118 protein-coding genes and 2 pseudogenes (2 of these 120 cut by a window edge) are annotated in these 110000 nt (G+C 70.5%); 71 read left to right on the top strand and 49 right to left on the bottom strand.

Translation table 11 applies throughout. The features are described 5' to 3' along the window. A protein-coding gene (locus DVK44_RS29180; RefSeq protein ID WP_114663625.1) for an IclR family transcriptional regulator crosses the window boundary here: on the bottom strand, positions 1–67 show its 5' end (the start). 728 nt of this gene lie to the left of the window's left edge; the window shows 67 of its 795 coding nt (coding positions 1–67); the start codon lies at positions 65–67; its stop codon lies beyond the left edge, outside the window. Positions 68–283: 216 nt separating this feature from the next. Here DVK44_RS29180 and allB point away from each other — a divergent pair, with 216 nt between their 5' ends. The 14 genes from allB (at position 284) to DVK44_RS29250 (ending at position 15332) form a co-directional block, all read left to right on the top strand. Continuing rightward, positions 284–1672: an allantoinase AllB gene (gene allB, locus DVK44_RS29185; protein WP_114663626.1), complete on the top strand. Its 1389-nt coding sequence runs from the start codon at positions 284–286 to the stop codon at positions 1670–1672. A gap of 14 nt (positions 1673–1686) precedes the next feature. Next, positions 1687–2838, top strand: a complete 1152-nt coding sequence (alc, locus tag DVK44_RS29190; RefSeq protein WP_114665513.1) for an allantoicase — start codon at positions 1687–1689, stop codon at positions 2836–2838. A gap of 138 nt (positions 2839–2976) precedes the next feature. Next, the gene (locus tag DVK44_RS29195) at positions 2977–4203 is read left to right on the top strand and encodes a sensor histidine kinase (RefSeq protein ID WP_114665514.1); all 1227 of its coding nucleotides are present in this window, start codon (positions 2977–2979) and stop codon (positions 4201–4203) included. Then, a complete protein-coding gene (locus tag DVK44_RS29200; protein WP_114663627.1) occupies positions 4200–4877 on the top strand; it encodes a response regulator transcription factor in 678 nt (225 codons plus the stop codon). The genes DVK44_RS29195 and DVK44_RS29200 overlap by 4 nt, the downstream gene beginning before the upstream one ends. A gap of 72 nt (positions 4878–4949) precedes the next feature. After that, positions 4950–6143, top strand: coding sequence for a cytochrome P450 family protein (locus DVK44_RS29205; protein ID WP_114663628.1), 1194 nt, complete (start codon positions 4950–4952; stop codon positions 6141–6143). A gap of 213 nt (positions 6144–6356) precedes the next feature. After that, positions 6357–7172, top strand: coding sequence for a GntR family transcriptional regulator (locus DVK44_RS29210; protein WP_114663629.1), 816 nt, complete (start codon positions 6357–6359; stop codon positions 7170–7172). Between the two features lie 209 nt (positions 7173–7381). After that, the gene (locus DVK44_RS29215; RefSeq protein ID WP_114663630.1) at positions 7382–8398 is read left to right on the top strand and encodes a sugar ABC transporter substrate-binding protein; all 1017 of its coding nucleotides are present in this window, start codon (positions 7382–7384) and stop codon (positions 8396–8398) included. After that, the gene (locus DVK44_RS29220) at positions 8395–9474 is read left to right on the top strand and encodes an ABC transporter permease (protein ID WP_114663631.1); all 1080 of its coding nucleotides are present in this window, start codon (positions 8395–8397) and stop codon (positions 9472–9474) included. Before DVK44_RS29215 ends, DVK44_RS29220 begins: the two co-directional genes overlap by 4 nt. Beyond that, positions 9471–10316 (top strand): ATP-binding cassette domain-containing protein, encoded by an 846-nt coding sequence (locus DVK44_RS29225; protein ID WP_114663632.1) that lies wholly within the window; start codon positions 9471–9473, stop codon positions 10314–10316. Before DVK44_RS29220 ends, DVK44_RS29225 begins: the two co-directional genes overlap by 4 nt. Before the next feature lie 254 nt (positions 10317–10570). After that, positions 10571–11728: an ROK family glucokinase gene (locus DVK44_RS29230; protein ID WP_114663633.1), complete on the top strand. Its 1158-nt coding sequence runs from the start codon at positions 10571–10573 to the stop codon at positions 11726–11728. Then, complete coding sequence (locus DVK44_RS29235) at positions 11725–12381, top strand: hypothetical protein (RefSeq protein WP_408055368.1); 657 nt, start codon at positions 11725–11727, stop codon at positions 12379–12381. The genes DVK44_RS29230 and DVK44_RS29235 overlap by 4 nt, the downstream gene beginning before the upstream one ends. Positions 12382–12484: 103 nt before the next feature. Then, the gene (pcaDC, locus tag DVK44_RS29240; protein WP_114663634.1) at positions 12485–13780 is read left to right on the top strand and encodes a bifunctional 3-oxoadipate enol-lactonase/4-carboxymuconolactone decarboxylase PcaDC; all 1296 of its coding nucleotides are present in this window, start codon (positions 12485–12487) and stop codon (positions 13778–13780) included. 58 nt (positions 13781–13838) lie between these two features. Then, positions 13839–14471, top strand: coding sequence for an MBL fold metallo-hydrolase (locus DVK44_RS29245; RefSeq protein ID WP_114665516.1), 633 nt, complete (start codon positions 13839–13841; stop codon positions 14469–14471). Positions 14472–14552: 81 nt separating this feature from the next. Continuing rightward, entirely contained in the window at positions 14553–15332 is a 780-nt protein-coding gene (locus tag DVK44_RS29250; RefSeq protein WP_114663635.1) for an exodeoxyribonuclease III, read from the top strand. A 213-nt stretch (positions 15333–15545) separates the two neighbouring features. On the opposite strand, the gene DVK44_RS29255 is transcribed toward DVK44_RS29250, so the two are convergent. Then, positions 15546–16985 carry a pyridoxal phosphate-dependent decarboxylase family protein gene (locus DVK44_RS29255; protein ID WP_228447415.1) on the bottom strand — a complete coding sequence of 480 codons (1440 nt, stop codon included), beginning with the start codon at positions 16983–16985 and terminating at the stop codon, positions 15546–15548. A gap of 28 nt (positions 16986–17013) precedes the next feature. Between DVK44_RS29255 and DVK44_RS29260 the strand changes: the two genes are divergently transcribed. From DVK44_RS29260 to DVK44_RS29290, 7 genes are all read left to right on the top strand, one after another. Further along, positions 17014–17865, top strand: a complete 852-nt coding sequence (locus DVK44_RS29260) for a hypothetical protein (protein WP_114663636.1) — start codon at positions 17014–17016, stop codon at positions 17863–17865. A 124-nt stretch (positions 17866–17989) separates the two neighbouring features. Then, positions 17990–18199 (top strand): hypothetical protein, encoded by a 210-nt coding sequence (locus tag DVK44_RS37735; protein WP_269439646.1) that lies wholly within the window; start codon positions 17990–17992, stop codon positions 18197–18199. Between the two features lie 15 nt (positions 18200–18214). Next, positions 18215–18649, top strand: coding sequence for a DUF6278 family protein (locus DVK44_RS29270; protein ID WP_114663637.1), 435 nt, complete (start codon positions 18215–18217; stop codon positions 18647–18649). 133 nt (positions 18650–18782) lie between these two features. Then, positions 18783–19526 carry an amino acid ABC transporter ATP-binding protein gene (locus tag DVK44_RS29275; protein WP_114663638.1) on the top strand — a complete coding sequence of 248 codons (744 nt, stop codon included), beginning with the start codon at positions 18783–18785 and terminating at the stop codon, positions 19524–19526. Positions 19527–19540: 14 nt separating this feature from the next. Next, positions 19541–20449, top strand: coding sequence for a glutamate ABC transporter substrate-binding protein (locus tag DVK44_RS29280; protein WP_114663639.1), 909 nt, complete (start codon positions 19541–19543; stop codon positions 20447–20449). Between the two features lie 8 nt (positions 20450–20457). After that, the gene (locus tag DVK44_RS29285) at positions 20458–21102 is read left to right on the top strand and encodes an amino acid ABC transporter permease (RefSeq protein ID WP_114663640.1); all 645 of its coding nucleotides are present in this window, start codon (positions 20458–20460) and stop codon (positions 21100–21102) included. A 20-nt stretch (positions 21103–21122) separates the two neighbouring features. Beyond that, positions 21123–22022: an amino acid ABC transporter permease gene (locus tag DVK44_RS29290; protein ID WP_114665518.1), complete on the top strand. Its 900-nt coding sequence runs from the start codon at positions 21123–21125 to the stop codon at positions 22020–22022. Positions 22023–22141: 119 nt separating this feature from the next. Here DVK44_RS29290 and DVK44_RS29295 read toward each other — a convergent pair whose 3' ends face one another. Further along, on the bottom strand, positions 22142–22888 hold the full coding sequence (locus DVK44_RS29295; protein ID WP_114663641.1) for a hypothetical protein: 747 nt from the start codon (positions 22886–22888) through the stop codon (positions 22142–22144). 130 nt (positions 22889–23018) lie between these two features. Here DVK44_RS29295 and ggt point away from each other — a divergent pair, with 130 nt between their 5' ends. Both ggt and DVK44_RS29305 read left to right on the top strand, forming a co-directional pair. Next, positions 23019–24854 (top strand): gamma-glutamyltransferase, encoded by a 1836-nt coding sequence (ggt, locus tag DVK44_RS29300; RefSeq protein ID WP_114663642.1) that lies wholly within the window; start codon positions 23019–23021, stop codon positions 24852–24854. A 211-nt stretch (positions 24855–25065) separates the two neighbouring features. After that, the gene (locus DVK44_RS29305) at positions 25066–28086 is read left to right on the top strand and encodes a family 16 glycoside hydrolase (protein ID WP_114663643.1); all 3021 of its coding nucleotides are present in this window, start codon (positions 25066–25068) and stop codon (positions 28084–28086) included. Positions 28087–28125: 39 nt separating this feature from the next. Here DVK44_RS29305 and map read toward each other — a convergent pair whose 3' ends face one another. Next, positions 28126–28893 (bottom strand): type I methionyl aminopeptidase, encoded by a 768-nt coding sequence (gene map / locus DVK44_RS29310; protein ID WP_114663644.1) that lies wholly within the window; start codon positions 28891–28893, stop codon positions 28126–28128. Positions 28894–28945: 52 nt separating this feature from the next. Between map and DVK44_RS29315 the strand changes: the two genes are divergently transcribed. The 7 genes from DVK44_RS29315 to DVK44_RS29345 all read left to right on the top strand — a co-directional run bounded on the left by DVK44_RS29315 (position 28946) and on the right by DVK44_RS29345 (position 36235). Next, positions 28946–29197 (top strand): helix-turn-helix domain-containing protein, encoded by a 252-nt coding sequence (locus DVK44_RS29315; RefSeq protein WP_114663645.1) that lies wholly within the window; start codon positions 28946–28948, stop codon positions 29195–29197. A 36-nt stretch (positions 29198–29233) separates the two neighbouring features. Beyond that, positions 29234–29638, top strand: coding sequence for a PPOX class F420-dependent oxidoreductase (locus DVK44_RS29320; RefSeq protein ID WP_114663646.1), 405 nt, complete (start codon positions 29234–29236; stop codon positions 29636–29638). Positions 29639–29773: 135 nt separating this feature from the next. Then, positions 29774–31357 carry a hypothetical protein gene (locus tag DVK44_RS29325; protein WP_114663647.1) on the top strand — a complete coding sequence of 528 codons (1584 nt, stop codon included), beginning with the start codon at positions 29774–29776 and terminating at the stop codon, positions 31355–31357. Positions 31358–31590: 233 nt separating this feature from the next. After that, entirely contained in the window at positions 31591–32433 is an 843-nt protein-coding gene (locus tag DVK44_RS29330; RefSeq protein ID WP_114663648.1) for a nitrilase-related carbon-nitrogen hydrolase, read from the top strand. Beyond that, positions 32430–33710: an aspartate aminotransferase family protein gene (locus DVK44_RS29335; protein ID WP_114663649.1), complete on the top strand. Its 1281-nt coding sequence runs from the start codon at positions 32430–32432 to the stop codon at positions 33708–33710. Before DVK44_RS29330 ends, DVK44_RS29335 begins: the two co-directional genes overlap by 4 nt. Before the next feature lie 75 nt (positions 33711–33785). Further along, positions 33786–35195, top strand: coding sequence for a dihydropyrimidinase (gene hydA, locus DVK44_RS29340; protein ID WP_114663650.1), 1410 nt, complete (start codon positions 33786–33788; stop codon positions 35193–35195). Positions 35196–35233: 38 nt separating this feature from the next. Continuing rightward, positions 35234–36235, top strand: a complete 1002-nt coding sequence (locus DVK44_RS29345; RefSeq protein ID WP_114663651.1) for a TIGR03842 family LLM class F420-dependent oxidoreductase — start codon at positions 35234–35236, stop codon at positions 36233–36235. A gap of 179 nt (positions 36236–36414) precedes the next feature. Here DVK44_RS29345 and DVK44_RS29350 read toward each other — a convergent pair whose 3' ends face one another. The 3 genes from DVK44_RS29350 to DVK44_RS29360 form a co-directional block, all read right to left on the bottom strand. Beyond that, positions 36415–37197, bottom strand: coding sequence for an SGNH/GDSL hydrolase family protein (locus DVK44_RS29350; protein ID WP_114663652.1), 783 nt, complete (start codon positions 37195–37197; stop codon positions 36415–36417). A 128-nt stretch (positions 37198–37325) separates the two neighbouring features. Next, a complete protein-coding gene (locus DVK44_RS29355; RefSeq protein ID WP_228447416.1) occupies positions 37326–38339 on the bottom strand; it encodes a sensor histidine kinase in 1014 nt (337 codons plus the stop codon). A gap of 20 nt (positions 38340–38359) precedes the next feature. Next, positions 38360–39088: a response regulator transcription factor gene (locus tag DVK44_RS29360; RefSeq protein WP_114663653.1), complete on the bottom strand. Its 729-nt coding sequence runs from the start codon at positions 39086–39088 to the stop codon at positions 38360–38362. Between the two features lie 242 nt (positions 39089–39330). Here DVK44_RS29360 and DVK44_RS29365 point away from each other — a divergent pair, with 242 nt between their 5' ends. Then, entirely contained in the window at positions 39331–41607 is a 2277-nt protein-coding gene (locus tag DVK44_RS29365; protein WP_114663654.1) for an MMPL family transporter, read from the top strand. A gap of 76 nt (positions 41608–41683) precedes the next feature. On the opposite strand, the gene DVK44_RS29370 is transcribed toward DVK44_RS29365, so the two are convergent. The 5 genes from DVK44_RS29370 to DVK44_RS29390 all read right to left on the bottom strand — a co-directional run bounded on the left by DVK44_RS29370 (position 41684) and on the right by DVK44_RS29390 (position 46659). After that, complete coding sequence (locus DVK44_RS29370; RefSeq protein WP_114663655.1) at positions 41684–42406, bottom strand: MIP/aquaporin family protein; 723 nt, start codon at positions 42404–42406, stop codon at positions 41684–41686. Between the two features lie 93 nt (positions 42407–42499). Beyond that, on the bottom strand, positions 42500–43642 hold the full coding sequence (locus DVK44_RS29375; protein ID WP_114663656.1) for a glycerol dehydrogenase: 1143 nt from the start codon (positions 43640–43642) through the stop codon (positions 42500–42502). 161 nt (positions 43643–43803) lie between these two features. Next, positions 43804–44829 (bottom strand): NAD(P)-dependent alcohol dehydrogenase, encoded by a 1026-nt coding sequence (locus DVK44_RS29380; RefSeq protein ID WP_114663657.1) that lies wholly within the window; start codon positions 44827–44829, stop codon positions 43804–43806. Continuing rightward, entirely contained in the window at positions 44826–45605 is a 780-nt protein-coding gene (locus DVK44_RS29385; RefSeq protein ID WP_228447417.1) for an iron-sulfur cluster assembly protein, read from the bottom strand. The genes DVK44_RS29380 and DVK44_RS29385 overlap by 4 nt, the downstream gene beginning before the upstream one ends. A gap of 55 nt (positions 45606–45660) precedes the next feature. Continuing rightward, positions 45661–46659, bottom strand: a complete 999-nt coding sequence (locus DVK44_RS29390; protein WP_114663659.1) for an amidohydrolase family protein — start codon at positions 46657–46659, stop codon at positions 45661–45663. A 201-nt stretch (positions 46660–46860) separates the two neighbouring features. On the opposite strand from DVK44_RS29390, the gene DVK44_RS29395 reads away from it, so the two are divergent. After that, positions 46861–48378, top strand: coding sequence for an AAA-type ATPase lid domain-containing protein (locus DVK44_RS29395; protein ID WP_228447418.1), 1518 nt, complete (start codon positions 46861–46863; stop codon positions 48376–48378). A gap of 430 nt (positions 48379–48808) precedes the next feature. Here the strand turns inward: DVK44_RS29395 and DVK44_RS36530 are convergent, their stop codons facing one another. Continuing rightward, on the bottom strand, positions 48809–49066 hold the full coding sequence (locus DVK44_RS36530) for a hypothetical protein (protein WP_162794092.1): 258 nt from the start codon (positions 49064–49066) through the stop codon (positions 48809–48811). 60 nt (positions 49067–49126) lie between these two features. On the opposite strand from DVK44_RS36530, the gene DVK44_RS29400 reads away from it, so the two are divergent. The 20 genes and pseudogenes from DVK44_RS29400 to DVK44_RS29490 all read left to right on the top strand — a co-directional run bounded on the left by DVK44_RS29400 (position 49127) and on the right by DVK44_RS29490 (position 57800). Continuing rightward, positions 49127–49312 carry a hypothetical protein gene (locus tag DVK44_RS29400; protein ID WP_114663661.1) on the top strand — a complete coding sequence of 62 codons (186 nt, stop codon included), beginning with the start codon at positions 49127–49129 and terminating at the stop codon, positions 49310–49312. Continuing rightward, the gene (locus DVK44_RS37740; RefSeq protein ID WP_181957557.1) at positions 49294–50055 is read left to right on the top strand and encodes a WhiB family transcriptional regulator; all 762 of its coding nucleotides are present in this window, start codon (positions 49294–49296) and stop codon (positions 50053–50055) included. Before DVK44_RS29400 ends, DVK44_RS37740 begins: the two co-directional genes overlap by 19 nt. Beyond that, positions 50030–50914, top strand: a complete 885-nt coding sequence (locus tag DVK44_RS29410) for a RecB family exonuclease (RefSeq protein WP_114663662.1) — start codon at positions 50030–50032, stop codon at positions 50912–50914. Before DVK44_RS37740 ends, DVK44_RS29410 begins: the two co-directional genes overlap by 26 nt. Before the next feature lie 9 nt (positions 50915–50923). Next, entirely contained in the window at positions 50924–51094 is a 171-nt protein-coding gene (locus DVK44_RS36535; RefSeq protein ID WP_162794094.1) for a hypothetical protein, read from the top strand. A gap of 83 nt (positions 51095–51177) precedes the next feature. Next, positions 51178–51387, top strand: coding sequence for a helix-turn-helix domain-containing protein (locus tag DVK44_RS29415; protein WP_114663663.1), 210 nt, complete (start codon positions 51178–51180; stop codon positions 51385–51387). Next, positions 51388–52542, top strand: coding sequence for a DNA cytosine methyltransferase (locus DVK44_RS29420; protein WP_114663664.1), 1155 nt, complete (start codon positions 51388–51390; stop codon positions 52540–52542). It begins immediately after the preceding gene. Further along, on the top strand, positions 52539–53237 hold the full coding sequence (locus DVK44_RS29425) for a hypothetical protein (protein ID WP_114663665.1): 699 nt from the start codon (positions 52539–52541) through the stop codon (positions 53235–53237). Before DVK44_RS29420 ends, DVK44_RS29425 begins: the two co-directional genes overlap by 4 nt. 71 nt (positions 53238–53308) lie before the next feature. Further along, positions 53309–53527, top strand: coding sequence for a hypothetical protein (locus tag DVK44_RS29430; protein ID WP_114663666.1), 219 nt, complete (start codon positions 53309–53311; stop codon positions 53525–53527). A gap of 21 nt (positions 53528–53548) precedes the next feature. Further along, positions 53549–54355, top strand: a complete 807-nt coding sequence (locus DVK44_RS29435) for an AAA family ATPase (RefSeq protein WP_162794096.1) — start codon at positions 53549–53551, stop codon at positions 54353–54355. Further along, positions 54355–54618: a hypothetical protein gene (locus DVK44_RS29440; RefSeq protein ID WP_114663668.1), complete on the top strand. Its 264-nt coding sequence runs from the start codon at positions 54355–54357 to the stop codon at positions 54616–54618. Before DVK44_RS29435 ends, DVK44_RS29440 begins: the two co-directional genes overlap by 1 nt. Next, a complete protein-coding gene (locus tag DVK44_RS29445) occupies positions 54611–54805 on the top strand; it encodes a hypothetical protein (RefSeq protein ID WP_114663669.1) in 195 nt (64 codons plus the stop codon). The genes DVK44_RS29440 and DVK44_RS29445 overlap by 8 nt, the downstream gene beginning before the upstream one ends. After that, positions 54805–55167 (top strand): SLOG family protein, encoded by a 363-nt coding sequence (locus DVK44_RS29450; RefSeq protein ID WP_114663670.1) that lies wholly within the window; start codon positions 54805–54807, stop codon positions 55165–55167. Before DVK44_RS29445 ends, DVK44_RS29450 begins: the two co-directional genes overlap by 1 nt. After that, positions 55164–55451, top strand: coding sequence for a hypothetical protein (locus tag DVK44_RS29455; protein WP_114663671.1), 288 nt, complete (start codon positions 55164–55166; stop codon positions 55449–55451). Before DVK44_RS29450 ends, DVK44_RS29455 begins: the two co-directional genes overlap by 4 nt. After that, positions 55448–55858, top strand: a complete 411-nt coding sequence (locus DVK44_RS29460) for a hypothetical protein (protein WP_114663672.1) — start codon at positions 55448–55450, stop codon at positions 55856–55858. The genes DVK44_RS29455 and DVK44_RS29460 overlap by 4 nt, the downstream gene beginning before the upstream one ends. Further along, positions 55798–56025: pseudogene (locus tag DVK44_RS37995) on the top strand (CHC2 zinc finger domain-containing protein); the annotation flags it as partial. The gene DVK44_RS29460 and the pseudogene DVK44_RS37995, both read left to right, overlap by 61 nt. A gap of 40 nt (positions 56026–56065) precedes the next feature. Further along, on the top strand, positions 56066–56692 hold the full coding sequence (locus DVK44_RS29470; protein WP_114663674.1) for a toprim domain-containing protein: 627 nt from the start codon (positions 56066–56068) through the stop codon (positions 56690–56692). Positions 56693–56762: 70 nt separating this feature from the next. Then, entirely contained in the window at positions 56763–57125 is a 363-nt protein-coding gene (locus tag DVK44_RS29475) for a hypothetical protein (RefSeq protein WP_114663675.1), read from the top strand. Then, on the top strand, positions 57125–57283 hold the full coding sequence (locus DVK44_RS29480) for a RecBCD nuclease inhibitor (protein ID WP_114663676.1): 159 nt from the start codon (positions 57125–57127) through the stop codon (positions 57281–57283). Before DVK44_RS29475 ends, DVK44_RS29480 begins: the two co-directional genes overlap by 1 nt. Further along, a complete protein-coding gene (locus DVK44_RS29485; protein WP_114663677.1) occupies positions 57283–57597 on the top strand; it encodes a hypothetical protein in 315 nt (104 codons plus the stop codon). Before DVK44_RS29480 ends, DVK44_RS29485 begins: the two co-directional genes overlap by 1 nt. Further along, entirely contained in the window at positions 57594–57800 is a 207-nt protein-coding gene (locus tag DVK44_RS29490) for a hypothetical protein (RefSeq protein ID WP_114663678.1), read from the top strand. The genes DVK44_RS29485 and DVK44_RS29490 overlap by 4 nt, the downstream gene beginning before the upstream one ends. A 175-nt stretch (positions 57801–57975) precedes the next feature. Here DVK44_RS29490 and DVK44_RS29495 read toward each other — a convergent pair whose 3' ends face one another. Genes DVK44_RS29495 through DVK44_RS36540 form a run of 10 tightly spaced genes read right to left on the bottom strand, consistent with a single transcriptional unit; the run spans position 57976 to position 65244 of the window. Next, positions 57976–58269 (bottom strand): hypothetical protein, encoded by a 294-nt coding sequence (locus DVK44_RS29495; RefSeq protein WP_114663679.1) that lies wholly within the window; start codon positions 58267–58269, stop codon positions 57976–57978. After that, positions 58266–58502, bottom strand: a complete 237-nt coding sequence (locus tag DVK44_RS29500; protein WP_114663680.1) for a peptidoglycan-binding domain-containing protein — start codon at positions 58500–58502, stop codon at positions 58266–58268. Before DVK44_RS29500 ends, DVK44_RS29495 begins: the two co-directional genes overlap by 4 nt. Continuing rightward, positions 58499–58780 (bottom strand): hypothetical protein, encoded by a 282-nt coding sequence (locus DVK44_RS29505; protein WP_114663681.1) that lies wholly within the window; start codon positions 58778–58780, stop codon positions 58499–58501. Before DVK44_RS29505 ends, DVK44_RS29500 begins: the two co-directional genes overlap by 4 nt. Before the next feature lie 8 nt (positions 58781–58788). Continuing rightward, entirely contained in the window at positions 58789–60702 is a 1914-nt protein-coding gene (locus DVK44_RS29510; protein ID WP_114663682.1) for a hypothetical protein, read from the bottom strand. A 9-nt stretch (positions 60703–60711) separates the two neighbouring features. Further along, entirely contained in the window at positions 60712–61701 is a 990-nt protein-coding gene (locus DVK44_RS37410) for a hypothetical protein (protein ID WP_228447419.1), read from the bottom strand. A gap of 1 nt (position 61702) precedes the next feature. Further along, on the bottom strand, positions 61703–62608 hold the full coding sequence (locus tag DVK44_RS29520) for a phage adaptor protein (RefSeq protein WP_114663683.1): 906 nt from the start codon (positions 62606–62608) through the stop codon (positions 61703–61705). Beyond that, positions 62608–62892, bottom strand: coding sequence for a hypothetical protein (locus DVK44_RS29525; protein WP_114663684.1), 285 nt, complete (start codon positions 62890–62892; stop codon positions 62608–62610). The genes DVK44_RS29520 and DVK44_RS29525 overlap by 1 nt, the downstream gene beginning before the upstream one ends. Further along, positions 62892–63023: a hypothetical protein gene (locus tag DVK44_RS37745; protein WP_269439631.1), complete on the bottom strand. Its 132-nt coding sequence runs from the start codon at positions 63021–63023 to the stop codon at positions 62892–62894. The genes DVK44_RS29525 and DVK44_RS37745 overlap by 1 nt, the downstream gene beginning before the upstream one ends. An 8-nt stretch (positions 63024–63031) precedes the next feature. After that, complete coding sequence (locus tag DVK44_RS29530) at positions 63032–64852, bottom strand: hypothetical protein (protein ID WP_114663685.1); 1821 nt, start codon at positions 64850–64852, stop codon at positions 63032–63034. A 2-nt stretch (positions 64853–64854) separates the two neighbouring features. Beyond that, the gene (locus DVK44_RS36540; protein ID WP_162794102.1) at positions 64855–65244 is read right to left on the bottom strand and encodes a hypothetical protein; all 390 of its coding nucleotides are present in this window, start codon (positions 65242–65244) and stop codon (positions 64855–64857) included. A gap of 28 nt (positions 65245–65272) precedes the next feature. Here DVK44_RS36540 and DVK44_RS29540 point away from each other — a divergent pair, with 28 nt between their 5' ends. Further along, complete coding sequence (locus DVK44_RS29540) at positions 65273–65722, top strand: endonuclease VII domain-containing protein (protein ID WP_162794104.1); 450 nt, start codon at positions 65273–65275, stop codon at positions 65720–65722. Here DVK44_RS29540 and DVK44_RS29545 read toward each other — a convergent pair. The 14 genes from DVK44_RS29545 to DVK44_RS29600 all read right to left on the bottom strand — a co-directional run bounded on the left by DVK44_RS29545 (position 65709) and on the right by DVK44_RS29600 (position 83012). After that, a complete protein-coding gene (locus DVK44_RS29545) occupies positions 65709–66683 on the bottom strand; it encodes a N4-gp56 family major capsid protein (RefSeq protein ID WP_114663688.1) in 975 nt (324 codons plus the stop codon). The genes DVK44_RS29540 and DVK44_RS29545 overlap by 14 nt on opposite strands. 44 nt (positions 66684–66727) lie before the next feature. Next, a complete protein-coding gene (locus tag DVK44_RS29550; RefSeq protein WP_114663689.1) occupies positions 66728–67261 on the bottom strand; it encodes a hypothetical protein in 534 nt (177 codons plus the stop codon). Between the two features lie 175 nt (positions 67262–67436). Then, positions 67437–67571, bottom strand: coding sequence for a hypothetical protein (locus tag DVK44_RS37750; protein WP_269439632.1), 135 nt, complete (start codon positions 67569–67571; stop codon positions 67437–67439). A 12-nt stretch (positions 67572–67583) separates the two neighbouring features. Further along, positions 67584–68783 carry a hypothetical protein gene (locus tag DVK44_RS29555; RefSeq protein WP_114663690.1) on the bottom strand — a complete coding sequence of 400 codons (1200 nt, stop codon included), beginning with the start codon at positions 68781–68783 and terminating at the stop codon, positions 67584–67586. Between the two features lie 4 nt (positions 68784–68787). Beyond that, positions 68788–70104 carry a hypothetical protein gene (locus DVK44_RS29560; protein WP_162794106.1) on the bottom strand — a complete coding sequence of 439 codons (1317 nt, stop codon included), beginning with the start codon at positions 70102–70104 and terminating at the stop codon, positions 68788–68790. A 5-nt stretch (positions 70105–70109) separates the two neighbouring features. Next, a complete protein-coding gene (locus DVK44_RS29565) occupies positions 70110–71405 on the bottom strand; it encodes a C40 family peptidase (RefSeq protein ID WP_114663692.1) in 1296 nt (431 codons plus the stop codon). Further along, positions 71405–72295, bottom strand: a complete 891-nt coding sequence (locus tag DVK44_RS29570; RefSeq protein ID WP_114663693.1) for a hypothetical protein — start codon at positions 72293–72295, stop codon at positions 71405–71407. The genes DVK44_RS29565 and DVK44_RS29570 overlap by 1 nt, the downstream gene beginning before the upstream one ends. Further along, positions 72292–77202: a hypothetical protein gene (locus DVK44_RS29575; RefSeq protein ID WP_162794108.1), complete on the bottom strand. Its 4911-nt coding sequence runs from the start codon at positions 77200–77202 to the stop codon at positions 72292–72294. The genes DVK44_RS29570 and DVK44_RS29575 overlap by 4 nt, the downstream gene beginning before the upstream one ends. Before the next feature lie 39 nt (positions 77203–77241). Then, entirely contained in the window at positions 77242–77415 is a 174-nt protein-coding gene (locus tag DVK44_RS36545) for a hypothetical protein (RefSeq protein ID WP_162794110.1), read from the bottom strand. After that, positions 77415–77867, bottom strand: a complete 453-nt coding sequence (locus DVK44_RS29580) for a hypothetical protein (RefSeq protein WP_114663695.1) — start codon at positions 77865–77867, stop codon at positions 77415–77417. The genes DVK44_RS36545 and DVK44_RS29580 overlap by 1 nt, the downstream gene beginning before the upstream one ends. 47 nt (positions 77868–77914) lie before the next feature. After that, positions 77915–78142, bottom strand: coding sequence for a hypothetical protein (locus tag DVK44_RS29585; protein ID WP_114663696.1), 228 nt, complete (start codon positions 78140–78142; stop codon positions 77915–77917). 214 nt (positions 78143–78356) lie between these two features. Then, positions 78357–80180 (bottom strand): hypothetical protein, encoded by a 1824-nt coding sequence (locus DVK44_RS29590; RefSeq protein WP_162794112.1) that lies wholly within the window; start codon positions 80178–80180, stop codon positions 78357–78359. Between the two features lie 31 nt (positions 80181–80211). Next, positions 80212–80916, bottom strand: coding sequence for a peptidoglycan recognition protein family protein (locus DVK44_RS29595; protein ID WP_114663698.1), 705 nt, complete (start codon positions 80914–80916; stop codon positions 80212–80214). A gap of 152 nt (positions 80917–81068) precedes the next feature. Continuing rightward, positions 81069–83012 (bottom strand): hypothetical protein, encoded by a 1944-nt coding sequence (locus DVK44_RS29600; RefSeq protein ID WP_114663699.1) that lies wholly within the window; start codon positions 83010–83012, stop codon positions 81069–81071. A gap of 137 nt (positions 83013–83149) precedes the next feature. Here DVK44_RS29600 and DVK44_RS36550 point away from each other — a divergent pair, with 137 nt between their 5' ends. The 6 genes from DVK44_RS36550 (at position 83150) to DVK44_RS29625 (ending at position 88093) form a co-directional block, all read left to right on the top strand. Further along, positions 83150–83404, top strand: coding sequence for a hypothetical protein (locus tag DVK44_RS36550; RefSeq protein ID WP_162794114.1), 255 nt, complete (start codon positions 83150–83152; stop codon positions 83402–83404). Positions 83405–85075: 1671 nt separating this feature from the next. Next, positions 85076–85372, top strand: coding sequence for a hypothetical protein (locus tag DVK44_RS29605; protein WP_114663700.1), 297 nt, complete (start codon positions 85076–85078; stop codon positions 85370–85372). Positions 85373–85489: 117 nt separating this feature from the next. After that, positions 85490–85732, top strand: coding sequence for a hypothetical protein (locus DVK44_RS29610; RefSeq protein WP_114663701.1), 243 nt, complete (start codon positions 85490–85492; stop codon positions 85730–85732). Positions 85733–85734: 2 nt separating this feature from the next. Further along, positions 85735–86049, top strand: coding sequence for a hypothetical protein (locus DVK44_RS29615; protein WP_114663702.1), 315 nt, complete (start codon positions 85735–85737; stop codon positions 86047–86049). 580 nt (positions 86050–86629) lie between these two features. Continuing rightward, the gene (locus tag DVK44_RS29620; RefSeq protein WP_114663703.1) at positions 86630–87079 is read left to right on the top strand and encodes a hypothetical protein; all 450 of its coding nucleotides are present in this window, start codon (positions 86630–86632) and stop codon (positions 87077–87079) included. A 423-nt stretch (positions 87080–87502) separates the two neighbouring features. Next, positions 87503–88093, top strand: a complete 591-nt coding sequence (locus tag DVK44_RS29625; protein ID WP_114663704.1) for a hypothetical protein — start codon at positions 87503–87505, stop codon at positions 88091–88093. Positions 88094–88384: 291 nt separating this feature from the next. On the opposite strand, the gene DVK44_RS29630 is transcribed toward DVK44_RS29625, so the two are convergent. Next, positions 88385–88885 (bottom strand): hypothetical protein, encoded by a 501-nt coding sequence (locus DVK44_RS29630; RefSeq protein WP_162794116.1) that lies wholly within the window; start codon positions 88883–88885, stop codon positions 88385–88387. A 107-nt stretch (positions 88886–88992) separates the two neighbouring features. Between DVK44_RS29630 and DVK44_RS29635 the strand changes: the two genes are divergently transcribed. From DVK44_RS29635 to DVK44_RS37755, 6 genes are all read left to right on the top strand, one after another. Further along, positions 88993–89709, top strand: a complete 717-nt coding sequence (locus DVK44_RS29635) for a GntR family transcriptional regulator (protein WP_114663706.1) — start codon at positions 88993–88995, stop codon at positions 89707–89709. Between the two features lie 231 nt (positions 89710–89940). Then, positions 89941–90819 (top strand): hypothetical protein, encoded by an 879-nt coding sequence (locus DVK44_RS29640; RefSeq protein ID WP_114663707.1) that lies wholly within the window; start codon positions 89941–89943, stop codon positions 90817–90819. Beyond that, positions 90816–91046, top strand: coding sequence for a hypothetical protein (locus DVK44_RS29645; protein ID WP_114663708.1), 231 nt, complete (start codon positions 90816–90818; stop codon positions 91044–91046). Before DVK44_RS29640 ends, DVK44_RS29645 begins: the two co-directional genes overlap by 4 nt. Before the next feature lie 282 nt (positions 91047–91328). After that, positions 91329–91607 (top strand): helix-turn-helix domain-containing protein, encoded by a 279-nt coding sequence (locus DVK44_RS29650; protein WP_162794118.1) that lies wholly within the window; start codon positions 91329–91331, stop codon positions 91605–91607. Continuing rightward, positions 91570–92178, top strand: a complete 609-nt coding sequence (locus DVK44_RS29655) for a hypothetical protein (protein WP_162794120.1) — start codon at positions 91570–91572, stop codon at positions 92176–92178. Before DVK44_RS29650 ends, DVK44_RS29655 begins: the two co-directional genes overlap by 38 nt. A 9-nt stretch (positions 92179–92187) precedes the next feature. Then, a complete protein-coding gene (locus DVK44_RS37755; protein WP_269439633.1) occupies positions 92188–92313 on the top strand; it encodes a hypothetical protein in 126 nt (41 codons plus the stop codon). Here DVK44_RS37755 and DVK44_RS29660 read toward each other — a convergent pair. Then, positions 92298–93875: a recombinase family protein gene (locus DVK44_RS29660; RefSeq protein ID WP_114663711.1), complete on the bottom strand. Its 1578-nt coding sequence runs from the start codon at positions 93873–93875 to the stop codon at positions 92298–92300. The genes DVK44_RS37755 and DVK44_RS29660 overlap by 16 nt on opposite strands. A gap of 57 nt (positions 93876–93932) precedes the next feature. On the opposite strand from DVK44_RS29660, the pseudogene DVK44_RS29665 reads away from it, so the two are divergent. Together DVK44_RS29665 and DVK44_RS29670 are read left to right on the top strand one after the other, a co-directional pair. Continuing rightward, positions 93933–95294: pseudogene (locus DVK44_RS29665) on the top strand (NCS1 family nucleobase:cation symporter-1); the annotation flags it as partial. 89 nt (positions 95295–95383) lie between these two features. Then, the gene (locus DVK44_RS29670; RefSeq protein ID WP_114663712.1) at positions 95384–96244 is read left to right on the top strand and encodes an inositol monophosphatase family protein; all 861 of its coding nucleotides are present in this window, start codon (positions 95384–95386) and stop codon (positions 96242–96244) included. Positions 96245–96320: 76 nt separating this feature from the next. On the opposite strand, the gene DVK44_RS29675 is transcribed toward DVK44_RS29670, so the two are convergent. Next, a complete protein-coding gene (locus DVK44_RS29675) occupies positions 96321–96560 on the bottom strand; it encodes a hypothetical protein (RefSeq protein WP_114663713.1) in 240 nt (79 codons plus the stop codon). Positions 96561–96588: 28 nt separating this feature from the next. Further along, complete coding sequence (locus DVK44_RS29680; RefSeq protein WP_114663714.1) at positions 96589–97284, bottom strand: TNT domain-containing protein; 696 nt, start codon at positions 97282–97284, stop codon at positions 96589–96591. Positions 97285–97505: 221 nt separating this feature from the next. Between DVK44_RS29680 and DVK44_RS29685 the strand changes: the two genes are divergently transcribed. From DVK44_RS29685 to DVK44_RS29695, 3 genes are all read left to right on the top strand, one after another. Further along, positions 97506–98930: a phytoene desaturase family protein gene (locus DVK44_RS29685; protein WP_114663715.1), complete on the top strand. Its 1425-nt coding sequence runs from the start codon at positions 97506–97508 to the stop codon at positions 98928–98930. 81 nt (positions 98931–99011) lie between these two features. After that, a complete protein-coding gene (locus DVK44_RS29690) occupies positions 99012–100544 on the top strand; it encodes an AlkA N-terminal domain-containing protein (RefSeq protein ID WP_114665521.1) in 1533 nt (510 codons plus the stop codon). Between the two features lie 10 nt (positions 100545–100554). Beyond that, a complete protein-coding gene (locus DVK44_RS29695) occupies positions 100555–101097 on the top strand; it encodes a methylated-DNA--[protein]-cysteine S-methyltransferase (RefSeq protein WP_114663716.1) in 543 nt (180 codons plus the stop codon). A 5-nt stretch (positions 101098–101102) separates the two neighbouring features. On the opposite strand, the gene DVK44_RS29700 is transcribed toward DVK44_RS29695, so the two are convergent. The 3 genes from DVK44_RS29700 to DVK44_RS29710 all read right to left on the bottom strand — a co-directional run bounded on the left by DVK44_RS29700 (position 101103) and on the right by DVK44_RS29710 (position 104463). After that, a complete protein-coding gene (locus tag DVK44_RS29700) occupies positions 101103–102242 on the bottom strand; it encodes a hypothetical protein (protein WP_114665522.1) in 1140 nt (379 codons plus the stop codon). 258 nt (positions 102243–102500) lie between these two features. Beyond that, positions 102501–103154, bottom strand: coding sequence for a hypothetical protein (locus tag DVK44_RS29705; protein WP_114663717.1), 654 nt, complete (start codon positions 103152–103154; stop codon positions 102501–102503). A 1-nt stretch (position 103155) separates the two neighbouring features. Further along, on the bottom strand, positions 103156–104463 hold the full coding sequence (locus DVK44_RS29710; RefSeq protein WP_181957558.1) for a DNA polymerase III subunit beta family protein: 1308 nt from the start codon (positions 104461–104463) through the stop codon (positions 103156–103158). A 106-nt stretch (positions 104464–104569) separates the two neighbouring features. On the opposite strand from DVK44_RS29710, the gene DVK44_RS29715 reads away from it, so the two are divergent. Further along, on the top strand, positions 104570–105727 hold the full coding sequence (locus tag DVK44_RS29715; RefSeq protein ID WP_114663719.1) for a glycerate kinase: 1158 nt from the start codon (positions 104570–104572) through the stop codon (positions 105725–105727). A 264-nt stretch (positions 105728–105991) separates the two neighbouring features. Here DVK44_RS29715 and pssA read toward each other — a convergent pair whose 3' ends face one another. The 5 genes from pssA to DVK44_RS29740 form a co-directional block, all read right to left on the bottom strand. Continuing rightward, entirely contained in the window at positions 105992–106774 is a 783-nt protein-coding gene (gene pssA / locus DVK44_RS29720; protein ID WP_228447694.1) for a CDP-diacylglycerol--serine O-phosphatidyltransferase, read from the bottom strand. 64 nt (positions 106775–106838) lie between these two features. After that, positions 106839–107486 carry a phosphatidylserine decarboxylase gene (locus DVK44_RS29725; protein WP_114663721.1) on the bottom strand — a complete coding sequence of 216 codons (648 nt, stop codon included), beginning with the start codon at positions 107484–107486 and terminating at the stop codon, positions 106839–106841. A 181-nt stretch (positions 107487–107667) separates the two neighbouring features. Further along, complete coding sequence (locus DVK44_RS29730; protein WP_114663722.1) at positions 107668–108879, bottom strand: acyl-CoA dehydrogenase family protein; 1212 nt, start codon at positions 108877–108879, stop codon at positions 107668–107670. A gap of 7 nt (positions 108880–108886) precedes the next feature. Next, on the bottom strand, positions 108887–109414 hold the full coding sequence (locus DVK44_RS29735) for a MaoC family dehydratase (RefSeq protein WP_114663723.1): 528 nt from the start codon (positions 109412–109414) through the stop codon (positions 108887–108889). Between the two features lie 3 nt (positions 109415–109417). Beyond that, a protein-coding gene (locus DVK44_RS29740) for an HpcH/HpaI aldolase/citrate lyase family protein (RefSeq protein WP_228447420.1) crosses the window boundary here: on the bottom strand, positions 109418–110000 show its 3' portion. It continues 428 nt past the right edge of the window; the window shows 583 of its 1011 coding nt (coding positions 429–1011); the start codon falls outside the window, past its right edge; its stop codon occupies positions 109418–109420.

A 110000-nucleotide genomic window follows, 5' to 3' on the forward strand; every position in this document is an offset into this window, starting at 1 on the left:
GGGACTGGACGCCGCCGCCCGGGGCGGATCTGGCGGAGTCGGTGGCGCTGGCGCTGTACGACGGCACGGCAACGGTCCTTTCGGCTGGGCGGCGCGGCGGCGCGGCGGGCGGAGCAGGGCGGGGCGGGACAGGGCGGGACAGGGGCGGTGACCGGCCGTCGCGTAGCCTACCGGCCGCGCGTGTCGGCCCCGGGTGCCCTTGACGGGGTCGCGGACCTGAGTGAAGACTCCTCGAACAGCCCGTTCAACAGTTCGTTGAAGTTCGTTGAAGCGGTGGAAGTCCATGGAAGTCGACCGGGGCCGCACCGTGGGCCCGGAAGGGGCACGCGTGTCCGATGTGAGCCTGATCCTGCGTTCGACGCGCGTCCTCACCCCCGACGGCACGCGCCCCGCCGCCATCGCCGTCTCCGGCGGTACGGTCGCGGCCGTCCTGCCGTACGAGGCCGATGTGCCGCCCGGTGCCCGGCTGGAGGACGTCGGGGACGACGCCGTACTGCCCGGTCTCGTCGACACCCACGTCCACGTCAACGACCCCGGCCGGACCGAGTGGGAGGGCTTCTGGACCGCCACCCGCGCCGCCGCGGCCGGCGGGATCACCACGCTGCTCGACATGCCGCTCAACTCGCTGCCGCCCACCACGACCGTCGCCCACCTCGACGTCAAGCGGCGGGTCGCGCGCGGTCAGGTCCATGTCGACGTCGGCTTCTGGGGCGGCGCCGTCCCGGACAACGTCAAGGACCTGCGCCCGCTGTACGACGCCGGGGTCTTCGGCTTCAAATGCTTCCTCTCCCCGTCCGGCGTCGAGGAGTTCCCCGAGCTGGACCAGGAGCGGCTGGGCCGCTCGCTCGCCGAGATCGTCGGCTTCGGCGGACTGCTGATCGTGCACGCCGAGGACCCGGACACCCTCGGCGCCGCGCCACAGCGGGGCGGGACCGCCTACGCCGACTTCCTCGCGTCCCGGCCGCGCGGCGCCGAGAACGCGGCGATCGCCGCCCTCGTCGCGCAGGCGAAACGGCTGGACGCGCGCGTACACGTGCTGCATCTGTCGTCGTCCGACGCCCTGCCGCTGATCGCCGGGGCACGGCGCGAGGGCGTCCGGATCACCGCCGAGTCCTGTCCGCACTTCCTCACCCTCACCGCCGAGGAAGTCCCTGACGGCGCGACGGAGTTCAAGTGCTGCCCGCCGATCCGCGAGGCCGCCAACCAGGACGCGCTGTGGCAGGGCCTCGCCGACGGCACGATCGACTGTGTGGTCTCCGACCACTCGCCCTGCACCACCGATCTCAAGACGCCCGACTTCGCCACCGCCTGGGGCGGTATCTCCTCCCTCCAGCTGGGCCTGCCGGCCGTCTGGACCGAGGCGCGCCGGCGCGGCCTGCCGCTGGAGGACGTCGTCCGCTGGATGTCGGCGGGCCCCGCCGCGCTCGCGGGACTGACCCGCAAGGGCGCCATCGAGGCCGGCCGCGACGCGGACTTCGCGGTGCTCGCGCCCGAGGCGTCCTTCACCGTGGACCCGGCGGCGCTCCAGCACCGCAACCGGGTGACGGCCTACGCGGGCCGGGAGCTGTACGGAGTCGTACGGTCGACCTGGCTGCGCGGTGTCCCGGTCGTCCGGGACGGGGTCTTCGCCCCGCCGGCCGGCCGTCTGCTCGAAAGGAACCACCGACCGTGAAGGACGATCCGACCGTGCCCGACGCCCCCCACGCCGCTCACTCCGTTTACGACGGGCTCCCGGCTGCCCTCTTCACCGGCGACGCCCGCCCCTACGCCGGAGGCGACCCGTACGCCGACTACCGCATCGGCGACTTCCCCTTCGCGCACCTCACCGACCTCGCCGACCGCCGTCTCGGCGCCGGGGTGACGGCCGCCAACGACGAGTTCTTCGCCGAGCGGGAGAATCTGCTCAACCCGGAGCCCGCCGCCTTCGAACCGGAGCGGTTCGGCCACAAGGGCAAGATCATGGACGGCTGGGAGACCCGCCGCCGACGCGGCGCCGACGCCGCGCGGCCCCACCCCACCGCCGACGACCACGACTGGGCGCTCGTCCGGCTCGGCGCGCCCGGGGTCATCCGGGGCATCGTCGTCGACACCGCGCACTTCCGCGGTAACTACCCGCGGGCCGTCTCCGTCGAGGCCACCTCCCTGCCCGGCACTCCGTCCCCGGCGGACCTCCTCGCCGACGGGGTGAAGTGGACGGTGCTCGTCCCCCGTACGGCCATCGGCGGCCACGCCGCCAACGGCTTCGCGGTCGACGCCGAGCGCCGCTTCACGCATCTGCGGGTCAACCAGCACCCGGACGGCGGGATCGCTCGGCTGCGGGTGTACGGGGAGGTGGCGCCCGACCCGGCGTGGCTCGCCGCGCTCGGTACGTTCGACCTCGTCGCCCTGGAGAACGGCGGCCGGGTCGAGGACGCCTCCGACCGCTTCTACTCGCCCGCCGCCAACACCATCCGGCCGGGCCGCTCCGGCCGGATGGACGACGGCTGGGAGACCCGCCGCCGCCGCGACCTGGGCCACGACTGGATCCGCTACCGGCTGGCGGAGACGTCCGAGATCCGCGCGGTCGAGATCGACACCGCGTATCTGAAGGGCAACGCGGCGGGCTGGGCCACCCTGCTGGTACGGGCCGACGACGGATCCTGGACCGAGATCCTGCCCAGGACGGCCCTCCAGCCCGACACCAACCACCGTTTCGTCCTGCCGGCCGCCGTCGTCGCGTCGGAGGTACGGATCGACATCTTCCCCGACGGCGGGATCTCGCGGCTGCGGCTCTTCGGCTCCCTCACCGACCGGGGCGCGGAGCGGCTGGCGGCCCGCCACCACGAGCTGGGCGGCTGAGAACGGGGGTCTCCGGTTGCCCGCCGGAGACCGACCTCGGGACCTCTCCGGGGACCGAAGTCGGCGATGCCGCGACTTTGGTAGCGGCCCGGAGGACGGAGCCCCCGCACCGCCTCCCACCTGCGTAACTTGGTCGATATGACACGCACGGAATACCCCTGGCTGCTCCCCTCGGAGATGATCGGCCCCCGGGGCCCGGAGCTGCCCGGCGACCGCGGCAGGGCCCGGCCCCGCCGTACCGTGCGCGACTGGACGACCGACAGCCTGATGTTCCTGTTCGCCGTCATGATCGTGCTCGTCACCGTCGAGTCCGGCCAGCGCGCGGGCAACACGGACGCCGTCGTGTTCTTCGATGTCGTCGTGGGCCTGCTCGCCTGCTGCGCGCTGTGGGCGCGGCGCCGCTGGCCGATGGGGGTCGCGGTCGGGCTGGCGCTGCTGAACGCGGTGGCGCCGGCCACGGGCGGAGCGGGGCTGGTGGCCCTCTTCGGGCTGGCCGTCCACCGGGCCTACCGGCCGGTCGCCGCCGTGGCCGCGCTGATGACGGGGTGCGGGGTGGTGGTGGCCTTCTTCCGGCCCGATCCCTCCGAGTCGCTGATCACCGCCCTGGTCGCGACCGTGGTCCTGATCCTTCTCGCGACCGGCTGGGGCATGCTCGTACGGGCCCGGCGCCAGCTCGTCGTCGCGCTGCGCGAACGGGCGCTGCGGGCCGAGGCCGAGGCCGGGCTCCGCGCCGAACAGGCGCAGCGCCTGGCCCGCGAGGCCATCGCCCGCGAGATGCACGACGTACTCGCGCACCGGCTGACACTGCTCAGCGTGCACGCCGGCGCCCTCGAATTCCGGCCGGACGCACCGGCCCCCGAGGTCGCCCGCGCGGCCGGGGTCATCCGGGACAGCGCGCACGAGGCGCTCCAGGACCTGCGCATGATCATCGGGGTGCTGCGCGCGCCGGACGGCGACGAGGGCGACCGGCCGCAGCCCACGCTGGCCACCCTGGACGCGCTGGTCGACGAGGTCCGGCAGGCCGGGATGGACGTCACGCTCGACAGCCGGATCGCCGACCCGGCCGCCGTGACCGCCGCCACCGGCCGTACCGCCTACCGCGTCGCCCAGGAGGGCCTGACCAACGCCCGCAAGCACGCGCCCGGCGCCCGCGCGGCCGTCGAGGTGAGCGGCGGTCCCGGCGACGGCCTCACCATCGAGGTCCGCAACGCCGCGCCCCCGGGCGTGGTCACCGAGGTGCCCGGATCCGGGCAGGGGCTCATCGGGCTCACCGAACGGGCGGCGCTGGCCGGCGGCCGGTTCGAGCACGGGCCGACGGGGGACGGCGGATTCGCCGTACGGGCCTGGCTACCGTGGACCCCATGACCTCCAGGACCATCCGACTGATCATCGTCGACGACGACGCGCTCGTCCGCGCCGGGCTCACCTTCATGCTCGGCGGCGCCGGGGACATCGAGATCGTGGGGGAGGCGGCCGACGGATCCGAGGTGCCGGCGCTGGTCGAGCGGGTCGCGCCCGATGTGGTGCTCATGGACATCCGGATGCCCGCCGTGGACGGGCTGACCGCGACGGAGGCGCTGCGGGCCCGTCCCGGCGCCCCCGAGGTCCTCGTACTGACCACCTTCCACGCCGACGAGCAGGTGCTGCGGGCGCTGCGCGCCGGGGCGGCCGGGTTCGTCCTCAAGGACACCCCGCCCGCCGAGATCGTCGCGGCCGTACGGCGGGTGGCGGCCGGCGATCCGGTGCTCTCGCCCGCGGTGACGCGCCAGCTGATCGGCCATGTGGCGGGGGCGGAGCCCGCGCCGGCGCGGCGCGGGGACGCCGCCGCGGAGCGGCTCGCCGCGCTCGCCGAGCGGGAACGGGAGGTCGCGCACGCGGTCGGCGAGGGCAGCTCGAACGCGGAGATCGCCGCGCGCCTCTACATGAGCGTCCCCACGGTCAAGGCGCATGTCTCCCGGATCCTCGCCAAACTCGGCCTCAACAACCGGGTCCAGATCGCCTTGTTGGTGCATGACGCGAATCAGAGGCCGGGCGAATAGGCGGGGCCGCCGCCCCGCCTATTCGCCCGGCCTCTCCGTCGGAAGGGCCGGGCCGGGACGTAGGCTGAGCCGATGACGGCTATCGAACTGGCGGACTACGGACCGGACTTCACCATCAATCCGTACCCCTACTACGCGAAGCTGCGCGAAGCGGGACCCGTCCACGAGGTGCTCGCCCCGAACGGCTGGCGGTTCTGGCTGGTCGTCGGATACGACACGGCGCGCGAGGCGCTCGCCGATCCGCGGCTCTCCAAGAGCGCGGCGAACGTCGGCCTCGACGCGCCCTTCGACAGCGTGGTGGGCCCGCACGTCCTGAGGCTCGACCCGCCCGACCACACCCGGCTGCGCAAGCTCGTCGCCCCCGAGTTCACCGGGCGCCGCGCCGAGCGGCTGCTCCCCGCCGTCCAGCGGATCACCGACGGACTCCTCGACGCGATGATCCCGGCCGGCCGCGGCGATCTGGTCGACGCGCTCGCCTTCCCGCTGCCGATCACCGTCATCTCCGAGCTGCTCGGCGTCCCGCACGCCGACCGCGACACCTTCCGCGCCTGGACCAACGAGATCGTCGCCCCGACCACCCCCACCGGCGCCCGCGACCGCTCCGTCGAACTCTGCGCCTATCTCGACGCGCTCATCGAGGACAAACGCGCCGCGGGCCCCGCCGACGACCTGCTCTCCACGCTGCTGCGGGCCCGCGCGGAGGACGGCGACCGGCTGTCGGCGGCCGAACTGCGCGCCTGGGCCTACATCCTGCTGATCGCCGGACACGAGACCACCGTCAACCTCATCGCCAACGCGGTCCGGACCCTGCTCGGCCACCCGGACCAACTGGCCGCGCTGCGCGCCGACCTCGGGCTGATCGACGCCGCCGTCGAGGAGGTGCTGCGCTACGACGGGCCGGTCGAGAGCAGCACCGTACGGTACACCCGCGAGGCGGTCACCTACGGCGGCACGGAGATACCCGCCCGGGAGACCGTCCTCGTCAGCATCGCCTCGGCCAACCGCGACCCGTCCCGCTTCACCGACGCGGACACCTTCGACATCCGCCGCTCCGGAGCCCCGGTCCGCGGCCCCGGCCATCTCGCCTTCGGCCACGGCATCCACTTCTGCGTGGGCGCCCCGCTGGCCCGGCTGGAGGCCCGGGTCGCCCTCCGTACGCTGCTGGAGCGCTGCCCCGGCCTGGCCGCCGACCCGGACGCGGGCCCCTACGAGTGGCTGCCGGGCCTGCTGATCAGAGGGGTGCGCGGGCTCCCCGTACGGTGGTAGCGGAGCCCGGCGCCCGGTCCGGCGAAGCCCGCCGTACGGTCGTGGTGATGCCGGAGACGCCCGCCGTCCGGTCGTGGTTACGCCAGAGACGCCCGCCCGTACGGTCGTGGCGAAGCCCGCCGCCCCGCCTGCCGCCCGCCCCGCCGATTATTTGTCCGGACAATCTAACCTCCCGACTTCCCGTCAACATGGCATGCGGTCTACCCTCGGCACGTGTCCTCTCAGCAGCCGGAAAGCGCCCCACGGCCGGACAGCGCCCCGCCGACCCCGCCCCCGACCCCTCTCACGCCCCCGCAGCTCCAGCTCGGCGTCGACCGCACCAGCCCGGTCCCGCTCTACTTCCAGCTCGCCCAGCAGCTGGAAGCGGCCATCGAACGCGGCCGACTCGCCCCGGGCAGCCTGCTCGGCAACGAGATCGAACTCGCGGGCCGGCTCGGCCTGTCCCGCCCCACCGTCCGCCAGGCCATCCAGTCGCTCGTCGACAAGGGGCTGCTGGTGCGCCGGCGCGGCGTCGGCACCCAGGTCGTCCACAGCCAGGTCAAGCGCCCGCTGGAGCTGAGCAGCCTCTACGACGACCTGGAGGCGGCCGGCCAGCGCCCCGCCACCCGGGTCCTGCGCAACACCGTCGAACAGGCCACCGCCGAGGTCGCCGCCGCGCTCGGCGTCCCCCAGGGCGCCGAGGTGCTTCTCGTCGAACGCCTCCGGTACGCGCACGACGAGCCCATGGCCTTCCTCCGCAACCGGCTGCCCGTCGGCCTCTTCGACTGCGACACCGAGCGCCTGGAGAGCACCGGCCTCTACCGGATGATGCGGTCCGCCGGCATCACCCTGCACAGCGCCCGCCAGAAGGTCGGCGCGCGCGCCGCGACCGCCGAGGAGGCCGAGCGGCTCACCGAGCACCCCGGCGCCCCGCTGCTCACCATGGAGCGCACGACCTTCGACGACACCGGCCGGGCCGTGGAGTTCGGCTCCCACATCTACCGCGCCTCGCGGTACGCCTTCGAGTTCCAGCTCCTGGTCCGCCCCTAGAGAGCCTTCTCCAGCGCCCTCCCCTCCGGGCCCGCCCTCGCGCTCCGCCGACCTGCCCGTACCCGATGAATCGGTCATGACCGTCCATGACCGATACTTGGGCGCCGGGCCGGGTCCGCACGAGCGTCTGTCTGCCATGTCTGCACGACTCTCCGTAACGCCGCCGGCCGCACCAGGCACCAGGGAATGACAGCGAGAGGCACGGCGTCGTGGCAACGGTTCGGACAGGGGTACGCGCGACAGGCGCGGTACTCGCGGTGGCGCTCGGGGCGATGGCCCTCGCCGGTTGCAGCAGCACCGGGGGCAAGCGCGCGGAGGATCGGGCCCGGGACGCCGCCGCCCAGGGCCGGGCCGCGGTGAACACCCCCGAGTGGACCGTGGCCATGGTCACCCACTCGGGCGATGGCGACAGCTTCTGGGACATCGTCCAGGAGGGCGCCAAGCAGGCGGCCGTCAAGGACAACATCAAGTTCCTGTACGCGTACAGCGACGAGGGACAGCAGCAGGCGCAGCTCGTCCAGTCCTACATCGACAAGAAGGTCGACGGGCTGATCGTCACGCTCGCCAAGCCCGACGCCATGAAGGCCGTCGTGGAGAAGGCCGTCAAGGCCGGTATCCCGGTGATCACCGTGAACTCCGGTACGGAGGAGTCCAAGGCGTACGGCGCGCTCACCCACATCGGCCAGGACGAGACCATCGCCGGTGAGGCCGTCGGCGACGAGCTGGACCAGCGGGGCAAGAAGAAGGCCCTCTGCGTCATCCACGAACAGGGCAACGTCGGCCACGAGGCGCGCTGCGCCGGTGCGAAGAAGACCTTCGGCGGCAGCCTGGAGAACCTGTACGTCGACGGCACGAGCATGCCCGACGTCCAGGCGTCCATCGAGGCCAAGCTCCAGTCCGACAAGAGCATCGACAGCGTCGTCACCCTGGGCGCGCCCTTCGCGGACGCCGCCGTCAAGGCCAAGGCGTCCGCCGGCAGCAAGGCCGAGATCGACACCTTCGACCTGAACGCCAAGGTCGCCGCCGCCCTCAAGGCCGGCACCCTCGGCTTCGCCGTCGACCAGCAGCCCTACCTCCAGGGGTACGAGGCGGTCGACCTGCTCTGGCTCTACCGCTACAACGCCGATGTGCTCGGCGGCGGGCGCCCCGTACTCACCGGACCGCAGATCATCACCGGGGCCGAGGCCGGCGCGCTGGAGAAGTACACCGAGCGGGGGACCCGGTGACCGCGACCGCACCCTCCGCGCCTCCCGCGGACGGCGGCGGTCCCGGGCCGCTCGGCGGGGGCGACGAGCGGCTCCTGCGTACGTCCCTGCTGCGCAGACTGCTCGGCCGGCCGGAGCTGGGCTCCGTCGCCGGTGCCGCCGCCGTCTTCCTGTTCTTCGCCCTGACGGCCGACTCGTTCCTGCGCGCCGCCAGCTTCGGCACCGTCCTCTACGCGGCCTCCACCATCGGGATCATGGCGGTCCCGGTGGCGCTGCTGATGATCGGCGGCGAGTTCGACCTCTCCGCCGGGGTGCTGGTGACCAGCTCGGCGCTGATCTCCTCGATGTTCAGCTTCCAGCTGACGGCCAACGTCTGGGTGGGCGTCGGGGTGTCGCTGCTGGTCACCCTGGCCATCGGGGCCTTCAACGGGGTGATGCTCACCCGGACGAAGCTGCCGAGCTTCATCATCACGCTCGGTACGTTCCTGATGCTGACCGGCCTCAACCTGGGCCTGACGAAGCAGATCAGCGGCACGGTCTCGACCAAGAGCATCGCCGACATGGAGGGCTTCCCCTCGGCGAGCAAGGTGTTCGCCTCGCAGCTGACCCTCGGCGGGGTCGAGCTGAAGGTGACCATCCTCTGGTGGGCCGTGCTGATCGCGGTGGCCACCTGGATCCTGCTGCGGACCCGCTTCGGCAACTGGATCTTCGCGGTCGGCGGCAACACCGACGCCGCCCGCGCGGTCGGCGTCCCGGTCGTCCGGACCAAGATCCTCCTCTACATGGGAGTGGCCTTCAGCGCCTGGATCGCGGGCCAGCACCTGCTGTTCTCGTTCGACGTGGTGCAGTCCGGCGAGGGCGTCGGCAAGGAGCTGATCTACATCGTCGCCGCCGTCATCGGCGGCTGTCTGATCACCGGCGGCTACGGCTCCGCGATCGGCGCGGCGGTCGGCGCGCTCATCTTCGGTATGACGGACAAGGGCATCGTGTACGCCGAGTGGAACCCGAACTGGTTCAAGTTCTTCCTCGGCGCGATGCTCCTTCTGGCCACCCTGCTCAACGCGTGGGTGCGCAGGCGCGCGGAGGCGACCCGATGACAGAGCTGCCGGAAACGACGGAACCGACCGACCCCGCCCCCACCCCCGTCTCCCTGATCCATCTCGACGGCATCAGCAAGCGCTACGGCAATGTGCGCGCCCTCGAAGACGTCTCGCTGGAGGTCAACGCGGGGGAGATCAGCTGTGTCCTCGGCGACAACGGCGCCGGCAAGTCCACCCTCATCAAGATCATCGCCGGGCTGCACCAGCACGACACGGGCGAGTTCCTGATCGAGGGCGAGCCGGTCACCCTCTCCTCCCCGCGCGAGGCCCTCGACCTCGGCATCGCCACCGTCTACCAGGACCTCGCGGTCGTCCCGCTGATGCCCGTCTGGCGGAACTTCTTCCTCGGCTCGGAGCCGACCACCGGCCGGGGCCCGTTCAAACGGCTCGACACCGCCCGGATGCGCGCGACCACCCGCGCGGAGCTGCTGCGCATGGGCATCGACCTGCGCGATGTCGACCAGCCGATCGGCACGCTCTCCGGCGGCGAGCGCCAGTGCGTGGCCATCGCCCGCGCCGTGCACTTCGGCGCCAAGGTCCTCGTCCTGGACGAGCCGACCGCCGCCCTCGGGGTGAAGCAGTCGGGCGTGGTGCTCAAGTACGTGGCCGCCGCCCGGGACGCGGGACTCGGAGTGGTCCTCATCACGCACAACCCGCACCACGCGTATCTGGTCGGCGACCGGTTCGTCCTGCTCAAGCGCGGCACGATGGCCGGCAGCCACACCAAGGACTCCGTCACGCTCGACGAGCTGACCCGCCAGATGGCGGGCGGCTCCGAGCTGGAGGAGCTGAGCCACGAGCTGGCCCGGACCCCGGCCCCACCGGCCCCGGGAGCCTGATCGTTCACGCGTGACTCTCCGCTGTGGCTTTCCACCCCGAACGACGCGCTGTGCGGTCCGGTTACCGGGCCGCACAGGCGCCCCGCCCTCCTCGGATGGCACAATCGCCGGGGCGGACACCGTCCGCCGCCAGCCGCCCGTCCGGGTCGGCCGGCCCCCGACCCCGCAGGGACGACACGACTCGTGCGAGCACCCAGCCGCCGCCCCACCCGGTACGGCCAGACCGAGCCGAAGGACCCGAGGGGGGCCGGCCGATGAGCACCTACCGCGACTTCGCGCACCGCGGCACCGCCCGCGCCACCGTTCTGCGGACCGTCGGCACCCGTGAGCGCCGCTCCCTGCTCACCGCCCCCCGCGTGCCGACCGTCGGCATCGACATCGGCGGTACGAAGGTGATGGCCGGCGTCGTCGACCCCGACGGCAACATCCTGGAGAAGCTCAGGACCGAGACACCGGACAAGTCCAAGAGCCCCCGGGTGGTCGAGGACACCATCGTCGAACTCGTCCTGGACCTCTCCGACCGGCACGATGTGCACGCCGTCGGGATCGGCGCGGCCGGCTGGGTCGACGCCGACCGCTCCAAGGTGCTCTTCGCCCCGCACCTCGCCTGGCGCGACGAGCCCCTGAGGGACGCGCTCTCCTCCCGGCTCGCCGTGCCCGTGATGGTCGACAACGACGCGAACACCGCCGCCTGGGCGGAGTGGCGCTTCGGCGCCGGCCGCGGCGAGGACCATCTCGTGATGATCACCCTGGGCACCGGGATCGGCGGCGCCATACTGGAGGACGGCCAGGTCAAGCGCGGCAAGTTCGGAGTGGCCGGCGAGTTCGGCCATATGCAGGTCGTCCCGGGCGGCCACCGCTGCCCGTGCGGCAACCGCGGCTGCTGGGAGCAGTACAGCTCCGGCAACGCCCTCGTCCGGGAGGCCCGCGAGCTGGCCGCCGCCGACTCCCCGGTCGCGTACAACATCATCGACCGGGTCAAGGGCAACGTCCACGAGATCACCGGCCCGCTGATCACCGAACTCGCCCGCGAGGGCGACGCCATGTGCATCGAGCTGTTCCAGGACATCGGCCAGTGGCTCGGCGTCGGCATCGCCAATCTGGCCGCCGCGCTCGACCCGTCCTGCTTTGTCATCGGCGGCGGGGTCAGCGCCGCCGACGATCTGCTCATCGGCCCGGCCCGCGACGCCTTCCGCCGTAACCTCACCGGCCGCGGCTACCGTCCCGAGGCCCGGATCGCCAAGGCACAGCTCGGCCCCGAGGCCGGCATGGTCGGCGCCGCCGACCTCTCCCGGCTGGTCGCCCGCCGCTTCCGCCGCGCCAAGCGCCGCCGAGTGGAGCGGTTCGAACGGTACGAGCGCTACGCGCAGGCCATCCGCAGCCCCCGGGCGCCCCAGGACCCGCCGTCATGACCGGGCACGCGACCACGCGCCTCACCGCGGGCGGCGGCGCCGGCTCCGGTACGGGGGACGGCGGCGCGGGCGAGCCGACCGTACCGGGCCAGGGCTCCGCGCCCGGTCCCGCCGGAGGACCGCCGGAGGACCGGCGCCACCGCAACCGCCGCCGCTGGCTGACGGCCATCGTCATCGTGCTGCTCATCGGCATCCCGGCCGGCTATCTGGTGATCTCCGCCGCGCAGAGCCGCGACAGCGGCCGGGACAAGGAGGTGGAGTCCTCCGCCACCGGCCTCCAGAACCTGCGCCCGTCCAAGATGAAGCGCCGCGTCTTCGAGGTCCCCATCCCGGACGGCGCCACGGACGTGCGCTACTTCGAGACGAGCAACTGGCGCACCAGCCGGCTCTACGTCCAGTTCGACGTCACCTCCGGCCGGCTCGACACGTTCCTCAGCGAGCTGGGCACGAGCCGCTCCGACCTCCGGGCGGGCGATCTCACCATCTCGCCCCGCGACCGGGAAGCCGTCGGCTGGAACTTCGACATCCCCGGCCACGACTGGGCGGGCACCAGCAACCGCCAGCCCTCCCCGCGCCCCAGCCAGGACATCATCGTGGATCTGACCGACCCCGGATTCCCCCGGGTGTTCGTCGTCTCGACCACCACGGCCTGACCACCGCGCGGACCACTCCAGGACCGCTCCCGGACCCCGGCCGGTCCCGGCCGGCGCCGGGGTGGGGCGCCGGGGCCGCGGCCCGATATGGGAGCGTGAGCGGGTGAGCGACACGACGACTAAGACCCTGCAATACCGCTTGGACGGGCCGGAAGACGCACCGATCCTGATTCTGGGCCCCTCCCTCGGCACCACCTGGCACATGTGGGACCGCCAAGTGCCCGAGCTGGCCCGGCAGTGGCGTGTGCTCCGCTTCGATCTGCCCGGTCACGGCGGCGCGCCCGCCCACCCCGCGACCAGCGTGCCCGAGCTGGCGGAGCGGCTGCTCGCCACCCTCGACATGCTCGGCGTACAGCGCTTCGGATACGTGGGCTGCTCCATCTCGGGGGCCATCGGCGCCGAACTGGCGCTGCGCCGCCCGGACCGGATCGCCTCGCTCGCGCTTGTCGCGGCCTCGCCCCGGTTCGGCACGGCCGACGAGTTCCGGCAGCGGGGCGTGATCGTCCGCGCCAACGGCCTCGACCCGATGGCCCGTACGGCGCCCGAGCGCTGGTTCACCCCGGGCTTCGCGGGCGCCCAGCCCGCCATCGTCGAATGGGCCGTGCAGATGGTCCGGACGACCGACCCCGGCTGCTACATCGCCGCCTGCGAGGCGCTCGCTGCCTTCGACATCCGGGCGGAGCTGGGCCGTATCGCCGTCCCGACGCTCGTCCTGGTCGGCGCCGAGGACCAGGTCACCGGGCCCGCCGAGGCGCGGACGCTGGTCGCCGGGATCCCCGACGCGCGGCTCGCGCTGGTCCCCGGCGCCTCCCATCTGGCGCCGGTCGAGCAGCCCGCCGCCGTCACGGACCTGCTGGTGCACCACTTCTCCACCGCCTGGTTCAACCCCTCCGACACCTCCACCAGCCTGATGGTGATGCCCGACCGGACGGACCGGCCCCTGGCCTCCGCGCCGGCCGGCCCCGTCGCCGAGATCGCCCCCGCCGCCGAACAGCCGCAGGCGGTCACCACCGGCCGCGCCGACCCGTACGACGCGGGCATGCGGGTGCGCCGGGAGGTCCTGGGCGATGCCCATGTGGACCGGGCCACGGCCGCCGCCGACGGCTTCTCCGGCGACTTCCAGGAGCTGATCACCCGCTACGCCTGGGGCGAGGTGTGGACCAGGGACGGTCTGGACCGCCGTACCCGCAGCGCGGTGACTCTGACCGCGCTGATCGCGGGCGGACATCTGGAGGAGCTGGCCTTCCACACCCGGGCCGCCCTGCGCAACGGCCTCACCCCGACCGAGATCCGCGAAGTGCTGATCCAGACGGCCGTCTACTGCGGGGTGCCCGCCGCGAACACGGCGTTCCGGGTGGCGGGGGCGGTGATCCGGGAGGAGACGACCCCGGAGACGTAGCAGGATGGACGCGGGGCGGCAGCGGTACGGACACGAACGAGAGAAGGGCGCGGCGGCGATGAGGCTCACGAAGAAGACACACGCCTGTGTACGGCTGGAGAAGGACGGGCGCACCCTCGTCATCGACCCGGGCGCCTTCACCGAGGCGGACGCCGTGACCGGCGCGGACGTCATCCTCGTCACCCACGAGCACGCCGACCACTTCGACGGGGACCGGCTGCGGGCCGCCCTCGAAGCCAGCCCCGCCGCCGAACTCTGGACACTGCGCAGCGTCGCCGGACAGCTCTCCGCCGCGTTCCCCGGCCGGGTCCACACGGTCGGCCACGGCGACGCCTTCTCGGCGGCCGGTTTCGACGTACGCGTCTACGGCGAACTGCACGCCGTGATCCACCCGGACATCCCCCGGATCACCAACGTCGGCTATCTCGTCGACGGTACGGTCTTCCACCCGGGCGACGCGCTGACTGTGCCCGATCACCCGGTGGACACGCTGCTGCTGCCCGTACAGGCGCCCTGGAGCAAGATCTCCGAGGTGATCGAGTACGTCAGGGAGGTACGGCCCCGGCGCTCCCTCGACGTCCACGACGCCCTGCTCACCGAGCTGGCGCGGCCCATCTACGACCACCAGATCGGCGGCCTGGGCGGGGCGGAGCACGGGCGGCTCGCACCGGGCGAATCCACCGACCTGTGACCGCCGCGATTACCGCCGCGAGAACCGGCGCGAAGATCGGCGCGGGGGGCGTTGTCGTACCCCGCCGCTAGGCTGTTCCTCATGCGCATCGCCACCTGGAACGTCAATTCGATCACCGCCCGGCTGCCCCGGCTGCTCGCCTGGCTGGAGAGCAGCGGTACGGACGTGCTGTGCGTCCAGGAGACCAAGTGCGCCGAGGAGCAGTTCCCGGACGGGGCGCTGCGGGAGCTGGGGTACGAGTCCGCCGTGCACGCCACCGGCCGGTGGAACGGGGTCGCGCTGGTGTCCCGGGTCGGGCTGACCGACGTCGTCAAGGGGCTCCCCGGCGGCCCGGAGTACGAGGGCGTGGCCGAGCCGCGCGCGGTCTCCGCGACCTGCGGCCCGGTCCGGCTCTGGTCGGTCTACGTGCCCAACGGCCGCGAGGTGGCCCACGACCACTACGCGTACAAGCTCGCCTGGTTCGAGGCGCTGCGCACGGCCGTGGCCGAGGACGCGGCGGGGCCCCGGCCCTTCGCCGTCCTCGGCGACTTCAACGTCGCCCCGGCCGACGAGGACGTGTGGGACCTCTCCCGCTTCGAGGGCGCCACCCATGTCACCCCCGCCGAGCGCGCCGCGCTCGCCGCGCTGCGCGAGCAGGGGCTCAGCGATGTGGTGCCCCGCCCGCTCAAGTACGACCGCCCGTACACCTACTGGGACTACCGCGAGCTGGGCTTCCCCAAGAACCGCGGTATGCGTATCGACCTCGTCTACGGCAACGCCCCGTTCGCCGGGGCCGTCAAGGACAGCTATGTGGACCGCGAGGAGCGCAAGGGCAAGGGCGCGTCCGACCATGCCCCGGTGGTCGTCGACCTCGACGTCTGAGGCCGTGGGGAACTAGGGCCTCTCGTTTGGATCATGCCGGGCTCGCGGGCCCCGGCACCGCGCCTCGCCGCGTTGTCGTCAGTCATCCCCAAGGTCTCGGCTTCGCTCGACCAGGGGAGACCCCATCCGCTCCTGCGTCGCCTCCCTCCTCCGCCTTGCGATCCACGGCACCGGACCCCGCTCCCTGATCCGGCCTGATCCAAACGAAAGACCCTAGGCGCAGGCCCGCGCGTGGTCGCGGATCGTCCGCCACACGCGGTGCACACCCGCCTCGGTGAGCAGCGGTGACCCCACGGCCGCGCGCAGGGCCGGGCGGCCGTCGACCGTGGCCGGCGTGAGCTGGATGCCCGGGTCCCCGGCCAGCCGGCCGGCGGCCTCCCGGGTCCGGCGGTCGGTGTCGAGACGGAAGACCACGAGACCGAGCCGGTGGGTGACCAGCTCGAAGCCGTTCTCCCGGGCGACGAGCCCGGCCAGCAGCTCCGCCATGCGCACATCGTGGCGGATGGCGGAGCGCAGCCCTTCGAGACCGTGGGCACGCATCACGTACCAGAGCTTGAGCGCGCGCATCGGCCGGCCCAGCGGGATCTGCCAGTCGCGGTAGTCGACCACCTCCCCGGTCTCGGTCGCGTCGTTGCGCAGATACGACGGCGTGATGCTCATGGCGTCGGTCAGCGCCCGCCGGTCGGCGGTCCACATCACGTCGCACGGGGTGCCGGTCCGCATCCACTTGTGGGCGTTGACGGCGTACGAGTCGGCCGCCTCGACCCCGTCGTTGAGCCACCGGTGCTCCGGGCAGAGGGCGGCCGGGCCCGCGTAGGCGGCGTCCACGTGCAGCCACACGCCCTCCTCGCGGCAGATCCGGCCCAGGTCCGCCAGCGGGTCGACCGCGCAGGTGCCGGTGGTGCCCGCGGTCGCGACCACGATCGCCGGTACGGCGCCGGCCCGCCGGTCGGCGGCGATCCGGGCCCGCAGCGCGTCGGGGTCCATCCGGGCGGTGCCGGGCAGGGTCGGTACGGCGGCGCTCGCGCCGAGACCGGCGACGCGGGCCGCCTTGGGCACGCACGAGTTGGCCTCCTCCGTGCGGTACAGCCGGTAGCGGCCCTCGGTGCCGTGGTCGCGCCACCGTCCTCGTGAGGCCCGGTGCAGGGCCGCGACGGTGGCGACCAGGACGGCGGAGGAGGCCGAGTCCTGGATCACGCCCCCGCCGTTCGCGGAGGTGTGGAGGAAGCGCTCGGGCAGACCGAGCGCCTTGGCGAGCCAGTCGGTGACCACCTGCTCCAGCTCGGTGGCCGCAGGCCCGGTCGTCCACATCATGCCCTGGACCCCCAGCCCGGCGGTGACCAGTTCGGCGAGCACGGAGGCGGGCGAGTTGCCGGTCGGGTAGTAGGCGAGGAACGCCGGGTGCTGCCAGTGGACCAGGCCGGGCACGACCGTGTCCCAGGTGTCCCGAAGGATCCGGTCGAGCGGCTCGCCCCGCTCCGGCGGCCCGGCCGGCAGGGCCGCGGCGACGGCGCCCGGGGCCAGGTCCGGTGTCACCGGCAGCCGCTCGTCCGCCAGTGCCCGCCAGTGGCCGAGGAGGAGGTCGACGGCCTCGTGGACGGCGGCCCGGAACGGATCGGCTTCGTTGACGAGAGACGTGATGGCGAACTCCAAGGAATCGTGGGCTACCTTTTCTCCCGCTATGGAATGTCATATCCCGTTACTTGTCCTCGCCCCGCCCGACCGGCTGCCCGCCGGCTTCGACGCGCTGCGCGCCGCCACCGGTACGGCACCCGTCCCGCCGGACGCCCCCGCCCATGTGCTGCCGGACCCCCGAGAGGCCGCCTACGACGCCTACTTTCGGGTCCGCCGCTCCTCCCACCGGCCCGCGGAACTCCTCGCCGCCGCCCTCCGGGAGACGCTCCGGGCCGTTCGCGCCCGGCTCCCCGAGGCCGCGGACGAACCCGTATTCGACGAGGTGCTCGCCGCCCTCGGCTTGACCGGACCCCCGGAAGCGGCGCCATTGACCGCCGCCCCCGCCGACGGACCCGCCCGCTGGCTCCACGGGCACCGTCTCTTCTTCGCGCTCATCCAGGCCACCACCGTCGGCGTCGCGGAGGCCCTCCACGCCACCGGCCCCGGCACCGCCGGCCGGGAGGCCGCCGACCGGGGCGCGGCGAGCGCCGCCGTCTGTCTGCGGGCCGGCACGGCGGCGCTCCGTATCGCCTCCGACTTCCCCGCGACCGACTACGAGGAGCTGATCCGGCCCTCCATGGAGCCCCCGCACCAGCCCGTGCCGGGTTTCTCCGGGCTCTGGTCCGCCGACCACCGGGTCCTGATCGACCAGCTGCGCACCTGGGGACGGAGCCCCCGGGCACGGGAGGGCTCCGCCGCCGGCCGGGCGCTGCGCGCGGCCCTGGAGGAGGCGTACGCGGCCCATGTCGGCGTCTGCCGGCGCTTCGTCGGTACGGGTCCCTCCCTGCTGGGCGGCTCCCCGGACGCGCCCGCCACGCTCGCCGAACTGGGCGCGGCCCGCCGCCGGCTCCTGAACTGACCGGCAACCGACCGGCGCCCCGTCGCGCAGGCGCTCAACTCCCGCCGGGTGGAGGGCATGCGCGCCCGGATCACCGAGCCGACCGGCGAACTCCTCGACGCGCTGCCGGACGACGGGCCCGATCGTGAACGCCGTCGTCAACCTCTCCGCCCACCCGGACCAGTTGGCCCATGTCCGCTCCGGAGCCGTCGGCCGGGACGAGCGCCACCCCGGCCTGACCCTCGCCGTACCCCCCGAGCGGCTGCGCCACCGCCCCACGGTGACCCAGAACGCGCTGAGCGAACTGCCGGTCCTGCTCGGGCCGCGAGCCCCTATGGTGTCCGGGCTGCGGTGATGGCAGGCTGGCCGGATGAACATCCCCTTCTTGGACAACTGGCGCAAGCGACAGGGCGGTGACGCCGGCGCGCCGTTCGCCGCGGGCGGCGACCAGGAGGGCGTGGCCGAGCTGCTCTCCGAGTGCGAGCTGCTGCGTGTCCGGGCAGGGCGGCACGGGCTGGTACTCGACGACTCCCCGGCCTCGCTGGAGGCGCTCGACCAGCTGCCGCCGCGCTGGCGCGACGACCCGGAGGAGCTGCCCTGGCTGGGCAACGACGCGGGTCTCTACCTCGGCACGGTGATCGTCCGTACGGTCCCGGGCGCCGTCTGGCGGATCTGGCCCGGCGGTCACCCGGTGGTGTGCCTGCCCTCCGGGCGGGAGATCCAGGTCGTCGAGGCCGGTCTCGAATGGGCGGCCACCGGCGCGCCCGAACTGTCCCAGGTGTACGGCGAGGCCGCGGAGGGCTGACGCCCCCCTGAGCAGTCCCTGAGCAGTAAATACGGCTTATGCCCTCGATGTGCGTGTCGCGTGTGAAGTCCCTTTCCCGGCTGGATAGTTTGCGCGGACCTCGACACAGCCGAGATTGGGTGGGGCAGGGTTTATGGCCGTCGATCCGTTGATCGAACTCCGTGATGTCAACAAGTACTACGGGCAGCTGCATGTCCTGAGGAACATCGATCTCACGGTCGCGCGCGGTGAGGTGGTCGTGGTCATCGGCCCCTCCGGCTCCGGGAAGTCCACGCTCTGCCGGACCATCAACCGGCTGGAGACCATCGAGTCCGGCCGGATCACCATCGACGGGCGCCCGCTCCCCGAGGAGGGCCGCGGACTCGCCCGGCTGCGCGCCGAAGTCGGCATGGTCTTCCAGTCGTTCAACCTCTTCGCGCACAAGACCGTCCTGGCCAATGTCTCGCTCGCGCCGGTCAAGGTACGGGGACTCAAGAAGGAGGACGCCGACCGGCGCTCCCGCGAACTCCTCGACCGCGTCGGCCTCGCGGACCAGGCGGACAAGCTGCCCGCGCAGCTCTCCGGCGGTCAGCAGCAGCGCGTGGCGATCGCCCGCGCGCTCGCCATGGATCCCAAGGCGCTGCTCTTCGACGAGCCGACCTCCGCGCTCGACCCGGAGATGATCAACGAAGTCCTCGAAGTCATGCGCCGGCTCGCCGAGGAGGGCATGACCATGGTCGTGGTCACCCACGAGATGGGCTTCGCCCGTTCCGCCGCCCACCGCGTGGTCTTCATGGCCGACGGCCGTATCGTCGAGGACCGCTCCCCGGAGGACTTCTTCACCGCCCCGGCCAGTGAGCGGGCCCGGGACTTCCTCTCCAAGATCCTCAAGCACTGAGCGGGGACGGGACCGTGAGAAGAACACTGACCGCGCTGCTGCTCGCCCTCCTCGCGCCGCTGCCGCTCGCCGCCTGCGGCCGGCCCGGCAGCCCGCCCGTCAAGGGCCCCCGCGCCGAAGCCCTGCCCCACTACCGGGTCGACCGGGGCTTCCGGCTCCCCGACTCGCCCACCTGGCGGGCCGCCCAGCGGCGCGGGCACCTCGTCGTCGGCGCCAAGGAGGACCAGCCGTACATGGGCGAGAAGGACCCGGCCACCGGCGTCTACTCGGGCTTCGACATCGAGATCGCCAAGATGATGTCGGCCTCCCTGGGCTTCGACCCGAAGACGATCAGCTTCCGTACGATCGCCTCCGCCAACCGCGAGACGGCCCTCCAGAACGGGCAGATCGACTACTACGTCGGCACGTACACCATCAACGACAACCGCAAGAAGCTCGTCGGCTTCGCCGGGCCCTACTACCTGGCCGGCCAGTCCCTACTGGTACGCACCGACGAACACGGCATCAACGGCCCCGACGACCTCGCCGGCAAACGCGTCTGCTCGGCCACCGGCTCCACCCCGTACCAGCGCATGCGGCACGACTACCCGCGCGTCGAACTCGTCGGCTACGACACCTACTCCGTCTGCGTCGACAATCTCCTCACCTACCAGGTCGCCGCCGTCACCACCGACGACACCATCCTCCAGGGGTACGCCGCCAAGGTGCCCAAGGAGCTGAAGGTCGTCGGCAGGCCGTTCTCGAAGGAGCCGTACGGCATCGGCGTGCCGCGCGCGGACAACGCCCTGCGTTTTGCCCTCGACGACGCCCTCGCCGTCCACGAACGCGACGGCGACTGGCAGAAGGCGTACGACGCGACGCTCGGCCTCTCCGGCCGCCGGGCGACCCCGCCGCCGCCCATCGACCGCTACCCGGCGAGCTGAGGCAGCCCATGGACGTGCTCACCAAGAACTTCTCCCTCTTCGCCAAGGGCTTCCTCGGCACCGTCGAACTCACCGTCTACGCCTCCCTGCTGGCGCTCGCGCTCGGCTTCCTGATGGCGTCCTTCCGCGTCGCGCCGATCCGCTCGCTGCGCGCGCTCGGCACCGTCTGGGTCACCGTGCTGCGCAACACCCCGCTGACGCTGCTGTTCTTCGCGGTGGTGCTCGGGCTGCCGCGCTTCGGTCTCGTACTGCCCTTCCAGCTCTTCGCGGTTCTCGCGCTCGGCTGCTACACCTCCGCGTTCATCTGCGAGGTGCTGCGCTCGGGCATCAACACCGTGCCCCGGGGGCAGGGCGAGGCGGCGCGCAGCCTCGGGATGCGCTTCGGGCAGACGCTGGGCGGGGTGGTGCTGCCGCAGGCGTTCCGTACGGTCATCCCGCCCATCGGCTCCACCCTGATCGCCCTCGCCAAGAACTCGGCGATCGCGGGCGCGTTCAGCGTGACCGAGCTGCTCGGCACGTACAAGACCCTCAACGAGCTGGGCTACAGCATCATCTGGACGTTCGTCTGGATCGCCGTCGGCTACCTGATCATCACGCTGGCCATCAGCGCGCTGTTCAACATCATGGAGAAGCGCTGGGGGACCGCCCGATGACCGGCCCGATGAACCGCCTCATGAACCGCCCGGCGAAGCACCCGTCGAAGCGCGCGACCGCCGTCACCGGGCCGACCGCCCTCTACGACGTCCCGGGCCCCAGGACCCGGCGCCGGCACCGCGTCTACGGGGTGGTGACGACGGCGGCGATCGCCGCGCTCCTCGGCTGGGTGCTCTATCTCCTCTTCGACACCGGCCAGTTCACCGCCGTCAAGTGGTCGCCCTTCGAGTACCGGGGCATCCAGGACCTGCTGCTGACCGGGCTCGGCAACACCCTCAAGGCGTTCGCGTACGCCGCGGTGCTCTCGCTCGCCCTGGGCGCGGTCCTCGCCTCGGGGCGGCTCTCCGAGCACCGGCCGGTGCGCTGGGTGGCCACCGCCCTGGTCGAGTTCTTCCGGGCGATGCCCGTACTGGTGATGATCTTCTTCATCTTCGTGGCGCTCAAGGTGCAGGCCCTGCCCGCGCTCGTGGCGGGACTCACGCTCTACAACGGCTCCGTGCTCGCCGAGGTGTTCCGCACCGGAGTCAACTCGGTCGAGCGCGGTCAGCGGGAGGCGGCGTACGCGCTGGGCATGCGCAAGACGCAGGTCATGTCGTACGTGCTGGTGCCGCAGGCGGTCCGCGCCATGCTGCCCACGATCATCAGCCAGCTGGTGGTCGCTCTCAAGGACACATCGCTGGGATATTTGATCACCTATGAGGAGTTCCTCCATGCCGGAAAGCTCATCGCCTCGAATCTCGACTACGATTTGCCGTTCATCCCCGTGGTGATGGTGATTTCACCGATCTACATCGGGATGTGCATGCTGCTCTCCTGGTTCGCCCACTGGCTGGCCGGGCGGCAGCGGCGCAACCCGAGAACCGATGCCGCGGGTCCCGCCCCGGCATCCCCAGGGACGCTGCTGCCGGGCGCGCAGTAGCAGCGGTAGAGGTACCGGGCAGTGGCCCGCCCGGCGGCAGCCGGAGATCACTTCTCGTACCACGGGGAGAAGGTCAGCTGCGCGCCGGTCGGGCTGTGCCGGGGCCCGGGGAACCCCCGTCAGCCGGTGGACGCCGGGGGCTCCGGCCGCGGCTCGGGGAACGGGGCGAGCGCCTCCCGGGTCACATCCGCCACCAGCTCCACCACATCGGGCCCGTACGCCTGTGAGTTGACCACCTTCAGCAGCAGACAGAACGACTTGTCGCCGTGCTGCCGCGCCAGCTTCTCGTGGCGGCGGGCGAGATAGCGGGTGGCCGCCTGGTTGGTGATGGCCCGCTGGCCGCAGAAGAGGAAGACGGGCCGCGCGTCCTCGCCCACGGTCAGCCGCGCCAGCAGGACGTACTCGACGCTGCCGGACTCCACCCGGTAGTGGTCCGTGCCGATCCGCAGGGCGCCGCGCTCTGCTCTCGGCTCGGGGTCCGTGTTCATTCTGACCCCCGGCAGCAGGGTCGCCAGATGGGCCCCCATCCGGCGATTCGACCCGGGACCGCCGAGGCAGAACTCGCTCTGCTCCCCGAAACCGCGGCGCGCCGTGTCGTGCTGGACGATCTCCGCGTGTGCCCCGCACTCCTTGATCAGCGCGGCCAGCTCCAGCAGCGCGAAGACGTCGTTGCGGTGCACCGCGCCGTCGCCGCCCGCCTCGCGGTTGACGACCAGCAGACATGTGGAGTTGCCCGGCAGCCCGAAGAACGCCTGCTTCCGGCGGAGCCGGCGCTGCCAGAGGGAGGTGCGGACGAGCCAGCCGAGCGAGCCGCTGACCCCGGCGGCGGCGACACCGAGCACGATGTTGCGTATGTCGTCATTCATGAGCGCGCATGGTAGTCGCGCACGGTCCCGCCGGGGCGAACGCGCGTGCGGGCGCGGGTGCGGGTGCGCTCCTGACGGGGAGGGGCCGGTGAAGTTACCCTGCGCTGAAGGTTCCTGACTGGAGGTACGGATGCGTCGTTCCGTTGCGCGGAATGTCTCTGTGGTGGCCGTCGCCGCGGCCATGCTGTCGGTCGGCGCGGCGGCGCCGCCCCCGGGGACCCCCTCGGCGGGGAGCCCCTCCGCCGGGATCCCGGCGGCCGGGAAGACACCGGTCGCCACCGGGTACGGGGGAGTGGTCTCCAGCGTCGACGCCGATGCCTCGGCCGCCGGGATCGAGGTGCTCCGGCAGGGCGGCAACGCGGTGGACGCGGCCGTCGCCACCGCCGCCGCGCTCGGGGTGACCGAGCCGTACTCCGCGGGCATCGGCGGGGGCGGCTACTTCGTCCACTACGACGCCAGGTCCCGTACGGTACGGACCATCGACGGCCGGGAGACCGCCCCGAAGTCGGCGGACCGCTCGCTCTTCCTGGAGAACGGCGTCCCGATCCCGTTCGCGGAGGCGGTCACCAGCGGGCTCGGTGTCGGCACCCCCGGCACCCCCGCCACCTGGGAGACCGCGCTGCGCGCCTGGGGCAGCCGCTCGCTGGCGCAGGTGCTGAAGCCCGCCGAGCGGATCGCGCGCGACGGCTTCACCGTCGACAGCACGTTCCGCGCCCAGACCCAGTCCAACCAGGCGCGGTTCGCTGACTTCCCGGACACCGCGAAGCTGTTCCTGCCGGGCGGGCAGCTGCCGGCCGTCGGCTCGGTCTTCAAGAACCCGGACCTGGCCCGCACCTACGCCGAGCTGGGCCGCAAGGGCACCGACGTGCTCTACCGGGGCGACCTGGGCCGCGACATCGTCCGTACGGTACGGAACCCGCCCGTCGACCCGGCCGCCGCCCGGACCGTACGCCCCGGGGATCTGACGGTCAAGGACCTCGCCGCGTACCGCACGAAGCGGCAGGCGCCGACGGAGATCGCGTACCGCGGCCTCGGTGTGTACGGCATGGCGCCCTCCTCCTCGGGCGGTACGACGGTCGGTGAGGCCCTCAACATCCTGGAGCGCACGGACCTTTCGAAGGCCACCGAGGAGCGGTATCTGCACCGGTTCATCGAGGCGAGCCGGATCTCGTTCGCGGACCGGGGCCGCTGGGTCGGTGACCCGGCCTTCGAGGACGTACCGGTCAAGGGGCTGCTCTCGCAGCGGTTCGCGGACTCCCGCGCCTGCCTGATCAAGGACGACGCGGTGCTCAAGAGCCCGCTGGCGCCCGGCGATCCGAGCGATCCCACCCCGTGCGCGACGAGCGGTGCGGCCGTACCGGACACCTACGAGGGGGAGAGCACCACCCATCTGACGGTCGCCGACAAGTGGGGCAATGTCGTCGCGTACACCCTGACGATCGAGTCGACGGGCGGCAGCGCCATCACCGTGCCGGGCCGCGGCTTCCTCCTCAACAACGAGCTGACCGACTTCTCCTTCGCCCCGGCCAACCCGGCCGTCCACGACCCGAATCTGCCGGGTCCCGGAAAGCGCCCGCGCTCCTCCATGTCCCCGACGATCGTGCTCGACCGGCACGACCGGCCGGTGGTGGCGCTCGGTTCGCCGGGCGGCGCGACGATCATCACCACCGTCCTCCAGACCCTGACCGGCCATCTCGACCGCGGTATCCCGCTGGTCGACGCGATCGCGGCGCCCCGTGCCAGCCAGCGCAACGGCGCGGCGACCGAGCTGGAACCGGGGCTGTGGAACAGTCCGGTCCGCGGCCGGCTGGAGGCGCTGGGGCATGTCTTCACCCAGAACGCGGAGATCGGCGCGGTGACCGGGGTGCAGCGGCTGCCCGACGGCCGCTGGCTGGCGGCGGCGGAGACGGTACGCAGGGGAGGCGGCTCCGCGATGGTCGTCCACCCGTCGGGCCGTACGCACTGACAACTGCCCGCAGAACCAACCCTGTTGGGCCCGGACACCGGGTCCGGCAGGGGCCGGGGACGCCGTCCGCCACCGCCCTGTCGACGAGTTTGAACTCACCGTGGACAAAGTATGGACGGTTCCAACGGTACTTCGTACGCTGGGCGTCGCTCTCGCACGGAACGTACCGCTCCCCGGCCGCGCTGCCTCGCAGCGCACAGCAGGAGGCAGAGTGACGCCCCGCACGCACGTGAGCACCACACAGCGCCGTGGTCCCCGGAGACTCGCCGGAGCCTTCCTCGCGGCCCTCCTCCTCGGCGGCCTCGCGGCGCCCGGCGCGGAGGCCGACGAGAAACCCTTCGCGGACCTGCCGCCCCAGGAACCCGGTGTCACACTCCGGGTCTTCGACATCCAGAAGCCGCTGACCAAGCTCTGCGACCTCAAACCGGCCCAGACCCCCAACGTCGACAAGCTGCTCCCGAACATCGACTGGTCCTCCACCGAGGGCTTCGGCTTCAACGACATGTTCGTGTCGCAGATCACCGCCAACCTCAGCGTCCCCACCGACGGCACCTACACCTTCCGTCTGATCAGCGACGACGGCTCCCGGCTCTTCATCGGCAACCGCAAGGTCATCGACCACGACGGACTGCACGCCGCCACGCCCAAGGACGGCGAGATCGCCCTCGCGCCCGGCTACCACGCCCTGCGCATCGACCACTTCGACCGCTACAACGACCAGCAGGTCACCCTCCAGTGGAAGCCACCGGGCGCGACCGCCTTCACCCTCGTCCCGAACTCCGTGCTCAGCACCGAATCCGGTGTCGTCCGGGTCACCGCCCCCGGCCGCAAGGAGTGCGAGGGCGTCACCGACACCCCCGGCGACGGCCTTCCGCTGACCGCGGTCAACCCCGGCTACACCCTCACCGATCTGCGCCCCGAGGGCTTCCGGCCGCAGGTCTCCGCGATGGACTGGCTGCCGGACCGCAAGCTCGCCGTGACCACCTGGGGCGGCAGCGAGAACACCACGGGCGAGGTCTACCTCCTCGACCAGGTGACCGGGAACACCGGGCCGGACAAGGTCACGTACACGAAGATCGCCGAAGGTCTCAAAGAGCCGATGGGGATCAAGTACGTCGACGGCAAACTGTATGTCTCGGAGAAGCACCAGCTCACCGAGTTGTCCAACCTGAAGGGCCTCAACTCCCCGGACACGATCCGCAAGGTGGCCGAGTGGCCCTACGGCGGCAACTACCACGAGTTCGCCTTCGGACTGCTGTACGAGCACGGGCACTTCTATCTGAACCTCTCCGTCTCCATCAACCACGGCGGTGCGACGACCCGTCCGCAGCCCGCCGTGAACCGCGGCACCGCCATCAAGGTCAACAAGCGCACCGGCAAGGTCACTTACCTGGCCGGTGGTCTGCGTACCCCGAACGGGATCGGCAAGGGCCCGAACGGCGCGCTCTTCGTCACCGACAACCAGGGCGGCTGGCTGCCCGCCTCCAAGCTGCTCCACATCAAGAAGGAGAGGTTCTTCAACCACTTCACCGAACCGGCCGGGCCGTACGACGACCGGACGGCCACCAAGCCGGTCCTCTGGCTGCCGCAGAACGAGATAGCCAACTCGCCCAGCACACCGATGCTGCTGGAGAAGGGCCCCTTCGCCGGACAGATGCTCATCGGCGATGTCACCTACGGCGGACTCCAGCGCGCCGATCTGGAGAAGGTGAAGGGCGAGTACCAGGGCGCGCTGTTCCGGCACACCCAGGGCCTGGAGGCCGGTGTCAGCCGGATCAGCACCGGCCCGGACGGCGCGATCTACGTCGGCGGCCTCGGCGCCGAGGGCAACTGGGGCCAGACGGGCAAGCTCCGTTACGGTCTCCAGAAGCTCACCCCGAACGGCGAGAACCCGTTCGACATCAAGACCATGCGCGCCACCCGCGACGGCTTCGAACTCACCTACACCCAGCCCCTGTCGGAGGAGACGGCCGCCAAACTCGCCAATGGCGCCTACTCCGTCGAGCAGTGGCGCTACGTCCCCACCCCGTCCTACGGCGGCCCCAAGATCGACGAGGAAGTCCTGCCCGTCACGGCGGCCCGGCTCTCCGGCGACGGGCGCAAGGTCCGGCTCACCATCCCGGGGCTGAAGACCGACCGGGTGGTGCACCTGCGCTCGCCGCGCCCGTTCGCCTCGGCCACCGGTGAGGCGCTCTGGTCCACCGAGGCGTGGTACACACTGAACGCGCGCCCCGGCCCCGAGGAGCCCGTCACCTCGTACGACGCCGAGTCGGGGCGGCTGACCGGCGGCGCTGACCGGGACACCGAGCACGCCGGCTACACCGGCGGCGGCTTCGTCGACGGCTTCGGTGTCAAGGGCGCCACCGTCACCCTCGACATCAACGTGCCCGCCGAGGGCGCGTACGACGTGGCACTGCGCTACGCCAACGGCCCGAACCCCTTCACCGGCACGAAGACCCTGGGGGTGAGTGTCAACGGCGGGGAGGTCCGGCAGACCAGCCTCCCCCATACCGGCGCCTGGAACCGCTGGGCCACCAAGACCGAGCGGTTCACCCTGCGCAAGGGGCACAACACCCTGACGTACGCCAACCGGCCCGAGGACACCGGCCATATCAACCTCGACATGGTCGAGGTACGCCCGCCGGGCAGCCGGATCGACCTGTTCTCCGGCGGCAGTCTCGCCACCGACTGGCAGCACACCGACGGCCGCTCCACCACCTGGCCGCACACCGCCGAGAACTCCGTCGAGGTGGCCAGCGGTGACATCCGCACCAAACGGGCCTTCGGGGACTTCAAGCTGCACGCCGAGTTCCGGGTGCCGCTGATGCCGGACGATGTCACGGGCCAGGCCCGGGGGAACAGCGGGATCTTCCTCCAGGAGCGGTACGAGATCCAGATCCTGGACTCGTTCGGAACAGCGGGACCCGGCCTGGACACCGCCGGGTCCATCTACAACAAGAAGGCCGCCGACCGGAACATGGCCACCGCGCCGGAGACCTGGCAGACGTACGACATCGAGTTCCGCGCGGCCCGCTACGACACCGACGGGCGCAAGACCGAGAACGCCCGGATCAGTGTGGTGTGGAACGGTGTGCTGGTCCACGACAAGGTGGCGGTGGACGGACCGACCGGCAGCGGCAACGCCGAACTGGCCGCCACGGGCGCGATCCGGCTCCAGGACCACGGCGACAAGGTCCGCTTCCGGAACGTGTGGATCGAACCGCTGGAGTGAGTGGCCCTAGGGCCCGCGGCTTCCCGGCGCACCCGGGCTTCACGGTGCTGTCAGGATCCGCGGGCCCTCGTCGGTGATCGCGACCGTGTGTTCCGTGTGGGCCGCGCGGCTGGCGTCCAGGGTCCGTACCGACCAGCCGTCGCGGGCCGTGAAGTGACGGTCCGTACCGCTGCTCGTCAGCATCGGCTCGATCGCCAGCACCATCCCGTGGCGCAGCGGCAGACCCCGGCCCGGGCGTCCCTCGTTGGGGACGCCCGGGTCCTCGTGCATCGACCGGCCCACCCCGTGGCCGCCGAAGCCGGCCGGGATGCCGTAACCCGCCGCGCGGCACACCCGGCCGACCGCGTGCGCGATGTCGCCGATGCGGTTGCCGACCACGGCCGCCGCTATGCCGGCCTCCAGCGCGCTGTTCGCCGTGTCGATCAGCCGCAGGTCGTCGGGGCGGGCGCGGCCGACCGTGAAGCTGATCGCCGCGTCACCGACCCAGCCGCCGAGCACCGCGCCGCAGTCGATGCTCACCAGATCGCCGTCGTGCAGCCGGTAGGGGCCCGGGATGCCGTGCACGATCACATCGTTGACGGAGGCACAGATCACGGCGGGGAAGGGGGTGGGCGCCCAGGAGGGGTGGTAGTCGAGGAAGGGCGAACCGGCGCCCGCGCCGCGCAGCACGGCCCGGGCGGTCTCGTCCAGGGAGCGCAGGGTGACGCCCACGGCCGCCGCTTCCCGGACCGCCGCCAGCGCCTGTGCGACGATCCGGCCGGCGGCTCGCATGGACTCCAGAGACGCGTCGGTTTTGATCTGCACCATTCCCCTCACTGTAGCGGCGCCGCTACCGGGGTGGCGGTATTACAATGACGGAATGGTACGGAATCCCCTCACCCCGGAAGAGCGCGAGCGAGGCGAGCGGCTCGGCCGGCTCCTCCGCGAGGCGCGCGGCCCGCGCAGCATGGTGGAGATCGCCGCCGTCGCCGGTCTCTCCGCCGAGACGCTCCGCAAGATCGAGACCGGCCGTGCCCCGACGCCCGCCTTCTTCACGGTGGCGGCGCTCGCGGCGGCGCTGGGCCTGTCGATGGACGAGATCGCGGTGAACTGCGCGCCGGTGCCGGTCTGATGGCCGTGGCCCGGAGCGACGAGTAGGGTCACGGCCGTGACCACCCTCGAAGAACTCGGCCGCAGCCGCTACGTGAGTCTCACCACGTACCGCAAGGACGGCACCGGCGTCGCCACACCCGTCTGGCATGTGGTGGACGGCGGCGAGCTGTTCCTCTGGACCCGCTCGGACTCCTGGAAGGTCAAGCGGATCCGCAACAACGGAAAGGCGCTGGTGACCCCCTGCGACGTACGCGGGCGGACCGCGCCGGGAGCGGTGGGTGCCGAAGGCGTGGCACGGCTGCTCGACGCGGCCGGGCTGGACCGGGTGCGCAAGCTGCTCGCCGCCAAGTACGGCTGGCAGTTCTGGCTGGTCGACCGGCCGGCCATGATCGTGCGCGGCGGCAAGCGCCCGCACACCGGCATCGCCGTCACACTGGATGCCCCGGCCGGAACGGGCTGACGGGCGAGAGCCGGCGGGTGAGACCGTCGCACCGTGGCGGAAAACTGACTGTAGCCGCGTCGTAACACGGCTAAGGTCAAATGCCTGCGGACCGAAGTGTCCCCTCCGTGGGGGACTGACACGGACGGGGCAGCCATGGCTGTGCATCAACTCCCGGCGGAGACCGGTGAATTCGCGCGGTATTTAAGAGACCTCGCGGCGCGGCTCGACCCGGCCGGCGGCTGGTACGGGGTCTTCCGGCACCGGGACCCCGACGGGCTGCGCGCCTGTTTCGACGGCGCCCAGATCCCGCCCTGGGACGTGGTCGAGTCGCTCCTCCAGGACTTCGCGGCCGGGCGCGACGAGCGCCTGGTGGCCCGCGAGACCGTACGGGCCGGCCGGCTCCACACCGCGTCGGCCGCCGCGTACGACCGCCTGCCCGGCGGCGCCGAGGCGCTCGCGGAGCGGCTGCGGCTGATGCTCCGTGAGCAGACGTACGCGGCGGGCCGGGCCGACGAACTCGTCCGGCTGCTCCGTACGGCCCCCGAGGGCGCGCCCGAGACGGAGCGGCTCACCCACGAACTGGCCTGGATCCGCGACGACCACACGCGCGCCACCGCGCGCTGCGCCGAACTCCGCGCCCGGCTGGCCTCCTTGACGCCGCCCGGCCGCCCCGGTGCGCCCGGCCGCCCGCCCGCGCCGGGAAGCTGGTTCCGCGGCGAGGGGCCGTCCGACTTCGGCGGGACGGATCCGGATCCGGGCCCGGCCACCCGTGCCGGTACGGGAGCGGGTACGGATACGGGCGCGGGCGCCGTGCCGCACGCCGAGCCCGACGAGCCCCGCGAGCTGACCGCCAAGGAGAGACGCGCCAGGGAGAAGAAGGAGAAGCGGGAGAAGAAGGAGAAGCGGCCCGCGGCCCCGCGCAAACCGCGCGGCGCCCGCTTCGCCGGGATCGAGGCCGAAGACCCGGGCTCCGGCCCGGGCCCCGACCCCGGCATCGGCTTTGAGCCCGCCACCGGACCCGGGCCCGGACCCGTGACCGCTCCCGCCGGAGGGGCCCGTTCCGGCACCGGCCCCCGGACCGCACCGGCCGCACCGGCGCCGATGGCGCCCGTACCGCCTCCCCGTACCTCCGGCGCCCCGCGCGGCGCCCGCTTCGGCGGCGCGCCCGCCGCGCCCGCGCGCCCCGCGGAGCCCGACCTGACCGTCGCGGACCGCCGGGCCGTCGCCGACACCGTCGCCCTGCTGATCCGGCTGCGCGCCGAGGGACGCAGCGGCGAGGCCCATGTCGTCCTCTGCGAGGCCGCGGGCCGCCCGCCCGGTCAACTCCCGCCGCTCGGCGCCGAACTGCGCCGCGCCGGACTCGGCGCCGACTGGTCCGAACTGCTCTGGGAGGCCGCCTCCCTGCCGCCCGAGCGTCTCGCCGCGGCGGCCGGCGCGCTCGCCGCCGCCGGCCGGGACGACGACTGCGCCCAACTGCTGCGCCAGGCGGTCTCCCGGCCCCCCGGGGAGATCACCGAGGCCGTCCGCGCGCTCGGCGACGCGGGCCGCGCCCGGGAGGCGAAAGGGCTGCTCAGCGCGTTCGTACAGGCCCGTACACCGGAGGACGCGGCGCTGCTCGCCGCCCCCGATCCGCGGCGGCTCGTACCGCGCCTCCTCGACGCGGCCCGCGCGGTCTCGACCGCCCGCGAACGCGATCTCGTCCACGCGCTGCGCACCGCCGGGATCGTGGCCGGCTGACGGGGTGCGAGGGCGGTCGGCGGTGCGGTCGGCGGTGCTGCGGTCCGGGGTGCGCGCCCGGGCATTCCGGCCGGAACCGCTCGATGTCGACCGCTCGGGTATGAAACTTGATCGACTCTGCGGGTTAACGACGATGGTCTTGCCGTCGTGTGAACCGGGGCTTAGGTTCTCCCTCTACGCATCGAATCTACGTGCGTAGAGCGCACGGAACGCACCCGCCGAAGGAGCAGCTCGTGGCCTCAGTCGTACGCGCCGCACTCGTCCAGGCGACCTGGACGGGTGACACCGAATCCATGATCGCGAAACACGAGGAACACGCCCGCGAGGCGGCCCGGCAGGGCGCGAAGATCATCGGCTTCCAGGAAGTCTTCAACGCGCCCTACTTCTGCCAGGTGCAGGAGCCCGAGCACTACCGGTGGGCCGAACCGGTTCCCGACGGCCCGACCGTCAGCCGGATGCGCGAGCTGGCCCGCGAGACCGGCATGGTCATCGTCGTGCCCGTCTTCGAGATCGAGCAGTCCGGCTTCTACTACAACACCGCGGCGGTCATCGACGCCGACGGCTCGTACCTCGGCAAGTACCGCAAGCACCACATCCCGCAGGTCAAGGGCTTCTGGGAGAAGTACTACTTCAAGCCCGGCAACGCCGGCTGGCCCGTCTTCGACACCGCCGTCGGCCGGGTCGGTGTCTACATCTGCTACGACCGCCACTTCCCCGAGGGCTGGCGCCAGCTCGGGCTGAACGGCGCGCAGATCGTCTACAACCCCTCCGCCACCTCGCGCGGCCTCTCCAGCTACCTCTGGCAGCTCGAACAGCCCGCCGCCGCCGTCGCCAACGAGTACTTCGTCGCCGCGATCAACCGCGTCGGCCAGGAGGAGTACGGCGACAACGACTTCTACGGCACGAGCTACTTCGTCGACCCGCGCGGCCAGTTCGTCGGCGACACCGCGAGCGACAAGGCCGAGGAACTCGTCGTCCGCGACCTCGACTTCGGCCTGATCGACGAGGTGCGCCAGCAGTGGGCGTTCTACCGGGACCGCCGCCCCGACGCGTACGAGGGACTGGTGCGGCCATGAGCGAGCTGCACGCCAGGCACCGCGCCGTCCTCCCCGAGTGGCTCGCGCTCTACTACCAGGACCCCATCGAGATCACCCACGGCGAGGGCCGCCATGTGTGGGACGCCGACGGCAACCGCTATCTCGACTTCTTCGGCGGCATCCTCACCACCATGACCGCCCACGCGCTCCCCGAGGTCACCAAGGCGGTGAGCGAGCAGGCCGGCCGGATCATCCACTCCTCCACGCTCTACCTCAACCGCCCCATGGTCGAACTCGCCGAGCGCATCGCCGGGTTGTCCGGCATCCCCGACGCCCGGGTCTTCTTCACCACCTCGGGCACCGAGGCCAATGACACCGCGCTGCTGCTGGCCACCGCGTACCGCGGCTCGCAGCAGATCCTGGCCATGCGCAACAGCTACCACGGCCGCTCCTTCTCCACCGTCTCGATCACCGGCAACCGCGGCTGGTCGCCCACCGGGCTCTCCCCGCTCCAGACGCTGTACGTCCACGGCGCCGTCCGCAACCGGGGCCCGTACGCCGGGCTCACCGACGAGCGGTACATCGAGGCATGCGTCGAGGACCTCGAAGACCTGCTCGGCCATGTCCGTACCCCCGCCGCGCTGATCGCCGAACCCATCCAGGGCGTCGGCGGCTTCACCGCCCCGCCCGACGGGCTGTACGCCGCGTTCCGCGAAGTCCTCGACCGGCACGGCATCCTGTGGATCAGCGACGAGGTGCAGACCGGCTGGGGCCGCACCGGCGAACACTTCTGGGGCTGGCAGGCACACGCGCAGAACGGCCCGCCGGACATCCTCACCTTCGCCAAGGGCATCGGCAACGGCATGTCCATCGGCGGGGTCGTCGCCCGCGCCGACATCATGAACTGCCTCGACGCCAACTCCCTCTCGACCTTCGGCGGCAGCCCCGTCACCATGGCCGCCGGCCTCGCCAACCTCTCGTATCTGCTGGAGCACGACCTCCAGGGCAACGCCCGCCGCGTCGGCGGACTGCTCATCGAGCGGCTGCGCGCCATCGGCGCCCGCGTCGACTCCGTACGGGAGGTACGCGGCCGGGGCCTGATGATCGGGATCGAGCTGACCGAGCCGGGGACGGCCGACGCCGCGCCCGGCAAGGTCGCGGCGGTGCTCGAAGCGGCCCGCGAGGGCGGGCTGCTGATCGGCAAGGGCGGCGGACACAACACCAGCGTGCTGCGGATCGCGCCACCGCTCTCGCTGACCGTCGCCGAGGCGGAGGAAGGCGCCGCGATCCTCGAACAGGCGTTGCGCGCACTGTAGTTCGGCCGAGCGGGCCGGCCAGGAAGGCAGCCGGCCGAGCAGGGCAGTCAGCCCAGACAAGGGAGCGCCACCCGTATGAGCAGCAGTACCCGCACCCTGATCCGCGGCGGTCTCGTCATCACCGCCGCCGACGAGATCCACGCCGATGTCCTGATCGAGGACGGCCGGATCGTCGCCCTCGCCGCCCACGGCTCCGGCCCCGCCGAGAGCTGGACCGCGGGCCGGACGATCGACGCCACCGGCAAGTACGTCATCCCGGGCGGTGTCGACGCGCACACCCATATGGAGATGCCGTTCGGCGGGACCTTCGCCGCCGACACCTTCGAGACCGGCACCCGGGCGGCGGCCTGGGGCGGCACCACCACCATCGTCGACTTCGCCATCCAGTCCCCGGGCCGGTCGCTGCGCGAGGGCCTGGACGCCTGGTTCGCCAAGGCCGACGGCCGGTGCGCCATCGACTACGGCTTCCACATGATCATGGCCGATGTCAACGAGGGCTCCCTCAAGGAGATGGATCTTCTCGTTCAGGAGGGAATTACCTCCTTCAAGCTCTTCATGGCCTATCCGGGGGTCTTCTACAGCGACGACGGCCAGATCCTGCGGGCCATGCAGCGCGCCTCGTCCAACGGCGGGCTGATCATGATGCACGCCGAGAACGGCATCGCGATCGATGTCCTCGTCGAGCAGGCCCTGGCCGCCGGCCGTACCGATCCCCGCTACCACGGCGAGGTACGGAAGGTGCTGCTGGAGGCCGAGGCCACCCACCGCGCGATCCAGCTCGCCCGGGTCGCGGACGCCCCGCTGTACGTGGTGCATGTGTCGGCGGAGGAGGCCGTGGCCGAACTGGCCGCCGCCCGGGACAAGGGACTCCCGGTCTTCGGCGAGACCTGTCCGCAGTACCTCTTCCTCTCCACCGACAACCTCGCCGAACCGGACTTCGAGGGCGCCAAGTACGTCTGCTCCACCCCGCTGCGGCCCAGGGACCACCAGGACGCGCTGTGGCGCGGGCTGCGCACCGACGATCTCCAGGTGGTCTCCACGGACCACTGCCCGTTCTGCTTCACGGGGCAGAAGGAGATGGGCCGCGGTGACTTCTCGAAGATTCCCAACGGGCTGCCCGGGGTGGAGAACCGGATGGATCTGCTCCACCAGGCCGTGGTCGAGGGGAAGTTGAGCCGCCGCCGCTGGATCGACATCGCCTGCGCCGCCCCGGCCCGGATGTTCGGCCTCTACCCGCGCAAGGGCACCATCGCGCCCGGCGCCGACGCCGATGTCGTCATCTACGACCCGCACACCGAGCAGACGGTGTCCGCCGAGACCCATCACATGGCCGTCGACTACTCCGCCTACGAGGGCAAGCGCCTCACCGGCCGGGTGGAGTCCGTGCTCTCCCGGGGCGAACTCGTCATCGACCGGCGGGAGTTCACCGGCCGGGCCGGACACGGCCAGTACACCCCCCGCTCGACCTGTCAGTACCTCACCTGAACCGCGTCTCATCTGAACCATCGGGAGCGTCGCACGTCATGGACTTCGGACTCGTTCTCCAGACCGACCCGCCCGCCTCGGCGGTCGTCGATCTCATGCAGCGCGCGGAGCGCAACGGCTTCCGGTACGGCTGGACCTTCGACTCGGCCGTGCTCTGGCAGGAGCCGTTCGTCATCTACAGCCAGATCCTGGCCCACACGGAGAAGCTGGTTGTGGGCCCGATGGTCACCAACCCGGGCACCCGGACCTGGGAGGTGACCGCCTCCACCTTCGCCACGCTCAACGACATGTACGGCAACCGCACGGTGTGCGGGATCGGACGCGGCGACTCCGCGATGCGGGTCGCCGGGCGCGCGCCCAACACACTGGCCCGGCTGGGCGAGGCGATGGGCGCGATCCGGGATCTGGCGGAGGGCCGGGAGGCCGAGGTCGGCGGCAGCCCGATCCGTATTCCGTGGATCCGGGACGGGAAACTGCCGGTCTGGATGGCGGCGTACGGCCCGAAGGCGCTCGCGCTGGCGGGCGAGAAGGCCGACGGGTTCATCCTCCAGCTCGCCGACCCCTACCTCACGGAGTGGATGGTCAAGGCGGTCCGCCAGGCCGCCGTGGCGGCGGGCCGGGACCCGGACGCGATCACGATCTGCGTGGCGGCCCCCGCGTACGTCGGCGACGACCTCGCGCACGCCCGCGACCAGTGCCGCTGGTTCGGCGGGATGGTCGGCAACCATGTCGCCGACCTGGTCTCCCGCTACGGCGAGCACTCCTCGATGGTCCCCGAGGAGCTGACCGCGTACGTCAAGTCCCGTCAGGGGTACGACTACAGCCACCACGGCCGGGCCGGGAACCCGTCCGCCGACTTCGTCCCCGACGAGATCGTCGACCGCTTCTGCCTGCTGGGCCCGGCCGAGGCCCATATCGAGAAGCTGCGGGCCCTGCGCGACCTCGGCGTCGACCAGTTCGCCGTGTACGCCATGCACGACGCCCGGGAGGCCGTCATCGACGCGTACGGACAGCACATCATCCCCGCACTCGACGCATGACCACCGACGGGGAGGCGCGGATGCCCCCGGCATCCTCCCGGTGACCGACCCTGTTGAGTGCGTCCCTGGGGCGGTACGGTGCCGACTCGGCGTCCGCGGTGCCGTACCGCCCACGGTGTGGTCCTGGCCGTCTCCGGACCGAGCGCGCCGATGGCCCGGTTCGCCCGCCGCCCGCCCTCTCAGACGGGCGGTGTCACCGGTCCGGGTTCGGGCCGCTTCGCCGAGCACCCGTCGCCCGAGGAGCGTCCGCGCAGGCGCCGCCAGAGCCACGGCCCCAGGAAGCCCAGGACCCAGCGCACTTCGGTACGCACGGCTCCGAGAGCGGAGACGGGCGGTCGCGGCGGCAGCGGGTCGTTCCAGCCGCCGTGGCCGGTCAGTCCGAGGACATGCGCCATGCCCGAGGCGATGCGCGCGTGCCCGAGCGGGCTGGTGTGCAGCCTGTCGGCGCTCCACAAGCGGGGATCGGTCGTGACCGGGTGCGGGAAGACGTCCAGGACCGTCACACCGTGCCGTTCCGCGGCGGCGCGCAGCCGGGCGTTGAGGTCGACGACACGCGGGAGCATCCGGCGTGCGAGAGGCGAGATCCTGCCCGGATCCGGGAAGGTCATGACGGCGACACGAGCGCCCGACGCGGTGAGGCCGACGAACATCTCCTCGATGTCGGCGACCACCGAAGCGGCGTCGAAACCGGACCGCACCAGATCGTTCATGCCCGCCGTCACCGTCACGAGATCCGGCTTCAGCGCCAGCGCGGGACCGAGTTGCTCGGCCCTGATCTGCGCGGCGGACTTCCCGCGCACGGCGAGGTTGGCGTAGGTGAGGCCGGGCCGGCGCGCCGCGAGTATCTCCGCGAGCCGGTCGGCCCAGCCGCGGTGGCCGCCCGAGGGGGACGGGTCACCGAGGCCCTCCGACAGGCTGTCGCCGATGGCCACATAGCGCATGAAGGAGCCAGGATCCGTCATGGGCGGAGTCTATGACGCATGGATACGCGTCTGCTCCGCCGAGGCGCGGTCCGCGGGGCCTTTCCGACCGGACGAACGGGAGCCACGTCGCTCGTGGGTCCCGTGTCCGGTTCCGCGCCGGCGGCGGGTCACCGGTGGGTGCGCAGAAAGACGTCCACCCGGGTGCCGCGGCCGGGGACGCTGTCGAGGCGGATCCGGCCGCGGTGCAGGTCCGTGATCGCGGCCACGATGGCCAGGCCCAGTCCGCTGCCGCCGTCGGCCCGGCTGCGGCCCTTGCCGGCGCGGTAGAAGCGGTCGAAGACGCGGGTGCGGGACTCGTGCGGAATACCTGGGCCGAAGTCCTCCACCCGCAGCAGCACCTCGCTGCCCGACGTGCTCAGGGAGACACGGCAGGGTGTGTCCGCCGGGGTGTGCATACGGACGTTGCCCAGCAGGTTCCCGAGCAGGCTCCGCAGCTGGGCCTCGTCCCCCAGGACCGTCACGCCCGGCTCGACGCGCGCCTCGGCCGGACGTGACGGCTCCACGGCCGCGGCGTCGAGGCAGCAGTCGCGTACGAGCCGGCTCAGGTCCACCACCTCCCGGTCCGCCTCCTCCGCCACATCGAACCGGGCGAGCATCAGCAGCGACTCGACCAGCCGTGTCATGCGATGGATCTCGGAGAGCATGCGCGCCACCGCGTCGTCCACCGCGGCCCGGTCCGGCAGGGCGCCGCTCTGGTACAACTCCGCGTATCCGCGCAGGGACTGGAGCGGTGTGCGCAGTTCGTGCGAGGCATCGGCCACGAACTGGCGCATCCGGTCCTCGGACTGTTCACGGGCGGCGAGCGCGGCATGGATCTGGTCGAGCATCGCGTTGAGCGCCTCGGCGAGGCGCCCGGCCTCCGTGGTGGGCGCGGAGCCGGCCGCGGCCAGCCGCTGGGCGAAGTCGCCGGCGGCGATGGCGTCGGCGGTTTCCGCCGCCCGCTCCAGCGGCCGCAGTTCCCGCCGTACGACGGCGGTGCTCACCAGGGCCACACCGGTCAGCCCGGCGATTTCCACCAGCACGATCATGGCGGGGTCGCCGCTGACGACCCAGGTGAACGCGGTGGTGGCCATGGCGCCCGCGCACAGCGCCGTGACGACCACGCTCAGGCGCGTGCGCAACGGCGATCGGGACAGCCGGCTCAGCACCCCGGCTCCCGGATGGTGTAGCCGACGCCCCGCCGGGTGTGGATCAGGGGCGGTCCGAGCGCGTCGAGCTTGCGGCGCAGATAGCTGATGTACGTGGCGACCACGGTGTCGTCGCCGTTGAAGTCGTACGACCAGACATGGTCGAGGAGTTGCGCCCGGGGCACGACCCGCCCGCTGTGCAGCATCAGATACCGCAGCAGCCGGAACTCGGTGGGGGAGAGGTCGACGGGTGTGTCCGCGCGCCGTACGGAGCGGGTGGGCGTGTCGAGTTCGAGGTCGGCGACCCGCAGGAGGGAGGCTTCGGGCCCGGGCCTACGGGTGCGGCGCAGCACGGCGCCGATCCGGGCGGCGACCTCGTCGAGCCCGAAGGGTTTGGTGATGTAGTCGTCACCGCCCGCGGTGAGTGCCTTGACCAGGTCCTCGCGGGTGTCGCGGGCGGTGAGGAAGACCACCGCCTGCGGGAGACCGTCGGCGCGCAGCCGTCGCATCACCTCGATGCCGTCGCCGTCCGGCAGCATGATGTCCAGCAGGATCAGCTCGGGCAGGAAGTCGCGGGACTCGGACAGGGCCCCCTTCGCCGTGGCCGCCGTACGGACCTCGTAACCGATGAACCGCAGGAAACGGCCGACCGTGTCCAGGATCGCCGGCTCGTCGTCGACCACCAGCAACCGCCCGAGCCGTGGCTGTGCTCGCGCGGCGCCCTCGGAGGCCCGATCCGTCATCCGCGTCCCTCCGCTCGTCCGGGCCCCGGAACCGCGCCCTCCTCCGGTGCTCAACCGATCATCTCCTTCTCCCGCGATCCGTTCCATGGGAGTTGTGTGTGAACAACGGCCGGCGAGGGCCGTTCCGCGGGGTGCGGCCCGGGACTGTTCCTACCGTGGTTGACGCGGGCCCCGGCGACGGGCGCGCTCCACCGTTCGTCGCACGGCCCGTTTCCCATTCTCAGGCCATCGGGAGTCTTCGCGTGTCCACCCTGCTGTACCGCCTGGGCCGTTTCGCCTACCGGCGCAAATGGTCCGTCATCGGTGTCTGGTCCGTACTGCTGCTCGCCATGATCGCGGCGGCCCTCGGTCTGATGAAGCCGTTCACCCCCTCGACGGCCATCCCCGGCACCGAGGCCCAGCGCACCCTCGACATCGTGCGAGTGGAGTTCCCCGGCGACGAGTCCCACCTCACCGGCAGCATCGTCTTCCGCGCCCCGCGCGGCGAGACCCTCACCACCGGAGACGCGGCCCGCGTCGTACGGCGAACGGTCAGTGCGACCGCGGACGTTCCGGGCGTACGGTCGGCCACCGCGCCCGCCGCCGCGGCCGGCACGCTCTCGGCCGACGGACGCACGGGCATCGCCACACTCACCTTCACCACCGAGAAGGACGCCGCCCTGCCCGAGGCCACCGAACGGGGAATCGAGCGGATCGCCGCCGAAGCCCGCCGGTCGGGGCTGACCGCGGAGGCCGGCGGTGACGCCTTCTCCAAGGCCGAGGTCAAGGTGATGGGACCCGGGGAGGCCGTGGGCGTGCTCATCGCCCTGGGCGTTCTGGTCGTCGTCTTCCGCTCACTGCGCGCCGCCCTCATACCGATCGCCACCGCGCTCGTCGGAGTGGCCGTGGGTGTCCTCGGCCTGCTGAGCCTCACCAGCGTCGTCACCATGGACAGCACATCGGTGATCCTCGCCGTGATGCTCGGCCTGGCCGTGGGCATCGACTACGCCCTGTTCATCGTCTCCCGGCACCAGACCCAGGTCAGGGCGGGCATGGACCCGGAGGAGTCGACCGGTCTCGCCACCGGCACGGCCGGCGGAGCGGTCGTCTTCGCGGGCGCCACCGTCGTGATCGCCCTCGCCGCGCTCTCCGTGGTGAACATCCCCTTCCTCACCGTCATGGGACTGGGCGCCGCGGCGACGGTCGTGGTCTCGGTACTGATCGCCGTCACGCTGCTGCCCGCCGTACTGGGCCTGATGGGGCACACCATCGCCAACAGCACGGTTCCGGTGCTGCGCCGCGCCACCGAGCGCGCCGAGCGGCGTGCCGCCGACCCGGCACGCCGGCCGGACGCGGGCCGGCGCTGGGCGGCCATGGTGGCCCGCCGCCGCTGGACCGTCCTCGTCCTCTCTCTGCTGGGCCTGGGCATCCTGGCCGTCCCGGCGGCGGACCTGCGACTCGGTCTCGGCGGCACACAGGATTCCGGCACCTCCGCCGCCCGGGCGCAGCAGCTCGTGGACGACGGATTCGGCCCCGGCCACAGCGGCACCCTGGTCGTACTGGTGCGGGGCGACAGGCCGGCGGTCGTCCCGGCCGCCGAGCGGATGGCCGACGTGGTGAGGGATCTGCCGGGCGTGGCCTCCGTGTCCCCCGCGGTCCTCGCGGAGTCCGGCGGGGCGGTGCTGCTCGGCGTCACGCCCGCCAGCGGCCCGGAGACCGAGGCCACCAAGCGGGTGCTGGCCGAGATCCGGCACGCCCGGGGCTCCGTGGAGGAGCGAACGGGCACGGCCATCGACGTCACCGGCACCACCGCCGTCAACATCGATGTCGTGAACAAGCTCTCCGCCGCCCTGCCCGTCTACTGCCTGCTGGTGATGGGCCTGGCGCTGGTCCTGCTCATCGTCGTCTTCCGCTCTCTCGCGGTACCGCTGAAGGCCGCCCTGGGCTTCCTGCTGTCCCTCGGCGCCTCGCTGGGCTCGCTGGTCGCGGTCTTCCAGTGGGGCTGGCTCTCCGGTCCGCTCGGCATCGAGGAAACGGGCCCGGTGCTCAGTTTCCTGCCGATGCTGCTGGTGGGGATCCTCTTCGGTCTCGCCATGGACTACGAGGTGTTCCTCGTCTCCCGGATGAGGGAGGAGTACACCCACGGAAGGCCGCCGCTGGAGGCCATGGTCCGCGGGTTCGGGCACGGTGCGAAGGTGGTCACCGCCGCCGCCCTGATCATGATCGCGGTGTTCGGTTCGTTCGTCTTCGCCGAGATGCGGGTCATCAAGGGCATGGGCTTCGCACTCGGCATCGGGGTGCTGCTGGACGCCTTCGTGGTGCGGATGACGCTCGTGCCCGCCGTCATGGCGATCCTGGGCCGCGGTGCGTGGTGGCTGCCCCGCTTCCTTCGGCGGGCCCTGCCGGACATGGACATCGAGGGCGAGCGGCTGGTGAGCGGGCTGACATCGGGGTCCGGCCCGGACCGGGGACCGCGGCAGGCGGCCGGCGGTGACCCGAGAGCCGCCGCGAAGGCCGGTTCGGGGGCCGGGCGGTCCTGAGAGGTACGGATACCCCGCTCGGGGACCGCCCGTGTCGCAGGACACACGCGGTCCCCGGACCTGGGGGCGGGAACGGCTATATGAAGCCCGTCCCGTGGGCGAGCAGGCCGGCCACCGCGCCGCCCGCCAGCGGGGCGACCACCGGTATCCACGCGTAACTCCAGTCGCTGCCGCCCTTGTTCTTGATGGGCAGCAGGGCGTGGGCGAGGCGCGGGGCGAGGTCGCGGGCCGGGTTGATGGCGTAGCCCGTGGGGCCGCCCAGGGACGCGCCGATCCCGACGACCAGCAGGGCCACCGCGAGCGGCCCCAGTCCCGAGGGGGTGCGGCCGAAGGCCACGACGACGAAGACCAGGACGAAGGTCGCGATGAACTCCGTCACGAAGTTGGACAGCCGGCGCGGGATGGCCGGCCCGGTGGAGAAGACCGCGAGCTTGGCGCCCGGGTCGGACTCCGGGTCGTCGAAGTGGTCGCGGTACGCGGCCCAGGCGAGCGCGGCGCCGACGAACGCCCCGAGGAACTGCCCGCCCAGATAGGCCAGTACATGCAGCGCGCCGCCCAGGCTCTGTCCGGCGGAGAGCAGTCCGACGGTGACGGCGGGGTTGAGATGGGCCCCGGACTTGTAGGCCACGTACACACCGGCGAACACCGCGAGGCCCCAGCCGAAGTTGATCATCAGGAAGCCGCCGTTGAAGCCCTTGGTCCTGGCGAGGACGACATTGGCGACGACACCACAGCCCAGGAGCAACAGGGTGGCGGTGCCCATGAGTTCGCTGAGGAAGATGTCCCCGGCACCGGTCATACGGCGGCCTCCTCGATGGCGGCGGACTGGGGTGCGCACGCGCGCGGCGCGGCGTCGGACGTCAGTGGTGTGCGCACGGCCGCCGGGGCCGGGTCAGTGTGTTTCATGGCGCACCGGTGCCGGAAGTCTCGCGTCCTCGCGGACCTTGGTGGCGAACCGCTCGATGGACTTGAGCGCGCTGATCACATCGTCGCTGTGGACCTCGAAGGGCATGGAGTGGATCGTCTCGCCGGTGGCCGTCGCCGCCTCGGCGACCGTCCGCAGCTCGTCGTCGTCCCCGGCCGACAGCCCCACCTCGGTGAGGGTGTTGGGCAGGCCCACCCGGGTCGTGAACTCCACGAACTCACGGATGTCGCTGGTCGGCGCCCCTTCCAGGACGAGCTGGGTGAGGGAACCTATGTTGACCTTCTGCCCGTGCGCCAGCCCGTGGGTCTGCGGTACGGCGGTGAGGCCGTTGTGGATGGCGTGCGCGGCGGCCAGACCGCCGGACTCGAAGCCCAGGCCCGACAGCAGGGTGTTGGCCTCGATGACCTTCTCGACGGCGGGTGTCACCTGCCGGTCCCTGACCGCCTCGATCGCGGGCAGCGCGTTCTCCCAGAGCACGTCCCAGCTGAGCCGGGCGAGTGCGGTGCCGGTGAGCGTGGGCAGACCGCCGGCCATCGTCTGCGAGTGGGACTGCGCGGTGGCGCGGGCCTCCAGCCAGGTGGCGAGCGCGTCTCCGACCCCGGCCACCAGCAGGGAGACCGGCGCGTTGGCGACGATCTGGGAGTCGACCAGGACGAGGTCGGGGTTGCGCGGGAAGAACCGGTACTCCTCGAACTCCCCGCTCTCCGTGTAGATCACCGAGAGCGCGCTGCACGGCGCGTCGGTGGAGGCGACGGTCGGGCAGTTGGCCCACCGGATCCCGGCGATATGGCCGGCCGCCTTCACCGCGTCGATGGCGCTGCCGCCGCCCACCGCGACCGCCACGTCGGAGCCGGTCGCCTTGATGACGTCGACCAGTCTGTCGACCTCGTGGGCGCTGGGGACCCCGTTGAACTTCTCGCGGGCGACGGGAAGCCCCGCGGCCTTCAGCGAGGTGGTGATGTCGTGGCCCACCAGGCCCCACACGAGATCGTCGGTGACGATCAGCGGGGCCGAGCCGATGAGCTTCAGATACTCGCCGAGCCGGTGTATCGCACCCTTGCCCTGGACATACCGGCCGGGGCTGATGACGGTACGGAGCGTGCGCGTCATGATTCCTCCTGATGTGGACCGCGGGGAAGCGGTGTGCCGCGCGTGGCAACGTGTGATGACACGCCTCAATTGCGACGATAGGGTGAATTGTCCCGAATTGCGGAAACGGGCCGGCTGTGATGCGTGGGCCGGCTGTGATGCGGGACGCGTTACGGGGACGCTTACGGGACGAGAATCGCGCGCCCGCGGACCCGGCCGGCGTCGAGATCGTCCAGGGCGTCCTGGAAGTCGTCGAGCGCGTACTTGCTGGTGTGCAGACGGACCCGGCCCTGGGCGGCGAGCACCATCAGCTCGCACAGGTCGGTGTAGGAACCGACGAGGTTGCCGATGAAGTTGATCTCGGCGGAGATGATGTCGATGGTCGGCACATCGATGTTCTCGCCGTACCCGACGACGTGGTAATCACCCGCACGGCGCAGCATGCGGACACCGTCCCGGGTCGCGCCTCCCTCGCCGACGAAGTCGACGACCGTCTCGGCGCCCTGCCCGCCGGTCAGCTCCAGCACCCGTTCGACATGGCCGCCGTCCGCGACGACACCGCGGTCGGCGCCGATGGACTCGGCCAGCTTCACCGCCTCGGTGTTGCGGTCGACGACGACGATCTCGGCGGCCGTCAGGGCCTTGAGCACCTGGATGCCGATGTGGCCCAGCCCGCCCGCGCCGATCACCACGCACGTATCGCCCGGCCGCAGCCGCCGGGCCGCCTTGGCCGCCGCGTGGTACGCCGTCAGACCCGCGTCGGCGAGGGCCGCGACATCGGACGGTTCGAGGGAGTCGTCCAGGCGTACGACGCTCCGGGCGGAGGTCTTCAGATACTCGGCGTAGCCGCCGGCGGTGTCGATCCCGGGGAAGAGGCTCCCCGCGCAGTGGACATCGTCACCGCGGCGGCACGCCGGGCACAGCCCGCAGGTGATCAGCGGGTGGACGATGACCTTGTCGCCCTCGGCGACATTGGTGACGGCGCCGCCGACCGCGTGCACCCAGCCGGCGTTCTCGTGCCCGATGGTGTAGGGCAGGGCCACTCCCGACTTCTCCGCCCACTGGCCCTCAAGGATGTGCAGATCGGTACGGCACACCCCCGCTCCGCCGATCCTGACGATCACATCGTGGGGCCCGGTGACCTCGGGGACCGGGACCTCGGTCATGTCGAGGCTCCGGTGGTAGCCCACGACCTGGACTGCCTTCATGAGACATGCTCCTTCACTGGGGAGGCGGCCACGGGGGACGCGGCGCGCGCGGAGTCCCCGGCGCGCGGGGTCTGGTCGGCCGCGGACTCCGGGTAGCGGGTACGCAGCAGACCGCGGCAGAAGTGCGCGTTTCCGTCGATCGAGATCCGCACCGCGCGGGCGAAGCGCAGCCGCAGCGGGATCTCGCCCGGCGGGAAACGGTGTCCGTGCTCGTCCACGAGGACGGGATCGGTGGGCGCCGCGCCGAGGCCGAGGGCGGTCCGGCGGCGCAGCAGGGCACGGGTCCCCGGCCCGTCGGGCAGGTCACCGAGGACGACCTCGTGGAGCCGCTCCTCACCGAGGCCGGGGCGCTCCCGCAGCAGCGAGGTGAGCGCCCGCTCCATCGCCGCGGTGTGCGCCTTGCGGCGGAAGGTCTCCCGCAGCTCCCGCAGGTCGGACTCGGCCTCGGCGCCGAAGGTGCCCCGGTATCCGGCGTCGGCCGCGAGGCCGCGGTTGATCACCTCGGAGTCGTGGTGGTCGTCGAGCAGGACGGTGACGTCCTCCGCTCCGGGGAGAGCGGTCAGCGCGTCCTTGGCGTCCGAGGCCATGAGGTAGGCGAAATTCGGGGAACAGAAGGAGGTGGGCAGCCGCAGATGTACGGTCACCCGGCCGCCCGAGACCGCCAGGGACCGGACGAAGCCGAGATCGGTGATCGGCTCGTCCAGCTCGGGATCGAAGACGCCGTCCAGCGCCGTACGGGCCGCTTCCTCCAGCGCCCCGGCCCGCGCCCCCGGCACCGCTGTCTCTCCCCGTACCCCTGCCTCCGCCCCTGCCCGCGGCCCGGCAGGCATGTCAGACCACCGCCGGTTCCGGGAGGGCGCACTCGGCCGGTACCTCTATGCCGTACAGGGCGGCCGCGTTGAGTCCGAGGATCTTCTTCTTCTGCGCCACGGTGAGCGCCGGGTACTCCGTCATGTCCTCGGGGAGCTGGAAGTCGACGAACCGCTCCACGAGCCAGCGGGGCGTCCACAGCGCGTAGTCGCTGGAGAACTGGATACGGTCCTCGCCCAGCCAGTACAGCAGCTCCCCGATGATCTGCGCGAAGTAGCGGGGCCTGGTGTGGATGAACGGCATGGCGACGGCGAGACCCGCGTGCACATTGGGCTCCTGCGTGGCGATCCAGCAGAAGTCCTCCAGCCGGGGCAGGCCGCAGTGTTCGACGACGAAGTTCAGCTCGGGGAAGTCGGTCGCCACCTTGTCCACGTCCGCGACATCGAAGGCGTCCCGGTCCAGCGGCCGGATCGTCGGCCCCTTGTGGATGTGGATGTTCGTGATGCCCAGCTCCTGGGCCGCCTCCAGATAGCGGTACGACCAGGGGTCGTCCAGCTTGTATCCGCGCGAGTCCCCGTACCACTCGGCGGTGTACAGCTTCACGCCCTTGAGGTGGAACCGCTCGGCGTCGCGCCGCAGCTGGTCCAGCCCGGACTGCTCGTAGCGCGGGTCCCAGCAGTGGTTGTACGTCAGCTTGCCGGGGTGCTGCCGGGTGAGCGCGAACGCCTCCTCCGTCTGCCCGAAACCGTTGCGGTAGAAGGCTCCGAGCCGGGCCGGCTGGAAGATCGCGTGATCGACGTGACCGTCGGTGAACAGGTCCTTCATCAGGCGCTCACCGCCGTAGTAGAGGTACTCCTCGTACGGCCACAGCTCCGACTCGGGGCTGAGGTTGCGGTGGTAGTCGTAGAAGCAGTCGATGAACTGCTTCCCGTGGATGTTGAGCTGGTTCTCGGGGCGTGCGTCCCACAGCGCGATGTGCGCGTCGACGATGAAATAGTCCTCGCCGTTCTTTGTGTACATGTGCGTCCCTCCATGCCCGTGATGTCCCCCGGCGGGTTCGTAAAGGCACAGTAGGAGCCGCCGGCGCACGGCGGGGAGCCGCCGGATGTCTCACTTTGAGACAAGGCCGGTGTCTCTTTTTGAGACAGACGGCCCGGCTCCAGGGGGATGCGCGGGCAGTATCGTGGCCAAGAACGCAAGGACGCGTTTCAGGAGGTCGAAGTGGACCATCGTCGGCCCGCACCCGCCATGGACGTCTCCCCGGGCCCGGCACCGGGCGGTCTGGTCGCCCTCGCCCCGCGCATGCGCGCCTCCTGGCAGCGCAGCGAGCACTACGGGCTGTCACCGGAGGAGATGCGGCCCGTCTTCACGGGATCCGTGGACACCACGTCACTGCTCTACGAGTGCGGTCACGAAGTCCTCCAGGGGCTGCGCAGGACACTCGCCAACGAGCCGGTCAGCATGATGATCACCGACCGTGACGGCCTGGTGCTCTGCCGGCTGTGCGACGACGCCTCGGTCAGCCGCTCCCTCGACCGGGTCAATCTGGCCCCCGGCTTCTACTTCGCCGAGGAGAACGCCGGCACCAACGGACTCGGTCTCGCCCTGGCCGACCTGGCCCCGTCCCTGGTGCGGTCCGAGGAGCACTACTGCACCGCGCTGCGGGGATACACCTGCGCCGCCGTCCCGGTCCTCGATCCGCTCACCGGTGAACTCGCCGGCAGTGTCAACCTCACCACCTGGTCCGACTCCTCCTCGGAACTGCTGCTGGCCCTCGCCCAGGCCACCGCCGGGAACACCGCCGCGCTGATGCTGGCCCGGGGCGCCGGCCGCCGGAGCCGGCCGACCCCGCGCGGCGAGGTGTTCCACATCTACGCCGACCGCTTCCCGCAGTACGAGGACGCGCGCTCCCCGCTCTCCACCGCCTGGACCGACGCCGTCGAGACGGCCCGCGCGGCACAGGCCGAGGGGCGCGTCGTGGCGGCGGTCGGTGAGCCCGGCGCGGGGAAGACCGCGCTGATCTCCCTCGCCCGCCGGCTGACGGAGCCGAGGGAACGCGTCCTGAGCGCCCGCCCGCCCGCTCCCGACGACATACCCGCCTGGCTGACGCTGTGGACACCCGAGCTGGACAAACACAGCACCTGCGTCATCGTGTCCGGGACCCAGACCCTGCCCGCCTGGGCGGCCACCGAACTGGCGCAGGTGTTCAGCCGCATACGCCGCGGGACCACCGGCCCGGGCCACCGCCCGCAGCCCTTCGCCCTCACGGCGGCGGACTACTCCGCGATTCCGGACGCGCTCCGCTCCCTGGTCGACACCGTCGTCGAAGTCCCCGCCCTGCGCTCCCGCCCGGACGACATCCTGCCGCTCGCCCACCACTTCGCCGAGGCACACCGCGGCCACGCCGTCACCCTCACCCGCGCCGCCGAGCGCGCCCTGACCGCGTACGACTGGCCCGAGAACGTACGGCAGCTCCGCCGTGTCGTCCGGGCGGCGGCCTCGCGGACCGATGTGATCGACGCCCATCACCTCCCGGCCGAGATGTTCACGGGCACCGCCCGCCCCCTGGGCCGTCTCCAGGCACTGGAGCGCGACGAGATCGTGCGCTGCCTGACCGAACCGGGCACCACCGTGGCCCAGGCCGCCGAGCGGCTCAGCATGAGCCGCGCGACCATCTACCGCAAGATGACGCAGTACGACATCAAGCTGCCCGGCCGCGCGGCGCACTCGCGCGCCTGAGGCACCGGCCGACTGCATCAGGCTCGACTACATCAGGCGGCGCCCGGGTACGACTACAGCCACCATGGACCCACCGGCCACGGCTGTAAGGAGAAGACGCCCCACCCCGGCGCTCCCGTAACGGACCGCTCCCGTAACGGACCGTCCCCGCTTCACACCGGCACACCCGCGCCCCGGCAACACCCGCCCCGGCAACACCCGCACGGCCTCGTTCGACGTTCCCGTCACCCCGCTCCTCGAACGAAGGGTCACGCCGCCATGACCACGACCGTACCGCCCACCCCGGGACCCGATCCGCTGCCCGCTCCACCCGGTGGCTCCCAGGACCGCGTCGAGCTGCCCCCCGGCGCCGTCCCCGAGGGCAGCCGCTACGCCAACGCCGATCTGCTGCCCGTGCCGGTCGCCCGGCGCGACTGGACCACGTACAACTTCACCGCCCTCTGCATTGCATGTCGGAGAACACATACATGTCCGCAGGCTTCTGGCCTGCGGGTATCCCCAGAACGAGCCGCAGGCTATCCGCCACGTCGCCTTCGACGTCCCGTAAAAGCTCACCCATGAGGGTGAGTTGAGGTGCGGTTAGAGTGACCGCCCTACTTCCTTCGCCCGCCGCGTGCTCCGCATGGAGGCGCCGCATCTGGCGAGCGAAGCGCTCGTGCGCCGCCTCTGGCGGCAGATCAACTGACATGAGGGAACCCTATCCAGCCCCCGGCACCCCGTCGGGGGCTTTGTCGTGGAACGAGGACACATGAGTACCAACATGAAGCCCCCCGGCCGCCTCCTGGGCGGCCTTCTCTATGCCCGGGGCCGCCTGTCGGACTGGCTGGACCTGCACGGCCCCGCGCTGCGCAACATCGGCTGGTCCGCCGCCGGGGGCGTCATCGGGGCGGCCATCGGCCTCCTGTTCGTCACGGCATGGCTCCGGTGGCGATAGGCGAGGAGGTGCTGTTCGACCCCACGCGGCGGTGGGTCAGCCGCGCGAGCTGCCGTACGGTCAGCAGCGCCCGCTTTTTCGTGGACGGCCCAGCCTTCCCCCGCATACCGCCGTCGGCGGCGCAACAGGCCGGCTGGGACCTGGCCAAGAAGATCTGCCACCACTGCCCCGTTTTGGCGGAGTGCCGCCGGGACTCCCTGGGCGAGGAGTACGGCGTCTGGGGCGGGCTGGACGAGCGCGAGCGCTACCTGATCCGCACGAGGCTCTCCCAGCGCGCCAGGCGCTGGCCGGCGGCCCGCCGGCTCGCCTGGGGCAAGGAGCTGCTGGCGCTTCGCGACGGCGGGAACACCTGGACGCGCATCCGCGCGATGACCGGCATCGGTGACCGGCTCGGAGAGCTGCTGATCGATGAGTGGGTCACCCACCGCGCGCTGACAGCGCAGCCGCCCGCGGCGGTCGTGGAGCTGCCGCTCCCGGCGCCCGGCGGCATGATCCAGCCGCCCTTCCCCGCCGTCCCCGGACGGCGCCACGCCTGGGTCCGCCGGGCCGGGCGCATCACCGATGCGCACTACCGCGGCCAGACCGAGGACGGCGCATGGATCTCGGTCCAGCTCCGGACCGGCAAGGGCAACAGCATTCAGTTCGTCCGCTCGGAGGACGTGCAGATCTACCACCCCCAGCCGGTGGTGATCGTGACCTACATCGGGAGGCCCGACCGTGAGCAGCAGTCCCAGGCCGGGTGAGACCCGGCAGGTCAAGCACATGTCGCACAGCTCCAGGGAGACCCTGGAGCGCTGCGCGAAGAGTTGGTTCCTGAAGTACATGGCCGCCGCGCCGCAGAGCCCCGCGCTCTGGTCGGCCGGCGGCACGGCCGTCCACGAGGTGACCGAGTGGTACGACCTGATGGCCCTCAACGGCAAGGCCGACATCGCCACTTCGGCACTCGGGCAGACATGGGAAACGCTCTTCGGTCACCAGCTCGCGAAGATCCGCGAGAAGGAGCCGAACGAGAACGCCTGGCGGCGGTCCAAGGGCGACAGCGTCGCCGCCTGGAACACGCTCGGGCCGCAGCTCGTCCAGGCGTACATCGACTGGCGCAAGCGGTCTCCGTGGGAGATCTGGACGACCCCTGACGGGGAGCCTGCCATCGAGCTGGACGTGTCCGGCATGCTGCCGGGCTGCCCCGTCGAGATCAAGGGCTACGTCGACAGGATCTTCCACGATCCGCTCTTCGATCGGCTGGTGGTCTTCGACCTCAAGTCCGGCAAGCGCCCGCCCAAGACGGGCGCCCAGTTCGGCGCATACGGCGCGCTCGTCACGCAGAAGTACGGCGTGACAGCCCATCTGGGCGTGCCCTTCATGAACCGCAGGGCGACCGTCGGGCGCCCCTACGAGCTGGCCGAGTTCACCCCGGCGGCCGTCGGCGCCGTCTTCGGCACGGCGTGGGCGAAGGTCCAGGCCGGGAGCTTCCCGGCAAACGGCTTCCCGGGCGAGTGCTACATCTGCGACGTCCAGGCCGCCTGCGCGGCGCAGAACGGGCCGCTGGCCCACCTTTACGACCCGGCGTCGCCGGGCCATCCGTCGAACGATCCACCGTACTGAGAGGCGCAGTTGAGCTACCGACACAGCAGTTACCGCAAGCTGAGGAAGGCGTACCTGCGCGAGGAGCCCAGCGGACACCGGGCGCCCGTCGATGCCCAGCGCATCGAGCACTGGCGGGGGCTCCCCCGGCCCCCCAAGAACCCGGACTGGGGCAGGCCCCGCCCCTGGTGGCGGCTCTGATGCTCCCCACCTGCGACTGCGGCGCGTGCTGCGAGTCGTGCGGCCATGAGCCGCGATGCATCCGAAATGAGAAGAGAGAGTCCATGGAAAAGGACAGCGCCGCCGCTCGGGCGGCATCCGGACTGATGACGGTGCGCGAGGTGGCCGAGGAGCTGCGCGTCAGCCGTGCGGCTGCCTACCGGCTGATCGCGGGCGGCCACCTGGGCGCCATCCGTGTGGGCCACTCGTACCGCATCCCCGAGAGCGAGTTCGCGGCGTACAAGAAGCGCGCCGCCACGACCGAGGAGGGATAGTTGCCCATCCTCGAACTGTGCGCCGGATACGGCGGGCTGGGGATGGCCGCAGAGGCCCTGACGGGGGACAAGGTCGCCTACGTTGCGGAGAGCAACGAGGCGGCCTCTCTCGTGCTCGCGCACCGCTTCCCCGACGCCCCGAACATCGGGGACATCACCACGTACGACTGGACGCGGCTCGTCGGCCTGGTGGACATCGTCACGGCCGGCTTTTCGTGCCAGGACATCAGCAACGCGGGCCCCAGAGGGGGGATCAGTGGAAAGCGATCACGTGTCTGGAAGGACGTCGCGAAGGCTGTGGGCGTACTTCGACCCCGGCTCGTCTTCCTGGAGAACGTCGCGGTCATCCGGTCGCGCGGGCTCGATATCGTCGCCCAAGACCTGGCCGCGATCGGGTATGACCTCTGGTGGACAAGCTTTCGAGCTTCCGCCCTGGGCGCCGCCCATCACCGTGACCGGTGGTTCGGAATCGCTTTCCCCGCAGGGGTTGTTCCCGACGCCCGGGGCATCGGACGGGCCGCACGGCGGACCGAACCAGCGGAGCAGCAAAGGCACGTACGGCGCCCTGCCGGGGCGCGTGGTGCACTGCCTGCCGACGCCGACGGCACGCGACTGGAAGTCGGGCGCGTCGAACCTCCACGGGAAGAACAGCCGCCCCCTGTCGGAGGTGGCGTTGGTCCTCAAGACGCCCACGGCCCAACTTGGCTCGAACGGGGCGGCACAGCACCCGGAGAAGCGCAAGAGGGGGGGCACGGCCCCACGCTCGATGACGAAGTCAGCTTCCTTCTTCCCCACGCCGACAGCGGCGGACGGAAAGGGCAGTCCGGGTACGAGCCCGAACAGGGTCGGCGGGGAGAACCTGCGCACGGCGGTCACTCGCCTGCCGACTGGTGGGGCGACTACCTCCCCGCCATCCGGCGATGGGAACGCCTGATAGGCGTTCCCGCGCCGGCCCCGACGGAGACCGGCCCACGCGGCGGGCGCCGGCTGACGGCCCGCTTCGCGGAGTGGCTGATGGGCGTTCCCGGCCACGTCACCGACGTGCCGGGTCTGACCCGCGCCGAGCAGCTTGAGCGCATCGGCAACGGCGCCATGCCTGTCCAGGCGCACGCCGCGTACGAGTACCTGTTTCACCTGATCAAGGAGCATGCGTGAACGACACCGACCAGCCGGCCACGGACTACGACGGACCGGTGGGCGGCCTCCCCGAGCCGCTGCCTGCTTTTCCGGAGCACCACCCCAACCCGCACAATTTCCGCTTCACGGTCTCCCTGGACGGCCGCGGGCCGATGATCGTGGCCCGCGGCCACACCGCGGCGGACATCAACGCGGCCTTCCAGGAGCTGGAGGACGCAGGCGTGACCACGCTCCTCGCGTCCGTGTACAGCCACATGAAGGCGGAGATGGCGGTGGCCTCCGGCGTCGGCCCGGTCTCGCCCGCGCCGCCCCCGCAGGGGCCGCCCGCGCCTCCGGCGCCGCCGCAGGGCGTCCCGGTGCCCGGTGCGGGCGTCAACTACAACCCGGTTACGCCGCCGCCCGGCATCCCGGGCACGGCCCCGGCCGCATGGCAGAACGCGGGCGCCCCGCCCCCGCCGCAGCCCCCGGCCCCGCAGTACGGCGGCGCCCCGCAGGGCGCGGCTGGCGCCCGCAACGCCCCGAAGATGCGGCCCGCCGACTGGCCGCAGGTCTACAAGGTCTCGCTCGCCCGGGGGGACACCTCCTTCAAGGAGTACCGCGCCGCGAACCAGCAGTACTTCAAGGGCAAGATCCTCTGGGCCGGCGGCGGTGACTACTGGATCCACGGCGAGGTCGCCCAGGCCCTCGCTCAGTGGAACCCGGTCCCGGCGTAGATATGACCGTTCACCTCCCCAACCTCCCCATCTGCCGCCATCATGGGCGGCGATGGGGAGGGGGTGAACACATGGCATCGAGGTCTCGACACCTCACACGCAACGACCCGGAGGGGCGCTTCGCGCCGCCGCGCACGGCGGCGGACGAGGCGCGCTTCGCCGCGTCCCAGGCGGCGCTGGAGATGGTCCAGCGGCCGATCCGCCAGCCGGACGTGCAGATGCCGCCGATCTTCTCGGCGCGCGAGGCAGCCCCCTGGCTGGGGCTGTTCGGGCTGGGCGGCGGTGTGTAGGTGCAGACACTGTCCCGCAGCGTGACGCGGGGGGCTATCGGCAAAGAGCCGCTGCCCCCCGCTTTTGCATCCTGGGTCAGTCAGGGGATCAGGTTCCGGCGGGCATCCGTATCGATGCTCGCCGGGCTCCCCGGCTCCCACAAGACCCGGATCGTGCTCAATGCACTCGTCAACATGGGAACGCCGACACTGACGTTCAGCACCGACAGCGACGCCGACACCGTAGCGTCGCGCCTGCTGGCCATCAGCACCCGCACGTCCACGGACGTGACGGAGGAGTGGCTCCGCACGGAGCCCGAGAAGTGCGCGCGCCTGCTGGCGCAGCAGGACTTCCTGTCCTGGTGCTTCCGGCCGGACCCGTCCCTGGATGACGTGTGGCTGGAGTGCTACGCGTACGCGGAGCGCGAGGGCCGGTACCCGGATCAGGTCGTGGTGGACATCGCCTCCGACATAGGACACGACACCGGGGACGAGTGGGGGTCCCTCCGGGACCTCCTGCGCCAGTCCAAGGTGCTCGCCCGCGAGACGGGCGCGCACGTCCTCCTGGTGCACCACTGCGCGGACTCCGAGCGCACGAAGCGGCCGTGTCCGCGCCGCTCCGACATCCACGGCAAGGTCGCCGCGATCCCGGAAGTGATCGTGACGTGCGGTCTGGACGCCACCGGCGGCCTGCATGTGGCGTGCGTGAAGAACCGCCACGCCAAGGCGTCGGCCGACGCCGACATTCGCATCCCCATGCACCTGGACGCCGCGTCGTCCTACGTCGGGGACCACATCGAGATGCCCCGGGGCTACGCGCCCGGCTGGGGCGAAGGGGACTGGAATTGATGGCGAAGACCATGTACGTGGGGATGATCGGAGGCACGCCGACCCACGCCAGCGTGACGCTTGAGGCTGCGCAGGAACAGGCGCTGACCGACCAGCGACAGTATCTGTCCCCCGACGAGTACGAGACCCGCTGGGACGAGCACTCGCCCGGGAAGACCTGGCGGCTCATGCAGCGCCGCCGGGACCGGAGTTACCGGTTCTCGTGGACACAGCGAGCGGTACACGCCGTCGGCTCCACCCCGGAGGTCAGGACCGATGACTGACCTCGTGCTCAAGGAGCTGCGCTTCCGCCACGCCCAACTGGACCTGCGCGCGGAGCGCCTGCGCCACGTCTGGCGGACGCTGCCCGCCACGGGCCCGCGCGCCGCCGCGCTGGGGCGCCAGGTCAAGGAGATCCAGGCCCAGGCGGACAACTACGCCGCCCTGATCGAGAAGGCGGAGGAGATGTGATGCGCGTCATCGTGACGGGCTCGCGGAAATGGAGCGACGACCGCGCCGTGAACCGCGCGCTGGAGCGCGTCTTCGATGAGAGCGGGCCGTTCCTGCTCGTGCACGGCGCCTGTTCCACCGGAGCGGACCACTACGCCCGCGTGTGGGTGGGGCTGGCGGGCAGCCTGCTGGGCTGCAAGGAGGAGCGCTGGCCCGCCCACTGGGGCCGCCTCGGAAAGGCGGCCGGGCCCGAGCGCAACCGGCGGATGATCGAAGCCGGCGCCGATCTCGTGCTGGCCTTCCCTCTGCCGGAGGGCAGCGGCACACAGCACACAATCGGGCTCGCCCGCGAGGCGGGGATAGAAGTGAGGGTGATCGAGTGAGGGTCCTGATGATCGGCGGCCCCGCCGACGGCACGTGGGTGACCACCGAGGAGCGCACCATTCTGGTGGCGCGGCGGCAGACACTGGCCGAGAGCATGAACGCTCTCGCCACTTCGGTGGAAGTACCGCACCACACCTACGAGGTTGAGACGCTGGGGCTCTTCGAATGGCGACTGCGAGTCGCCTTCTGTCGCGACGAGTTCCCGACCACCGCGGGGCGGAACCGGGCCGCAGCCCGAGCTGTCTTCCAGCGCGACGTGGCCGCACAGATGGGGGTGCTGTGAGCACCAAGTCCCGCGCCCGTGGCACCGACACGGAGGCCAAGGTTGTGAAGTACCTCAAGCAGGAGGGCTTCAGCCTGACCGACCGCCGCGTTCCGAACGGCCGGTTCGACCGTGGTGACATCACCGGCATCGAGGGCGTCTGCATTGAGGTGAAGGGGGACCGCTCGAACAGGGTCTCCGCCTGGAAGGCGGAGACCATCGCGGAGGCGAAGAACGCCGCCGCCGGGATGTACCTTCTGGTCGTCCGCGTCGAGTACAAGCCCGTCGAGCGCTGGGACGTCCACGTGCCGTGGAACCTCCTCGGTTCCGAGTCCATGAAGTTCGGCGGAGAGCCGGAGGACTGGCAATGGGTGCGCATGGATCTCCGTCTCGCCGTCCAGTGGCTCAAGGCGATGGGGTACACGTAATCCCCATCGCGCCCGTCCTCGCCCACTACGGCGTGGACCTCAACGAGTCCCGCTGGGGCAACACCGCGGTGCTCTGCCCCGTGCACAACGAGCGGCGTCCTTCTCTCTCCGTCAACGTGGAGAAGGGCGTCGCTTTCTGCTTCGCCTGCGACTTCAAGGGCACAGCGATCCACCTCATCATGGCCATGGAGGGCTGTAGCCGTGCAGATGCTCTCGACCGAGCAGAGAAGATTCTTCGAGCAGGCGGTCACGCAGTACCAGAACGACCTGGCGGCCGATACCGGCGCCCAGGAGTACCTGGCGAGCCGGGGGCTCGGGCCGGAGGCGGCCGGACAGTTCCGGCTGGGCGTCGTTACGTCCCCCCTGGCCGGACATGAGCGGTACGCGGGCCGGCTGGCCATCCCGTACGTGACCCCGGCCGGGCCGGTGAACATCCGTTTCCGGTGCGCAGAGGCGCACGCCTGCGAGGGACACGCGAAGTACCTGTCCCTGCCCGACGCCGCGTCGAACCTCTACAACGTCCTGGACCTGAAGAAGGTCTCGCCCTTCATCTGCGTGACCGAGGGCGAGATCGACGCCATGACGCTGTCCCTGGCCGGTCTCCCGGCCGTGGGCATCCCGGGCGTCTCCACCTGGCAGCAGCACTACGCGCGCTGCCTGGAGGACTTCGATGTGATCTACGCCTTCGGCGACGGCGACGACGCCGGAGGCAAGTTGAACAGCTTCCTGGCCCGAGAGGCCAGGGCCCGACCCATCTCGATGCCGAAGGGCATGGACTGCAATGACATCTACCGCGAGCACGGAGCCGCCGGGCTCCGGGCCCTCATCGACTGACGGTCCCTGCAAGTGCGGGCACCCGCGACGTGATCACGTGAGCGGATGCGAAGCCTGCCACGCCGGCGGCGTGACCATGCTGGCGCACCACGCCTTCATACCGTCCGCGCCCGAGGAGCCCCCGCTCACACCCGAGGAAGAGGAAGAGGCGCCGGAGGGCGCGGAGCCCTGCGGGCGCCCCACCTCCCTCGCGGGGCCATGCTCTGCGGGTGACTGGTGCTGCAAGGGGCCAGTCACCGCCGCCTCGCCCCAGCCCGTACGGCGCCCGCCGTACGCCGTGGCGTACGCCGTGGACGGCGCGCTGTACGAGGTCGCCGTCCCGGGCGACGCCATCGTGACCGCCGTGGACGGCGCCCTGACCATCAAGCACGCGTCCGGCCACGTCGCCGGGATCACGGGGGTGTACCCCATCGAGTACAAGACGGAGGACTGATGGCCGCAAGCAATTTCAACGCAACCTGGACGCTGGATCACGCCGAGTATCAGCAGCTCAAGCGGGACTCCGAGAAGCTCGCAGCGCTGGAGCGCTTCGGCGTCGACAACTGGGGCGGCTACGACGACGCCATGCAATCACTGGAGGACGAGGACTAATGGCGCTCATCCTGCGCGCGACGCGCGACAAGGTGACCTTCGAGTGGGAGGACGAGGAGGTGTTCACCTCCGTCACCATCAAGTCCGACGAGACCGACGAAGCGATGATCCGCAAGCTGAAGCGCGTGATCGCGCTCGTGGAGGGACACGACGCGCTTCCCGTGCGCGACCCGGTACCCCCGAGCCTGCCCACGCCGTACCGGCCGCCGGTAGATACTTCCACCAACGGCTGGGCGGCGCCCGTCAGCGCCCCCGAGCTGCCGGAGGACCGGCAAGCCGACTACGAGATCATCCGGCCCGGGGAGGATGTGTGAGCGCGCGGGAGAGCATCGAGAACTTGTGGGACCGGGCGACGCCCGTCGGTCCCCTGCTGGACGCCTACGCCCACGAGCTGGCGGAGCGGCAGCGTGTCCGGGCGAACACCTACGCCATGATGCGCTCGGAGACCATGCGCCTGAAGGCGATGGGCGTCCGGGAGGCCGCCGACCTGATCGACCCCGAGATTCCCGGGCCATGACAGAATGACCGGACCGGCTTCCTCTCCAAGGGCTATGGGCCGGTAGCGCTCCGGCCTCCGGGTTGATCACCCGGACCTCTCTCCGGGGCGCCCCCCGGCGGGGGGACTTAATCACCCTCCCCGCCGGGTGCGAGCACACAAAGACCCCCGCCTCCGGGCGGGGGTCTTCTTTGCGTTACGGGCCCTGTCGGCCCTCGCGCTGGTCCAGCGCCTCCTGGACAGCCTGCGTGATGCGCTCTGTCAGGATCCCGTTCGTCTGGTGCGTGATCTGCGCGAGCTGGCGATCCTGCTCTTCCAGGCGCTGGTTCTGCGCCTCCGTGCGTCCGTCCAGGTACATCGCCGCCAGGATCGGCGTCACGAGCGCGATGTACGTACCGGTCGGCTTGCCGAACGCCGTCAGCACGGTCACGCCCACGATGATGACGATCAGCGCCGCGAGCTGGAAGCCGGTGGGCTTCATGGTGATCATTCCCCCCTCAGTGATGGTGGCCGCAGGCGGTCCAGCGCCTCGGCCGTAGCCCTGTCCAGGACCCCCGTCACGGGGAGCTGGAACAGCTTCTGGACGCCCCGCAGGCCGGCGAGGGTCGCCGGGTCCATCTCGCCCGTCTCGGGCAGCTTCAGCGCCCGCTGAGCGGTGCGCATGGCGTCGCGTTCGCCGACGTTGGCCGGCGCGATGATGACGCGCTCAGGCGGCCAGGTCATGCCCGCTCCGGCCAGTGCCAGGTGCCGCCGCGTCCGTGAACTTCGTCCTGACAGAGACGGGTGTCGAAGAACATGCCGGTCGGGTTCAGCACGGCCAGGCTGACACGACAGCGCTGGCTGTCGTCCCAGTTCTCGATATCCGCCTGGGCCGCCTCGTCGCCTTCGAGCGGCGTCACCTCCGTGACGATGGCCGCACGGCACTGCGAGGTGTACTCGCCGCCGGGCGTGCCGTACGAGACGTAGTGAACGATGCGGCCAACGGTGGGCTTCTGCCCCATGTCTGCTCCTATGTGGTGATCACGTCAGCGATGGTGCGCAGCTCAACCCACAGCACACCGCCGATCGTTGAGAGGTTCGAGCCGGGCTGGGCCCGCTGCTCGAAGCGGTAGTCATCGATAACGACGAGGGACGATGTCCCGGTGCGCAGATCCTGGAGGGACACCGCGTCCCCGCGCGCGAAGAGCTGCTCGAAGCCTTCGAGCCTCTTCAGCGCCCAGCCCTCGCGCCCCACGGTCTGGCCCGTTCGGTCCTTCTCCCTGTCGAAGCACAGGAGGGGGATGGTCAGGATCCGCTGGCGCACCGCGCCCGGCATCCCTTTCAATTGCCACCCGTTGACCTCGCCGCCCTTGGCGGTATCGGTGGGGCTGCGCCCGAGCGTCAGCCGGAGGCGGATCCACTCCACCGGGCTGGCGGGGGCCGCCAGGATGACGTCCCTGATGGCCACGGCGGAGCCCTGGGACACCGTCAGGACGCTGGTGTCCCCGCCGCCGGGGTCCAGCGCGGAGACGGACACCGAGCCGGAGAGGCTCGAAGGCGTCGTCACCGTGACGAACTTGAAGATCTTCGGCTCCAGCGTGTTGTAGCGCACGCGCCCCGTGGTGAGGTAGCCGGTCGGCTCCAGCTCGGCGGCGGACTCCAGATACGCCCCCTGGCCCACCACGGCCAGGGCCATGCGGTCCGAGTTGCCGAAGACCGTCACGGCGGAGACCTCGCCCAAGACGTGGGCCTGGAGGTCCGTGGCGTACGCGTACCGTACGGACGGGCTGCCGCCGTTGTCCTGGATCGGCTGACCGAGGTCCACGCGGTACAGCCCGCTGCGGCCGTCGATGGCATCCGTCGCCGCGACGAAGAAGAAGCGGTCATAGGCCGCCACGGCCTTGACGCCGGCGGCGTTCTCGATGAGCAGCGGCCCGTACGCCAGATCTCCGCCGTCGGAGATTTCCCCGACGCGGAAGCCGCGCGAGGTGCCGATGCCGACGAACGACCCGAGGTACGTCGTCATGCAGTGCACGATCTCCCCGCGGGGGAGCTGCGCGACGACGGAGCCCGGCGCGACCACAGGGACGGGGCCGCTCGTGTCGAGCGGGAACCGGTGGATCTCGGACTGGCTCCCGGCGTAGCCGCTCGCGTAGAGCGCGTTCGGACCCTCCGCGATGTCCGTCCAGCGCCACGCGCTGTTCAGGTGCGTGGTCTTGGCCGTGGGCAGGGCCGGGCCGGTGCCGGCCAGCTCGTACATGGACGGGCCAATGCCCGCCATGAGGCGGCCCTTCACCCACCGCACCACCGTGGCGGCGGAGCCGGTGTTCCACACGAGCGCGCCGCCGCCGTTCCCGGTGCCCTTGTAGATGCCGACGGCGTCCGCCGCGTAGTACGACGTCCCGTCGCTCGCCAGCGACCGGATCGGCCCGGCGCCGCCCCACGGAATCGTGGTGACGGCCGACCCGGTGTCACCGCGGAGCAGGCTGCCCACGGCAGACCAGTACCGGTCTCGGTCGTCGTACCAGCCCACCAGGTGATGGACGTTGGTGGTGGCATCCATGATGCGCTGCTCAGTGCTGCGCAGCAGCGTCAGCCGGCCGTTCACCCACGGATTCACGCCGACGGATTCGCCGTACCGGATGGCGTACTGGTTGTCCGAGCTGGGGTCCTGGTACAGCAGGCCCTGGCCGCCCACGAAGGACGACTGCGAGCGCAGCCACCAGCCAGCCAGGCTCTGTTCGCCCGGGATGTTCTGCTGGTCGACCTGGTCCTTACGGACCGGGGCGCCGGCCCGGGTCATGGGCCGCTCGTCCGACATGGCCGTGAGCCACGGCATGCCGCCCAGGCTGTACGCGTACTGGACGCCGTCCAGTCTGTACGTCGCCGCGGCGGCGCGTTCGCGGCCACTGAGCGGCAGTGGCAGCGCGTTGACGATCTGCATGGGGGCCTCTCAGGCGATCGCTATCCAGCCGATGTTCATTGTGATCGCGGTGGACCGGAAAACCGCCAGTGTGAAACTGTTCGTCGTCACGCTGGTGACGGCGTACATCAGGGTCGTGGTCGACCCGGTGGCGGGCATTGCGGTGTTACCGGTCACCGCGACAACCGGCGCGGCGAAGAAGGTCATGGGGAACGTAACGCTCCGCGTCACCCAGGCCCCGGCCGTTGTGGTGACACTGGCCAGGCCGCTTTGGATATTGCCGGCGGAGAGGCTCTCTACCACGGCGCTGCCGTCCGTGATGATGTTGCCGGCCTTCAGTGTGGAGGCGACAACGAGGGACCCGTTCGTGGTCAGCGCCTGGTAGCCAGAGCGGTACAGCGACGTGTCCCCCACCGCACCGCCGGGGCCCCACCACTGCTGGCCGTCGGCCCGTACGTACCAGCGCGCGTTCGCGTCGCCGGTGACGCGGGACTCGAACATGGAGTCCGCAGCCGTCGCGCGCGTACCGCGCAGCAGGTTGTTCATGTTCGGCTGGCCGGTGAAACTCACGGCCCCGCTGAACGTCGGTGTGCCGGTCAGTGTCCCGGTCAGCGCGGCGCCGTTGATGGTCGGGCTGGTCAGCGTTTTGTTCGCCAGGGTCTGCGTCGATGAGGTGCCCACCAGCGCGCCGGTGACGCCGTGTACGGACGTCGTGGCGTCCTCATGGGTCCTGAAGGCCGCGGCGTCGCCGGCGTGGAACACGTGCCGCACCACAGCCCCCAGGCTGTGGCTCTGCGCACTGGTGCCGCTGAACCCGCGCGTCACGGTCAGGGTCGTGCCGGCCGCCGCGGTGACGGAGACCAGCTCCTCCGTGGCGGCGCCATAGTCCAGGGCCAGCGTGTAGGGGAAGGCCGGCGGGAAGCCGGCAACGCTCGCCACCGCGACGCTGGTAGCGCCGGAGGACACGGAGCTGGCCAGCGTGGTCTGGACCGCGGTGTTGGAGTAGTACGCCTGCGGCATCTCAGCTCCCCTGGAATGTCTGATAGTTGGGGACCTCCGTGAACTGCAACGCCCGCTCCTGGGCCAGGCCCTCCGCGTAGAGGGAGCCGTAGAGCTGCACCGCCGTGGCGATGTCCCGGCTGGAGACCAGCGCGGCGCGCTCCGTGGCCTCTACGGCCTGCTGCTGGAGCCGCGCAGACAGCATGGACGGCAGCAGCCGCTTGCACGCGTCCCAGACAATCAGGTCGGCCAGCCGCTCGGGGTAGCCGGACACCGTGAAGTCGTCGTCACCGGCGACCAGGGCGACCGGCGGCCGTACGTACACCACGCGGACGTTCTGGCCCGGCGTCACGCCGTCGAAGAGCTGGATCGACTTGCCCGTGGGGAAGTCCGCGGGCAGCGCCTTCGGGTTGTACCGCCAGTTCGGCATGGGCGCGCTCACGCGCTCGGGGCCGACCCACCGGCCGGTGACGTACCAGACGTCCGTGGCCGCCTCGGGGAGCGGATACTCCACCTGCGCGGCGTTGAACGGAAAGTCCACTGCCTCCAGGACGACCAACGACGGATACAACGCCTTGAGAGCGTTGTTCAGCTCGTCCTTCACCCGCGCCCGCGGGAAGGCCGGAGACGACGTCACGAGGGCGTTCACGGCGTGCGCCGCCGGTGTGGTGTTCTGGTACCCGCGGCCATTGCCGAGGCCCATCACGGAGACAACACCACTCGTGCTGTCGAACGCCTTGACCAGGATCAGTTCGTCGTCAATCTCCACCATGCCCCGGGACAGGTTGGCGACGGTGGAACCGTCACACATGAAGGACGTGTCCGCAGGCCCCATCGGGGCGGCCAGCTCGGACACGGACGCCTGATCCAGGGCGAAGCCCTGCAACTCCGCCTTCACGCGCGCCACGAGCTGGTCGAAGGTCGGCATCAGCCCGCCATCTCGGAGGCCACGTTGAAATCACGGCCATAGGCCGCGCCGGCCTTGTCGCTGGCCTTGATGGCCGCGGTCACCTTGTCCATGGTCGTCCCGTCGGGCTGTATGCCCTCCGCGCGCGCGTTGCGGTACGCGGACAGCTCCGCGTCCCACTTCTTCTGCGCGGTGCCGTCCAGGCCCTTGCTGGGGCTGGCCAGGTACGTGGCCACGCCCTTGGCCTTCAGGCACTCCGCGTAGGACGGGTGATCCTTGGTCCGGCATCCGGAGGTGCAGGCCATCAGTGGACCTCCTGCTGACCCTCGGTCCGTACGGGCATGCCCGACGCGGCCTTGGCGAGGATCTCCGCCTCGTCCTGGTTCACGATGGTGGTGTTGCCGCCCGTGCCGGTCGGCTCGCAGTCCTCATGCATGGTGTCTCCTAGGTGAGCCCGGCCCACCGGGCGCCGGTGGTCTGCGTCTGGCTGGACAGCGTGATGGACGCCGGCAGCGAGGTCTGGGCCGTCGGCCCGGTCAGGAAGCGCGCCGCGCCCGTGACCGAGGGGACGTTGACGTTCAGAGCACCGCCGGCGCCCATGGAGAACTGGGGCGGCGTTGTGCCGTTGGCGAGAATCGCCACGTAGTAGCTGCCCACCGCCAGCGTCTGCGGTGTGATGGCGGCCGTCTTCACACCGACAGTGGTCCACGCGGTGCTCTGGTCGGCCGTCACGGCCAGCCGTGTGCCGCTGGCGCTGTAGAGGCCCAGCAGGTTCTGGGCGCTCGTCAGCGTGGCACCTGCGGCCTCCACGCCGATGATGATGTTGGACACCACCGTGGCCCGCTCCACGATCTTCACCTTGCAGAGGTAGACCGTCCCGCTCGTCGTCGCGTTGGACGATGACCGCAGTGTGGCTGGGTCATGCGTCCAGGTGATCAGGCCCTGGTCCGCAGGGATGAAGGTGGGGTCGTTGACGACCGTCAGCGGGTACTGGAGCAGGCCGGCCTGAACCGTGCCACCGTCGTTGAAGGTTGTGATGTTCCGGAAGACGGTGCTGTTCGTCTTCGAGTACGTCACCGCACCCGCGTTGTTCTCGATGCGGATGCCGTCGAAGACGTTGGGCACGTTCGACGTGTTGTTGTTGTCTTCGATGACCTTGACCGCGCCGGAGACGTTCAGCCACTTCGCGCTGAACGTGTTGCCGTAGCTGTTGCTGCCGCAGACGAACGCGCGATTCCCCGCGCCGCCGTCGCGGCAGGTCACGTAGTTGAGATCGAAGACGTTGGACTCGCCGTTGGCGACGTTGACCAGGGTCTGGAACTGCTCCAGGTTCGTGCCCCAGAACCTCTGACTGGCGCCGTGCTCGGCGCCGTCGATCAGGATGCCGGTGCAGTCGGGGCCGTCGGCCAGGGCCTCCACCATGTTGAAGTTGTTCTGGTTCATGTTGCCGTCCACCGAGTGGACCTGGATGGCCGTGCCGCCGGTCCCCACAATCTCGATGAACATCCTGGTGAAGGAGCAGTCCCCGGCGTTCTGCACGGCGCTGTTGTTGTACAGCATCATGCCGTTGCGTGTGCCTTCGATCTCGATGTTGTCGAAGGCGCTACGGAAGGGCATGTCCAGGTACATGCCCCAGCCCGTGTTGGTCGGCGTGTACGAGCCGTTGATCCGCAGGTTGCGGAAGCTGGAGCACCAGAACGAGCGGGTGTCGCCGCTCGTCACGCCCTGCGACACGATGCCGTTGCTGGACCCGGAAATGATGATGCCCAGGTCCCGGATGTGGCACTGCGCCCAGTTGGTCAGTGAGATGCCGTGCACGCCGGGCGCCGGCTTCAGCAGCGTGGCGAACTCGCCCACGCCCGCCAGTGTGACGGTGCGCGGGTCGTCCTCGTTGACCGTGCCACTGATGCCCACCGGGCCGGACAGTGTGAAGCTGCCGCCGGTGAGCTGGACGATACCGCCGCCCTCCGCCTGGGCCTCGGTGATGGCGGTGTTGATCTGCGTCTGGTCGGCGCTGCCGGTGCAGACGTAATTGGCCTTCGCCTTCACGTCCGCCGGGGCCGTGGCGGACGCCACTAGGCGGTAGTACTGCTTCCCGCCCAGTGCGCCCTGGAGGGCGTCCACGTCGCCCTGGAGCGCCTCCACGGCTGCGGTGGCGCCGTTGGCCACGTCGCGCGCGCCGTCCGCGCTTCCCTGGAGCGTGTCAAGGGCGGCGTTGAGGACGCTGCCCCATGCCTGCTGCCCGATCTCGGGCTTGATGACCATGCCTATCCTCCGTATGGCCCGGCGCCGTAGCCGTTGGCGCCGTACGCCAGCGCCGGGGAGTCCTGGCCGCCGTACGGGCCGTCCCCGTAGCCGCCGTAGCCGTAGCCCGTGGGCTGCGCCAGGGCCTTGAAGTTGGCCTCGGTGACGCCGATGGGGGCCGCGAGGAGCGCGGCCCGGGTGTCGTCGTCCACCTCGTATTCGTGGCCGCCCATGAACATGTGCGGCTGGGACGCCGCGATCTCGTCCTGAGTGGGGAAGCGGACCGCCCGATACGCACCGGGCGGTCCTTCCAGGATCGAGATGCCGCGGTCCAGCTTGAGCCTGATGAACAGGCGGTTCCTGGCCGCCGGACCCTCAGCGACCGTCGGCGGCCTGAAGATGAAGTTAGCCATGGCGTGCCGCCGTTGGTACGGTACTGGTATGGAGAAGAAATGCCCCAAGTGCGCTGAAACCAAGTCGACTTCGGATTTCCACAAGGACTCGGGATCGAAGAGCGGCCTGTGTACGTACTGCAAGGAGTGCAATAAGGCCAAGGCTCGCGCGTGGACGAAAGCCAACCCCGAGAAGGTCAAAGAGCGGGGCGCCCGGCGCGTCTGGAACGGGGAGCCCCGGGCCTATCAGCTTCGCTACAAATACGGCATAACGGTGGCTGAGTACGATGCCATGCTCGCCTCTCAGGGCGGCGTCTGCGCCATCTGCGGACGGCCGGAAGCGGGACGTACCGGCCATCGCAATCTCGCCGTTGACCACTGTCACACCTCCAACCAGATTCGCGGGCTGCTCTGCCATTCCTGCAATCGCGCCCTTGGCCTTCTCCAGGACTCCGAAGAGGTCTTGGAGAAGGCGTTGAGGTACATCAGGCGGAGTTGACGGAGCTGGAGGTTTCCGCCCGGATCAGAGCTTCCTGCCTGAACAGCTTCCAACCCGCCATCCCGTACCAGCCCAGCGGCCGGAAACGCCCGAGCTTGTCCACGATGGGACCGGCCACGATGTGGAACTCGTCGGCCACGGCCTCCGCCAGGGCCTGCCGGCCCGCGTAGTACGTACGGAACCGGCGGACGGTGTTGTCACCGGTGCCGGCATCCACGGCGTTGTAGCAGCGCGGGGACTCGATGTAGAAGGCGCCCTCGTAGCTGCCGATTTCACCGGCCCAGATGTTGCCCACGGCGCTGTAGTTGTGCGGGTCGCGCCAGGCCGCCGCGCCGGTCTCCGAGCGGAGGTCGTGCGAGACCTCCGGGTGGATGGCGCACCAGTACATGGAGCCCTTGCGGGGCACGGCCTTGTTGGCGCGCAGCTTGGTCGTCGCCAGGCGGGCGATCGAGCTGTTGAAGGTGTCGGTCGCCGTCATGGTCGTGCCGACCGGAGTCGACACGGAGCCGTTGGTGACGTAGCTGACCGTACCGGCCTTGCGCTGGATCACGTTGGTGCCCGAGCGCAGCTCGGTCTGCACCACGACGTCGATGCTTTCCGCGGCGTTGAACGACACGATGTTGGCGATGGCCGGGTCCACGTCGGTGAGCGACGTGAGGAAGAGCTTCCGGGTCCGGAGGACCGGGTTGCCGTACTCGTTCAGCGTCAGTGTGATCGTGAGGGGGTTGCCGATGGCAACCGCGTCCGGGTCCACGTTCTCGGACAGTGGCGTGGTGGCCACCGCCAGATCCTGGTAGCGCTCCAGGACCATGGACTGGCCGGGCGACGTCAGGTTGTGGGGCCGCTTGTCCGCGACCGCGCGGAACATCGGCTGCGAGCGAAGCTGAAATTCGAACGTCTTGTCGTACGCGGTCTGTACCGCGTTGGACATGGCGCTGGTGTCGGTATACGCGTTCGCCATGGTGGTGACCTCTCACCCTTGCGGGTGCCGAAGGGACGGGGAGGTCAGGACCAGTTGTACTGGCTGCCGTGCGAACGCATGATCTCCGCGAACTGCTCCGGGGTCTGCGCGGCCTTGAGGGCCGCCGCGATCTCGGCATCCGTTCCCTGGGGCGGGGCCACACCCTGTGTGCCCTGCTCCGCCATGCGCTGCATCGCTTCCTGACCGTCAGCCGGAACGGTCGTGGCCGGGGGTCCCTGCGGGGCCTGCTCGCCCGCGCCGCCGCCCTCGCCGGGGACCGGCGGGAGCTTGGCCAGGGCGCCGCCGTTGGCGGTCAGCCAGTCGTCCAGCTTGTCGGGCGTGCCCGTGTACAGCCCTGCGGCTGCCGGGGCGTAGCCCTTCGCCTTGAGCGCGTCTTCCACCTGGGTCTTGACCTGAGCTGACTTGAGACGGTCGTTCTCCGCCTTCAGCTCCTGCACCTGTCCCGAGAGCTTGTCCAGTCCCTCGCGGAACCACTTGGGTCCCTGCGGCTGCTGGCCTGCCTCGCCCAGGTCCGACGGGTCGTCGGAGGGGTCATACCCGAAGCTGTACTCGCTCACTGCGCACTCCCGAGTCTTCGCGGCCTGCTCGCCACCTGGGGAGATGGTCCGCGCTCCGCTGCCGGCCTTGTCGTGGACGGGGCCGGTGGGTCCGTCGCGCGCGGAATGTACATCCGGTACCACGTATGCGCTAACGCGAAAGCCCCCGGTGTTGGCCGGGGGCTGAGACGCGCAGCTACTTCTGGGAGTTTTTTGCCACCTTGCGCAGCAGATCTTCCCGGATCTTCGCCTTCTCCTCGGCGCTGATCTGTGTGCCGTTGCGGCCATGAATGGCCGCCGCAGCGGCCTTCGTGTCGTTCCAGTTGGGCATGCGCCCATGCTGTCACGTCTGACGGAAGCCAGCCGCCAGGCCGCCGGACGACGCGCCACGGGCGCCGCTGAACTGCGCGCGCTCCGCGCTCTTGAGCCGCTTCCCCTTCTCTGCCGCACTCTCGGCGGAGATCGAGCCGGCCACGCCGGGAGTGAAGACCTCCTGCTCCGCGTCACGCTGCGTCCAGGTCGAGCCGTACCGACCCGCCAGCCCGAGCATCGACTCGAAGGATCCGGCGATCTGGCCGTACGCGGCCTCGGCCTCCTCGCCGCTGATCCCCAGGGAGGCGTAGCTCTCCAGGTCCAGGGCGTTCAGGCTGAACCCGCGCCGCAGCGCGGCGGCGCCGATGGCCCCGGCTGCCGCCTGCTTCTTGAGGATCGGCTCCGCCACCTTCCGGTCCAGGAAGTACGCGGCCAGCTCCGACGAGTTGATGCCGTACATCTGGAACAGCGCGCCGCGATAGTTCGGATCGACCTTGTTCACGGCCTCCGTGGCCATGTCCACGCGCGACTTGATCTCGGCCGGGGAGACATCCCCGGCGATCCAGCCCCGGAAGTCCGCGGGGTTGTCGTAGAAGCCCTTCGGCATGCCGGCGCTGCTCAGGATCTGTCGATAGGCGGCCTCCGCCGCCAGGTACTCCGCCGGGCTCAACACCGCCAGCCCGGCCTTCGCGCGGGCCTCGTTGGCCTTGAAGCGCTCCTTGTACTCCTTGGTGTCCTGAAGCAACAGGCTGATCGTGTCAGCCCCGTAGCCCTGCTTGGCGAACTCATAGATCTTGCCCGCGAGCGAGCCCAGGCCCATCTGCTTGAACATGCTCTGCAACGCCAGGAAGGCGTCGCGGTTCGCGCCGCTCAGCAGCTTGTCGAACTGGCCGTTGGCCTTCCAGACCTCGTTCTGTGCCGCGCCCTGCTTCTTCAGGGCCGCGTTCCGGATGGTGGTCTGCCGCGCCATCGTCGCGAGGGCCAGGGCACGCGCCTTCGTCGCGGCGGCCTTCTGGGCCTTCGTGGCGCCCTTGGCCTTGTACTTTTTCATCTGGGCCGCGGCTTCGGCCTTGGCCTTGTTGTACGCCGCCATGGCGTCGGCGGCCTGTTTCTTCGAGTAGTCCACGGTCCGCTGGGACTTCTTCAAGTCCCATGGCCCACCGCCCGAGCCGGGCAGGTCCAGGACGTCCTGAAAGTCCGCCGGGACGATCTGCTCAATCGGAGTGCTCATGCCCTCACCAGCTCATTCCGAAGTCCTTCGCGACAGCACGCGCCGTCGTCATCATCGACTCACGCGCGTTGTTGGTCTTCCGCCAGAGCGGGTCAGACCGTAGGTCGTTCTCGAACTGCCACAAAGGCGTCTGCGTACCGCCGGCGGCGCCCGCCTTCGGCTTCGACGTCATCGCCTTCGCGATGTGCTTGTTGAAGAGGTCGACATCCGTCTCTGCCAGCTCCAGAATCGAGCTGGTGGCCTTGATGTACGGCGCCGCGAGATCCAGGGCGTTCATGCCGGCCTTGATCTGCGGGGCATATGAGCTGTACTTCGCCGCAGCGGCGGCGCGGATCTGGTCCTCGTACGTGGACAGCGTCCCCCGGCCGGAGGTGACGGCAACGGCCGCCTTCTTGTACCAACTCGCGCTGTACTTCAAGCCGTTGAGGTACGCCACCTCGTGGAGCTTGTCCCAGGCGTCGCCTGCCTCGCCCCACATGATGTCTCCGTGGACGGAGACCCGGCCGCCCAGCCAGTCCTTGATCCGGGCATCGCTCCATCCGAGCGCCGCGACCTTGTACACCGCGTCGTTCAGGAGCTTCGAGTTCTTGCCGCCGGAGATCTGGTTGCCCAGGCCGACCTGGACCGCAAGCGCGTTGATCTTCGCCGCCGCGGCGCTGTTGTTCTGCTTCCACGTCGCAGGGTCAGTGTGTTTCTGGGTGAGGTACTTCCGCAGTGTGGAGGACTGCTCCTTCCACCACTTCGTGTTCTTCAGGCTTGCCTGGAAGCGCGCCGCGCTCCAGCCGTCGGAGACGGCCTTGCCGAACAGCGACTTCAGCTCCTTGGAGCTGTTGATCAAGGCCGACGTCAAGCCGTACTGCTCCGCCAGCTCGGCGGAGCTGAGCTTCGGCTTCACGGCGGCAGTGCCGCCGCTGTCCGTGTAGCTGCTGGAGGCGGTACTACCGCCCGTGTAGGTACCCGCGCGGTCCATGACCTTGTCCACATAGCTCTTGATGGGGGGCCCGCCGGGCTGGGGGCGTGTGGACATGTGCAGGCTGGCATTGCCGCTGTACCACGCGGACGCCGCGCCGCGGTACCCGTACTTCTTGACGTAGCCCCCGAGCACACCGCGGACCACCGCGTCCTGTGCTTCGCGGTTCGCCAAGAACTGCTGCGGCGTCAGCCGCTTCCCGTAGTGCTGCGCGGTCCAGGCCGGGATGTTGTTCCCCATGACCTGGTACCGACCGTACGCGCGGTCGCCGCCGACCCACACGCCTACGGCGCCGTAGTTGCCGCCGCTCTCCTGCTGGGTGAGCGACCACAGGAACGCTTCGAAGGTCATCTCCATCAGCTCACCAGCCCCATATCCGCCAGCACCTGGCGGCCGATGCCGATGGCGCGGTCGGCCGCCTGCGGCGTCTTCCGCCAGGCCGGGTCATCCCGGACCACCTGCGTGAAGTCCGTCAGCGACAGCGGCGCCGGCTTGCCGTCCGGTCCCATGCGGTTGAGCGCCGCCTTGATCTTCGGGGAGAAGACGTCAATGTCCGTATCGGGCAGGCCCAGTTCCTGCGCGAGCACCTGTACGTACGGCGACGCCACCTCGCGCATGCTGGCGCCCGCCGCGATCTGCTCCGCGAAGGCGGGGTACAGCCCGGCCGCCTGCTCGCGCATCGAGCCCTGGATCTGCTCCATGGTCGTGAGCCCGCGTACGAGGTACTGCGCGTTGTTCAGGATGGACTGGTCCGTCACGGCCACGCCCAGGTCGTACGCCGTCCGCTTGATCTCCTTGGCGGCGGCGCCGGCCATGCCGCCCATCGTCTTCTCCGCGCCGAATTTGATGTACTGGCCAAGGAAGTTGCCGACCTGGGCATCGTTCCACTCCAGGTGGATCATGTTCCGGGCCAGCGTGTCCACGTTCTTCTGGGACAGGACGGCCCCGGCCTTGACGGCCATCTGGCGCGCGGCCTCGCGGGCCGCCTCCATGCTGGCCTTGTACGTCGCGGGGTCCGTCTTGGCCAAGACCTGCGCCTTGCGGACGCTGCTGGAGTTCTTCTTCCACCAGTTGCTGTTCTTGACCTCGGCCTGGAACTTCTGAGGCGTCCACTGCCCCTCCACCGCGCCGTTGAGCATCTTGAACAGCTCGGGCTGGGACTTGAAAAAGCTGTACGACATGCCGTACGTCTCCGCCAGCTCGTGGGCGTCCAGTACGGGCGCGACCTCCAGCGCCTCGCCGTCCCCGCCGCCGGCCGCCGCGTCGGCGCTCACGCCGGGGACCCGGCGCCCGCCCATCCACCGGTCCATGTAGTAGCCCTCGGAGAGGGACGAGATCTTCACGCCCTTGCCTGGGGCCGGGGCGTGGATGAACTTGCCGCCACCCATGTAGATGCCCACGTGGTCCGGGCCGGACCGCTTTCGGTCCGTGTCGAAGAAAACGAGGTCCCCGGGGCGCAGCTTGTTCGGCTGCACGGACTGGCCCACATTGATCTGGTCGTACGTCACGCGCGGCAGGGTGATGCCGTTCTTGCCGAAGGCGTACTGGACCAGTCCGCTACAGTCGAAGCCGCTCGGGGTGTTGCCGCCCCAGACGTACTGGAGGCCCAGGTACTGCCTGGCCAGCTCTACGATGCTCTCGCCCTTGGCCATTACTCCGGCGCCCCGAAGATCAGGCTGTCGAACGCGTTCTGGTACGTCGTCGCGGCCTGGACCGCGCCGTACTCCTTCTTCCCCTTGATCTGCTGCTCGCCCAGGTACGCCCGGCCCTCGGCCGTCATGCCGCCCTCGGACCGCGTGTCCGAGCTGATCGGCTGGCCGGTCTCCATGTCGTACTGCGTCTCGGTCGTCTGCGTCACGGGGGCGTTCGCCTCCGCGGCGGCCAGCGCCTTGGCGAAGCCGCCCAACTCGCCCGCGCCGGGGTCGCGGCCCATCAGGTCCTGGAAGAGCTTGGTGGCGATCGCCTTCGCGGTGTCCGGGTCGGTCATGTCCGTGCGGGTGTCCACCTGCTGCGCCCGGCCGTTGCCGAGATACGTGCCGGGGCCCACGAAGCGCTTCTCACCGGTCACGGTGTTGACCTGGAAGGCCCCCATGGACTCCCAGCGGCCGTTACCGCCGCTGGCCTTCACGTATCCGGCCAGCAGATCCAGGGGGCTCACCTTCTGGTTCACCTTGCCGTAGGCGGCGGCCTCCTTGACCAGCTTGGTCCAGAGCTTGCCAGCCTCCAGGGCGCCGTCCCCGAGGCTCAGCAGGCCGCCCGTGATCCCGGCGGCGAGGAAGTCGGACTGCTTCTTCGTGCTCCAGCCGTAGAAGTCGCCCAGCGCCTCTTCCTCCGAGACCCAGATCGACTTCGTCCGGCGGCCGACGGCGGCCTGTGCCGCCTCGGACATCTGCGACGTCTTCTTGCCCCTCAGGGCGGACTGCTCGCCCATGTAGACCCGGCCGTCACCCTTGCCGGCTCCGCCCTTCAGGCCCTGCGCCAGGGCCTTGAGGAGGGCCTCCTCCTTCGGGTCCGGCTCCGGCTTCTTCGTCACGATGGTCATAGCATCTCCTCCGAGACCATGTCGTCCAGGTCGGCCGACAGCTCGTCCAGGTCCACGCCCAGGTCCCTGCTGAGGTACCGGCTGTGCAGGTCTCCGAAGCGGGTGTCCGACTCGATCAGGCTGTCCACGAAGCGGGCCCACGCGGTGGCAAGATCGCGGTTGTCCTTGGCCCTGAGCGCCTTCGCGCCGCCGCCGGCCTTCCGGCTCTGGAGTTCCTGCACGATGGCCTTGCGGCCCGTCAGGTACGTACGCAGGCCGCGCAGGTCGCTGCGGTTCGGGTTGTCCGCCAGCGGCGAGTTCGCCACGGCCGTCAGGCCGGGGATCATGCGGTCGTACCGCCGCGCGTCAAGCGTGTAGTAGTCCTTCGACCACCCCTCGTTGTAGTACGGGTTCTCGCTCCCGTCGGGGAGCAGCGGATCCCCCAGGAGCGCGCTGATCGCGGAGCGCATGGCCGCCAGCTCCTCCGCCCCGTCATCCGCGAAGGACGTGAAGCCGGCACTGTGGAGCTGTGCCGTGATCGAGTTCTGGAGCTGAGTGAACTTCGACCAGCCCAGCCGCCGCTGGTTCTCCGCCATCGCCTCCTCGGCGGACAGCTTCGTGCGCTGCATCTCCGATCCGCCGGGCACCAGTGGATGCGTGAGCTGGTACGTGTACGCCTCCGGCGAGAACGGCCCCGAGCCCTCCGGGCCGATGATGAGCGCGCCCAGCTCGGGGTTCTCCGCGAGCTGCTGTTCATACTGCTTGGACAGTTCCACGGCGGCCTTGGTCGCCTCGGCGCCGATCTTGTTCTTGCTGGTCGCCTGGGCGAAGATGAAGTACGACTCCCCGAAGCGGCTCAAGAACTCCTCGTCGGCGCGCAGCGGGTCTTTCCGGCGCAGGTTGTTGTACTGGTCGCGGTAGAACGCGTACTGGTCCGACCTCTGCGTGGCGGCTGGCTGACTGAACGCCCATACGGCGCTCTCCAGCCAGTACGACCGCGTCATGTCCGCGATCTCGCGGGCGCTGGGCATCGGCTTCCCGAGGTTCGCGTGCTCGTACGCGGAGCGCTGCATGATCTGGAGCTTCACGCGCTGGTAGCGCTCGTCCGTGGTGTCGAAGGCCGTGAGGAAGTTCTTCGCCGTCTGCGGCATGCTCAGGTCGGCCGCGCGGCCCAGCGGCGTGTTTCCGAAGAGGGGGCTGCCGGCCGACGGGCCGAAGGGCAGGATGCCCAGCTTCCGGGCCACCTCGCCTTGCGAGGGCTTGTCCTTCACGAACTCATTCACCGGTATCGAGACAATCGGACCCGTGCCCGGGTTGAACCAAGGGTCACCCTGCGTGATGATGTTCATCGAATCCTGGGAGACCAGCCAGCGGCCCGAGCCGTCCATGGAGAACGCCTTCCCCACCGGGCCGTCCACCACGAACTGGGGGACGCGGGCCATGATCCGGCGGTCCCCCTTCGGGACGAAGGTCTTCTTCCCGGTGACGGGGTCAATGACTGTCCCGTCCTTCGCCAGCTTGTTGCCGTCGTTGTCCTGCATCCACCCCGCCGCGATGGGCGCGTGGAAGAAGGTGTTCGCGTAGCCCACCACCTGTGGCCGGTCCGCGATGATCCGGCTCCAGCGCTGCCACGCCTCGGTCGTGGCGCTGAAGAAGGGCGACACGAAGCGGAGCATGTGCCCCGCGTCCGAGCGGTGCGCGATGTCGAAAACCAGCTTCCGCGTGTCCTTCAGCGCGAGGCGCCGCGCGGTCTCCGCGATGCGGTCGGCCTCGGCCTGGGTGACCTTCGCGCCCTGCTTCATCTCCTGGGCCACGATGGTCCTGGCGTGGCCCTCGTACAGCTGGTTGAACAGGGGGTGCCTGGACATCCTGTCTGCGGGCATGGTCGCCACGACCTTGAACCAGCCGTCGATGACGCGGTCCATCCCCCTGGACATGTGGTTCGAGCCGGCCAAGTTCTCGCCCAGGCTGGTCGAGTGCACCTCGAAGGGGCGGATGCCCTTCTCCGCGCTCTGCGTCAGGAAGCCGATGTCCGCCTTGCCCTCCAGGGCGGCCTGGCGGATCAGCGGGTCAGGGAGGTACGTCTCCACGTCGTGGTAGACCGACGTCGCCACGCGCTCGTCGGACGTGTACTTCAGCCCGAGCCGCTTCCGGTACGCGCGGCCCTCAACCGTGCGCCCGAGCCAGTGCGTCATCTGCTCGATGGACGCGCCCTTCACGGCCTGGAGGGCCAGGCCGTCCTGGAGGATCTGGTTGTTGACGGCCTGGTGCCACGCCTCCACAAACGCACGCTCGTTCTGGGGGTAGGACAGGCTCTTGCCCGAGTGGCTGAAACTCCTGACCAGGTTGCCGTGGACCAGCTTCTTGTTCGAAGCGAACAGGTTCCGCAGCGAATCGTCAGAAGAGATCATCTTCTGGTAGTACTCGCCCTTCTCTCCGCCGAAGGACGCCGGCAGGACTACGCCGCGCGCGGCCTGGACCTCCTTGTGGAGCTGGCTCCGCTGCGTGAAGCCGCGGCCGTGCCGCGTCCGCGCCTCGTCCGCCATACGCGCCGCGTTCTCGCGGCTCTGCGTGATGAATCCGAGCTGCTCGTCCAGCGCATCGAGCTTTGCCCGCTCGGGCCCGGCGCGGTAGGCCGCGAGACGCCTCTCGTGCAGCGCTGCGTACCCCTTGTGCCGCGCCACCAGCGCGTCATGGGCGGCCAGCTTGTGGCGGGGGGTGGTCTTGGGGTCCAACGCGTTCCGGCGCCCCAGCGCGCGGCGGTGCGCGTCGCGCGAGCGCGTGGCCGCGGTCTTGTGCAGGGCCTCCTGCGTCTGCACCTTCAACCGCACCGCGTCGGCCTGCGGCCGGAGCAGCTTCAGTTCGTCGTCCGCGTACTTCACGCCTTCGCGGAAGGCGGCCTCCTGCGCCTCGTACGCGCTCGGGCGCTTCCACTGCGCCAGGTTGGTGGCGAGGTTCTTGACGCCCTGGCCCGTACGCATCGCCATCTGAGCAGTACCCACCCGGGCGATCTGCCCGGCGATGTCATCCCCGAGCACGCGGGGGATGTAGCCCAGGCGGAAAAGGGCGCTGAACTTCCACAAATGGTTCATGTAGTCGATGGAGTCAGTCATCCAGTCGGCGGCCGATCCGCCGCGCGTGCGCAGGGCCTTGATGGCGCTCCCGTGGCGAGCCAGCGCGGTGTCCAGCGCCTTCAGGTCGATCAGCACGTGATCGTTGGCCAGCCGCGTGGCCATGTTCGGGTGAACGGAGAGCTTTCCGCCGTGCCCCATGAACTCGTCCAGGTGGACCTTCTCGCCCGGGAAGGTCCCGGCGCTGTACCGCCGCAGCTCCTCCTGGCCGTTGGAGATATTCCGGCGGAACTCCTGGTAAAGGACCGCGGCTTCATCGGTCGTGAAGCCACGCTTCTTGGCGATCTGGGCGACGCCCAGGCTGCCCACCTCGTCCAGGAGGTCGAGCCGCTGGCCCTCCGTGGTGGTCTTGAGGTACCGGGCCAGGAGATCCTGGCGGATGCCCGGACCTACGCCCGGGATGCGCGCGATGTGCCCGCGCAGCTCCGCGATCGAGTCGGCCGTCAGGTCATCGATCTTGATCGTCCCGTTGGGGTGTGCCTCGCGGAAGCTCCGCACCATCGTCAAGGGGTTCCCGAAGAAATCCCCCGCGTTCACGCGGGTGATGGCGCTGCCGCCGCCGCGGCGAGTGAGGCTGCCGGCCGCCGGGCCGGTGCGGTAGTCCGCCTGCGCAGCGGTGCGGCGCTCAGCCCGCGCGAAGCTCCAGCGCGTCAGGTTGACGGCGTCCAGCTCGCCGTAGTGCTCCAGCATCTCCTTGTAGCTGGTGCCCAGCGCCTCGTCGGCGCTGATCTGCTTCTCCAGGCTGGCCCGCCGGGCCTGAACCATGGCCTCGACGCGAGGGTTATTCAGCGCGAGCACGCGCGGAAGGTCCAGGTCCAGTTCACTCAGCCTGGCCGTGTCTTTCTCCAGGCGCTGGCCGACCACGCCGTTGCGCTGCTGGAGTAGCGCGCGGGCCTCTACGTCGCCCAGTGACGTACGGAGGAAAAGGTTCACCTCCTCGGGCGACTGGAGCCGCGAGACGATGCCGCCCGCGCGCGGCCCCAGCGCGCTGGCTCGGAACATCGTCAGATTGTTGATCACGTCCGGACGGTCCTTGTTGGCCCACAAGTAGTCCTGCGCCTTGCCCATCGTGCTGTCGGCCATCAGGCCGTCGATATCGTCCTTCGACCAGCCGCCCTTCGGGCGGGGCTTGACCACCTTGGCTTCGCGCAGCGCGGCGGCGCCCTTGCCGCCGATGATGACCGGGTCCAGCCACCAGCGCACGGCGAAGTCCCCGGCCCCGGAGCCGTACTTGAAGAGGTCGCTGTCAACTCTCAGGTGCTCTACGTAGGCATTGCCCACTGCGGGCATGCCCATCTCCTGGAGCGCGGCGCGCTGCTCGTCCTCGGACAAGTCCTGATAGTCCGGCGGCAGCGCCGACGGCGCGGGTTCCTGGTACTGAAGGGGCGACTTCACCGCCAGATCGGAGACGCGGTCGCCCTCATTCGAGAAGCCCTCGGCGGCGGACATCGTGCTCATCCCGAACGCCTGGCCCGGCGAGATGTGTTCGGCCGCGCGCCAGGAGCGCGCCCATGCCGAGGCCGACCAGATGTCGCCCTCGTTGCTGCCGGTATTGAGGAAGTAGGCGGACAGCGGCTGCGAGATGGCGTTCGAGTACACGTACTCCACGCACTGGAGTACGCGCTCCAGGCTCTGGCCCGTAGCGTTCAGTACGGGGCCTGCGGCCGACTTGACCGCATTGTCCATCTGGCGGTCACGCATCACGTCCATCGGGCCGGCGCCGGTCCGCTTGCGGTACTCCTCCGGGGTCTCCTTGCCGAATACGTGCTCATCAACCCAGGCGCCAGCGTCCTGCATGCCGCCCACGGCATCCTTCAGCCATCCACCGATGCCCACTCAGACCCCCTCGGCGGGGTAAACGTCGATCGGCGTCTCGGCGGTCTGGAGACCGTACGCCAGGCCGTAGCCCACCAAGTCCGGACTCGCGCCGTTCAGCGCGAAGTCCCAGGCCAGGCCCGGTGTGTCCGGGAAGAGCGAGGCCATGTTGCCGAGGTCATCGAACCACTCCATCAGGCCATCCCCTTGAGCTGGCGGACGAGGTTTCGCGCTGCCTTGCTCGCGCCCGGCTGGTTCGCCATGTGCTCCAGCACCGGCAGGTACTGGATAAGCCTGGTCGCATCCTCGGCGGGCTGGTTCGGCAGCCCCAGCGCCTCCAGGCCGCCCCCGGCGCCCGCGTCGGCGCCCTCAGTGAGGGGCTGATCAGCCATCTGCGACGGCTCACCGAAACCAATCAGCCCCTCCGTCACGTCAGCAGGGCCCGCCGGCGCCCCGACGTCGCCGCCGGGCGACTGTGACATGGCCCCGCCCTGCTGGAGCTGCTCCAGATTCTGGCGCTCCCCGTACGCGCCGCCGGACGGCAGGCGCTGGGGCTGCGCCGGGCCGCCGTCCGTACGGCGCGACAGAGCCCCCGGCCCGCTCGCGGGCGCCGGGCTGGCGGGCTTGCGGTATCCGCCGCTGGCCATGGCTCCTCCTGAGAACCGTTTTCACTTTGCGGACATCCGTAAAGTGATCAATGGGGCTTGTTCTTGTCGTTGCTGCCGGTGGTGCCCGCGCTCGCCCCGAGCGAGGTCGAGTTCCAGCTCTGGCCCACGTTGTCCGTCCCGGCGGACCGGGGGTTGGTCTGCGCCTCGCTCGTGGCGGGCTGCTGCGTGTGGGGCTGCTCCATGCCGCCCTTCAGGCCGGCCATGGGCTGGCTGCCGCCCTCATGGAACGGGTCGCCCGCGAATCCTTCGCTCATGACTTCTCCTTCTTGTGTCCTGCGGCGCAGTACTTCGGCCGGGCGCCCCGGCCGGACCACTCTTTCCTTGGCTCCGAGCACCCGTCGTGCTCGCAGAGCGCCCTGGCGAAGTCAGGCTCCGCCAGGTTCCGCGCGTGCTCGCGCAGAGTCTCGGGGCACCCGATCCAGTGGGTAGGAGTGCCGTTCTCGGGCTCGCGCCCGCACTGCTCGCAACTCATGCCGGTACCTGCCGCTTGACGGATGTGGACATGGACGGCCGGCCGCCGGACGTGAGCCCGGCGAGCATGCTCATCAGGTCGGGGGCGCCGCCCTGCCCCATCCCGGCCTGGCCCGGCGCGACGCCGCCGGGGGCACCGGTGGACGGGTCCATGCCCGGGAGCGGGCCGCCTCCGGCGTCGGGGCCGCCGCCCATCAGTGCGGCCATGGGGTCGGCCTCCGCCTCCGGCTGCGGCTCGGGCTGGAACGCCTTCAAAATCGCCTCGTGCATCGAGGCGCCCTTCTCGCGCATCTCGATGATGCTCGCGGCCTGCGCGAGCACCTGCGTGGGGTCCATGCCCTGCTGGGCCATGATCCCGGCCGACGAGAGCATTGCGAAGATGCCCTGTTTCAGGGCGTCCGTTACCTGTTCGATATCTACCTGGGCCTGAAGCTGGGCCACGTCCACGTCCATCGGAAGCTGGCGCTGGACGAAGTCCCTCGGCACGAGCTGGTCCCCGCGGAGCTGGAGCAGGAAAACGAGCGCCTGATTCGGGTTCATCCCCGAGGCGAAGCCGTAGCTGACACTCACGCGGTAGTTGCCCTTGATGTCCTTCGCGGGCGTGTAGGTCTCCTCGAAGGGCGTCCCGTTGATGACGCCGCTGACCGTCTTCTTCGTGTCCGGCCAGAACTTCTCGTCCATCTCGAAGGCCAGCTCAAGCGCCTGTTCCAACGCCGTGCCGATCATCAGTTGGCCGGTGGCCACCTGGATGTCATAGCCGCCGTTCAGGGCATCCACGCCTCGGCCGGTGATGATCGACGCGTCCACGTCGCCGGTGGCGCTGGCCGGCGTGCGTGTGCCGCGCTGGACTTCCTGCTGGAGCATGGCCTCCTGCTGCCAGGCGGCCTGCGGCATGTCGGTGCCGACCCTGCGAATCTTCTCCGGGAAGTTCGTACGGATCACCGCGTCATCGCCCATCGGGATCCGCTGCACATCCGGGGGTAGCGCCAGCGGCGCCCGTACGGTCTGCTGCGTGGCCTGAAGGCCCAGCATGGCCATGCGGTTGCGGGCCAGGCTCGGCCAGATCACGTCATCGAACTGGCCGCGCTCCTGCTCGTCCCACTGCGGCTTCCGCGCGATCGCGACGGGGCACTTCCCGAACAGGTTCGGGGTCTCCATCAACACCAAGTTCGAGCGCTCGGGCATGTACAGGACGTACGAGTCCTTGTCGCAGTACTTGATCAGCTCCAGCTCAACGTCCCCGCCCACCTGGCGGCCGTACGGCTGGTCACCGCCCATGATCCGGGCGGCGTGCTCCGGGAACTTCGCCGCGAGCTGGCGCGCAGTCTCGCGCCAGACCTTCGTGTACGAAATGACGTTGCCGCCCAGGTCGTACTGGGCGTAGTGCTTCATCGGGTTGTCGATGCGCAGCCGCGGCCGGCCGGCCTTGAAGTCGGGCTCGATCACGATCGGCATCGCCGCGTACGTCAGGTACCAGTCGCAGCCCGTCGGCATGGCCGACTTCAACTTGGAGTCGATGACATAGCTGTACGCGATCTTCGTCTTGCGCGAGACGAACTTCTTCGCGCGCTCCGAACTCATCACGCCCGTGGAGCAGTTGATCGACGGCAGGGGTGCCAAGTTCTCCGCGAGCTGGCGCGCGCTGGTGTCGATCGCGTTGGCCGTGATCGGCCGCGGCCACGCGTCGGGCATGCTGCCCGGCGCGATGTTGTCGAGCTTCTGCGCTCGCGCGTCGAAAACCGTCTGGTGCCGTACGTCCCGCTCGGCGGCGTCACGGCGCAGGGCCTCCACGCGGCGCGTTATGAGTGATATGTCCGCCATGACCACCTCCTGGGGGCGAACTGTACGACGGCTACTTGACCTTCTTCTCCAGCGCAGTCACGCGCGCATCCAGCGACGCCAGCGTGGGCGCCGGCTTCGTCGGCGTGGTGGGGGTGGTGGGCGGCGACCAGCTCGCAGGGTGCTTGAGCCGCTCGGCCACGTCGCGGCGGAACTTCGCCATGTCGATGCGGGGATCGACCGGCTTCCGGCGCGTGGCCTCCTTGTGAGCCCAGACGCTGTCAGCGGTCCAGCCGTGGAAGCGGCAACGGGCGGCCTGGACGCGTACCGCGGTGTAGTACTGCACGGCCGGCCAGTCGCGGCCGACGGCGCCGGTGTTTTCACACTCCAGCCCGTACGAGACCGCGTTGCCGTCGATCGGCTCGGCGGCGTCCGGCGCCGGGTGTGCGGAGCGCTCGTTGAGGACCGCGTCGTACGCGTTCTTCGCGACCGTCCCGGCGTGGTTCGCGCGGCCGTTGCCGACGAGGTACAGCCGGCCGGTGCGGGTGAGGTAGTCGTGGCAGAGCGGGCCAGGAAGGTCGTCGCGGCCGTTGAAGACGATGCCGGGCAGCGCCGCGCCCTCGCCGCCGGTGTGGTGGATCATCGCGGCGTGCACACTGCCCCACGCGCCCTTGTGGTTGCGGTTGTTGCTCCGCCAGCCGGGCATCTCCACGATGTCCGTGACGCCCTCGGCGCGGAGCGCCTTGAGCCACTGATCAGGGGTCATCGGTACTGCCATGTCTACTCCTCCGGGTCTGTCCAGCATCGGCAATACACGTCGCGCGCGTTGCTGTCCTGGTGCTCCCAGTGAGCACCCTTGAGGCGCACGCACTGAGAGCCGGTCTCGGGGTGCCGCGATGGGCACTGGGTGTGAATGCCGTCCATCTCGCCTCACCAGCCGTTGAGGGAGCCGTCCCAGGCCCCCGCGCCCTGCTGCTGCAAGGCGAAGTCCACGTCCACGACCATCTGTCCGGCCGCGTCGCGCTCCGAGGTGAACTCGCTGCTGTTCGCGTGCCAGCCGTCGAAGTCGGTGAGCATCAGCTCCCTGCACCTGATCTCCGCGAACCACCAGGCCATGACGATGTCGGTCAGGCCCTTGGTCTCCGGGAACCACGCGCACAACTGCTCGATGAGGGCCCTCACGGCCTCAGACTGCGTCTGTGACGGCAGCCGCACGAGGTGCCGGCCGTCGCGCCAGCCGTCGAAGAGGGTGGCCATGGAGGCCACACCGAAGTCGGAGTCCCACTTCTTCGCGTCGGTGTGATGCGCGGTCAGCAGCGTGCCGCGCGCGTTCATGAACGTCTTGATCAACTGGTCCTGGACAATGCTGCCCTGGTACGCGTTCTTCTCGACGCGCCACTCAGAGATGCTGTACTTCGCGGTCAGGCGCTCCATCTCCGAGCGCATCTCATGCGGCGGCATGCCGCGCTTATTCACCACGTCCAGAATCCAGCGCACGCCCGTGCGGCGGTCGAGCCCGACCACCACCATGGCGGTGCACCCGGCGGCGGCCGGGTCCAGGCCGGCCACGACCAGCAGGCCGTCCATCCCGTACTTCCGATGATCCGACTGGCCGTCGGTCATCACCCCGGGCCACCTCGCCCGATCGATGCAGCCCTCCACGTCCTCGGCCTTGAAGATCGAGTCGTCGGCTACCTGGTCCTGCATGTAGACCATCGACCAGTTGCGCGGGCGCATTCGCGACCGCTTCCGCGCGAGCGCCACGCCGTGCCACATCGGCCAGAGGCCGTCTCGCGGCCAGCCCTCGGCCACGGCCTGCTTGCGGGCGCTCACGGTCACCGGCGGCCGGTTCGTCTCCGGCCAGAGGGTGATCCAGTCCTTCGGGTCGTCCGCGAACTCCAAGACCGCGGGCTGGGTCAGGTACGTCCACGGCGAGGCGCCGTCGCTGTAGTAGCTCGGCTTCAGGATCTCCGAGTAGAGATCCACCGTCGCCATGCGGGTCCCGACCAGCAGCATCCGGCCGCCCATGTCGGCCACGCGGGATCCCACGATGTTCTGAATCCAGTCGATCTGGCTCTCGAACTGCTGGTGGTTCGTGTTGTCCACGCAGTCGTCCATGATGACCAGGTCCGTACGGGTGCCGTAAATCTGGCCGCCCAAGCCGACGGCTTCGACCGTGTAATCCTTCTCCCCGGAGTCCACGCCGGCCATGCGGATCTGTGTGGACGTCCAGGTGGACGCGCCCTCGCTCCAGCCGCCCGGCGGGCCGAAGTCCTGCTGGAGCTGCGCGTACGCCTTCGACTCGGCCAAGCGCTGCTTGATCGAGAAGAGGAACTTCGCGGCCAGGGCCTGCGTCTTCGAGATCAGCAGGATGCGGATCGACGGGTCCTGAACGATGCGCCACGTCACGTAGTTGACGGTGATCGTGGTGGACTTCGCGTGCTCCGGCGGTGTGTTGATCAGGACCGTGTCCGGGTCGCCCTTGATGTACCGCTGCACCGGGTGGAGGTTCCGGGGCTCCCGGCCCTCCAGGAGGTCGTACCACTGCAAGTGGTGCGCGAAGAGCTGCGTGTCCAGGTACGTCGCGCAGAACTCCGGGAAGTCCGGGACTTCCTTGCGCGCCGCGGCGGCGCCCTCCGTCCGGGCCCGCAGCGCCCGATCCATGGCGTCCCGGTAGTCCGGGTCGCTCTTCCGGTAGTACTCGTGGGTTTTGCGCGAGCAGCCGGCCTGCCGGCAGCCCTCTTCGACCGTCTGCCCCATGCGTACCGCGGCCAGGATGGTCTGCTTCTTCTCCGCGCTGGAGAGCGTGTTGCGCCGCCGGTCCCGCGGCTTGATGCCCGGGAGCTGGGAGGGATCGGCCACGATCCTGGCCATCCGTGCACCTCCCCGGGGCTGGGGGCCTCCCTGGGGGCCCGACCGGGGGCGGAGGGTACATCTGTCCGCATATATCAGCCAACGGCCCTACGCTGCGCCCCGACGGTGCCGGAATGACCTCGGGAGGGACGGCCACCATGAAGGCGAAGTACGCGGGCTATTGCACATCATGTGCAATAAGGATCGAGCCCGGAACGGACATTGAAATCTTTCTTGGCGGATGGACTCACACCGCCTGCAAGAAGGCCGAGATAGCCCGGCGGGCAGAGGCCCGCGGCGGGCCGGTCGAACTGGAGCTGGTGATGCCGAAGAGCCGGCCGACGGAATACGTCGGCGTACGCAGCCAGAACCGGCGGAGCCTGCGGCAGCTCCACGCCCGCCAGGGGCGCTGACCTGCCCGGATGGCTGGTTCGTGACCATCCGTCATAGATGTGGCATGCAATCGGATTTGCAGGCATCTGCTAAGCTGGACCGCAGCGAGCTGGACCGGAAGAAAAGCACTTCCAATCCAGCCCCATATGGGCCCTTCCAGGGCCCCCAGAACCGCCGACGGCGGACATGACATGAGTGGCCCTGGCCTACGGCTGGGGCCACAGTCATATGGGGCCTACGGCCCCCTAGGGGGTCTATCAACGATAGATGGTGGGTCACCATCTATCGAGCGAGGCACCCGGGTTTAACACCCGGGGGTCAAACAGTACATAAGTGCCCTGATAGGGCACACATGGGGACAGAATCGGACATTACATGTCCGATATGGGTGCCTCGCTCGAATGAGCGAGGGTGCCACCCACCCCCATCAACATGGGTGTGTGTGCCCCAGACAGGTCGATGACCTGCGTATATGTGGGCTGATAGCCCACCTGTGGAGAGCCTGGACCTACGGTCTGGGCTCTCTCTGTGTGGTCACACGGTGGTGACCACCTGTGTGCGCTGCAAGCGCACCTATGGCGTAGCTCAGTGAGCAGGGCTCTGCCCTGACTCACTTCGCCGATCCGCTGTACCGCCAGTCCCCCTCAGGGGGACGTCCGGCGGAAAGGGGGTGGACAGTCCTCCGGACTGCTGTCGGTCCGCTGGACCGTGGCGACCGATGGTCGCCAATATGTGCGCTCACGCGCGCACGTACGCACACGCGGGCACCCGCGCGCGCGAGCCGGCCACCCTCGCCCTGGCGCCACTTCCCCGCGCCGCTGCGCGGCCCCTCACGGGCCTCTGCGGCCCCCGCCGCCCCGCCTGCCCACCGGGCCGACTCCAGGCCGCCGCACGGCCGTTGACGACCTTCGCGCCCCGTGTGCGCCTGTGCCCCGGATGTGTGCGCTCCGCACTCTCCGGACACTCTCCCTGCGGTCTTCACACACAGCCACACCATGATCACAATCAAAGAACTCTGATCGATGCTTATCTTGAACCAGATTCAACCAGGTAAGGAGTACCTAAAATATGCAGGTCAGAGGCCCACTGGAAAGGATCTTGAAAAAAGATCCCGACTCACGTTGACAGGAAAGCTGATCAGAGGGCATGGTTATGTCACTCCCCAGGGAGCACCGGAAACGGGGCGTAACTGGGACGAGTCCGCAGGGTCTCAAGTGGCTTGTTTCAAGCCCAAGTTGAGCCCTTTCACAACAGGGGAAGTCACCCACAAGGTCACCCGGGCCTGAAACCGGGGGGGTTGCTGGCCGTGAGCGGCGACCGATGCAGATGGGGGTCACAGCCCGGGCGCCGACGAACCGCCGACCAACCGGCGGAACAACACTCAGGGAAGAAGGAAGCGCTGCTCATCTCTCCGATGGGGCAGCGTGCACACGACGATGACAGCGCGGCCGTACGGCCAGCGCGACGCACACCGTACGAGCGGAGCATGTTCGGCATTCCCGGGCGCCACACTCCGGACGGCTGCCAGCCACCTCAGCAGTGGCAGGCCGAACCGGCGGCGCCCGGCGGCGCACATGCTCCGCAGCACGTCGCACGGTGTGCGGCGCAGCGGCCACCGGCCGCGCTGTCACTCGTCATGCGGGCAGGGCGTGATTTCCCTGCCCGTTTGATGAGTCAGGAGAGGACTCGACATGAGCACCAGCATCATCAGCAGCGCAGTGATCGACCTGGTCAAGCCGGAGACCCTGGGGTACATCGTCTACCCGCCCGGAGGGCAGCGCCTGCACTCGGTCTACGTGTGCGCCGAGCCCCTGAATCCGGGCTCGTACTGGACGCGCACGACAACCTCTGTCCGTAGGCGGACAGAGGTTCGCGGCTCCGTCGCCATGCCGACCGTGCAGGAGGCGGTTGACCTGGTGCGGCGAAGCATGGTCGAGCGGGGTTTGCACGGAAACCTCGGCCGCATCGTGGCCGTTCGGCGCCCCTGAGTACCTGTAAGAGCCATCGGGTCCACACCTTCGGGTGTGGGCCCCCTTGGTTCCGCAGGAACCGCGCCCGGGGCTGATTACCCCAGGTGACCAACTGCCCATGGAGAGGGGCAGATCATGACCGACACCATGTTCGGGGTGCCCGACGCGGTCATCTCCGAGCACACGCACGACGGCGCGAAGGTCGTTTCCGTGATGACCTTCGCGCAGGACATGGAGGTGGCGCGCCGCCTCCGCCACTCCGTCCGCGTCTGGACGGGGGAGGACCGCGAGGGCCGTCCGATGGCGATCATCTGGACGGCGGGCCTTCGGAGCGGAAGGCTTCTGGCGGCCTACGAGTTCACCCCGGGGGGTGAGTGACCGTGGCCAAGATCCTGTCCAAGGAGCCCGACCCGGGCTCGCAGGTCTGCGGGTACGAGATCACCGTAGACGGCATGTCGCCTGAGTACTGCGGCGAGCTGAAAGCCCTTGGGCTGTACTACTGCCGCGCGCATCACGAGCGCGTGTGGATCGTCCATGGCTACATGTGGGTGGCCCCTGGCACCTCTCAGGGGCTCCCCCCGCTGGCGGAGCGCCCCGTGCCGGCATACAGCGGCGAGGCCGCGATCTACAGCGTGGCGTACCTGACCAGGCGCGAGGGCAACGCCCTGCGGGCCGACCCGTACGACTGCCTGTGACCCCACAGAGACCCCCGCCCCCCGGCGGGGGTCTCCCTTCCTTCCCTGCGGCCAAGTGGCCGCGTGTCTCCCGGACCTCTCCCCGGCACGGCGCGCGGCCTCTTGGAGGCAGGGCCTCCGGCGGTCATCGCCTCGTTCGAAGACCGATCGATGACCGCAGCGCAGAGCGTCGGGCGCCGCCCGAACACTGCGCACGTCCATGTACTCAGAGAGAGGGATCACATGGTCGACAACGACGAGAAACAGATGTTGCCGGAGGTCGCGGTGTACGTCACCGCGATGGACGCCGCGCGGCGGCCGGCCCGGCCGCGGGCTGCGGCACGCTGCCCGACTGCCAGACGCCCGGCGGCACTTGCGGTTGCGGCACGGGCTGACACGAACACCCCCTCGCCCGGCGGCGGCAGCATCCCGCCGGGCGGGCCGGGGCACTGGAGAGGGAGCCATGCCGCAGCAGCGGGTACAGAGGCCCGTCAGAGCGCCTGACAGGCGCCGCGCGGAGCGCGAGAATGAAGCAGCACAGGAGCGGCGCCCGGAGGTCCGCAGGGATGTCTGGAACCGCTGGTTCAAGGAGAGGTGAACCATGGAGATCACACCAGAGGTTATTGCCCGACTCGGCAAGATCAGCAAGTCGGTCACGTATGGATACGTGAGCGTGCAGATCGAGTTCCATGACACGTATGCGTGGGATGACCCCCGCGTGCCGTGGTACCTGATCGGCAGGGGTGGCAACTACCCGCAGCAGTTCACCGGCGCGCCGGTCCGGGACAAAGACGTGCCATGTAACTACAAAAACTCCAGCGGCCACGCCGCTATCTACTTGCTGGGCGCCGTGAGCGCTGGTCGCCAGGAGCGCCTTACCGTCGAGGACCGCGAGTTCCTCGCGGACATTCGGTCGGCGGTCGAGCCAGCAACGGGGGACGCGGAGCTTTGGCGGAAGCTCGGCGTCCAGCTCGGTATCGGCCCCGTGAGGGGGGTCGAAGCGGGCCACCTTGCCGACCTGTCTCCCGGGGCTTCCTGTCGTACGCATTGAGCTGACAGGACCACCACGGGCGTGCCATAGTAGGCACAGCCGGGGGCAGCCAGCACCGGTACCCCGTTACTCCCCGCCTTCGCGGGGTTGGACCGTAGAGCTGTTGCAGGTTCACATGCTCCCCGCGTCCGTGGGGACGCAGTACGTCCCGCGTCAGCGGGAATGGCCCGTTCAGTGAGGGCGCGCAGCTTGTATGCACACCCCGCAGCTGCGGGGATGGCCCGTTGGACGGGGACGCTTTCCTGTTATGCGCACCCCGCGTACGCGGGGATGGCCCGTCGATAGCCTCCGCGGCTCTTCTGGGTGCTCTTCCCCGCGCGAGCGGGGACGGCCCGACATTCGGGCCAAAGCAAAAGGCCCCCGCCTCTTTCGGGGGCCTTTTGTGCTGGGCGCTCACGCCCAGCCGATCGGGAAGGTGATCCCATGACGACTATTCAGGTCATCAAGTGCACGTGGGCGCTTGAGCTGTGCCGACGCTACGAGGGGCGCGGCGAGACCCAGACCGCGTACATCGAGCTGGACTTGAGCGAGGGAACCTTGCTCGCTGACTATGACTCTCAGATCGACGGCTCCGCGCCGAGTGCCGTACGTACCGGTTTCGAGCGCCGGTACAGGATTCCGGTCCTGACCGCCGTCGCTGTCAATCGGCTGCTTGCCAAGCTGGCGCCGCTGGCGGACCGCATTCTTGCGGACTGGGAGAAGAGCTGGAACGGCGAAACCCATGTGGCTGTCCTCGGGGCCGACGCGAAGTCGGCGGAGAAGGGGATGGACGTCGTCCTGGAGGCCGGCTTCGACGCGCCCGACATCGTCGGAGAGTGGGACGCCGACGACGTCACCAACGGGTCGGAGGCCGACGAGTACGACATCGTCGCCGGCACGACCGATGAGCGGCTGACCGAGATCGCAGCCGAGATCACCGAGGGCATGATCGGCTCCAGCGACCACACGGTGGGCGTCATTCACGAGCTGGACGCGTACCTCCGCCGCGTCCGCGCGGAGGCCGACGCCGAGTAGCGGCACGCATGCGGCAGCCCCCGGGACACACTCCCAGGGGCTGCCTCTGTGCACCCGCACCGCGCTGCGGTGCTGCCATCTACGGGGATGCCGCAGGCGGTACGGGCGATTGGGGGCTCGCTCAGCGAGCCGTTCGGAACGCGGCCCACGTGCGCTGGCCGTCCGGGCACCTCGTGCCGACGGGGCCCCTGATGCACCGCGCGCAGGTCTGCACGTGCCGTATGTACGCGCTGTAAGCGGTGAGCGTCCGCCCCCGCTCTATGGCGGTGGCGCGGCCTATGACCGGGCCGATCACGCGTTGTCCCCGAGCTTTCCGGCGCCCGCGCGCAGCAGCGCGGCCACGTCCCCCGGATCACAGAGCTGACCAGGCGCGACGACGGGCGACGCCCAGTGGACGTCGCTGGTGCCGCGATTCGACGGATGCGGCACCTTGAGCCACCCGCCGACGCCGAGCATCGTGCCGTACGGCTCGCCCCAGCGAGCGCAGGTCCCTACAGGCACCAGCGCGTGATACCAGGGCCCGGGGTGCGCTACCACGGGCCCGCCAATCATGACGGGCATGGCATCCACGACGTCCGTCACGCCCGTCACGCCCAGCGCGGCGTGCACGAGGTTCGGGTGCATCTTCACCGCGTCGAACCGGACTCCCACGCGCAGCACCGCAGGGCGCCCGCGCTGCCAGTCCTCGTACGCGAAGTCGGGCTCCGTGATGGAGCTGGCGAGCCAGCGCGCGATGCGGATATCCGCCTCCATGCGCCGCCGCCTGAGCATGACATTCCGGGTATCACTCATAGGTACTCCCCGCTTACCGTGGGTCGGTGAGATAGTTCGAGAGTAGGGAGTGAGCTAGTCCAATACAAGTCTTGTGATGGGCTAGTTCAAGGTGCAATGCTCCTTGCATGACCACGCCGAATGTCCGTATTGCCGAGCACTACCGGCAGCTCATCCGCGACGGGGCCCTCAGTCCCGGCGATCAGCTTCCACCCGTACGGGTGATGTCCGAGGAGCACGGGGCAGCCACCGCCACCGTGCGCGCCGCGATGGGCTGGCTCCGCACGGAGGGCTGGATCGTCACCACGCAGCGCGGCAGCTTCGTGGCCGACAGGCCAGCCAACACGGCCACACCGGCCGACCGGCTGGAGCGCATTCGCCGGACCGGCAGCGTCCTGGGCAAGGGCGAGACCAAGCGGGTCCTGAGCGCCGGACCCGTCGTTCCGCCGCTGTACGTGGCGGAGGCGTTCGACCAGGACCCGGGCGGCCAGCTCATCAGGCGGGAATACCTTGTCGGCACCGGCCAGACGCGCCTGATGCTGGAGGTGGACTGGCTCCCCGCAGCCTTCGCGGAGCTGGTCCCCGACGTGCTCAGCACGGCGCCCGGAGCGGGCAATGACCTGCTCCAGCAGATCGAGCGCGCCACCGGGCGCCGGGTGGCGCATGGCCGCGATGCCATGCACAGCCGCACCGCCGACGCTCGCGAGGCGTCCCACCTCAACATCGCCACCGGCGATCCGATCCTCGCCGGGGCGCACGAGTGGAGCGACGCCGAGGGCGTGATCGTCTACGGCGAATGGTGCTTGCCCCAGCGCTTGACTATTGGGTACGAGTACAAGATCTGAGCGCGCAGCGCTCACAAAAGCTGAAGGCCCCGTCACCCCCGTCGGGGCCTTCTTCATGTTCGCGGCCGACGGGTCGCGGCTGGTGCACCGGGCGATATCCCGGTGTCGGATCGACTGCGGGTGCAGCCCTCCCGGTGGGAGGCGGCGGGTTCGAGCCCCGCTCGGTCTACGAGCGGCCCTCGCTGCTCACTTTCAGCGAGGGCCGCTTCCCCGTCCATGGAGAGGAGACGCATGGAGATCGTCAGGGACGAGCTGACCCCGGAGGGGTCCAGATTCCCGCTGCCGTCCACACCTCAGATCGTGACCGTGACGCCCGAGATGGCGTCCGACTGGCTCTCGTACCGCAACCACCCGAAGAACCGTCCGATGTCGAAGGCGGTGTCCTTCAAGTACCAGAAGGACATGGAGGCCGACCGTTGGAGGTCGGGCACGCCCGAGGGGTACATCTTCGACACTGAGGGCTACATCATTAGTGGGCAGCACCGCATGAAGGCCCAGGCGAACAGCAACACCACGTTGGAAGTCTGGATCTTTCCGGCCGAGCCCCGCGAGATCTTCGAGGTGGTGGACCAGGGGTACAAGCGCACGGCCGCGCACGTGCTCAACGTGCCGTACGCGGTGAACATCGCCGCCGCCGCGCGCCACCTGGCCGCGCTCGCGGACGGCGACCGCTGGGGTATGCCCCGCTTCTCGAAGATCACGACGCCGGAGGTCGTGGCGACCTTTCACGCCTGGCCCGAGCTGACCTGGTACATCAAGGACATCCAGGGGGCCTCGCTGGAGGCCAGTATCCCGGTAGGCCCGCACGCGGCCGTCATCGCGCAGGCCGCGCGCAGCAGCGATGACCTGGCCCACGATCTGATCCAGACGTGGCTGGCCGGCGTCCGTACGGGCGAGGATCTGGGCGCGCGGGACCCGCGTCTCCACCTCCGGCGACGCTTCCACGGCGGGCTCCCGACCGGCAAGGGCAAGCGCGACCACGCGTACGCCCTGATCGTCAAAGCGTGGAACGCCTACGCCGCCGGCGAGGACATCACCATCCTCCGTCACATGTCCACAGAGCCGCTCCCCAAGGTCGCCGGCTTTGACTTCGAGAGGAAGAGCGCATGAGCGCGCCCACGCGCCAGCAGAAGCGTCTGGCGATGGCCAGGCTGGGCAGGCTGAACGACGCGGCCGAGCAGGCCGCGGACGACGTCCTGGTGGCCATCCATCAGGCCCTGGAGGCCGGCATCCTGCCCCAGGCCGCCATCGCGGCGGCCATCGGCGGCGTGAGCCCCAGCACCATCAGGGGCAAGGCCGCCAGGGGCGCGAAGATCCTGGAGGAGCGGAAGCAGTGAACCTGCCCCCTCCCACCCCCCACGCTGCCCGCGTTCCGGCCACCGCCACCAGCGGTGGCCGGGGGCAGGGTTCCACTACGTCGGCCGCACCCGCGGGGGTGCATGGCCGGTGAACGGCTTACTGAGCGGTCCCCCGCATGGGCAGCGCAGGTATGGCAGTGGATAGGTTTCCGCCAAGACAGCGTCTTGGGAGGGTGAAATGCCCGCTCTGAGACGACACTGTCCATGCTGCCATCGCCACCCACAAAGGGGACCCCCGTGCCACCCAAAAGGAAGATCGAATTGCCCGATCACGTACGCACCGCACTGCTGGAGAACGTTGCCCTGACCCACCACGCCGCCACATCCGCCGATGAGCTGGACAAGATCCAGATCTATTTGGCCCTTGAGCAGGGCGCCACCACCCGAGAGGTCGCGGACCGGCTGGGAGTCTCCCAGCCCACCATCGTCACCTGGAGCCGAGCCGGGAAGGAGGCGCTGGCGCGCCGTGAGAAAGAGCGAGCTGACCGCAGTAGAGACGATCTTGACCGATCCGAAGAACTCCTCTCGAACGGGAGCTGAGGTAGCCGAGGCCGTCATCGAGGCGCTGGACGCGGTCAGGTCCAGAACACACCGCCTCGCCGTGGTCGGCCAGATCAGATATGAGGCCCAGGGCGCCACCCACACGGTGGTCCTGGGCCCTTTCTCTGCCCGGGGCATCCTGGACTCCCCGGAGAAGTTCCAGCGCGCCACAGAGGCCGGCAGCGCCGCCCGTACCGCGGGTCAGGGCCTGGCCTGGGACGCGAAGACGGGCTTGGGCCGTGGGCGCTTCATGCTGGCCCCGGCCTTCGCGAGCGCCCGGGACGCGTACGACTTCTTCCGGGGCAACGAGCGCGGCGAGGAGATCAAGGCCCTCACCTCCAAGATGCTCATCGAGGGCGGCTGGCGCGAGGCCAGGGGGGCCGCCGAGTTGAAGGCGGACCTGGACGCGTGGGCCGCCGGCCGCTGGGCACAGGAGGCCGGCGTGGGGCCGAACTGCAACTGCGGCCTGCCGGCCGGGGTCACCTGTCGCTTCTGCCGCGCCGAGTACGAGCGGCACTGTCCACGGCACGACCGTACGGCGAAGCCGCACCGCTGCCGCCGCGCGGCGTAAGGAGGAGTCGTGGAGGACGATCAGCCGACGGAGTCGGAGTGCTGGCGGGGGTTCTGGGACATCATCGGCGCCGAGGCGTACCGCCTCTGGCGTGAGGACCAGACCCCGCCAGCGGCGCATCAGGACGCAGCCTGATCCATTTCCCATACAGGGATGATCTCGATCTTGTTGTACTGCTTGCCCGGGGTCTTCACGATGTTGATGCGGCCCACCACCTTCCCCAGCGCAGCCCGCTGCTTGGCGGGCTGCATGCGGGGCCAGAGGTCCGCCAGCGTGGCGAAATCCTCGGCGGAGGGGATCACGCCCTCGCCCGAGTCCAGGCGCAGCACTTCGAGCCGGGATTCGAGGTGGGATACCTCCGCGTCCAGCTCCTCCTTTTTGTTCCTGAAGTCCTCCTCGGAGACGAGCGCCTTCAGGTACAGATCGAGCAGCCGCGCACCCTCGGTGCGCTTTCCGGTCAACTCCCTCTCGACTGAAGGGATGTCGGACACAGCGCGCGCCCGGCGTGCGGCGCGCTTCATCGCCATCACACCCATATCCTGACCGCGACTGCGCTCTAGCAGCCAGGCCAAGATGGCGTCCTCCGCGCGGCGGAGCGTGACGGTCACGCCCTTGCACGCCTTCACGCTGATGTCCGGGCACCGGAAGATTTTAGTGTCTCCGCCGCCAGATCGGAGCACGGCGGACGCCACTAGGCGCCGGTCGCACAGGTTCCCGGCGGCGTTCTGGGCCTGGCAGCGCAGTAGTCCAGAGCAGGAGTACTTGGCCGACGTGGGCCAAGAGATGCCCTTGCTGGCCTCGCGGCGGCGCTTGTAGCGCTCCCAGGTGGCCATGTTGATGACCGGCTTATGCTTTCCCGCAGCCCAGTTGTCGTACGTGCTGGGCTTCTTGGACTGCCGGCCGTGCTTGGCCCGGTACTCGGGGCCGCGCCAGCGGATCAGGCCGGCTCCGAAGCCGGAGTCCATGACCACCTGCCACTGGGTGGCCTTCATGACCGTGCCGGACAGTGATCGGATGCCCCGCTCGGCCATGTCGGCCGCGATGCCGGCGACGGACTCACCGTCGGTGAAGCGTTCGTACGCCTCGGCAAGGGCTGGCCCCCGGGCGGGGTCCACTACCAAGACACCCTTACAGGTGTCGCAGCTCAGGTACTCCTGCGGCGCGTCTTCTTTGCGGCGGCAGTCGGGGCAGCGCTGGTAACCGAAGCGGGCCTGGCCCGTGTGGGGCAGGCCCTTGCGGTGGCGGCGCTCGTGCGCCTCCTGCCACGTCGCGCCGATGATGCCCGACTGCAAGTCGGCGACCAAGAGCATGTTGTCCCGGCTGAAGCGGCCGTGGTACGTGGTTGTGTCGAAATCCTCGGTGACGGCGACGAGTCGGCCGCCGGCCTTCTCTAGCTCCCGAAGGTTCACCTGGGACTCGTAGTTGTTGCGCCCGAAGCGCGACCACTTCCAGACCAGGACGACGTCCGCCTCTCCGGCGCGAACGCGCTCAATGACAGAGGCGATCTGCCGCTTGGCGGACTCTCTGCCGGTGAGGTTCAGGTCCTCAACGGGCTTGCCGATGATTGTGATGTTGTTCTTCGCCGCGTATTCGGAGCAGGAGAAGAGCTGTTGCTCCGGGCTCTGCATCTCCTCCTTCTCGGTGCTGACACGGATGTACACGATGGCGCGCAGAGTGCGCGCGTGGGTAGCTGACATGTGACCCTCTCCAAGGACGTGGAACACACCTTAGAGAATGTTGGTGTTCAGCACCATGCGTCGTGGGTCGGCATGGCGCACAACATCCCCTCCTGGCTGCTGGCCTCCGGGCTGGTCGAGCTGGGCATGGACTGGAAACAGGCGATCCTCACCATCGCGCTGGCCAATGTGATCGTGCTGCTCCCGATGCTGCTGACCGGGCACGCCGGGCCGAAGTACGGCATCCCCTTCCCCGTGCTCGCCCGCGCCTCGTTCGGTGTGCGCGGCGCCAATCTGCCCGCGCTGGTCCGGGCGGGCGTGGCCTGCGCGTGGTTCGGGATCCAGACCTGGATCGGCGGCCAGGGCATCTTCGTCCTGCTCGGCAAGATCTTCGGCGGCTGGGCCGACGCGTCCCGGATCGGCGGGCAGCCGTGGACCCTGTGGGTCTGCTTCGCCCTCTTCTGGGCGCTCGAACTCGCCATCATCTACCGGGGGATGAACACCCTGCGGCGGTTCGAGAACTGGGCCGCGCCCTTCGTGATCGTCGGCGCGCTCGTGCTGCTCGTCTGGATCACCGTCAAGGCGGGCGGCGTCGGTCCGCTGCTCGACCAGCCCTCGAAACTGGGCTGGGGCAAGGACTTCTGGCCCGTCTTCTTCCCCTCGCTGATGGGGATGATCGCCTTCTGGGCCACCCTCTCCCTGAACATCCCCGACTTCACCCGCTTCGGCGCCGGCCAGCGTGCCCAGATCCTCGGCCAGACGCTCGGCCTGCCGACCACGATGACGCTCTTCGCACTGCTGTCGGTCCTGGTGACCTCCGGATCGCAGGCGGTGTACGGGGCGGCGATCTGGGACCCGGTGGAGCTGGCCGCCAAGACCGACAACGTCTTCGGGCTGCTCTTCGCCCTGGTCACCGTGCTGATCGCGACGATCTCGGTCAATATCGCGGCCAATGTCGTCTCACCCGCGTACGACCTCGCCAATCTCGCGCCGAAGATCATCAACTTCCGTACGGGCGCGCTGATCACGGGCGTCGTCGGGGTCGTCATCATGCCGTGGAAGCTCACCGCCACCCCGGAGCTGTACATCTTCACCTGGCTGGGGCTGGTCGGCGGACTGCTCGGTACGGTCGCGGGCATCCTGATCGCCGACTACTGGATCGTCCGCCGTACCGTCCTCGACCTGGCCGACCTCTACCGGCCCGGCGGCCGCTACTGGTACCGGGGCGGCTGGAACCCCCGGGCCGTGATCGCCTTCGCCGTCGGCGGGGTGCTCGCCGTGGGCGGGTCGCACTCCGCGCCGGGCAAGGGCCCGTTCCCCGAGGACGGTCTGATCCCGCTCCTGAAGCCGCTGGCGGACTACGGCTGGGCGGTGGGCCTGGCGGTGTCGCTGGGCCTGTACGTGGCGCTGACACTGCCGGGGAGAAGGGCGGAACACTGAGCCGGGCCGCGGCGGTCGCGCGGCCCCGGCGCCGGACTCCCGTCCGAGGCGCTCCTGCCCCCGCCGCCGCGGCGTGATTATCTGGGGAGATGATCGATGACCCTGTGTACGGAACGGTTCCCCTGAGGGGAACGGCCCAAGGCCCCGGCGTCGCCGCCGTAGAGGAGGCGGTACGCAAGGCCGCGGCGGACGAGATCCTCCCGCGCTTCCGCCGGCTCGCGGCGCACGAGGTCCTCCAGAAGAGCGGGCCGCACGACCTCGTGACCGTCGCGGACCGGCGCGCCGAGGAGCACCTCACCGCCACCCTGACCGAGCTGCTCCCCGGCTCCGTTGTGGTCGGGGAGGAGTCGGTGCACGCGGACCCGGCACGGTACGACGCGCTGGGCGGCGACGCGCCCGTGTGGATCATCGACCCGGTCGACGGCACCCGCCAGTTCGTACGCGGCGAGCCGAACTTCGGCACGCTCGTCGCCCTCGCCCAGGGCGGCGAACTGCTGGCCTCCTGGACGTACGCGCCGGCGCTGGACCTGATGGCCATCGCCGTACGCGGCCGGGGAGCCGTGCTCAACGGCGTCCCGCTGCGCTCCGGCGCCCCGGAACCGGGGGCGGTGCTGAAGGTCGCCCACTCCCACCCGGACTACACCGACGAGGCGCAGAAGAACGCCCTGCTGGGTCTGGGCTGTCCCGATATCGAGGCCCGCCCCTGCGGAGCGGCGGGGCTGGAGTACCTGGCCATCGCCCGCGGCACGCTCGACGCGGTGGCCTTCAACTGGGAGCTGGCCTGGGACCACGCGGCGGGCCTGCTGCTGGTGGCGGAGGCGGGCGGCACCCAGATGACGCTCACGGGCGAGCCGTACCGCATCACGGGCGGCAACGCGCTGCCCTTCACGGCGGCGCGGGACGCGGCGACGGCCCGCCGGGTCCGGGAGCGGCTGCTCGCCGGCGGCTGAGAGCCGGGGGCCGGCCGTCGCGCGAGCGGCACGGCGAGCCGGTCCGGAGTTCCCGCGCCGCGGCACCGGCCGCGGGTCAGCTCACGAGCAGCCGCAGGAGATGCGCGCAGGCCGCCTCTTCGCTCGGGTGCCGGGCGATCGTCTCGTACACCCCGCGCTCGTAGACCCCGGTCTCCCACGTCCCGCCGTGCTCCGCTTCCCTCAGGAAAAGGAAGTCGGGCGGTGTGGGCACCGGTTCGTGGACCTGCTCGATGCGGTAGTAGCCGTCGGGCACCCCCGCGTCGCTCAGTGCGGCGCGCAGCGCGTAGCGGTCCATCGCGTCATCCGTCCCGCGTCCCTCCGCGTTACGCGGCGGACGGCGCCAGATAGCCGTTGTCCAGCAGCCACTTCACATTGAGCCGCTGGTCCTGGCCGGGGTTCAGGAACACCGGGTCCAGCTTGATCTGCTGACCGCGGCCCGGCTGCTCGAACCACGGGGCGATGCTGCCCTGCCACACCGAGAACGGCTTGGTCACCTTGTAGACGCGGTAGTCGCACGGCACGGCGGTGTCACGGGTGTTGAGATTCTGCGGCGGCAGCGCGCGCTTGCCGTACGCGTCGCCCGCCGGCGCCAGGTAAGCGCCGTACTCGGAGCCGAAGCGGTCCAGCTTCTGGCCCGGGCGCAGCCGGGTGGCCGTCTTGTCGATCTCACCGTTGACCTCGGCGAAGCCGTCATTGGGCGGGTACTTCCAGCTGCCCGTGTCCGCCGGGCCCTCCCAGTACTTCTTCAGGAAGGCGGACGGGCTCAGCCGGCCGGTGCGCTGGTAGTCCGTCAGCAGCGGTCCCACCGGACGCTGCCCCCGCTTCGGCAGCCACTTCGGGCCGAGCCGCGCGTCGCCGCGGAACTCCCCGGTGCAGGGGGCGTGCTGACCGGCCGCCATGTTCACGCCGGTGGCGGGCCGTACCTCCTCCGGCTGCTGCGGTGCCGCGTGCGCGGCGGGCGCCATCGCCAGGGCGACGGTGACGCCGAATCCGGCGAGGAGGGAGCGCATTCGGTTCACTCGGAGATTCCCTTCGGGTGCTGACATGTCGCTGACGGTGCGTCAGGCGACACGTCAGGATAACGCAGGGTCGCGAGACGTGTTCGCTGGGTGAGGGTGGCTGTCTCCGCCGGGACCGGTATCCGGACCGGCCGTGCCCGGGAATACGCTGGGGCTCCGACCGGGTGGCCGACAGCGCCGACAGGGGCTGGGTCGGCAAGCGCTGACAGAGGAGTCCGAAGGTGACGTCGATGCTCGATGCGGTCGTCGTGGGAGCGGGACCCAACGGCCTGACCGCCGCGGTCGAGTTGGCCCGGCGCGGTTTCTCCGTATCCGTGTTCGAGGCCAAGGAGACGGTGGGCGGAGGCGCGCGCACCGAGGAGCTGACCCTGCCCGGCTTCCGGCACGACCCCTGCTCGGCCGTCCACCCGCTGGGCGTCGGCTCGCCCGTCTTCAAGACCATGCCGCTCGCCCGGTACGGACTCGACTGGCTGCACCCCGAACTGCCCATGGCGCACCCCTTCGACGACGGTACGGCGGCGGTGCTGGCACGCTCGCCCGCCGAGACGGCCGCCTCCTTCGGGCCGCGCGACGCGGGCGCGTACCGCCGTCTCGTGGCGCCCTTCCTCGGCAAGTGGGACACCTTCGCGGCGGACTTCATGTCCCTGCCCCTCACCGCGCTGCCGCGCGACCCCGTCACCCTCGCCCGCTTCGGGCTGGCCGGTCTGCCGCCGTCGACCTGGCTGATGCGCCGCTTCCGCGACGACCGGGCGCGCGCCCTGTTCGCCGGGCTCGTCGCCCATGTCATCGCCCCGCTCAGCGGCTTCGCCACCGGCGCCGTCGGGCTGGTCTTCGCGCTCGCCGCGCACGCGGGCGGCTGGCCGATGCCGCGCGGCGGCTCGCAGTCGATCTCCGACGCGCTCGCCGCGTACCTCCGCGACCTGGGCGGTACGGTCCACACCGGGTACGAGGTCAAGCGGCTGGACGACCTGCCGCCGGCCCGCGCGTACATCTTCGACACCTCCCCGACCGCCCTCGCCCGGATCGCCGGGCTGGGCCGGGCGTACGACGGCTACCGGTACGGCGCGGGCGTTTTCAAGATCGACTACGCGCTGGACGGGCCCGTGCCCTGGACCGCCGAGGAGCCGCGCCGGGCGGGCACCGTCCAGATCGGCCCGAGCAGCCGGGAGATCGGCGCCGCGCTGCGGCAGGCGGCGGGCGGCCGGGTGCCCGAGACCCCGTTCCTGATCACCGCGCAGCCCAGCCTGGTCGATCCGTCGCGCGCGCCCGAGGGCAAGCACGTGTTCTGGGCGTACGGCCATGTCCCCAACGGCTGGGACGGCGACCTCACCGACGGCATCGAGCGGCAGATCGAGCGCTTCGCACCGGGCTTCCGGGACCGCGTCCTGGCCCGCGCCACCGCCGGACCGCCCGAGCTGGCCGCCCGCAACGCCAACTACATCGGCGGGGACATCGCCTGCGGCGCCGCCTCCGGGCTCCAGCTGCTGCTGCGCTCCAAGCTCTCCCTCTCCCCGTACACCACCTCGCACCCCGCCGTCTTCCTCTGCTCCTCCGCGACCCCGCCGGGGCCCGGGGTGCACGGCATGGCGGGGCACAACGCGGCCAAGGCGGTGTGGCGCGGGTGGCGCAAGTGGAGCGAGGGCTGATCCCGGCCGCCGGAGGCTGATGTCGTTTTTCCGCCAGCCGGGCCGGTGGGGGTGGCCGATGATGGAGCCATGCGCCCCGCCATGTACACCGATACGGAACGCTGCGTCAGGGCCGTCAGATCCAAGGACGCCCGGTTCGACGGCTGGTTCTTCACCGCCGTCCTGACCACCGGGATCTACTGCCGGCCCAGCTGTCCGGCCGTACCGCCCAAGGCCGAGAACATGACGTTCCACCCCAGCGCCGCCGCCTGCCAGCAGGCCGGCTTCCGCGCCTGCAAGCGCTGCCGGCCCGACACCAGCCCCGGCTCCCCGGAGTGGAACGCCCGCGCCGACACCGTCGCCCGCGCCATGCGGCTCATCCAGGACGGCGTCGTCGACCGCGAGGGCGTCCCCGGGCTGGCCGGCCGGCTCGGCTACTCGGCGCGCCAGATCGAACGGCAGCTCCTCGCCGAGCTGGGCGCCGGTCCGCTCGCGCTGGCCCGCGCCCAGCGGGCACAGACCGCCCGGCTGCTCGTGGAGACGACCGCGCTGCCGATGGCGGAGGTCGCGTTCGCGGCGGGATTCGCCTCGATCCGCGCGTTCAACGACACGGTCCGCGAGGTCTTCGCGCTGTCACCCAGCGAGCTGCGCACCCGCGCGGACCGGCGGACGGCAGCGCGCGCCCCGCGCCCCACGAGTGATGCGCCGGGCGCGTCCGCCGCCGACGGCACGCGCGCGGCCATCTCCCTGCGGCTGCCGTTCCGCGCCCCGCTCAACCCCGACAACCTCTTCGGCCATCTCGCCGCCACCGCCGTACCGGGCGTCGAGGAGTGGCGGGACGGCGCGTACCGCCGCACGCTCACCCTGCCGTACGGGCACGGCATCGTCGCGCTGGCCCCCCGCCCCGACCACATCGCGTGCCGGCTCTCCCTCACCGACCCGCGCGATCTCACCTTCGCCATCAGCTGCTGCCGCCGGCTGCTCGACCTGGACGCCGATCCCGAGGCCGTGGACGACCAGCTGCGGGCCGATCCTCGGCTCACGCCCCTGGTCGACAAGGCGCCGGGGCGGCGGGTGCCCCGGACGGTGGACGCCGCCGAGTTCGCCGTACGGGCGGTGCTCGGCCAGCAGGTGTCCACCGCCGCCGCGCGGACCCACGCGGCCCGGCTGGTGACGGCGCACGGCGTGCCGGTGGACGATCCCGAGGGCGGGCTCACGCATCTCTTCCCGACCCCCGCCGCGCTGGCCGGGCTCGACCCCGAGGCGCTGGCGCTGCCGCGCAGCCGCCGGACCACCCTCACCACGCTGGTCGCGGCCCTGGCCGACGGCTCGCTGGGGCTCGGCCCGGACAGCGACTGGGAGTCGGCACGGGCGCGGCTCGGGGAGCTGCCCGGGTTCGGGCCGTGGACGGTCGAGGTGATCGCGATGCGCGCGCTCGGTGACCCGGACGCCTTCCTCGCCACCGACCTCGGCATGCGCCGGGCCGCCGCGCACCTCGGTCTGCCGGCCACCCCCGCCGCGCTGACCGCGCGCGCCGCCGCGTGGCGCCCGTGGCGCGCGTACGCCGTCCAGTACCTGTGGGCGACGGACGACCACGCCATCAACCGCCTCCCGGCCGACACCCCTGCCGCGTAAGGAGAGAGCCATGCCCACGCCGACCGCGCCCAGCGCACCGGTCACCCACACCGTCATCGACAGTCCGTACGGGCCGCTGACGCTCGTCGCCACCGGCGGTGTCCTGAGCGCGCTCTACATGACCGACCAGCGCCACCGGCCGCCCCAGGAGACCTTCGGCGTCCCCGACCCCGGGCCGTTCACCGAGGCGGTGCGCCAGCTCGGCGCGTACTTCGACGGCGAGCTGACGGAGTTCGATCTGCCGCTGCGGCTCGCGGGCACCCCGTTCCAGCGGAGCGTCTGGGACCAGCTGACCCGTATCCCGTACGGCGAGACCCGTTCGTACGGCGAACTGGCCGAGGCGCTCGGCAAGCCCGGCGCCTCGCGGGCGGTGGGCCTGGCGAACGGCAAGAACCCGGTCGGCATCATCGTGCCGTGCCACCGGGTGATCGGCGCGTCGGGGAGCCTCACGGGGTACGGCGGCGGTCTCGACCGCAAGAAGCGGCTGCTGGCCTTCGAGAGCGGCGCCTTCGGGAGCGGCGCCCCGGCCGACGACGGCGGCACGCTTTTCTGACGTCCTCAGTTGCCTGCGAGCGGGTCCGGGGTGAGCCCCGTCCAGTGGCGCAGCGCCGCGCGGCCGGTCCGGAGCGGGCCGCCGTCGCCGGGCGCGGTGCCGGCCTCACCCACGTAGAAGCGGCCGTCGTCGAGCGCGACCAGCCCGTACTGCCCGGCCGACTCCCAGCCGTACACACCGGATTCGGGGTGGTGCAGTCCTTGGGGCAGGAGCGACAGCAGGGGGCCGCGCTCGGGGCGGGGCTGGCCGCGCAGTTCGCCCTGCACGGGCCGCTTCGAGCCGTCGACGACGAAGAGCGAGTAGTTCGGGAAGGCGGTCTTCCGGCCCTTGTAGACGGCCATCAGCCAGTTGCCGGTGGCTCCGTCGTACTCCAGGTTCTGGACACCGTAGGTGGTGTTGCCGGTGTACACGAAGTACTTGCCGTCGGGGGCGGCGGGACCGCTGGTGTGCGGGTCCCGCTCGGTCAGCGGGCGCGCGTACGTCCGCCAGTCCCGTACGTCGTACTGGAGCAGGACCTGGTGGTCGTTGTCCGCGCGGGCGGTGTTGGCGTAGATCCCGTACGCGACGGTGAGCAGGAGGCCGGGCCGGCCGTCGAGGGCGGGGCCGAAGGCCACTCCGTCGATACCGCTGCAACCGTAGCGGTGGTCAAGGGTGTTGGCGGTGTTGCCGTCGAAGACGCCGTCGCCGTCCATGTCGGCCGTGTAGTCCTTCACGACCTCCTGGAGATGGACGGTGGAGACGACCCCGGCGGATGCCGCGTCCATGCCCATCCGGGTGATGCGGTCCCCGTCGAACACGGCGATGTAGAACGCCTTCGCCGCCTTGTACTCAAGGGAGCCGTAGACCCTGCCGTCCCGCTCGTCGAAGTCGAGATCGCCGAGGTGGCCGGTGAAGCCGGTGACGGAGCCGAGGGGGGTGCCGCGCAGATCCGTCTTCACCAGGAGATCGGTGAACGAGAAGTAGAGCACGCCCTTGCGCCGGTCGACGGCCATGCCCTGGAGATGCCCGGCCGCCCACGCGCCGCCGTCCACGGACCCGGGCAGCTCGGGAAGGCTCCGCACGGCCGAGGCCGGCGCGGCGGAACCCGGCACGGTCGCCCCCGGGACCGTCCGCTCCGTCCCCCCGGCGGCCAGCACCAGCGCCATCCCCAGCGCCGCGGCCACCACGGGCCCGCGGACGGCGGGTGCACGGCCTCTCCGCCGGTACGCCGGCCGGCCGGGGCATGAGCGCATGGGAACCTCCGCGTTCGTGGCCCCCCAGCATCCCGCCCACCCCACGCCCACACCGCACCAACGCGGAACGAACACCCGGGAATACCCCCGACGGGCCATCAACCGCCCGCCGGGGGAGCGGTTCCGTACGCGCTCGGGTGGCTCGGGCCGTTCGCCGGCGGCCCGGGCGCCTCAGGCGGCCCGGAGCGCGATGGCCCGCCCGAGCGCGTGCTGTTCCTCCTCGGGCAGCCGCCGCTCCGCGTGGAGCATGCGCAGGGCGGTGGTGAGCCGCTGACCGTCCTCGGGCCGGCCGAGATCACCCAGATAGGCGGGGAGGAGCAACCCCAGCGCGTCGAGGTCGGCGCGCTCGCACAGACGGGTCAGGAGCGGGCCGATCGGATCACCGGGCGGGACGGGCGCGTCCCCTGTGTCCCGTGTGGCGCGCAGGCCCCTGGCGACGCAGAGGCGCAGCCAGTCGGCGTACGGACCCGGAGGTACGTCGGCGAGCCGCTCGGCCGCCTGCTCGAAGTGCTCCCGTGCCGGCTCCCGCTCACCCAGCTCCAGATGGGCGCGGCCCATGTTCCCGTGCAGGGAGGCGTAGAAGCCGCGGACCCGTGCGTCGCCGACGCGGTCGGCGCGGGTCAGACACTCCTGGTTCCAGCGGAGGGTCTCCCGCGGCGTCGGCTGGTGCCGCGCCACGTAGTGCGCGGCGACGCACGCGCCGTAGTCGTCCTCGGCCGCCTCCCAGGCGCGCAGGAACAGTGCGCGCGCCTCGTCGGTCCTGTTCTCGGTCTCGGCGGCCATGCCCTCGGCGCACAGCCGTACCACCGCGTTCCCGCTGTCCATCTCAGCCCTCCTCGGCGGGCGGAGCCGGGGTGTCGGGCAGGGCCACCGGCATGACCAGGGTGGTGAAGGCGGCCTGGTCGGCGGAGCGGACCACGATGGGGTCGGTGGCGGAGGAGATCTCCAGCAGGACGTCGGGGCCGACGCTCGCTTCGAGGGCCGGGACGAGTACGGCGGGGTCGAAGCCGATGGGCGGGGAGTCGTCGCCCATCCGTACCGCGGGGAGCGTGGTCGCTTCGGTGCCGTCCGGGCGGGAGACGGTCACCTCGTCCTTGCCGAGCCGCAGCGCGACCGCCCGCGCGTCGGCGCTTTCGCCGTCGCCGGTGCCGACGGCGGTGATGAGCGCCCGGCGGTCCACGATCACCCGGTGCCGCCGGGGGGACAGGGCCGTCAGCATCTCCCGGTACGCCGGGAACTCGCCCTCGGTCAGGGGGATTTCCCGGGAGCCCTCGCCGTCCGCCCGGTCCGCCGTCTCCTCCGGGCCGTCCGTGTCGTGCGCCGTCGCGCCGCCGGGGCCGGCCTCGATCGTCACGGCCGCGCAGCGCGCCGCCCAGGTGCCGATGCCGGCCAGCCGCTCGGCGTCCACCAGCAGCCGGCGGGGCGGGCCCTCCACCGTCATGACGGGCTTCAGGCCCCGTACCGACAGCCGGTAGCGGTCGGTGGCCACCAGCCGTACCTCGTCCTCCTCGATCTCGACGAGGACACACCCGAGGACGGGGAACTCCGCGTCCCGGTGCGCGGCCGGCACCACCTGCCGTACGGCGGCGGCCAGTTCGGCGCCGCCGAGCCGTACCAGGGTGGCCGGCGCGGCCGGGCCCTCGCCGCTGTCCGGCGCGCCGGGCGTGCCGGGGGAGTCGGGCCCCGGCATCGACCGCAGTACGGCCGCGATCGTCGCGTCGGCCGCGCGCGACCGGTTCCGTACGGTCGTCCGGTGCCGTTCCAGGACGGCGCGCGCCTCGGACACCCCGCCGTCGAGGACGACCGTGACATCGGCCAGCGGCAGCCCCGCCTCCCGCAGGCTGCGCAGCATGTTGGCGCGTATCTGCTGGTCGGCGCTGTAGAAGCGGTAGCCGGTCGTGGCGTCCACCCGGGCCGGCGGCAGCACCTGGCAGTCGTCGTAGAACCGCAGGGCGCTCGGCGCGAGGCCGACCCGCCGGGCGAAGGCGCTGATGCTCAGCAACTCGGGGGCGCCGAAGACCAGATCGACCGGGACGCCCCCCGACGGCCGCCCACTGGTGCTGCTCGTGCCGCTCCCGCCACTCGTACCGCTCGTACCGCTCGTACCGCTCGTGCTGTCTGTAGTGCTCTCCATGGCCGCGATTGTCGGCGTTCAAGCCGCCTGAAAGTCAAACCGGCCCGCCCGGATAGGGTCGTGGGCAAGCACGAGCACGTGAGAAGCATGTGAGATATGGGGGGACATGGTGACGGACGGAGCGGCAACCAAGGCCGCACGCGTACTGATCGCGGCCGACAAGTTCAAGGGTTCGCTCACGGCCGTACAGGTCGCGGAGCGCGTGACGGCCGGGCTGCGCCGGATCGCGCCCGGGGTGCCGGTCGGCACCCTGCCCGTCGCGGACGGCGGTGACGGTACGGTCGCGGCGGCCGTCGCGGCCGGGTTCGAGCGGCGCGAGGTGCGGGTCACCGGCCCCCTCGGCGACGAGGTGACGGCCGCCTACGCCCTGCGCGACGGCACGGCCGTCATAGAGATGGCGGAGGCGTCCGGCCTCCAGCACCTTCCCGAAGGGGTCTTCGCGCCGCTCACGGCGACCACCCACGGCTCCGGCGAGCTGCTGCGCGCCGCGCTCGACGCGGGCGCGCGGAGCATCGTCTTCGGCGTCGGCGGCAGCGCCACGACCGACGGCGGCGCGGGCATGCTCACGGCGCTCGGCGCCCGCTTCCTGGACGCCGACGGGCGGCCCGTCGGCCCGGGCGGCGGCGGACTCCGGGATCTTGCCACCGTCGATTTCTCCGGACTCGACCCGCGGCTGGCCGCCACGGACCTCGTCCTCGCCAGCGATGTCGACAATCCGCTGACCGGTCCGAAGGGCGCCCCCGCCGTCTACGGACCACAGAAGGGCGCGAGCCCCGAGGACGTCGCCGTGCTCGACGCCGTCCTCGTCCGCTACACCGAGGTGCTCACGGCGGCCGTCGGCCCCCGCGCCGCCCGGCTGGCGTCCTCGCCCGGCGCGGGCGCGGCCGGCGGCATCGGCTACGGCGCGCTGGTCGGCCTGGGGGCGAGCTTCCGGCCCGGCATCGAGGTCATGCTCGACGTCCTGGGCTTCGCCGCCGCGCTGGCCGGCGCGACCCTCGTGATCACCGGCGAGGGCTCGCTCGACGAGCAGACCCTGCACGGCAAGGCCCCGGCCGGGGTCGCGGCGGCGGCCCGCGCCCGGAACATCGAGGTCATCGCGGTCTGCGGCCGGCTCGCCCTGCCCCCGGAGGCCCTCGGCCGCGCGGGCATCCGCCGCGCCTACGCGCTCACCCAGCTGGAGCCGGACCCGGCCGTCTGCATGGCCGAGGCGGGCCCGCTGCTGGAGCGCCTCGCCGAGGACATCGCGCGGGACTTCCTGAGCTGAGGGCCGGGAGCGGCGCGGGCCCCGTACGGGCCGGGATGTACGGGGCTCGCGCCCGTGCGTCCAGGTCCGTACGGGCGCGGGACGCGCTGCCCGGGCCCCGTAAGCCCCGTACACGCTGCCCGGGCTCCATAGCCCCCGTACGCGCTGCCCGAGGCCCCGCACGGCCCCCGCACGCACGAAAGGGCCCGGGCGCGCCGTGTACTGCGCGCCCGGGCCCTTCCGGCCCATCCCTGCGTCCTACGTCCTGCGTCCCGCGTACCGCCGCTACGGCAGCTGTGCCGCCCGCGCCTCGCGGCGATTGCCGCGGAACGTGTTCACCCGCCGCGCCGTGGCGAAGAGCGGGATCACCGCGCCCGTCACCACCTGGAGCGCGCAGCCGGTCTGGAGCAGCAGCTGACCGCCGGGCGCGTCGAACGCCCAGGCCGCCAGCAGTCCCATCGCGGCGACGATCCAGCTGAGCATCGCGACCGCGAGGATCCCGCGCGGCTTCGGGTACTCGACCCGGCTCACCATCAGCCAGGCCACCCCGATGATCGCCATCAGCGTCGGCACGAAGGGCAGCTCCAGCAGCACGATCGAGATGACCGTGAGCGCCCCGAAGGGGCTCGGCATCCCCTGGAACATGCCGTCCTTCATCGTCACGCACGAGAATCTCGCGAGTCTGAGCACCACGGCCAGCAAGACGACGATCGCCGCCAGCGCCGATACCCGTTGATGCGCGTCATCCGCGACCATTCCGTACACCAGTACGAAATAGGCCGGGGCAAGACCGAAGCTGATCAGGTCGGAGAGGTTGTCCAGCTCCGCGCCCATCGGGGAGCTGCGCAGCTTGCGCGCCACGATGCCGTCGAACAGGTCGAAGATCGCCGCGGCGAGCATCAGGATCACGGCCGTCGCGGCGGAGTGCCGCGCCATGCCGCTCTCGTCGTCACCCGTGAGATGCGGGATCAGAATGCCGGTGGTGGTGAAGTAGACGGCCATGAAGCCGCAGGTGGCGTTACCGAGCGTGAGGGTGTCCGCTATCGACAGCCGCAGGGAGAGCGGCATGTCCTCCGCGTCGGCCTCGGCCTCGTCGGTCACGTCGGCGGCCCAGCCGGCCTGGGTCTCGGGATCAAGAACGGTCAATTCGAGTCACCCCTGCGGTCGTGGTCTGGCCGACCTCGACGGCGACATCGACACCTTCCGGAAGGTAGATGTCGACGCGCGAGCCGAACCGGATCAGGCCGATACGCTCGCCCTGCTCCACCTTGGTCCCCTGGGGCACGTACGGGACGATACGACGGGCCACCGCGCCGGCGATCTGGATCATCTCGATGTCGCCCAGCTCGGTGTCGAAGTGCCAGACAACGCGCTCGTTGTTCTCGCTCTCCTTGTTGAACGCCGGAACGAACCCACCGGGGACGTGCTCCACGGAGGTCACGGTGCCCGCGAGGGGAGCGCGGTTCACGTGCACGTTCAGCGGGCTCATGAAAATGGCGACCCGGGTGCGCCCGTCCTTCCACGGCATGATGCTCTGCACCACACCGTCGGCCGGCGAGATCACACGGCCCGGCGCGATCTCGCGCTCCGGGTCTCTGAAGAACCACAGCATGCCCGCGGCGAGCGCGGTGGCGGGCACGGCGAGGGCGGCGGCGCGCCGGGAACGACCGGCGCGCGCCAGGCTGATCGCGGCGGTGGCGACGGTCGGCAGGAGCCACGGCGATGCTCCGCGTGCGATGCGGACCCGGCCGCTTGGTGCAGAGGTTTGGCTGTGGGGCATGGATGACCTTCGTAGCGGGATGATGCCGCGCAGGCGACGGGGGACGGCGGCTTTTGAGCGATGGTACTGGTTGTGAGCGGCAACTGAGCAAGCCAGCACCCGAGTCGAGCGGCTTGAAGCATGCGGCGGGGCACAACGCGGTGTGATCTTCTTCGCCGTCAAACCGGCCCAAACAAGATAATTAACCCTGGAATCGGTACTCCTCCAGCAGTCGGCGGCCGATGATCATTTTCTGGATCTCGGCGGTACCTTCGCCGATCAGCAGCATCGGTGCCTCGCGGTAGAGACGCTCGATCTCGTACTCCTTGGAGAAGCCGTAACCACCGTGGATACGGAAGGCGTCCTCGACGACTTCCTTGCAGTATTCGGAGGCGAGGTACTTCGCCATCCCTGCCTCCAGGTCGTTTCGTTCGCCGGAGTCCTTTTTGCGTGCCGCGTTGACCATCATCGCATGGGCCGCTTCGACTTTGGTAGCCATCTCCGCCAGCTTGAACTGGATCGCCTGGTGATGGGCGATGGCTTTCCCGAATGTATGACGTTGCTGGGCATAGGAGACGCCGAGTTCGAAGGCGCGCTGTGCGACACCGCAACCACGCGCCGCGACATTCACCCGGCCGATCTCCACGCCGTCCATCATTTGGTAAAACCCTTGGCCAGTGGCGCCGCCGAGTACCCGATTGGCCGGAATGCGCAGTCCGTCCATGAGCAGCTCGGTGGTGTCGACGCCCTTGTAGCCCATCTTCTCGATCTTCCCCGGGATCGTGAGGCCGGGCCGCACCTCGCCGAATCCGGGCTCCTTCTCGACCAGGAACGTGGTCATCGACCGGTGCGGGGCCGTCCCCTCCGGGTGGCCCTCGTCGGTCCGGCACAGCACGGCGACGAGCGAGGACGTCCCGCCGTTGGTCAGCCACATCTTCTGGCCGGTCAGTACGTACGCCTCCCCGTCGGCCTCCCGCACCCCCCGCGAGGTGATCGCCGCGACATCCGAGCCCAGGCCCGGTTCCGACATCGAGAACGCGCCACGCACCTCGCCGGCCGCCATACGCGGCAGGAACGTGTCCTTCTGTTCCTGAGTTCCGTACCGCTGAAGGAGATACGCCACGATGAAGTGCGTGTTGACGATGCCGGAGACGGACATCCAGCCGCGCGCGATCTCCTCCACGCACAGCGCGTAGGTGAGCAGCGACTCGCCGAGGCCGCCGTATTCCTCCGGAATCATCAGACCGAAGAGCCCGAGTTCCTTGAGCCCCTCGACGATTGCCACCGGATATTCGTCGCGGTGTTCCAGCTCGGTGGCGACCGGGAGGATCTCCTTGTCGACAAAGTCTCTTACCGTGGCGAGGATCTCCCGCTGGATATCCGTCAGTCCGGCGGTCTGCGCGAGTCGGCTCATCCCGTTCTCACTTCTCCCGTTGCTTCGGTTCCGGATACTTCGGTTCCGGGCGGCCCGGCTGTTCTCCGCCGCGCTCCTTCACGTAGGTCTCTGTCGGGACCATCACTTTCCGGCGGAACACACACACCACCGTCCCGTCCTGCGTGTATCCCCGGGTCTCCACGTACACGATTCCCCGGTCGCTCCGGGACTTCGACGCCGTCTTGTCCAGCACCGTCGTCTCGCCGTAAAGCGTGTCGCCGTGGAAGGTCGGCGCCACATGACGGAGCGACTCCACCTCCAGATTGGCGATCGCCTTGCCGGAGACATCCGGCACCGACATCCCCAGCAGCAGCGAGTACACGTAGTTCCCCACGACGACATTCCTGCCGAAATCCGTCGTCTTCCCGGCGTAGTTCGCGTCGAGGTGCAGCGGATGGTGGTTCATGGTCAGCAGACAGAACAGATGGTCGTCGTACTCCGTCACGGTCTTGCCCGGCCAGTGCTTGTAGACCGCGCCGACCTCGAACTCCTCAAAAGTGCGCCCGAACCGCATCGCTCACGCCTCCGGCCTGTCGAAGGAGGTCGTACGGCGCATTCCGGCCGCCCGCCCCTTGCCCGAGACGACCAGCGCCATCTTGCGGCTCGCCTCGTCGATCATCTCGTCGCCGAGCATCGCCGAGCCCTTCGCGCCGCCCGCCTCCGACGTGTGGTACTCGTACGCGTCGAGGATCAGCTCGGCATGGTCGTAGTCCTCCTGCGACGGCGAGAAGATCTCGTTCGACGCCTCGATCTGCCCCGGGTGCAGCACCCACTTGCCGTCGTAGCCGAGCGCCGCCGCGCGCCGCGCCACCTCGCGGTAGCCGTCCACGTTCCGGATCTGGAGGTACGGGCCGTCGATGGCCTGGAGGTCGTGCGTCCGGGCCGCCATCAGGATCCGCATCAGGATGTAGTGGTAGGCGTCCGCGCCGTAGCCCGGCGGCTGCTCCCCGACGACCAGCGACTTCATGTTGATGGACGCCATGAAGTCGGCCGGCCCGAAGACGATCGTCTCCAGCCGCGGCGAGGCCGCCGCGATCGCGTCGACGTTCACCAGCCCCCGGGCGTTCTCGATCTGCGCCTCGATGCCGATCCGGCCGACC

The organism is Streptomyces paludis, from assembly GCF_003344965.1.
GTDB classification, from domain to species: Bacteria; Actinomycetota; Actinomycetes; order Streptomycetales; family Streptomycetaceae; genus Streptomyces; species Streptomyces paludis.

What these genes read in the sequence shown, in the direction of transcription:
- DVK44_RS29660 (WP_114663711.1), bottom strand. Translation starts at nt 93,875, where the DNA reads ATGTCAGCTACCCACGCGCGCACTCTGCGCGCCATCGTGTACATCCGT.
- allB (WP_114663626.1), top strand. Translation starts at nt 284, where the DNA reads ATGGAAGTCGACCGGGGCCGCACCGTGGGCCCGGAAGGGGCACGCGTG.
- DVK44_RS29205 (WP_114663628.1), top strand. Translation starts at nt 4,950, where the DNA reads ATGACGGCTATCGAACTGGCGGACTACGGACCGGACTTCACCATCAAT.
- DVK44_RS29250 (WP_114663635.1), top strand. Translation starts at nt 14,553, where the DNA reads ATGCGCATCGCCACCTGGAACGTCAATTCGATCACCGCCCGGCTGCCC.
- DVK44_RS36545 (WP_162794110.1), bottom strand. Translation starts at nt 77,415, where the DNA reads ATGGAGTGGTTCGATGACCTCGGCAACATGGCCTCGCTCTTCCCGGAC.
- DVK44_RS29275 (WP_114663638.1), top strand. Translation starts at nt 18,783, where the DNA reads ATGGCCGTCGATCCGTTGATCGAACTCCGTGATGTCAACAAGTACTAC.
- DVK44_RS36540 (WP_162794102.1), bottom strand. Translation starts at nt 65,244, where the DNA reads ATGGCTAACTTCATCTTCAGGCCGCCGACGGTCGCTGAGGGTCCGGCG.
- DVK44_RS29315 (WP_114663645.1), top strand. Translation starts at nt 28,946, where the DNA reads ATGGTACGGAATCCCCTCACCCCGGAAGAGCGCGAGCGAGGCGAGCGG.
- DVK44_RS29635 (WP_114663706.1), top strand. Translation starts at nt 88,993, where the DNA reads ATGACCACGCCGAATGTCCGTATTGCCGAGCACTACCGGCAGCTCATC.
- DVK44_RS36550 (WP_162794114.1), top strand. Translation starts at nt 83,150, where the DNA reads ATGAAGGCGAAGTACGCGGGCTATTGCACATCATGTGCAATAAGGATC.
- map (WP_114663644.1), bottom strand. Translation starts at nt 28,893, where the DNA reads ATGGTGCAGATCAAAACCGACGCGTCTCTGGAGTCCATGCGAGCCGCC.
- DVK44_RS29430 (WP_114663666.1), top strand. Translation starts at nt 53,309, where the DNA reads ATGGCATCGAGGTCTCGACACCTCACACGCAACGACCCGGAGGGGCGC.
- DVK44_RS29670 (WP_114663712.1), top strand. Translation starts at nt 95,384, where the DNA reads ATGATCGATGACCCTGTGTACGGAACGGTTCCCCTGAGGGGAACGGCC.
- DVK44_RS29735 (WP_114663723.1), bottom strand. Translation starts at nt 109,414, where the DNA reads ATGCGGTTCGGGCGCACTTTTGAGGAGTTCGAGGTCGGCGCGGTCTAC.
- DVK44_RS29380 (WP_114663657.1), bottom strand. Translation starts at nt 44,829, where the DNA reads ATGAAGGCAGTCCAGGTCGTGGGCTACCACCGGAGCCTCGACATGACC.
- DVK44_RS29675 (WP_114663713.1), bottom strand. Translation starts at nt 96,560, where the DNA reads ATGGACCGCTACGCGCTGCGCGCCGCACTGAGCGACGCGGGGGTGCCC.
- DVK44_RS29510 (WP_114663682.1), bottom strand. Translation starts at nt 60,702, where the DNA reads ATGCAGATCGTCAACGCGCTGCCACTGCCGCTCAGTGGCCGCGAACGC.
- DVK44_RS29370 (WP_114663655.1), bottom strand. Translation starts at nt 42,406, where the DNA reads ATGACCGGTGCCGGGGACATCTTCCTCAGCGAACTCATGGGCACCGCC.
- DVK44_RS29480 (WP_114663676.1), top strand. Translation starts at nt 57,125, where the DNA reads ATGGCCGCAAGCAATTTCAACGCAACCTGGACGCTGGATCACGCCGAG.
- DVK44_RS29440 (WP_114663668.1), top strand. Translation starts at nt 54,355, where the DNA reads ATGGCGAAGACCATGTACGTGGGGATGATCGGAGGCACGCCGACCCAC.
- DVK44_RS29645 (WP_114663708.1), top strand. Translation starts at nt 90,816, where the DNA reads ATGAGCGCGCCCACGCGCCAGCAGAAGCGTCTGGCGATGGCCAGGCTG.
- DVK44_RS37745 (WP_269439631.1), bottom strand. Translation starts at nt 63,023, where the DNA reads ATGCATGAGGACTGCGAGCCGACCGGCACGGGCGGCAACACCACCATC.
- DVK44_RS29360 (WP_114663653.1), bottom strand. Translation starts at nt 39,088, where the DNA reads ATGACGGATCGGGCCTCCGAGGGCGCCGCGCGAGCACAGCCACGGCTC.
- DVK44_RS29560 (WP_162794106.1), bottom strand. Translation starts at nt 70,104, where the DNA reads ATGACCTTCGAAGCGTTCCTGTGGTCGCTCACCCAGCAGGAGAGCGGC.
- ggt (WP_114663642.1), top strand. Translation starts at nt 23,019, where the DNA reads ATGCGTCGTTCCGTTGCGCGGAATGTCTCTGTGGTGGCCGTCGCCGCG.
- DVK44_RS37750 (WP_269439632.1), bottom strand. Translation starts at nt 67,571, where the DNA reads ATGCCCAACTGGAACGACACGAAGGCCGCTGCGGCGGCCATTCATGGC.
- DVK44_RS29450 (WP_114663670.1), top strand. Translation starts at nt 54,805, where the DNA reads ATGCGCGTCATCGTGACGGGCTCGCGGAAATGGAGCGACGACCGCGCC.
- DVK44_RS29500 (WP_114663680.1), bottom strand. Translation starts at nt 58,502, where the DNA reads ATGACCTGGCCGCCTGAGCGCGTCATCATCGCGCCGGCCAACGTCGGC.
- DVK44_RS29270 (WP_114663637.1), top strand. Translation starts at nt 18,215, where the DNA reads ATGAACATCCCCTTCTTGGACAACTGGCGCAAGCGACAGGGCGGTGAC.
- DVK44_RS37410 (WP_228447419.1), bottom strand. Translation starts at nt 61,701, where the DNA reads ATGCCGCAGGCGTACTACTCCAACACCGCGGTCCAGACCACGCTGGCC.
- DVK44_RS29690 (WP_114665521.1), top strand. Translation starts at nt 99,012, where the DNA reads ATGTACACCGATACGGAACGCTGCGTCAGGGCCGTCAGATCCAAGGAC.
- DVK44_RS29600 (WP_114663699.1), bottom strand. Translation starts at nt 83,012, where the DNA reads ATGGCCAGGATCGTGGCCGATCCCTCCCAGCTCCCGGGCATCAAGCCG.
- DVK44_RS29605 (WP_114663700.1), top strand. Translation starts at nt 85,076, where the DNA reads ATGAGCACCAGCATCATCAGCAGCGCAGTGATCGACCTGGTCAAGCCG.
- DVK44_RS29525 (WP_114663684.1), bottom strand. Translation starts at nt 62,892, where the DNA reads ATGGCCTGCACCTCCGGATGCCGGACCAAGGATCACCCGTCCTACGCG.
- hydA (WP_114663650.1), top strand. Translation starts at nt 33,786, where the DNA reads ATGAGCAGCAGTACCCGCACCCTGATCCGCGGCGGTCTCGTCATCACC.
- DVK44_RS29575 (WP_162794108.1), bottom strand. Translation starts at nt 77,202, where the DNA reads ATGCAGGACGCTGGCGCCTGGGTTGATGAGCACGTATTCGGCAAGGAG.
- DVK44_RS29625 (WP_114663704.1), top strand. Translation starts at nt 87,503, where the DNA reads ATGACGACTATTCAGGTCATCAAGTGCACGTGGGCGCTTGAGCTGTGC.
- DVK44_RS29570 (WP_114663693.1), bottom strand. Translation starts at nt 72,295, where the DNA reads ATGACCATCGTGACGAAGAAGCCGGAGCCGGACCCGAAGGAGGAGGCC.
- DVK44_RS29520 (WP_114663683.1), bottom strand. Translation starts at nt 62,608, where the DNA reads ATGCCGACCTTCGACCAGCTCGTGGCGCGCGTGAAGGCGGAGTTGCAG.
- DVK44_RS29505 (WP_114663681.1), bottom strand. Translation starts at nt 58,780, where the DNA reads ATGGGGCAGAAGCCCACCGTTGGCCGCATCGTTCACTACGTCTCGTAC.
- DVK44_RS29235 (WP_408055368.1), top strand. Translation starts at nt 11,725, where the DNA reads ATGACCGGGCACGCGACCACGCGCCTCACCGCGGGCGGCGGCGCCGGC.
- DVK44_RS29325 (WP_114663647.1), top strand. Translation starts at nt 29,774, where the DNA reads ATGGCTGTGCATCAACTCCCGGCGGAGACCGGTGAATTCGCGCGGTAT.
- DVK44_RS29715 (WP_114663719.1), top strand. Translation starts at nt 104,570, where the DNA reads ATGGTGACGGACGGAGCGGCAACCAAGGCCGCACGCGTACTGATCGCG.
- DVK44_RS29345 (WP_114663651.1), top strand. Translation starts at nt 35,234, where the DNA reads ATGGACTTCGGACTCGTTCTCCAGACCGACCCGCCCGCCTCGGCGGTC.
- DVK44_RS29200 (WP_114663627.1), top strand. Translation starts at nt 4,200, where the DNA reads ATGACCTCCAGGACCATCCGACTGATCATCGTCGACGACGACGCGCTC.
- DVK44_RS29585 (WP_114663696.1), bottom strand. Translation starts at nt 78,142, where the DNA reads ATGAGCGAAGGATTCGCGGGCGACCCGTTCCATGAGGGCGGCAGCCAG.
- DVK44_RS29725 (WP_114663721.1), bottom strand. Translation starts at nt 107,486, where the DNA reads ATGCCCCACAGCCAAACCTCTGCACCAAGCGGCCGGGTCCGCATCGCA.
- DVK44_RS29390 (WP_114663659.1), bottom strand. Translation starts at nt 46,659, where the DNA reads ATGTACACAAAGAACGGCGAGGACTATTTCATCGTCGACGCGCACATC.
- DVK44_RS29495 (WP_114663679.1), bottom strand. Translation starts at nt 58,269, where the DNA reads ATGATCACCATGAAGCCCACCGGCTTCCAGCTCGCGGCGCTGATCGTC.
- DVK44_RS29590 (WP_162794112.1), bottom strand. Translation starts at nt 80,180, where the DNA reads ATGGCGGACATATCACTCATAACGCGCCGCGTGGAGGCCCTGCGCCGT.
- DVK44_RS29610 (WP_114663701.1), top strand. Translation starts at nt 85,490, where the DNA reads ATGACCGACACCATGTTCGGGGTGCCCGACGCGGTCATCTCCGAGCAC.
- DVK44_RS29620 (WP_114663703.1), top strand. Translation starts at nt 86,630, where the DNA reads ATGGAGATCACACCAGAGGTTATTGCCCGACTCGGCAAGATCAGCAAG.
- DVK44_RS29705 (WP_114663717.1), bottom strand. Translation starts at nt 103,154, where the DNA reads ATGGACAGCGGGAACGCGGTGGTACGGCTGTGCGCCGAGGGCATGGCC.
- DVK44_RS29260 (WP_114663636.1), top strand. Translation starts at nt 17,014, where the DNA reads ATGGAATGTCATATCCCGTTACTTGTCCTCGCCCCGCCCGACCGGCTG.
- DVK44_RS29595 (WP_114663698.1), bottom strand. Translation starts at nt 80,916, where the DNA reads ATGGCAGTACCGATGACCCCTGATCAGTGGCTCAAGGCGCTCCGCGCC.
- DVK44_RS29470 (WP_114663674.1), top strand. Translation starts at nt 56,066, where the DNA reads ATGCTCTCGACCGAGCAGAGAAGATTCTTCGAGCAGGCGGTCACGCAG.
- DVK44_RS29695 (WP_114663716.1), top strand. Translation starts at nt 100,555, where the DNA reads ATGCCCACGCCGACCGCGCCCAGCGCACCGGTCACCCACACCGTCATC.
- DVK44_RS29710 (WP_181957558.1), bottom strand. Translation starts at nt 104,463, where the DNA reads ATGGAGAGCACTACAGACAGCACGAGCGGTACGAGCGGTACGAGCGGT.
- DVK44_RS29580 (WP_114663695.1), bottom strand. Translation starts at nt 77,867, where the DNA reads ATGGCCAGCGGCGGATACCGCAAGCCCGCCAGCCCGGCGCCCGCGAGC.
- DVK44_RS29415 (WP_114663663.1), top strand. Translation starts at nt 51,178, where the DNA reads ATGGAAAAGGACAGCGCCGCCGCTCGGGCGGCATCCGGACTGATGACG.
- DVK44_RS29290 (WP_114665518.1), top strand. Translation starts at nt 21,123, where the DNA reads ATGAACCGCCCGGCGAAGCACCCGTCGAAGCGCGCGACCGCCGTCACC.
- DVK44_RS29565 (WP_114663692.1), bottom strand. Translation starts at nt 71,405, where the DNA reads ATGGCCAAGGGCGAGAGCATCGTAGAGCTGGCCAGGCAGTACCTGGGC.
- DVK44_RS29335 (WP_114663649.1), top strand. Translation starts at nt 32,430, where the DNA reads ATGAGCGAGCTGCACGCCAGGCACCGCGCCGTCCTCCCCGAGTGGCTC.
- DVK44_RS29700 (WP_114665522.1), bottom strand. Translation starts at nt 102,242, where the DNA reads ATGGCGCTGGTGCTGGCCGCCGGGGGGACGGAGCGGACGGTCCCGGGG.
- DVK44_RS29540 (WP_162794104.1), top strand. Translation starts at nt 65,273, where the DNA reads ATGGAGAAGAAATGCCCCAAGTGCGCTGAAACCAAGTCGACTTCGGAT.
- DVK44_RS29245 (WP_114665516.1), top strand. Translation starts at nt 13,839, where the DNA reads ATGAGGCTCACGAAGAAGACACACGCCTGTGTACGGCTGGAGAAGGAC.
- DVK44_RS29230 (WP_114663633.1), top strand. Translation starts at nt 10,571, where the DNA reads ATGAGCACCTACCGCGACTTCGCGCACCGCGGCACCGCCCGCGCCACC.
- DVK44_RS29485 (WP_114663677.1), top strand. Translation starts at nt 57,283, where the DNA reads ATGGCGCTCATCCTGCGCGCGACGCGCGACAAGGTGACCTTCGAGTGG.
- DVK44_RS36530 (WP_162794092.1), bottom strand. Translation starts at nt 49,066, where the DNA reads ATGTCAGTTGATCTGCCGCCAGAGGCGGCGCACGAGCGCTTCGCTCGC.
- DVK44_RS29285 (WP_114663640.1), top strand. Translation starts at nt 20,458, where the DNA reads ATGGACGTGCTCACCAAGAACTTCTCCCTCTTCGCCAAGGGCTTCCTC.
- DVK44_RS29195 (WP_114665514.1), top strand. Translation starts at nt 2,977, where the DNA reads ATGACACGCACGGAATACCCCTGGCTGCTCCCCTCGGAGATGATCGGC.
- pssA (WP_228447694.1), bottom strand. Translation starts at nt 106,774, where the DNA reads ATGCCGCTCTCCCTGCGGCTGTCGATAGCGGACACCCTCACGCTCGGT.
- DVK44_RS29630 (WP_162794116.1), bottom strand. Translation starts at nt 88,885, where the DNA reads ATGAGTGATACCCGGAATGTCATGCTCAGGCGGCGGCGCATGGAGGCG.
- DVK44_RS29445 (WP_114663669.1), top strand. Translation starts at nt 54,611, where the DNA reads ATGACTGACCTCGTGCTCAAGGAGCTGCGCTTCCGCCACGCCCAACTG.
- DVK44_RS29225 (WP_114663632.1), top strand. Translation starts at nt 9,471, where the DNA reads ATGACAGAGCTGCCGGAAACGACGGAACCGACCGACCCCGCCCCCACC.
- DVK44_RS29640 (WP_114663707.1), top strand. Translation starts at nt 89,941, where the DNA reads ATGGAGATCGTCAGGGACGAGCTGACCCCGGAGGGGTCCAGATTCCCG.
- DVK44_RS29530 (WP_114663685.1), bottom strand. Translation starts at nt 64,852, where the DNA reads ATGGTCATCAAGCCCGAGATCGGGCAGCAGGCATGGGGCAGCGTCCTC.
- DVK44_RS29730 (WP_114663722.1), bottom strand. Translation starts at nt 108,879, where the DNA reads ATGAGCCGACTCGCGCAGACCGCCGGACTGACGGATATCCAGCGGGAG.
- DVK44_RS29375 (WP_114663656.1), bottom strand. Translation starts at nt 43,642, where the DNA reads ATGACGCGCACGCTCCGTACCGTCATCAGCCCCGGCCGGTATGTCCAG.
- DVK44_RS29555 (WP_114663690.1), bottom strand. Translation starts at nt 68,783, where the DNA reads ATGAGCACTCCGATTGAGCAGATCGTCCCGGCGGACTTTCAGGACGTC.
- DVK44_RS29295 (WP_114663641.1), bottom strand. Translation starts at nt 22,888, where the DNA reads ATGAATGACGACATACGCAACATCGTGCTCGGTGTCGCCGCCGCCGGG.
- DVK44_RS37740 (WP_181957557.1), top strand. Translation starts at nt 49,294, where the DNA reads ATGGCTCCGGTGGCGATAGGCGAGGAGGTGCTGTTCGACCCCACGCGG.
- DVK44_RS29545 (WP_114663688.1), bottom strand. Translation starts at nt 66,683, where the DNA reads ATGGCGAACGCGTATACCGACACCAGCGCCATGTCCAACGCGGTACAG.
- DVK44_RS29400 (WP_114663661.1), top strand. Translation starts at nt 49,127, where the DNA reads ATGAGTACCAACATGAAGCCCCCCGGCCGCCTCCTGGGCGGCCTTCTC.
- DVK44_RS29350 (WP_114663652.1), bottom strand. Translation starts at nt 37,197, where the DNA reads ATGACGGATCCTGGCTCCTTCATGCGCTATGTGGCCATCGGCGACAGC.